Source organism: Streptomyces sp. NPDC052225, from assembly GCF_040679615.1.
Lineage (GTDB): Bacteria > Actinomycetota > Actinomycetes > Streptomycetales > Streptomycetaceae > Streptomyces.
Map to the genome: position 1 here is coordinate 275,436 of NZ_JBFAVD010000003.1, position 109,715 is coordinate 385,150.

The following is a 109,715-nucleotide window of genomic DNA, read 5'->3' on the forward strand; positions in this document are numbered from 1 at the left end:
CCGTCCGCCGTCTCCGTCAGCCGCTCGAAGGTGCCCGGCGTCGACTCGTTGCCGGCCGACGCGATGTAGAACAGGACGTAGAGCAGGGAGAGTTCACGCGGCTGGGCCGAGAAGATCGACGTACAGGCGACGTCGAAGAGGAAGCGCGCCGACGGGATCACGGCGTTGGCCCGCAGCCACGTCTCGAACGTCTGCCGGTCCCACTCCTCCGCCTTCTCCGCCGTCCACGGCGCGTCCACCGGGACCTTCTTGGCCATGTCGTCGAGGAGCGCCTGCACGGCGGCGGCGTTCGCGAGGCCCGCCGCGTCGATGGGCGGGACGGAGCCGAGGAGGCCGTCCGTGGCGTACGGGGTGCGCTTGCCGTCCTTGTAGAGGACGTTCTTGCCGGTGTTGTACGTGGCGAACGTCGCGACGCCGAGGTCGTCCGCGAGGGCCTTGATGCGGTCCTGGGTGGGGCCGATGAACTCGCCGCCGCCCTCGGTGACACCGCCGTTCGGGAGCGGGAGGTTCACGACGCGGCCGCCCACGCGGTCGCGGGCCTCCACGACGAGGACCGTCTTCCCCGCCGCGGCGATGTCGCGGGCCGTGGTCAGGCCGGCCAGGCCGCCGCCGATGACGGCCACGTCCACGCTGCGCTGGGCCTCGGCCGCTTGGGCCTGGGCTGTGCCCGTGGCTATCAGGGTGGTTGCCGCGGCGCCGCCCAGGAGGGCTTGGCGGCGGGTGAGCGGGTGTCTTTCGCGTGGCATGGAGGCGCACTCCGTCTCGTAGGTGATGCTGATGGCCTGTGCACTGTCCCCCCAGGAACCTGGGGGCGACAGCGAGTTACGCGAGCTGCCGTGCCGGCTTGCGCATGAGGTCGCGTGGCGTGTGCAGCAGCATGCGGATGGGATCGCCGAAGGGATGGTCGAGCGCTGTACCAGGACGTGTCCGCCGGCCCGACAGGGCGTCTGTGGACCCGAGCCATGTGCGAACCCCCGCGCCGGTGTCCACCAGGACGTGCAGAGTCGGCCTTGTGGGGTGGCGGTACACCGGAGTTCCGTGACCGTTCGCCGTCAGATGTGCGACCACTGCCTGCCAGGCGCCGCTGCCGAACCATGCGGCCTGCCGCTGCCGGATGGCGTCCGGATCGCCCCAGGGAGCGACAGCGGCCCATTCGGTGCCGTTCCGCAGTCGGTGCAGCATCCCGTTCAGAGCCTGGCGCAGATCGAGCTTGGTCATGGAGAAGTGACGAGGGCCGTGGAATGTCGCGAGGATGTCGCGCACCGCATCCCATTCCTCGGCGCCCACGTCATCGGGCACCAGCGAACCGCTGGAACCATGCCAGCCTGTGACCTTGCAAGGAGTTCCGGAGCGCTTGGTGAATCGGTGCCCGTCCGGAACCACGGTCACGTTCAACACGGCGAAAACAGCGGCGAGTTCCCCGGGATTGTGGCTTTCGGCCCGAACGGCCTGTCCCGAGTGTGCACGAGTGGTGAGTCTGCTTGCGAGCTCTCGCGATCGATCGTCTTCGTCCAGCCAGTGTCTGACTTCTTTGAGCTGCTCCTGCCATTTCCGAAGGTCGTTCCTGAGCGTGGACAGCGCGGCCGAAGCCACCACCGGATCCAGGCCCTGTGCGAGATAGCCGGGCATCGCATGCTCGATGAGCGTCGTCCGCTCCTGGATGCGTTCGCCGAGTTCCTTCTCGCGGTCCAGATACCTGGCTCGGTCGCCCGGCAGAGCAGGGGATCTCTCACAACCCGGCCAGATCAGTCTGCCCTCCCGCAGTGAGGCCGCGATCAGCTCCGACACCGCTGATTCGACTTCGTCGGCATCGAGGTTGGTGCAGTTGCAACCCGACGTCGTTCGGCCGGAGTCGACGTGGCATGGGCGATCAAACGGCGAGGTCCGCCCCTGGCACCGATAGGCACGTCCGGTTGGTCGCCCTCCGCCTGCGTACGTCTTTCCGCAGCCGCTGATGATGCGGCCGCTGAGCGGATAGTCGCGGGCTCGGTCCCTGTCCTTGCCGGAAGTACGGGATTTCAGGGCCTTGCGGAGTTCCTGCGTCTGCTCGACGGACAAAATCTGTGGCACCGTAATGCGCGTGGGCTCGCCGTACAGCGGAGTGCCCGCTTCTGCCAGGCGGGTGGCCTTCTCCCCGGGGGCACGGTGCGTCTTCCGGTAGGTGGTGTATCCGTCGAACGTCTCGGAGCGCAGCCTTTGGTAGATGTTGGCCGCCGTCCACGGCCTTCCGCTGCGGGTGCTGAGGCCCGCACGGTTCAGTTCCGTCGCGACTTCCCGGTAGTTCAGTCCTTCGCCGACGAAAAGCTCGACAGCTCGGCGGATGACAAGAGCCTCTTCCGTGCATACCGCGAGAGCAGACCCCTTCCCGCCCGTCTTCTCCAAGCGATAGCCGTAGGGCGCAGGTCCGGCCGGCCATCCGCCCTGCTCGATCTTCTTCTCCCGCCCACTCTGCGTGCGACGCCGGATTCGATCCCACTCGCCCTCGGCTTCGGCGATGTGCGCCTCGAACTTCGTCCAGCCCTCGGGCGTACTGGTGTCGATTTCCTCCTCGATCGCAATGAAGTGCACGCCGATGTCGCGCATCCGCCATACCCAGTTGAGGGACGCTCGCATTGATCGGCCGATGCGGTCCACGCGGGCCACGACGATGCGGTCGACGGCTGCGGTACGGGCCGCTTGCTCCAGGCGCCGCATCCCTGGTCTGTGCGCCGAGGCTCCGCTGACTCCCTCATCTGCGTAGATCTCGACGAGGATTCTGTTCTCCTGCGATGAGGCCCAGGCCCGGATTTCGTCCTCTTGGACATCGAGGCCGTATCCCTTGCGCTGCTCTCCGGAGGAACAGCGCTTGTACCCCAGGGCTTTGATGTGCGGAGGCTGGGCATGTTTATGCTCGGTCACGTCAGTCCTTTGTCGACTGGCCGGACCCCGGGACGGTGCCACGTCGCCGGGGTCACCCATGTGAAGGCGACTGTAGGACGTGCGGGTGACATTCGCTGCGCGTTCGTCAAGTTCCCGAGAACGCAACGTCAATTGGCCGGTCGCGGGCCGGTGAGCGGCCGAGGTGGCTTCGCCTCAGGGCCGGCCGAGGGATCGCGCGATCCGCTTCGCGTCCAGGGAGATTTCCCTGAGCATCCCGCTGATCGGATTGGTGTAACCGAGGCAGTACAAGCCGGGCGCCGAAGGAAGCGTGCGGGCCCCGTGGGGCAGGGGGCGGCCCGTTTTCGGGTCGAGGACGTCGAGGTGGCCGACCAGGTCCTCCAGGCCCTGGCGGTAGCCGGTCGCCGCGATCACCGTGTCGGGGGTGATGCGGGTGCCGTCCGCCAGGACGACCTCCGCGCCGTCGAAGGACTCGACGGCCGCCACCGGTTCGACCTTGCCGGTGCGGACCGCGTCGATGAGGCCGACGTCCTGGACCGGGATGGAACCCTCGCGGACGCGTGCGTACAGGCCCGTGTCGGGGCGGGGCAGGCCCTGGGCGGAGAGGTCGGGGACGCTCAACTTGCCGAGCGGGACGGCCAGCCGGTCGACCAGGGAGACCGGGAGACGGCGGCAGAGGATGCCGGTGAGCTGGGCCGGCCAGCCCATCGTCGAGCGGCGCACGATGTGCGGGGCGGTGCGCACGGCGAGGCGGACACGGGCGGCGCCGCCCTCGACGAGGTCGACGGCGATCTCGGCGCCGGTGTTGCCGACACCGACGACGAGCACGTCCCGGCCGGCGTAGGGGGCCGGGTTGCGGTAGGCGCTCGCGTGCAGGAGTTCACCGGTGTACGAGGACGCGCCCGGCCAGTCGGGCAGGCGCGGGGTGTGGTTGTAGCCGGTGGCGACGACGACCGCGGTGCCCGTCAGTTCCCGGCCGCCGGTCGCGTGCAGCAGCCACCCCGAGCCGTCGGGGGCCGGGTCGATGCGGGTGACCTCGACGCCCGTGACGACCTCCAGGTCGTGGTACTCGGCGTACTTCTCCAGGTAGCGGATGACGTCGTCGCGGGCGACCCAGCGGCCGAAGCGGCGCGGGATCGGCAGCCCCGGCAGGGCCGAGAGGCGACGCGTGGTGTGCAGGTGGAGGCGGTCGTAGTGGCCGCGCCACGAGGCGCCGACCCGGTCGGAACGCTCCAGGACGACGGCCCGTACGCCGTGCGCCTTGAGGCTCGCGGCAGCGGCCAGACCGCCGGGCCCGCCGCCGACGACGTACACGGGCGGGCGTTCGTGGCTGCGGACGGCCGGTGACGGATTCGGGTCGGTCATGTGCGGGAGCGTAATCCGGACCGGAGTTGATGGGGCTCGGTCAAGTCTGAATTCGATTGCGAATTGATCACGGAGTCCGGTCGCGTCCGGGGCCTTGCGGACTCGGCGCCGGATGCGCTGAACTGACGTACCGTCAGATAAGTGGGAGGGCGGTCCGACGCATGGACGCGATAGGTCTCAGCGGCGCCGAATGGCTCGCCGTGCTGCGCATCGGCCTCGGCCTGTGGTGGCTGGAGAGCTGGCGGCACAAGGACAAGAAGGGCTGGTTCGAGCGCGGCACCGGCATCGCGTGGGCCGCCGACGTCGCCGCCAAGCACAAGTGGAACGCGGTGCGCAGCGGCTTCGACGTCGTCGTCAGGCCGCGGCCGAAGACGATGGCGTACGTCGTCGTGTACGCCGAACTCGCCCTGGGACTGGGGCTGGTGGCCGGATTGCTGACGCCGTTCGCGCTCGTGGGCGGACTGCTTCTCAACCTTCTCTACTTCACGCTCATGATCCACGACTGGGCCGAGCAGGGGCAGAACGCGATGATGGGGCTCGTCTCGGTCGTCGCGCTGTTCGCCATGTCCTGGCAGACCTGGTCCCTCGACCACGCGATCGGACTGTTCTGATGGCCGCGACCCCGGACGTACGGTTCGACGTCCCCGAGCCCGACGCCTTCACGCGCCCCTACTGGGACGCCGCCGCCGAGGGACGGCTGCTGCTGCGGCACTGCGCGGCGTGCGCGCGGTTCCACCACTACCCGCGCGAGTTCTGCCCGTACTGCTGGAGCGATTCCCCGGACGTGGTGTCGTGGCGCCCGGCGAGCGGCCGCGCCACGCTCTACACCTGGTCCGTCGTGCACCGCAACGACCTGCCGCCGTTCGGCGCGCGGACGCCCTACGTCGCCGCCGTCGTCGACCTCGCCGAGGGGCCCCGGATGATGACGGAGGTCGTGGAGTGCGACGAGGCGTCGCTGCGCGTGGGGATGGAGCTCGCGGTCGCCTTCAGGGAGGGCGGGGGTGGCGGCTGCGTGCCCGTGTTCCGGCCCGGTGCGACGTCGGCATCATGGGCGGATGACTGACGACAACAACGACGGCCGATGGCAACTGCTCGACGACAGCGCCGAGTTCGAACGGCAGGCGGGGGAGTACCTGCGCTCCGACCCCGCCCTGCACACCGTCGCCCTCGGCGTCCTGGCGGGCCTGCGGGCCGGTGAGCCGCGGTTCGCCGGAGTGGAGCCCCTCTTCGGCGTCTGGCGCGACGGCGCCGGACGCGTCGCCGGCAGCCTGCTGTGGACGCCGCCGCACCAGCTGAACGTCAGCCCGCTCGGCGACCCGGCCGCCGAACGCCTGGTCGCCGCCCTGGACGGGACGGAACCGAAGGGCGTCGGCGGCACCGTCGAAGGGGCCGGGGCCGTCGCCCGCGCGTGGGCCCGGCGCCGCCCGGGCGTACGCGTCGAGCGGGAGGCCGCCCAGCGGCTCTACCGGCTCGGCACGCTCACCCCGCCCGACCCGATGCCCGCCGGACGGGCCCGGGTCGCGGCCGGCGCCGACCGGGAGCTGCTCGTGCGCTGGTGCCAGGAGTTCCGGGCCGCCATCGGGGAGAAGCCCGACGAGGAGTACGCCCGCGCCTGGGCCGACGGCCGGATCTCCTACGGGGGCGTCACCCTCTGGGAGGCGCCCGACGGGACGCCGCTGTCCATGGCGGGCGTCAACCGCCGGAGCGCCGGGTCCGTGCGCGTCGCCCCCGTCTACACGCCCGAGCCGCTGCGCGGCCACGGCTACGCGGCCGCCGCCACCGCCGAGGTCAGCCGGGCCGCGCGCGCCGCCGGCGCCGACGAGGTGCTGCTCTTCACCGACCTCGACAACCCGACGAGCAACGCCCTCTACCAGCGTCTCGGCTACCGCCCGGTGCGCGACTTCGCGGTCTGGACGTTCACGGCCACAGCAGCTCCTTGACCCAGCCGTCCGCCGTGCGCCGGTACCTGACCCGGACGTGGCGCCTGCGGGCGTCGCCCTGGAAGAACTCGACTTCCTCCGGGGCGAGTTCGTACGCCGTCCAGGACGCGACGTCCGCCTCCGGCTCACGCCGCGCCCGCTCCCAGGCGGCGTCCGAGGCCCGCTCCAACTCCTCGTAGGACGTGAGCGGTTCGCTCTGGTGGCCGACGAGCGCGGAGGCGAGGGCGCCGGTCGAGCGGGCGTGCAGATCGGCGTACGCGACCTCGTGCGGGGCGGTGCGGACGGGGCCGCGGACCCGGACCTGGCGGCCGAGCAGCGGCCAGTAGAAGCCGAGCGCCGCGTACGGGCGGGCGGCGAGCTGGCGGCCCTTGGCGCTGCCCGAGTGCGAGGCGAAGTGGAAGCCGGCGGCGTCGGCGCCGTGCAGCATCACCGTACGGACGTCGGCGCGGCCCTCGGCGTCCGTGGTCGCGAGCGACGGGGTGTGCGGCTCGGTCTGACCGGCGTCCACGGCGGCCGTGAACCACTCCACGAACAGGGGGAGCGGGGCGTCGGGGGCCGTCGCCGGGACGAAGGCGGGGAGTGCGGTGTCCCAGACGCGCAGGGTGCGCAGGGCGGCCTGGATCGGGTCCGCGGGTGCGGTGGGGTCCGAGGGTTCCGTGGGGTCCGAGGCGTCCGTGGTGTTCATGCGTCGATTGTCGCGTGCGGGTGCGGTCAGTCGCGGGTGAGGCCCGCCACCGTGCCCAGCGTCTTCCACGTACCGGATTCGCGGCGCTCGACCCAGACGGGGCGGGCGGTGCCGCGGCCGAGGGAGGCGAGGGTGTAGTCGCCCTGGAGGCCGTTGACGCGGGCCTCGGGCAGGGCGGCCTTCAGGTCGTCGCGGACGGCGCGGGCGCCGGTGCCGGCGATCGCCCGCGACCGGAACGCGGCGACGACCGCCTGGGCCGCCTCGTACTGCTCCAGAGCCCCCGGCCGGGTCATCAGCGGGCGTACGCGGTCGCACCAGTCCGCGACCTGGAGGCACTCGCCGCTGCGGAACGGGGAGTTCGAGACGGTCCTGAAGCGGAGGACGCCGTCGGGGAGCCGGTCCCGCGGGGCGCTCGGGGAGAGCAGGTCGCAGTCGTCGCGACGGTCGGGGGCGAGCACGACGGTGCCCTGGAAACCGGCGTCGCGCAGGGCCGCCACGGACGCCTCGGGGGCAGGGCCGTCGGCGAGGTACACGGTGTCGGGGCGGGCCTTCGCCAGCAGGGCACGCAGCGCGGGCCGGCCGAGGGCGGCGGGCGGCTTCGGCGACGAGGCGTACGCGCGGCCGTCGCCCCGGGCCTCGACGAACCGCTCCTTGAACGCGGCCTGCACCGGGTCGCCCGGCGCCGGGACACCGAGGGCCAGCAGGCGCGTGGTGTGCCGGACGTCTTCGAGATACGAGGCGAACCGCTCGCCGAGGCCGGCGTCCGGCTCGTCGAACCCGGCGGGCGCCCGCCCGTCGCGCGCCTGGCAGGTGCGCAGCTCCGGGGTGCCCGGCGGGCTCGGGGCGTCCGTCGTGTCGCCGACGACCGCGACGACGTCCGGGAACTTCCGGGCGAACTCCTGCGGCGTCATCCAGTCGGCGTGCGGCACACCGACGGCTTCCAGGGGCAGCCTGCCGCCGTAGTCGCGCAGGGCCTGCTCCACCGGGGCGAGGTCCACCGAGGGGACGCCCCGTCCGAGGACCGCGATCCGGAAGACGGGGGCCGGGCGGGCCTGCGGTGCCTCCGGCCGCGCCAGGAACGAGGGGACGGCGACGGCGCCCGCGACGCCGGTGAGGGCGATCGCGGAGAACAGGGCGAGGCGGCGCCGGGCGGGCGGGAGGTGACGGCGCCGGGCGGGGGCGGAGGGCCGGGGCGCGGGAGTGGCCGCCCAGCGGGGCCGTGGGCCGGGGGTCGGGGCGGGTTTCGGCTTGGGTGCGGGTGCCAGCTGTGGCTGTGGCTGTGGCTGTGGCTGTGGCTTTGGCATCGGCGTCGGCCGCGGCTTCGGTGCCCGCGCCTCCTCCCGCAGCGCCGCAAGCCGTACGGCCACCCCGCCGGCGTCCGCGGGCCGGTCGGCGGCCCGCTTCGCCATCAGCGCCGCGACCAACTCGTCGACGGCGACCGGCACGTCGGCCCGGGCCCGGCTCGGCCGGACCGGGATGTCGTGCAGGTGGTTGTACATGACCCCGGCGGCGGGGCCCGTGAACGGCGGGCGCCCGACGAGGAGTTCGTACAGCACGCACCCGAGCGCGTACAGGTCGATCCGCCCGTCCCCCGGCTCCTGCCGGAACCGCTCCGGCGCCATGTAGAGCACGCTCCCGATCGGCAGCGTGCCGGTCCTGGTCAGCCGGGTCGCGGCCTCCGCGCCCTCCAGGAACGCCGCGATCCCGAAGTCGAGGATCCTCACCGCGTCCGGATCGCCGCGCGTGACCATGATGTTGGCGGGCTTGACGTCCCGGTGCACGATCCCGGCCGCGTGCGCGGCGGCGAGCCCGAGCGCGGCCTGCCGTGTCCACTCCAGGGCCTGCTCGACGGGGACGCGCACCTCGCGCCGCAGGATCTCCTGCAACGACTCCCCGCCCACCAACTCCATGACCAGATACGGCACGTCGCCGTCATCCGTACCGGCACCGGAACCGGCGGCATCGGCTCCGTGGTCGTACACCGTCACCACGTACGGGCTCGCCAGTGCGGCGACGGCCCGCGCCTCCCGCCGGAACCGGCGTACCAGCTCGGCGCGTTCGCCCGCCTCGATGTCGTCCGGCGGGGCGAACACCTTGAGGGCGACGAGCCGCCCGAGGTCCTCGTCGCGGGCGCGCCACACCTGCCCCATGCCACCGGAACCGATGGTCTCCAGGAGCCGGTACCGGCCGCTCAGCAGACGTCCCCGCATGGCGCCCGACGCTAGCTCCGGAACGCCCCGCTCGGCAGAGTCCCCAGGTGCCGCATGGGTAACGGTTGCGCTTCGCGCACGACACGGGAGCCCGTGAGGCCGGCAGGGCGCGACTGCGGCCATGCCACGTCGTCGATCGCCAGCCACGGGGCGGCGGCCACCGCCGTCGGGGTCAGGCCGGTGAACTCCTTCACCTCGCGGTGGAGATGGGACTGGTCGGTGTAGCCGCTCGCGGCGGCGGTCTCGCTCGGGGTGCGCCCCGCCGCGAGGAGGTGGGCCGCGTGGTCGAAGCGGACCAGGCACGCCGCACGCTTGGGCGTGACCCCGAGCTGGGCGCGGAAGCGGGCCGAGAGGCGCTTGCGGCTCCAGCCGACGTCGTCCGCCAGGTCATCGACGCGGACCAGGCCGCGGCGGTCGAGGGTGCGCCGCCAGGCGACGGCTACCTCGGGGTCGACCCGGTGCGACGCGGTGCGGGAGGTGACGCGGGACGCGATGCGCGCGGTGAGGGCGTCGGCGGCGATCGTGAACCGGTCGTCCCAGGTCGCCGCCGCCCGCAGTCTGTCCTCCGTGCGGTCCGCGTCGCGTCCCCAGAGCGCCTCCAGCGGGGCCACCGACCCGGCGAGCTCGGACGTCGCGCCGAACACGGCGGCGGCCGCGACAGGCCCGAGCCGGATCTGAAGGATCGCGCCCACCCGCCCGCCGGCCCGGAGTTCACCGGGGAGCAGCCCCACGACGACGCTGCCGCGCCCGTGCAGCCCTCCGGCGCCGTAGACGAAGCCCTCGCCGTCGCTCAGGTCGACGAGGACGGAGACGGCGGGATGCGCGACCATCGCGATGTCCAGGAGGGCCGGGACGTCGGCCGTGGCGCGGTACTGGAAGCCCGCCATGCGGACGCCCGGCAGGCGCGGTGCGGGGTGCCGGGGAACCGCGACGTCGACGGCGCTCCAGTCGGGCGGTGCTCCGGGCGGTCCTCCGGTCGGTGACAGCACGGTGGTCAGTCTATGAGGGGTTCCGGGGCCGGCGCCGTGAACGCGAGGAGGAGTTCGGCGGTCCGCGCCGGGTCCTCGAACATCGCCAAGTGGCCCACGCCCGGCAGGAGTTCGAGGCGCGCCCCGGGCACCGCCGCGTACTGCCGGGCCGACGCCGGGTCCCAGCGCGGGTCGGCGCTGCCGAAGAGCGCGAGGACCGGGACGCCGGGGAGCGCGGCGAGCCGCTCGGGCACGCTCCGCTCGGCGATGTAGTCACCGTAGGCGCGCAGCACGGACCTGAGCGTGCCGTACGAGATGTCCCGTACCTCGGCGACGACGTCGTCGGGGATCTCCACCGGGCGGGCCGCCGTCGCACGCAGCGCCTTGCGGATCATGGCGTCCGAGCGCCGCGCCCACAGCAGGGGACCGAATGGCGGCGCCAGCAGGACCCGGTGCAGGAGCGGCTGCGCGAGCAGCGCGTCCGGGCTCGGCCCCGTACTGATCAGTGCGAGGGAACGCACCAGGTCGGGGCGGTGCTCGGCGAGCGCGGTGGCGACGTAACCGCCGCTGGAGTGCCCGGCGACGGCGACGTCCCGCAGGCCGAGCCCGTCGAGGACCGCCGCCACCCGGGCCGCCTGCGCGGGCGCGTCGTAGGCCGGTGCGGGCGGGGACTGGCCGCAGCCGGGGAGGTCGACGCGGATGACGTGGTGGCGTGCGGCGAGGGCGGGGACCATGGGGCCCCAGGTGGCGCCGGACGCCCCCGATCCGTGGATGAGCAGCAGCGGGGGCGCTTGCCGCGGTCCGTCGTGGACCACGTGCGTCGCGGGTTTCTGCGCGGTGTCGTGTACGTCCATGACGGCGATGGTGCGGCGGACGCGGCTGGGCTGTCTTGTACGAATGTCCGCGCTGTGGGCATCGCCGGGGCGGTCAGCGCACCACGTCGAAGATGTTCTTCTGGATGCCGTTCGCGTACGTCTCGGCCTCCACCAGCTTCAGCTTCTGCGCGTCCTTGTCCGCCGCGCTGAACAGGCGCTTGCCCGCGCCGAGCAGGACCGGGAAGACGAGCAGGTGGTAGCGGTCGACGAGGCCGGCGTCGGCGAGGGCCCGGTTCAGGGCGGCGCTGCCGTGGACGATGATCGGGCCGCCCTCGGTCTCCTTCAGCGCGGCGACGTCGTCGAGGGAGCGCAGGATCGTCGTCTCGCCCCAGTCCGACACGAGGTCGCCCTCGGAGAGCTTGGTGGAGACGACGTACTTCGGCATCACCTTGTAGTCGGCGAACTCCGGCATGCCCGGCCACACGGGGCTGAACGCCTCGTAGCTGACCCGGCCGAGCAGCATCGCCGCGGCCTCCTTCTGCTCCCGGCCCTTGATCTCGTAGGCCTCGGGAAGGAACTCGATGTCCTTGAAGGTCCAGCCGGAGTTGCGGTAGCCGGCCTCGCCGCCCGGGGCCTCGACGACGCCGTCGAGCGAGACGAAGGCGGAGCTGATGAGGGTGCGCATGGCGGGTCTCCAGGGTTCTCGTGGCACCCGCGCGGTCCGCGGTGTGCCGTTGTCTGCCCATGATGACCGGGGCACCCGCGCGAACTCATCGGAGATCAGCCGGGCAATTTCGCAGGCGGCGCTCAGTCGCGGCCCAGGACCACCGTCCCGGCCGAGCAGAACCAGCCGCCCGTGCCGGAGGCCACCGCGAGGCGGGGGAGCGAGCCGTCCGGTCGGTGCACCTGGTGCCCCGCCGCCTCGCCGCGCAGTTGCCGCACCGCCTCGACGAGGAGGAACAGGCCCCGCATGCCCGGGTGCTGGGCGCTGAGCCCGCCGCCGTCGGTGTTGGTCGGCAGGTCGCCGTCCCAGCGCAGCCGGCCCTTCTCGACGAACGCGCCGCCCTCGCCCTTCGCGCAGAACCCGAGGTCCTCCAGGGTCACAAGGGTCATGTACGTGAAGGCGTCGTAGATCTCCGCGATGTCGATGTCCGCGGGCGTGACCCCGGCCCGCTCGAAGGCGAGGCGGCCGCTGACCGCCGCCGGGGAGACGGTGAAGTCGTCCCACTCGGACATGGTGGTGTGCGAGACGTGCTCGCCCGAGCCGAGCACCCACACCGGCGGCTTCGCGCAGTCGGGCAGCAGGTCGGCGGCCACGAGCAGCACGGCCGCGCCGCCGTCGGAGCGGAGGCAGCAGTGCAGCTTGGTGAACGGGTCGGCGATCATCGGACCCGCCAGGACGTCGTCGACGGTGATCGGCGCGCGGAACATGGCACCGGGGTTGCGGGCCGCGTTCTGCCGTGCCTGGACGGCGACCTGGGCGAGCTGGTCGAGCGTGGTGCCGTACTCGTGCATATGGCGGCGGGCGGCCATCGCGTACTTGGCGATGAGTGTGTGTCCGTACGGGACCTCGAACTGGAGGGGGCCACGCGCGCCGAACGAGAGGTTCGAGGTGCGCCGCCCGGCCTTGATGTCGGCGCGGGCCGTCGACCCGTAGACGAGGAGGACGGCGCGGGCGTGCCCGGCGGCGATGGCGTCCGCGGCGTGCGCGGCCATCACCTCCCAGGTCGAGCCGCCGACCGAAGTGGAGTCCACCCAGCGGGGTTTGAGCCCGAGGTACTCGGCGACCTCGACCGGCGCGAGGGTGCCGAGGCCCGCGCTGGCGAAGCCGTCGACGACGTCCGGGGTGAGTCCGGCGTCGGCGAGGGCGCGGCGGGCGGCCTGGGCGTGCAGGGCGTAGGGGGTGGCCTCGTCGACGCGGCCGCAGTCGGACAGGGCGATGCCCGCGACGGCGACCTGGGGGCGTGAACCGCTGCTGCCAGTCATGAATCTGACGGTACATCAGATAAGCGGGGCGGTGCAGAGGGTGCCCGGCCCTTCCCGCCCGCACCCCGCCGCCCTAATATGACGACCCGTCAGAAAGGGGCTCGCATGGACGCCAGGTTCACCGAGGAACAGCAGGAGATCCGCCGCACCCTGCGCGAACTCACCACCAAACGCTGTACCCCGGACGACATCAAAGCCGCCACCCGCACCCCGGCAGGCCACGACCCCGACCTGTGGGGCACCCTCGGCCACGAGCTCGGACTCCCCGGGCTCGCCCTGCCCGAGGAGAGCGGCGGCGCCGGCGGCACCCTCACCGAACTGACCCTGGTGGCGGAGGAGTTGGGCCGGGTCCTCGCGCCGAGCCCGCTGCTCGCCACCAGCGGGCTCGCGGCCCCCCTCGTCGCCGCGCTCGGCACCGACACCCAGCGCGCGGCCCTGCTGCCGCGCATCGCCGACGGATCGCTGACCGCCGCCCTCGCCGTCCCCGGCACCGGACTCGCCACCGCCCTCGGCCTCGTCGCGGACAACGCGGGGGACTGGGCGGGCGGCGGCCGGGCCGGCGGCGTACAGGCCGCGCGGCAGGGCGACGGATGGCGCCTGTACGGGCAGGCCGAGCAGGTCCTCGACGGGCACAGCGCCGGGCTGCTGCTCGTCGCCGCGCACACCGGCGGCTTCGCCCGCTCCCGCACCCTGCTCTTCCTCGTACGGCAGGACGCGCCCGGCCTCGTCCGCACGCGGCAGACCTCGCTCGACGAGACCCGCCCGCAAGCGCGTCTCGAACTGCGGGATGTGGCGGCCGAGTTGCTCGGTGTGGAGGACGCCGACGTGGCCGGCGCGCTCGCCGCCGCCGGGGACGGCGTCGCCACGCTGCTCGCCGCCGAGGCCGTCGGAGCCGCCGACCGGGCCCTGGAGCGGACCGTCGCCTACGTCAAGGAGCGCGAGCAGTTCGGGCGGCCCGTCGGATCGTTCCAGGCGGTCAAGCACCGGCTCGCCGACGTCTACGTCCAGGTGCAGGCGGCGCGCTCGGCCGCGTACTACGCCGCATGGGCCGCAAGTGACGTACAGGAGAAGGAAGTCGGCGGTCTCGCGCTCGCCCAGGGCCTGGAGGCGCTGCGGACGGCGGCAGCCGAGGCGGTGCAGCTGCACGGCGGCATCGGTTTCACCTGGGAGCACGACGCGCACCTGTACCTGAAGCGGGCCGCCGGTGACGAGCTGCTCTTCGGGCCCGTGCACCTGCTGCGGGCGCGGGCGGCGCAGGAAGCGCGTCTGTTCGAGGTGAGCGCCTGATGGCCCCGCCCGGACTGCGGCTCGTCCAGAAGGTGTCGTCGACCCGGACCTTCGCCCGCGTCGCGCCGCACGTCATCCCCGCCATGGACCGCGCCGTGCACCGTCTCACCCGGGGAAAGGTGCTGCTCAGCGCCCAGATGCTGCCCGGGGTGATCCTCACGGTGAAGGGTGCGAAGAGCGGACTGCCGCGGCGTACGCCGCTCGCGTGCATGCCCGAGGGCGATGCGGAGACCGGCACCTGGCTGCTCATCGGGTCGAACTTCGGCCGCCCCGGACACCCGGCCTGGACGGCGAACCTGATGGCGCACCCGGATGCCGAGATCAACTGGCGCGGCGCGGACATCCCGGTGACGGCCCGTCTCCTCAACTCGGAGGAAAGAGCGGCGGCTTGGGAGGCGGCGCTGAAGTTCTGGCCGCCGTATGCGACGTATCAGGCGCGCATCGACCGTGAGATCAGACTGTTCCGCCTGGAGCGGCGGCGCCCATAAGGGCGACAACTGCAACGGCGGCGGTTCACGTGGCACCACGCGAACCGCCGCCGTACGACAGGACCGGAAATTACTGGAGGCCGCCGCTACTTCGTCGGCTTCTTGCCCGTCACGCCCAGATGCACCAACAGGGCGAGATTCGGCTTCAGTTCGGCCTGCTTCACGCCCCAGGTCTGGAAGCCCTTCTGGTGCGAGGCGACCGCCGCGAGCATCGCGACCAGCGAACCGGCGACGGCCGCCGGGCTCACGTCCTTGTCGACCTTGCCCTTGTCCTGGAGCTCCTTGACCGCTTCCGCAAGGGAGTTGTTCACGGAGTTCAGGATCTTCATGCGGATCTTGTAGAACCGCTTGTCGCCCTCGGCAGCGCCGAGGTCGACGACGCGCAGGATCGCGTCATTCTTGCGCCAGAACTCCAGGAATCCGTCCACGAGTTCCTGCGCGGTCGCCCAGCCGGCCTTGCCGACCCACGAGCGGTCGGCGACCAGGTCGGTCAACCCCGCGCCCTCGGTGGCCATTTGCTCGGCGATCTCCAGGACGGCGCCCTCGACGTCCGGGAAGTACTGGTAGAAGGTGGCGGGCGAAGTGCCCGCCTTTCGTGCCACATCGATGACTTTGACGTCCCGATAAGGCGAGGAGCTGAGCATCTCGCCGAGGCATTCGAGCAGCTTCTGACGTGTTGCCTGACCACGCCGTCCGGCCACGCGGCCGTCGACGGTACGCACTTGTCCTGTCATGCCGTCAGCTTACCGAGGGGTGATCGGAGCGCGATCTGACCGACTGCAAATGGGTCCTGCCCCGGGAATCCGCACCCGCCTCCGGTCAAATGACGCGCCGTGAGCGACCGGAATTGGCCAGACGTTCGAATCCGGGCCGCGTGCGTGCGGCGGCCGTGACTAGCGTGACGCCATGTACGCCATGGATCCGGCCTTCCCCGAAGGCGCCCCGTGCTGGGCCGACGCCCGGCTGCCCGACGTCGAGGCGGGCAAGCGGTTCTACGGAGACCTCTTCGGGTGGACCTTCGACGAGGGCGCCGGAGCCGAGCGCGGCTACTACACGGCGGCCTACTCCCAGGACCGGGCCGTCGCGGCGGTGGCCCCCGGGGAAGCGGCCTGGACCGTGCACTTGGCCGTCCGCGACACCTACGCCACCGCCGAGCGGGCCGTGACCGCGGGCGGCCTGATCACCGCGGGACCCGTGTCCGACGGGGCCGTCGCCACGGTCGCGCGGCTCACAGGCCCCGAGGGGGCGGCCTTCGGCCTCTGGCAGGCGGGCAGCCATCAGGGCTTCGAGCGGACCGGAGCCCCGGGCGCCCTGTGCCGCGTGGACCTCCACACCCCGACGCCGCCCCTCAGCGACCCCTTCTACGAGAACGTCTTCGGGTACGACGGGTACGACGAGTACGACGGGTACGACACGGAGGGCCACGGCGCCGTCAGGCACTGGCGCCCGCGCGGCCCGGGCGCCCCCGCCCCCACCCTCGCCCGGGTGGCATCCGACACCACCCCGCCCCGCTTCCTGCTCCACTTCGGTGCCACCGACCCGGACGCCTGCTGCGCGGAGGCGGTCAGGCTCGGCGGACACGTCCGGGTGGCACCGCACGACACCCCGTACGGCCGCCGCGCCGTCCTCGTCGACGACCAGGGCGCGGAATTCGGCCTGTGCACCCTCCTGGAGCCGGCCGGCGCCTGAACACCTGCCCGAGACACCCCGTTATGCCCCCGGGTTCGCAACGAGAGCCCCGTACAGGAAGAATCGGGGTGCGTGCCGCCGTAGCGCTGCGGTGGTGAGACGCTGACGGGGGCCGTACGTACGGTGGCCCGTACGGGGAGGTGGCAGGCAAGTGGTGGATCAGCTGACGCAGCACGATCCGAGGCGGATCGGTCCGTTCGAGGTTCTGGGACGGCTCGGCGCGGGCGGCATGGGCCTGGTCTATCTGGCGCGCTCGGCCTCGGGCCGGCGTGTGGCGATCAAGACGGTGCGGACCGAGCTCGCCGAGGACCAGCTGTTCCGGGTCCGTTTCACGCGCGAGGTCGAGGCGGCCCGGGCGGTGTCCGGCTTCTACACGGCCGCCGTCGTCGACGCCGACCCGCGCGCGGCCGTGCCGTGGCTGGCCACCGCGTACGTGCCCGCGCCCTCCCTCGAAGAAATAGTGAATGAGTGCGGGCCGCTGCCGGCCCAGGCGGTGCGCTGGCTGGCGGCGGGCGTCGCCGAGGCCCTCCAGTCGATCCACGGCGCGGGCCTGGTCCACCGCGACCTCAAGCCGTCGAACGTCCTCGTCGTCGAGGACGGACCGCGCGTCATCGACTTCGGTATCGCGTCCGGCGTCTCCAACACCCGCCTGACCATGACGAACGTGGCCGTGGGCACGCCCGCGTACATGTCGCCGGAGCAGGCGAAGGACTCCCGCAGCGTCACCGGGGCGAGCGACGTCTTCTCCCTCGGGTCGACGCTCGTCTTCGCGGCGACGGGGCACGCCCCGTTCCACGGCGCCAACCCCGTCGAGACCGTCTTCATGCTCCTGCGCGAGGGCCCTGACCTGGAAGGACTCCCGGACGAGCTGCGGCCGCTCATCGAGACGTGCATGCACATGGAGGCGACGATGCGCCCGTCGCCCGCCGACCTCCAGGCCCAGCTCGCGCCGCACCTCTTCGGCTCCGGCAGCGACGACAGCGGCACCGCCTCCGCGTGGCTGCCCGAGCGGTCCGTCGCGCTGATCGAGGAGCGCAGGGGAGGCCGCCCCGCGGTGAAGGCGCAGGCGCCGCGCACGCCGGGGCACGGCGCCCCCATGCCGGCGATGCCGCCGCAGCCGCCGGGCCCCGTGTCCACGGACGGCTGGCGCGGACAGCCGGTCTCCGCGGGGGCGTCCGTCGCCGCCGACGGGCCCGTCCACCTGGCCGGGGCGCAGGTCCCGATCGGGCCTGGCCCCCGGGTCGCCGACGCGCGCGCCGCCGCCGTGAAGGCGCCGCCCGCCGAATCGGGCCTCGCCGCGTCCTGGTCCCGCGCGAAGCCGTCCGTCAACGGCACCGTCGAACCCACGGCCCCCGTCGTCCCGGCCCCCGCCTCCGGTGAGGGCTCCGCCTGGCGGCCATGGCGTTTCCGCATGTCGAACGACGTATGGGGCACCCCGACCGTCGCCGGCGACCTGGTCTACGTCACGTCCTTCGAGGTCCACGCGCTCGACGTGGCCACCGGCAGGCGCCGCTTCAAGACCCGCGACGTCGCCTGGTCCATGGCCGTCGCCGACGGCCGCATCCATGCCTCCGACGGCCCGACCCTGTGGGCGCTCGACGCCCGCGAGGGCTCCGACCTGTGGCGGATCCAGACCGACGCCTGGGTGTACGCGCTCCAGGCCGACCGCGGCACCGTCGTCACCGGCACCCGGGGCGGCGGCGTCCAGGCCCGCGAGGCCGTCAGCGGCGAACTGCTGTGGGAGATCACCGGCTGCCAGACCGACTTCGAGGCCCCCGAGGCGGGCCCCGTCGTCCACGACGGCACGGTGTACGTGTGGCAGGACGCCCGGCTGCGCGCCCTGGAGGCCCGTACGGGTGAGGAGCGCTGGTCGTACCCCATCGGCGACGCGGCGTCCTGCGGCGGCGTCCCGGTCCGCCTCACCCCCGCGCCCGACGGCTACGTGTACGTCTCCGCGGGCACCCGGGTCCTCGCGATCGACGTCGCCTCCGGGCACGTGCGCTGGCACTTCGAGGCACCGGCCGTGTTCCTGTGCCCGCCCGCGTACGCGCCGGGCCCGGCCGTCACGGGCGGCGGCGTCTACCTCGTCGACCACCTCGGCACGGTGTACGCCCTCGACGCGACGGACGGCCGCGACCGCTGGCGCATCGCGACCGAGTCGCGGCCCACGTCGGTCGACCCTGTCCTCGTCTCCCACGGCCACGTCCACGTGGGCAGCGGCCAGGGCCTCTACACGCTGGACGCGGTGACGGGCACGCCGAAGTGGCGCTTCCAGGCGGGCGGGGAGATCGTCGGTTCCCCCGTGGTCGCCGACGGCCGTATCCACTTCGGTTCCTCCGACCACCTCCTCTACACGCTGAAGGCGGACGACGGCCGCCTGCGCTGGAAGCTGGCCACCGGCGGCGAGATCACGGGCACACCCGTGGTGACGGCCGGGGTCGTGTACGCGTGCAGCAAGGACCGTTGCGTGTACGCGCTGGACGCGGAGAAGGGGACGGGGACCAGCCGATAGGGTGCCCGGCGTGATGAAACGGGGAATCAAGCTCACGGCTCTCGCGACCCTGGTGGCTCTGGCGCTGACCGGGTTCACGACGGGCCGGGGCCACGGCGGACGCGGCGGGCACAAGTCGAGCGGGAGCGGCGGGGGAGGGTGCAGCAGCTCCTCGCAGAACCACGGGGGCTCTTCGAACTCCAACTCCTCGACGTCCGGCGGGAGTTCAGCCCATGACGACGACTACGACAACGGCTACGACGACAGCTATGGCAGCTCCGGCACATCGGGCAGCTCCGGCCGCACGCCCCGCTACCGCTCGACTCCCTCCTCCTCGGCAAGCGGCGGCAGCGCATCCCTGCGGGACGCCACCGTGAAGCTGGTGAAGTGCGCGTCGCCCTCGGCCCCGTACGCGACCGTGGAAGTCAGCAACCCGAACCGGAGCACCGAATCCTTCCTGGTCTCGGTCGACTTCATGGACGCCAAGGGCATTCGCGTCACCGACAAGGTCGACGACGTCAAGGTGAAGGGCAAGGGGAGGACGACCGCCCGGCTGAAGGTCGACGGGGAAGGGCTCGTCGGGGAGATCGACCGCTGCGTGGTGGACCCGACCGGCAGCGTGGAACGCTGACGGCGCACCCTCACCGCACCCGACAACCCCCCGCCGTACGGGACTTGAACAGCTCGGCCTGCTCCTCGTCCGGCAGGTTGCCGAGCGCGATCAGGTGCGGGGCCTGGGCGAAGGCGTGGGCGCGGGCCGCTTCGGTCGCCGCCCACGCCGCGCGCACCGTGCCCTGCACCGCGGCCGTCGGATACCCGGCGATGGTGACGGCGCAGCGCACGGCAGCCTCCAACACCCCGCCCGCCGGGGTGAGTTCCGACACCAGGCCGATCTCGTACGCGCGCCGCGCGGACAGCCGCTCCGCCGTGCCCATGAGCGCGAGCCGGGTCACTTCGCCGGGCGGCATGCGCTGCGCCAGGTACCCGGTCTCGTACGCGCTGACCATGCCGTACGTGGTGTGCGGGTCGAAGAAGGTGGCCGTCTCGTCGGCGATCGTGAAGTCCGCCTCGCCGATCAGGTAGAAGGCGCCGCCGCACGCCATCCCGTTGACCGCGGCGATCACCGGTTTCCACAGGTCGTTGGCCTTCGGGCCGACCGTGAGCAGCGGATCGTCCATGGAGTACGGGGACGACGGCTGCGGGGCGTCGATGTCGCGGTCGACCCCGGTGCAGAAGGCCCGGTCACCGGCGCCGGTGAGAACGACGGCGCGTACGGCGTCGTCGCCCCGCAACTTGCGCCACACACCCGTCAGTTCATCGATCGTGGCGCGGTCGAGGGCGTTGTGACGGTGCGGGCGGTCGAGGGTGACGACGGCCACACCGGTCTCCTTGTCGGTCTCGGCGCGCAGCGTCACGGCCGCTCCAGGACCCAGCGGGGCACGGTGACGCCGCCGGTCTCGGTGAAGACGGCCTGCACGCGGGCGCCGATCCGGATCCGGGCGGGGTCGGCGGAGTCGAGCGGGGCGTCGGCGGAGGTGACGAGGTTGCCGACGAGCCGGATCCGGGGCGCTTCCGCGAGTTCGACGATGATCGCGTTGTACGGGGCGAGTGCGGCGTACGCCGGGAGCAGGGGCGGGTGCGGGACGACGTAGGACCAGATCCTTCCCTTGCCGCTCATCCTCCGCCAGGTGGAGTCGAAGGACTGGCAGTGCGGGCAGCAGGGGCGGGGCGGGAACCGGAGTTCTCCGCAGCCCGGGGCGGCGCAGGCCTGGATGCGGAGTTCGCCTCGGGCGGCGTAGTCCCAGAAGGGGGCGCCGTCGTCGTCCGGTACGGGGGTGAGGAGGGGTGCGGTCTTCTCGTCTGCCATGTTGCTGTCCCCTTGCCAGTGCAGGTGGTGTGTGGTTGCTCGCGCAGTTCCCCGCGCCCCTTGCGGGGCGCTCCTCAGGCCGTTCGCAGGAGGACGGCCGATGTCGGGACACCCTCCCCAGCCGTCACCAGGCACGTCCGGGCGTCCGGAACCTGCGCGGTGCTGGTGCCCCGCAGCTGCTTGACGCCCTCGTTGATGAGGTTGAAGCCGTGGACGTAGGCCTCCGAGAGGCCGCCACCGCCCGTGTTGATGGGGAGGCGCCCGCCGATCTCCAGGGCGCCGCCCTCGGTGAAGGCGCCGCCCTCGCCGCGCCCGCAGAACCCGTAACCCTCCAGCGAGAGCGGGATGAGCGGGGTGAAGGCGTCGTAGATCTGGGCGACGTCCACGTCCTCCGGCTGGAGGTCGGAGTGCTTCCACAGGTGCCGGGCGGCGGTCCAGGCGGGCCCGGTGAGCGGGTCGTCGTTCCAGTAGTTGACCATGCCGTGGTGCTGGGCGGGCAGCCCCTGCGCGGCGGAGTGGATGTAGACGGGCCGCTGACGGCAGTCCCGGGCGCGCTCGGCGGAGACCACGACGCACGCCAACGCCCCGTCGGTCTCAAGGCAGTTGTCGAACAGACACAGCGGCTCGCTGATCCACCGGGAGTTCATGTACATGTCCCGGGTGAGGGGGCGCTCGTACATCATGGCGGCCGGGTTCTGGTTGGCGCGGTTGCGGCAGGCGAGGGCGACGTTGAAGAGGTGGTCGCGGGTGGCGCCGTACTCGTGCATGTAACGCCGGGCCAGCATGCCGATCTCGTCGGCGGGCCGCAGCAGCCCGAACGGCCGGGTCCACTGTGCGGGGGTGGGCAGTTGAACGGCGGTGTTCTTCCACGGCCGGGGCCCGCTGCCCCGCTTCCGCGACCTCCAGGCGACGCCCACACTCGCCTGCCCGGTAGCGACAGCGGACGCCAGATGCGCGACGGTCGCACATGAACCGCCCCCGCCGTAACCGGCTTTGGAGAAGAAGGTGACGTCCCCCGCCCCGATCGACTTGGCGACCTCGACCTCGTCGGTCTCCTCCATCGTGTACGAGGCGAACCCGTCCACCTCGGACGGTTCGATGCCCGCGTCGTCCAGCGCCGCGAGAACGGCCCGACAGGCCAATGCCTTCTCGGACTCCCCCAATTGCTTGGCAAAGGCGGTCTGCCCTATGCCGACGATCGCCGTCGCGTCCTTGAGTCCCGTCATGGGCACCCCCACCTGCGCACCTGGATCCACTGGCTGACAGCGCGTCAGGCTACAGCTAATCTGACGGATAGTCAGCTACGGCGTTGTGGGAGGTCTTTCGATGAACGCGGAGACATGGGGAACCATCCCGGGGCTGATACGGGACGCGGTGGAACGGCACGCGGACCGTGAAGCAGTCGTCGACGGCCGCACCCGCATCACGTACGCGGAACTCGGCGACCGGATAGAACGCGCGGCAGCCGCCTGCATCGCCAACGGCATCGAGGCGGGCGACCGCATAGCCGTCTGGGCGCCGAACAGCCTGGACTGGATCGTCTCGGCGCTCGGAGCGGTCAGCGCGGGCGCGGTCCTCGTCCCCCTCAACACCCGTTTCAAAGGCGCGGAGGCAGCCGACATACTCTCCCGCTCCCGAGCGCGCCTCCTCTTCGTCACAGGCACCTTCCTCGGCACGAGCTACGTGGCGTCACTGCGCCGCGCCCAAGAAGCAGGAGCCCAACTCCCGCACCTGGAACAGGTGGTGGTGCTGGCCGACACCGCACCCGACACCCCGGGCTTCCGCACATGGAAGGAGTTCCTGGCGTCCGGCGACAAGGTCACATCCGATGAAGTACACGAGCGCGCGGCCCAGATGGCACCGTCCTCACCGTCGGACATCATCTTCACGTCGGGCACCACGGGCAGGCCCAAAGGCGCGGTCATCACCCACACACAGACACTGCGCGGCTACGAGATCTGGGCGGACCTGGCCGGCCTTCGCGAAGGCGACCGCTATCTGATCGTCAACCCGTTCTTCCACACCTTCGGCTACAAGGCCGGGATCATCGCCTGCCTGATGCGCGGCGTGACGATGGTCCCGCAGCCCGTCTTCAACGTGGACACGGCCCTCGCCAACATCGCCGCCGAACGCATCTCCGTCCTCCCCGGCCCGCCCACCCTCCACCAGTCCCTGCTCGACCACCCGAACCGCGACGCCCACGACCTGTCGGCGCTGCGCGTCGTCGTGACCGGCGCCGCCGTCGTACCACTCCGCCTGGTGGAGCGGCTGCGCGGCGAACTCCACGTCGCCACCGTCCTCACCGCATACGGCCTCACCGAGGCCAGCGGCATCGTCACCATGTGCCGCCGCGACGACGCCCCCGAGACCATCGCCGCCACGTCGGGCCGCGCGATCCCCGGCACCGAAGTCCGAGTCGACGCCCCAGCGGGCGAACCGGGCGAGGTACTGGTCCGAGGCTTCAACGTCATGCACGGCTACTTCGAGGACCCGACCGCCACCGCCGAAGCCATCACAACAGACGGCTGGCTGCACACCGGCGACGTAGGCATCCTGGACGCCAACGACAACCTCCGCATCACCGACCGCATCAAGGACATGTACATAGTCGGCGGCTTCAACGCCTACCCCGCGGAGATAGAACAACTCATCGGCCTCCACCCCGACGTGGCCGACGTCGCGGTAGTAGGCGTCCCGGACGCCCGCCTAGGAGAAGTGGGCAAGGCATACGTGGTCCGCCGCCCCGGAGCCACGACAACGGCCGACGACCTGATCGCCTGGTCCCGCCGGGAGATGGCCAACTACAAGGTCCCGAGGGAGGTCACCTTCGTGGACGCCCTCCCCCGCAACGCTTCCGGCAAGGTCCTCAAGAGGGCCCTCCACTGACACGACGACGCACCCGCGGTCGCAACTCAACGGGAGGGGACGTGTCGGGGTGCCCCCGCAGGACTCCGCAGGCACTCAGCGCACCCGAACCGACATTGGTCGTCCGGAGACGAGGCGACCAATCCGGCCGAGGAGGCACCCCGACACGGCCCCGCCCCCACCCACCGACCGACGGCGAACCATGAGCGTTCCGCTCGGGCGCGGTGCGCGAAGTGATCAGTCCACATCCACGACCAAGTCGGCGCGCTCCCGCCCCGAGGCCACCTGCCGGGCGTTCGCCTCGTCGGACCGGAGCACCCAGGCACGCGCGGCCGACGGGGACTTGCCGAACCGCACATGCCGAGCGATCAACCGCTCGATCCGCACGGCGTCATCCACGGCGACCCACCACACCTCGTCCAACTGCGGCCGCACGACGCTGGACCAGGGCTCTTCATCGAGAAGAAGGTAATTCCCCTCGGTGATGACCACAGAGACACCAGCGGACACCGGCAACGCCCCCGCCACCGGCTGCTCCAACTCCCGCTCAAAACAAGGCGCATAGACCGTCTCGCCCGGACGAGGCGCCCGCACCCGCGCGAGCAGGGCGCCGTACCCGTAGGCGTCGAACGTGTCGGGCGCCCCCTTCCGGTCCGTCCGCCCCAGCCGCCGCAGTTCGGCGTCGGCGAGATGGAAGCCGTCCATGGGGACGAGCGCGGCCAGGCCGTCCAGGGCGGCGACCACCGCCTCCGCGAGCGTGGACTTGCCCGCGCCCGGCGGCCCCGCGATGCCGATGACCGGGCGTGCGGCGCCGTCGGCACGGGCGAGGGAGCGGGCGCGGGCGGCGAGTTCGTCGACGTACGGCACCATGAGCCGCAGCCTTTCACGGTGCCGGCGTCACCAGTTGATCGCCGTGTCCATGTCCTGCTGCCAGTACGTCACCTGGATCGAGTCGTCGATGTAGGCGCCCTGGGCGGGCAGCGCGGGGTGGGCGCTGCCGACGTACGAGTCGCCGGCGCGGCCCTGGAACATGATCTCCAGGCTCTTCTCGGTGTGGCCGTGGCCGCCGCTGCCGTCGGCGGCCGACAGCAGGATCGCGGCGTAACCGGCCTCACCGGGGTTGAGCGTGACGACGGCCTGCGGGTGGGAGTCCGCGATGACCGGCGGCACGGACTGGGCCTCGCCGAAGCGGACGGCCGGGTAGCCGTACAGGTAGCAGGGCTTGCCGCCGGTGTTGGTGACGGTGAGCAGCATGTGGTTGACGGGGCGGGTGAGGGGAGCCGCGACCGTCTTGGTGTTGGAGCCCGTGCAGGTGACGGGCTTGGCGGAAGCGGGAGCGGGGGTCTTCGTCGCCGAGGGCGCCTTGGTGGCGGGGGAGTGGGCGGCCGGCTTCGACGGGGTCGCGGCCGGCGCACCCGACGAGGGCGCGGACGGGGACGAGGGCGCGGACGGGGACGAGGGCGCGGAGGCCGACGGGGCCGGCGCGCCCTCGTCGTCGACGCCCGTTCCGTCGTTGCACGCGGTCAGCGCGAACGCGGCGAGTGCGACGGACGCGGCGGCGGTCAGAAGGCGGGTGCGGGAGTTCCGGATGCCGGACATGTGGTGAGCCCCTTGGGAGTCGGAGTCGGTGTGGTGCTTGGATGACTGGAGCTTGTGGGGTGATCCGTCCCAACGGCCACGGCTGCCGGGCAGTTGGGGACACTGGAACGCTGAAACGGGCTCTGACCTGGGGAAATGACCGTCCCCTGGAACGGGTGGATGGGACACGGGGGCATGGAGGAACGGGTGTCAGGGGATTTCGCGGAGCTGCTGCGGGAGCTGAAGGACCGCTCGGGACTCAGCTACGGGACCCTCGCCAAGCGGCTGCACATGAGCACGTCGACGCTGCACCGCTACTGCAACGGCACGGCGGTACCGACCGAGTACGCGCCGGTGGAACGCCTCGCCCGGGTCTGCAAGGCGACGCCCGACGAACTGGTCGAGCTGCACCGCCGTTGGATCCTGGCGGACGCGGCGCGAGGCCGTAAGAGCGAGCCGGCAACCACGCCTGAGGCACCTGAGGCACCCGAGGCACCCGAGGCACCCGAGGCACCCGAGGCACCCAAGGCACCCAAGGCACCCAAGGCACCCGAGGCACCCGAGGTGATCGAGGCAGCCGAGATCGACCCGCGCCCCACACCCGCCCCCACTCCCGCTCCCCGCCGCCGCACCGCACTCATCGCCGCCGTGGCCGTCGCCGCCGTACTCGGCGCCGTCACCCTCGCCGTGAACCTGACCTCCGGTGACGGCCGCGACGGCTCGGCCGACCGTCAGCAGGCGGCAGGCTCCACCGCCGAGGCGACCGGGAACCACAGCCCCACGACGCCACCGTCCACATCCACGTCCCCGTCCGCCAGGAGCAAGCCCTCGGCGAGCCCGCGTACGAGCGCGTCCGGGAAAACATCCGCGTCCACCCACCCCGGCACACCCGACGACGACGCGACCGTCCCCCTGAACGTCGCCACCCGCCCGTACGTCTACGACAGCCCGTGCAGTCAGCACTTCCTCGTCGACAGCGCACCGGAACAGGTCGGCCCGCCCGCCGGCGAGCAGGACGCCGTGCGCTGGGCCGGCGCCTACGGAGCCGTCTCCGGAGGGGAACAGCGGATCGCGCTCACCGTGCAGGGCTCCGGCAAGGACACCGTGGTCCTGGAGGACCTGCACGTGCGCGTCACGGCCAAGTCCGCGCCGCTCGCCTGGAACGACTACGCGATGGGCGTCGGCTGCGGCGGCAACGTCGAGACCAAGTCCTTCGACGTCGACCTCGACAACGGCAGCCCCACCGTCTCCGTCAAGAACGGCCAGCGCGACTTCCCGTACAAGGTCAGCGAGTCCGACCCCGAGGTCTTCTACGTCACCGCGCACACCACGGCCCACGACGTCCGCTGGGAACTGACCCTGGACTGGTCGAGCGGCTCGCGCCACGGCACCGTACGCGTCGACAACTCCGGCACCCCGTTCCGTACGAGCGCGAACGCGGGACGCCCCGGCTACGACTACCCGCTGGGCGGCGGCGAGTGGATCAAACGCGACGAACAGCCCTAGCCCGGTCCAGCCCTGTCCGCATCCCGGAAAACTCCGTGCGGCGTGCACGTGTCTCCATAGGGTCCGGAACGATCCCGCAGACAAGGAGCCGCCGCCCATGACCACCACGCCAACCACGCCCACCACGCCCACCACCACAGCGACCGCAGCGCCCGCATCAGCGACCACGCCGCCCCCGGCGCTCGCCGCCCGCGTCGCCGGCACCGGCGGCTCGCCGATCCGCGCCATCCTCGCCGTCACCGCCCGGCCCGAGGTCATCAACTTCGCCGGCGGCCTGCCGGCCCCCGAACTCTTCGACACCGAAGGCATCGCGGCCGCCTTCGCCGAGGTCCTGGCCACCGAGCCGGAACGCGCCCTCCAGTACTCCACCACCGAGGGCGAACCCGCCCTGCGCGAGGCGCTCGCCGCCCGGACCACCGCGCGCGCCCTGCCCACCGGCGCCGACGACCTCCTGATCACCACCGGCTCCCAGCAGGCGCTGTCCCTCCTCGCGACGGCCCTGCTCGCCCCCGGCGACACGGTCCTCGTCGAGAACCCCTGTTATCTGGCGGCACTTCAGGCCTTCGGTCTCGCCGGCGCCCGCGTCGTCGGCGTCCCCTGCGACGACGACGGCATCGACCCGGACGCCCTCGACGCGCTCGTCGCCGAACACCGCCCCAAGCTGCTCTACACCGTCCCCACGTTCCAGAACCCGACCGGCCGGACCCTGCCCGCCGAGCGCCGCGCCGCCGTCGCCCGGGTCGCGGCCCGCCGCGGTCTGTGGATCGTCGAGGACGACCCGTACGGTGAACTCCGCTTCGAGGGCGGGCGGGTGCCGTGGATCGCCACGTACGAGGGCGCCCGCGACCGCACCGTTCTGCTCGGCTCGTTCTCCAAGGTGATGGCGCCCGGCCTGCGTCTGGGCTGGCTGCGCGTGCCGCAGGAGCTGCGCCGCGCCTGTGTCGTCGCCAAGCAGGCCGCCGACCTGCACACCCCGACCGTCAACCAGCTCGCCGCGGCCCGCTACCTGTCCACGTACGACCTCGACGCGCACGTCACGAAGGTCGCCGCCGTCTACGCAGAACGCCGCGACGCGATGCTCGCCGCGCTCCCCGCCGCCCTCCCCGAGGGCTCCACCTGGACCCGCCCCGAGGGCGGCATGTTCCTGTGGGCGACGCTCCCGCACGGCGCCGGACACGACTCGACCGCCCTGCTGAGCAAGGCGGTCGAGGAAGAGGTCGCGTACGTCCCGGGCGCCCCGTTCTACGCGACGGACCCCGACCCCGCGACCCTCCGGCTCTGCTTCGTCACACAGACGCCGGAGGAGATCACGGAAGGGCTCGCGCGCCTGGGGCGCGCCCTGAACGGCTAGACCCTAGAGCTTCTCGGGGGTCCGGATGCCCAGCAGGGCCATGCCCTGGTGGAGCGTCCGGGCCGTCAGGTCGCAGAGGAACAGACGGTTCTCGACGATCTCCTGCGCCGGGCGCGGCTTGATCACCGGGCACTGGTCGAAGAACGTCGTGAACAGCGACGCCAGCTGGTAGAGGTACGCGGCCAGCTTGTGCGGCGCGTACTCGGCGGCAGCCTCGAAGACCGTGTCGCCGAACGCGTCCAGGTGCAGGCCCAACGCCCGCTCCGCCGGGGCGAGTTCGAGCTCCGGGTGCGCGGCGGGCTTCGTCCCGCCCGCCTTGCGCAGGATCGACCGGTTCCGCGCGTACGCGTACTGGAGGTAGACCGACGTGTCGCCGTTCAGCGACACCATCTGGTCCAGGTCGAACTTGTAGTCGCGGCTCGGCGACGTCGACAGGTCCGCGTACTTCACGGCGCCGATGCCCACGAACCGGCCGTTCTCGAGGATCTCCTCCTCGGTCAGGCCCACCTTCTCGGCCTTCTCGCGCACGACGGCCGTGGCCCGCTCGACAGCCTCGTCGAGGAGGTCCTCCAGCTTCACCGTCTCGCCCTCACGCGTCTTGAACGGCTTGCCGTCCGCGCCGAGGACCGTGCCGTACCCCATGTTGTGCGCGGTCACGTCGTCGTTCAGCCAGCCCGCGCGGCGGGCCGTCTCGAAGACCATCTTGAAGTGCAGCGACTGGCGCACGTCCACGACGTACAGGAGCGTCGTCGCGTGCAGGTCCTGGACCCGGTTGCGGATCGCCGTCAGGTCGGAGGCCGCGTAGCCGAAGCCGCCGTCGGCCTTCTGCACGATCAGCGGGACCGGCTGGTCGTCCTTGCCCTTGATGTCGTCGAAGAAGACGACGAGCGCGCCCTCGGAGCGGACGGCGACGCCCATCTCCTCCAGGAGGCGGGCGGTCTCCGGCATGCCGTCGTTGTACGCGGACTCGCCGACGATCTCCTCGTCACGGATCTCCATGTCGAGCTTCTCGAAGACCGAGTAGAAGTAGACCTTCGACTCGTCGACGAACCGCTGCCACAGGTCGAGGGTCTCCTTGTCGCCGGACTGGAGCGCCACGACCCGCTTGCGGGCCCGCTCCTTGAAGTCCTCGTCCGCGTCGAAGACGGCACGCGACGCCTTGTACACCCGGTTCAGGTTGCTCATGGCCTGCTCACCGTCGACATCCTCGGCCGGGGCCAGGGCGTCGGGGTTCTCGATCAGGTACTGGATGAGCATGCCGAACTGGGTGCCCCAGTCGCCGATGTGGTGGCGGCCGATGGTCTGCTCGCCGGTGAAGTCGAGCATGCCGCGCAGCGCGTCGCCGATGACGGCGGAGCGCAGGTGGCCGACGTGCATCTCCTTCGCCACGTTCGGCTGCGCGTAGTCGACGACCGTGACGCCCGGCTCGTCCTTCGTGGGCACGCCGAGCCGCTCGCCGTCCGCGGCGCGGGCGGCGAGCGTCTCGGTGATCGCCTTGTCGGTGACCGTCACGTTCAGGAAGCCGGGGCCCGAGACCTCGACGTCGGCGAGCAGGTCACCGTTCTCGATCTTCGCGACGACCTCGGTGGCGAGCTCCCGCGGGTTCGCCTTGGCCTTCTTGGCGAGCGCCAGGATCCCGTTGGCCTGGTAGTCGGCCCGGTCGCTACGTCGCAGCAGCGGATCCGCGCCCGTACCGGCCTCGGGGAGGGCGGCGACGAGGGCATCGGAGAGACGCTGGTTGACGCTGGCGGTGATGGACGTGACCGGGGCCATGGGTATGGGCTGCCGTTCTGGTCGGGGCTGGATTGACAGGTCCGGCCAGTATCCCACGGGGGTACAACCTGGTTTTCTACCCGACGGACCCGGCCGGGGGCGGCGCGTAGACGGTGACGGCCTCGCTGTAGTTGTTCGAGCCGTCCACCGCACGCAGCTCCCAGCAGCGCTGCTCCCCTTCGGCCGGGCTCCCGGTGTCCTCGAAGGACGTCGCGCCGGCGCCCAGGACCTCCGTGGTGCCGCTCGCGCAGGTCCGCACCCCGTCGACCGTCTCCGCGCGGCCGAGGCGCAGCCAGTACGCGTGCAGGTCGGCGGCGGACGGCGCCTCCCAGCGCAGGGCGGTGCCCGTCGTCCCGGGGGACGCGGTGAACCCGGCCGGCGCGGCCGGGGCGGCGGTGTCCTGGTACGGGACGGCCTTGAAGTCGGTCGACAGGACCCCGTTCCCGGCCACCGCGAACGCGGTCACGTACCGGTCCGTCGAACCGCCGAAGTCGGTCAGCGTGCACTGGTAGTCGACGTACAGCTCGGTGCGGAACACCTCCTGGGGCGCGCACGCCCGCAGGTTCGTACGGACTGTGGAGGCACTCGTACCGGAGTAGACGCGGAAGCCGCCGCTGTGGTCGTTGTCCGCCGCCACGCGCAGGTTCAGGACCGGCCTGCCGTCCGCGTCCGGGCGCAGCCCGACGGGCATCGCGGGCGCCACCTGACGGCGCGCGCCGATCTTCGTCCCGCCCGACCGGTGCCCGGCCGCGTCGAGCGCGTACACCGTGTACGTGCGGGTGACGCCCGGCTTCGCCGTCGTGTCGCGGTACGAGGCGGCCGCCGCCGTCCCCAGGAGCGCGGGCTCCGCGCCGCCGTCCGAGCCGTACACCTGCCAGCGCTCCGCGTCGTCCGCCGGCGCGCTCCAGGACAGCGTGACCGCGTTGGTGTCGGCCTTCGCCGCGAGCCCCGCCACGGCGCCCGGCGTCGCGACGTCCGGCGTCGTCACCGCGACCGGCGCGGTGCGCGCCGAGGTGTTCCCGGCGGCGTCGCCGGCCGTCGCCGCGTAGTAGTAGGTCTGCTTCTCGGCGGCCGACTCGTCGTACAGGTACTGCTCATCAGGCGTCTGGCGCAGGTCCAGGGAAGCGACCTTCGTGAACGGGCCCGCCGCGGCGGTCGCCCGCCACAGCGTGAACACCGGCCCGTCGGACGGCCGCACCTGCCCCAGCCACACGTTGACCCGCGGGATCGGCGTCCCGTCGGACCCCTCGTAGCCGGTGGTCACCGACACCGACACGTCCGAGGCGCGCACGGCGGGGACGGCCGGGGCCGTCTTGTCGGGGGTCGTCACGTACGGGCCGCAGGCGGTCGCGCCGTAGTTCGTCCACTGGTCGACGGCCTGCACGCAGAACCGGTACTTCCGGCCGTCCTTCGGCGGCGTGTACGAGGCCGAGGTGCCGGTCGTCGTCCAGCTCGTCACCCCGCCCTCCGGCGTCTCGACACGCACCCGGTAGTGGGCGATGTCCAGCTCCCGGTTCTTCTTCCAGGCCGCGCTCGCCTTCCCCGTCGCCGCGTCGTACGTCGTGGTGATGCCGGCCGGCGCGAGCGGCGCCCTGCTGTCCGACGACGCGGGCCATGTGAACTTCACCCGCGACAGGCCCGTCCAGTTCACATGGTCGACGCGCACGGTGTGCGTACCGGAGCCGATGCAGAACGTGCCGGGCACGCTGTTGCCCGCGTCCCCGGTGTTCGTCCACTTGCTGACCTTGCGCACCCCGTCCACGTAAAGCCGCAGGCCGTCCGTGCCCGAGAGGCGGTACGTGAAACAGCCGCCCGAACCGAAATCGCGGGTCAGCGACCAGCGCACCCCGAAGGAGTTCTTCGGCATCCCCGAGAACGGCGCGCCCGTCCAGGACTGGTCGATCGTGGTGTCGCAGTCCGTCTTCTTCGGCGTACCGGAGAACGACGTGTTCGAGTAGAACGTCCGCTTGAACGTGGTGTCGCCGCAGGTCACGGCGGCCTCGGCGGCCGGGGCCGCCAGGACGAGGCAGGCCGTGGGCAGCGCCAGGGCGAGCGAGGCCGCCCCCACGCGCAGCCCGGCCCGGTATCTGTCTGTGATCACGCACAGAGGACTGCTGTGAGCCACCTGTGGTTGTACGGCGGGACAATCCGTTTTCCGCCTGGAACCGGCGCGGGTGACAATGGGCGGCGGGGCCGGACCGCCGGACGGCCGCCCGCCCCGAGGACACCACTTCACGACACAGAAGCAGAACGAGGAAGAAGGACGTGCCGACCGTGGCCCAGAGCACCGGAACGGAGACCCCAGAGAACGCGGACTGGGTCTCCCGTTACGCGGACGATGTCATCGCCGAGTCCGAGCGTCGTGCCCCGGGCAAACCGGTCGTCGTCGCCTCCGGCCTCTCCCCGTCCGGCCCGATCCACCTGGGCAACCTGCGCGAGGTCATGACCCCGCACCTGGTCGCCGACGAGATCCGCCGCCGCGGCCACACCGTGCGCCACCTGATCTCGTGGGACGACTACGACCGCTACCGCAAGGTTCCCAACGGCGTGCCCGGCACGGACGCGTCCTGGGCCGACCACATCGGCAAGCCGCTCACCTCGGTCCCGGCCCCGGCCGGATCCGCGTACCCGAACTGGGCCGAGCACTTCAAGGCCGCCATGGTCGAAGCCCTCGCCGAGCTCGGCGTCGAGTTCGACGGCATCAGCCAGACCGAGCAGTACACGTCCGGCGCCTACCGCGAGCAGATCCTGCACGCCATGAAGCACCGCGGCGACATCGACGCGATTCTCGACCAGTACCGCACCAAGAAGGCCCCGGCCAAGAAGCAGCAGAAGCCCCTCGACGAGGCCGAGCTGGAGGCCGCCGAGGGCTCCGGCGCAGCGTCCGAGGACGACGGCAGCGGCGGCGCGGGCGGCTACTACCCGTACAAGCCGTTCTGCGGCGAGTGCGGCAAGGACCTCACCACCGTCACCTCGTACGACGACGAGACGACCGAGCTGTCCTACACCTGCACGCTCGACGGCTTCACCGAGACGGTCCTCCTCTCGGAGTTCAACCGCGGCAAGCTGGTCTGGAAGGTCGACTGGCCGATGCGCTGGGCGTACGAAGGCGTGATCTTCGAGCCGTCCGGCGTCGACCACTCGTCCCCGGGCTCGTCGTTCCAGGTCGGCGGCCAGATCGTCGACCGGATCTTCGGCGGCAAGCAGCCCATCGGCCCCATGTACGCCTTCGTCGGCATCAGCGGCATGGCCAAGATGTCGTCGTCCAAGGGCGGCGTCCCCACCCCCGGCGACGCCCTCCAGATCATGGAGCCGCAGATCCTGCGCTGGCTCTACGCCCGCCGCCGCCCCAACCAGTCGTTCAAGATCGCCTTCGACCAGGAGATCCAGCGGCTCTACGACGAGTGGGACAAGCTCAGCGCCAAGGTCGCCGACGGCACCGTGCTGCCCGCCGACGCCGCCGCGTACAGCCGCGCCGTCGGCGTCGCCGCCGGTGAACTGCCGCGCACCGAGCGCCCGTTGCCCTACCGCACGCTGGCCTCCGTGGCCGACGTGACCGCCGGCGACGCGGAGCAGACGCTGCGCATCCTCTCCGAGCTCGACCCGGAGAACCCGGTCACCGACCTTGCCACCGTCCGGCCCCGCCTGGACAAGGCCGAGGCCTGGACAGCCAAGTACGTACCCGCCGAGTCCCGCACCATCGTGCGCACCGAGCCGGACACGCAGGCCCTCGCCGCCCTCGACGACGCGTCCCGCGACTCGATCCGCCTCCTCCTGGAGGGCCTCGACGACAACTGGTCCCTGGACGGCCTGACCCACCTCGTCTACGGCGTCCCCAAGGTGCAGGCCGGCTTCTCCGCCGACGCCACCGCCAAGGAACTCCCGCCGGAGATCAAGACCGCCCAGCGGACCTTCTTCGCGCTGCTCTACGACCTCCTGGTCGGCCGCGACACCGGACCGCGCCTGCCCACGCTGCTCCTCGCCGTCGGCGCGGACCGCGTACGCAAGCTGCTCGGCGCGTAACGGCGTCACGGGACACAACAGTGGGGCGGCACCTTCGGGTGCCGCCCCACAGCTGTGCTGGTAGAGACCTAGGCGATGTGGTCCTCCATCAGCTCCGCGTTGTAGCGGGCCTCGAACTGATCCGCGTAACGGTTCACGTCCCGCGGCTGGAGCCGGATGCCGAACGCGTCCTCCACATCCGCGGCGAACCGGCCCGGCGACGGCACACCCTCACCCTGTATGGCCCCGCGATACACCCGGTACAGCTCGTCGTCCGACGGCGCAGCCTCCGCCACCCCGTCACCCAGCGGCCGCGTCCCCCCGGCCCCGTTCGGCACTGGGAACTCCGGCTCCGCCACGGCCACCGGCTCCGGCTCGGCCTCCCGCGGATGCGGAACCGGCACCGGAATCTGCTGCGGCTGCTCCTCGTACCACCCCTGATGCTCCTGCTCCGGCACGAACGTCGGCGCCTCGAACTCGGGGTCGTACCCGCCGTGGTACTCCTTCGGCTGCGGCTCCGCGAACCACTGACTCGGCGCCTCGGCCACCACCGGCTGAGGCTGCGGCTGCAGTTGCTGAGGCTGAGCCTCCAGCTGCGCCGGACCGGACGCCACCGGGACCGGCGGCAGCAACTGCGGCTCGATCCCCGCCGCCGCGAGACCCGCCGGCGCCGTCTCCGCCAACGGCACCCCGTACCGCGCCAGACGCAACGGCATCAACGACTCCACCGGAGCCTTACGACGCCACGCCCGCCCGAACCGCGACCGCAGCCGCGCCTGATACACAAGCCGCTCCTGCTCCAGCTTGATGACCTGGTCGTACGACCGCAGCTCCCACAGCTTCATCCGCCGCCACAACAAGAACGTGGGCAACGGCGACAGCAGCCAGCGCGTGATCCGCACGCCCTCCATGTGCTTGTCCGCGGTGATGTCCGCGATCCGCCCGATCGCGTGCCGGGCCGCCTCCACCGCCACCACGAACAGCACCGGGATCACGGCGTGCATCCCCGTGCCCAGCGGATCGGGCCACGCCGCCGCACCGTTGAACGCGATCGTCGCCGCCGTCAGCAGCCACGCCGTCTGACGAAGGAGCGGAAACGGTATCCGGATCCACGTCAGCAGCAGATCCAGGGCGAGCAGCACACAGATACCCGCGTCGATACCGATCGGGAAGACGTACGAGAAATTGCCGAAGCCCTTCTCGATCGCCAGCTCCCGCACGGCCGCGTACGAACCGGCGAAACCGATCCCCGCGATGACGACCGCACCGGCCACCACCACCCCGATGAGTATCCGGTGCGTCCGTGTCAGCTCCAGTGGCGCGGCCACTCCAGTTCCCCTCCCAGTTCGGCATGTTGCGTCCAACAGACTGGCACACGCGTGCGGCAGGCCGTGGGCCGGTACGCCCGGAGCCCGGCACCCAAAAGGGGCCGGGCTCCGCAAACGCCATACGAATAAGGAGAGTTCAGTCCTTCTTGGCGGACTTCGAAGGGGACGCGGACGGCGACTTCGCACCGGACTTCGACGCGGACTTCGACGCGGACGGCGACGAAGAGGAGCTGTCACCGGACTTACCGGACCCACCGGCCTTGGCCGAGTCCACGACCGAGGCCACCGCCTCCTTGGCCGCCTTCTCGGCACCCTTCGACAGATCGCTCGCGTCCGGCGTCTTGTCACCGGCCAGACCCGAACCGTTGTAGTCGACCGTCACCACCACGTTGTCCACGCGCGAGACGACCGTCTGCTGCCGGGACGTGACGTCCTTGCCCTTCTTCTCCTCGTACTTGCTGTCGTAGCGCACCAGCGTCGCCTCGTCGCCCGTACCGGACACCGGCGACGTCTTCACGCTCTTCGCGCCCTCCGTCGACTCCGCGTCCTTGACCTGCTTCGCGTAGTACTCCGACGCCAGCTTGTCGCCACTGCCCCGGTTCAGGTCAGAGTCGAACCGCATCAGCGAGACGCTCAGCCAGCGGTACTGCGAACCCTTCACGCCATTGCTGTCCAGGCTCGACCAGGAGCAGCTCGCCCGCGACGACTCGTCGTCCGACGAACCCGACTTGCTCTTGCCCTTCGGCGCCAGATCGTCCAGCGTCTTCTTCGACAGCGCCGAGCACGCCTGCGGCAGGTCCTTGTACGTCACGGCCGCGAGCTTCTTCGCCGCGTCCCCGGCGGTCGACGCGGAAGCCTTCGCCTCCGAGCCCTTCTTCGCTCCGTCACCGGAATCCGAACCGGAACCGGAGGAACAGCCGGCCACGACGAGAACCGCCGGCACGGCGGCAGCGCAGACGAGGAGGCGGGAGAGTCGCTTGGTGGGACGGTGCATGGTTCCTTCACTAGGACGCTGACAGGACACCGGCCCCGGTCCGGAGGCGGCGCACCACCCCGACACCGGGTCCGATGGGCCACCGTACGCCGAAGCGCACCCGCACGCCCCACCTTCACCGGACCCGGACCACCCGCCCCGAGCCCGTCCTCACGCCCCTACTCGCCGAACTGACCGACCAGCTCCCGCGCCAGCTCACGGGCTGTGTCCTGCATTTCTTCACTGTCCGGCGTCTCGCCGACGACCGCCGACTGCGCCTCGTACTCGACGGTCACGAGCACGTTGGACGTGCGGAACACCACAGTCACCGTCCGCTTCCCCGCCCCCGTCGAACCCGCCGCCACATCGTTCACGAACGCCTCGTCCCCGAGATCGTCCAGCGTGCGCGGCTGCACCTCGGACGCCGACGGCGAGGGGGACCCGGCGGACCCCGCATCCGACGAGGGGCCGTCGGACGCCTTGTCGGGGGTCTCGCTCTCCTCCTCGGTGGGCGTCGGCTCCGGCAGGTCCGCCGCGACCACCTTGTCCCCGAACACCGACTCCGCCTCCGCGTCGTCGCTCACCGACGCCGTGTACGACACCACCCGCTCGAAATCGAGCGTCAGCCGGTGCGTGCCGTCCTTCGCCGAGTCGTCCTTCCACCGGCACCCCACCCGCCGGCCCGTGTCGAACGTGGTCGTCGCCACACCCTCGTACGCCTTCTCGCGCTGCTCCTCGTCCGGGATCTGGGCGATCCCCGGCAGCATCTCGTCCAGCGTCGCCTTCCCCGGCTGCGAACACGGCTCGGGCAGCGTCCGGTACTTCCCCGGCCGCGCCACCGTCGCCGACGCGCTCACCTCGCCCGGCTTCGAGTCGTCCGCGCCGCCGTCGGAGTCGGAACTCCCGGTGCAGCCCGCGAGCAACGCCGTCAGGAGCACGGCGACACCCGGCACGTACGCGTAGGACTTCCGCTGCACCGTGAAGGCTCCCTGTCTGCCGGTGTTAATCGGTTGCCGCGATGGGCGGCCGGTGACGACGATATCTATCGCACGCACAGCCGTGGACGCCGGTCCGCCATCCGTTTCACGGACCTTGGCTCCGGTATGCGCACATACACCAGACTTCTGACCGACCAGTCCAACTGGTCCCGTTCACGGGGGATTTCATGTCATACGTAGAGGTGCCGGGGGCGAAGGTTCCCATCCGCATGTGGACCGACCCGGCGACGGTCGAGGACGTGGCGATGCAGCAGCTCCGCAACGTCGCGACCCTCCCCTGGATCAAGGGCCTCGCCGTCATGCCCGACGTCCACTACGGCAAGGGCGCGACGGTCGGCTCGGTCATCGCGATGCAGGGCGCGGTCTGCCCGGCGGCGGTCGGCGTGGACATCGGCTGCGGCATGAGCGCGGTCAGGACGTCCCTGACGGCCAACGACCTCCCGGGCGACCTGTCCCGCCTCCGCTCCAAGATCGAGCAGGCGATCCCGGTGGGCCGCGGCATGCACGACGATCCGGTGGACCCGGGGCGGCTGCACGGGTTCGGTACGGCGGGGTGGGACGACTTCTGGGGGCGGTTCGAAGGGGTCGCCGATTCGGTCAAGTTCCGGGAGGGGCGGGCCCGTAAGCAGATGGGGTCGCTCGGAGCCGGAAACCATTTCCTCGAACTCACGTTCGATACCGAGGGTGCGGTCTGGCTCATGCTGCACTCCGGTTCCCGCAACATCGGCAAGGAACTGGCCGACCACCACATCGGCGTCGCCCAGAAGCTCCCGCACAACCAGAACCTGGTCGACCGCGATCTGGCCGTCTTCATCTCGGAGACCCCGCAGATGGCGGCGTACCGCAACGACCTGTTCTGGGCGCAGGAGTACGCGAAGTACAACCGCTCGATCATGATGGCGCTCTTCAAGGACGTGGTCCGCAAGGAGTTCAAGAAGGCGAAGGTCACCTTCGAGCCGGAGATCAGCGCTCACCACAACTACGTGAGCGAGGAGCGCTACGACGGCATGGACCTGCTGGTCACCCGTAAGGGCGCGATCCGGGCGGGCTCGGGCGAGTACGGGATCATCCCGGGCTCCATGGGCACGGGTTCGTACATCGTGAAGGGCCTCGGTAACGCGGCGTCCTTCAACTCGGCCTCGCACGGCGCGGGCCGCAAGATGAGCCGGAACGCGGCGAAGAAGCGGTTCTCGACGCGCGACCTGGAGGAGCAGACGCGGGGTGTGGAGTGCCGTAAGGACTCCGGCGTCGTGGACGAGATCCCGGGCGCGTACAAGCCGATCGAGCAGGTCATCGATCAGCAGCGCGACCTCGTGGAGGTCGTGGCGAAGCTGAAGCAGGTCGTCTGCGTGAAGGGCTGAAGCCGGGGTGGGGCGGCGTTGCCGCCCCACCGCGCTCACTCAGGTGACGGAACAATGCCGTGGATCAGCTTCCAGCGGCGCACTTGGCACGCAGCGGCGGAGTGCCCCAGGGCGCTCGCCGCATCTGCGATGGTGGCAGCCGAGAGCAGGATCTGGTCTTTGTCCTGTGTCCACCTGATGCGCGGAGCGGCACGTTTCATGTCCGCCGGGCGGACCCAGGTTTGCAGTGAGTCTGCGGCTTTCTTCTTTCGGTCGAGCGAGAGGCAGTTCGGGTAGTACAGGTGCTCCGCCAGGGCCTGTGACGCCTCCTTCGTGTAGATGACGTTGTAGATACCGTCCCGTTTGTTGCGGCTCGGATGAAGGGTCGTCCCCGTGATCTTCCTGGCGTAGAAACACAGGTAGACCGCGATCGCGGTGCTGGCCGTGGTGAGCGAGACGAACGGCAACCCGGGCTTCGTGTAGCCGACCGACCCATCGGCGTCGATCACACCCCGCAGGTAGTCGCGCCGGGAGAACGGCACACGAGGCGGCTGGATCTTCTTCGACTTGCGCCCGTACGGCAGCCCGAGCTCGTTGATCTTCGTGCGCGCTTCCAGGGAGCAGAGAGTCCAGGTCGCCGAATGATGACTCTCGGCGAAGTTGGTGGACCTGACGCGCTCGGTGATGCTGCTGTTGTACGGGGTCAACTCCTGGAACCTGCGCAGGATGTCGATGTCCCGGATGTTGAGCTCTGTGGTCAGTTGGCCCTTCTGCCCGGTGCCCTGTGCGAGATGCCCGTCCATCTGCAGAAACCCGAACATGTACGCATACTCGGGCACCTCCAGATCCATGAACCGCGCCGCATCCGGGACATGAAGCCCGAGTGCCTCGTCGAACGTGAACTGGTGAGCGCTAGGCTCGCGTTCAGCCATGGGAAGTGTTGCCTTCCTCTTGGTCAGGCCCTCGGCTGGGACGGCAATCCCGCCGGGGGCCGCGCTGTTTTCGGTTGTCGTCCATGACGCTAGCCAGCGGGCTGCTGCTCGACCGGGTAATCGATCAGCGTCACCCGTGTGAGTGGCTCAAGGGGCAGGCGTGATGGCGGTGTTGATCGCCCCTCTTCCCCCAGGTCACGGCCGTCGGAGATCATGCGACATGCACTCAGACGGCTGGTACCTCACTGAAGACCTGGATGGATTTTTCGAGCGGGCGGGCGATTTCGTGCGGTCGCGGCCCGTCGTGCACATGCCGCAGTTGACGGCGCTCGCGCGGCTGCGGAAGCGGGGGGCCGCCTGGTACGGGGGCGGGGCGCCGTTGTTCGGGTGGGTGGAGGCGGGCGGCGGGGAGGTCGTGGGGACGTTTCATCGGCTGCCGGCGCAGGGGGTCGGGCTGACGTCGCTGACCGCCGGGCAGGCTGATGGGCTGGCCGCGCGGCTGGCGGGGCTGGGGATTCCTGTTCCGTACGTGAGTGCCGATCGGGCGAGCGCCGACGCGTTCGTGGAGGCCTGGCAGCGGCGTACGGGGGCGACGGCGAAGCTGCGTACGCCGATGTGTGTGTACCGGCTGGGCACGCTGACGCCGCCGGAGCCGTTTCCGGCGGGGCGGGGGCGGGTCGTGGGGGACGCGGACCGGGAGCAACTGATGCGGTGGTGCCGGGAGTTCGCGGCGGATGTCGGGGAGGACGTCGTCATCGACGACGCCACGTGGGCCGGGACGCGGTTCGCCGACAAGACGTACACGTTCTGGGAGGACGAGGACGGTACGCCGGTGGCCATGGCCGGGGTGAATCCGGTGGTCGAGGGCGTGGCCCAGGTCGACCCCGTCTACACCCCGGCGGGCCTGCGCGGACGCGGCTACGCGGCGGCCGTCACCGTCGAGGTGACCCGCGCGGCGCTCGCCGGGGGTGCCGCGCAGGCCGCGCTGTGCACGGACGCGGGCAACCCGACGAGCAACGCGCTCTATCGGCGGCTCGGGTACGAGCTGGTCACCGACTGGGCTGTGTACGACTTCGAGTAGGAGACGTGCGGGTCAGCGGACGTCGACGCAGTCGCCGGTCGCGGTGACCGCCGGCGTGGTGGTCGTGCCCTCGAACTTGTAGCGGTAGCAGCGGTCGGCCGTGGCGGTGCGCGTCTGCTTCTCGACGCCCGCCAGGCTGCCGGTGCCGGTGACGTGGCTGCTGGTGGTGGCGTAGGAGCCGGTCAGCGAGCGCTCCTGGAGGCGGACGGTCTGCTGGGTGTAGCCCGCGTACTTGTGGGTCTCCCAGTTGGCGCGCTCCAACTTGCCGGTGATCGTGATGGTCTTGCCCTTGGCGACAGGCTCGGGCGACGCGTTGTTGCTGAGGCGGGACCAGCGCTGGAGGTACCAGGTCTTGGCGTTCTCGGTGTCCACGTCGGTGGTCGCCTCGGTGATCGCGTAGAGGTCGATCTTCCAGGCCCCGGCGTCCTCGTTCTTCAAGTCGTACCGGGGGTCGATCTTGAAGGTCTCCGTGCAGGCGAACGTGCCGTCCGCCGACTGGACGCAGGGGTCGGTGTCCGAACCGAACTCCTCGGAGTTCATGAACTGCTTCAGGCCGGTGTCCTGGTCGGTGCCGCGCCAGATCGCGGCGTGGCTGCCGTAGAGGGTCGACCCGCCGCTGACCGTCCACTTCACGGTGATCGTCTGGGTGTTCGTCGTGCCGACGCGGGCGCTGTTGCCGCCGTTGACGGTGATGCCGGAGACGACGGTGACGTCGCCCGTGCCGTCGGCGGCCAGGGTCCTGGGCTTGGGCGCGGCGGCCTTCGCCTCGGCCGCGTCGGCGGCGGCGGACTTGCTCTGCTTCAGCGCCTCGGCCGCATCGGTCTCGCCCGCCGTCGCGGACGGGGTGACGAGCAGGCCGACGGCGAGCCCGGCGGCGGCGAACGCGCTGACGCCCAGGGTCACCTTCTTGCCGGTCGTCAGCTTCTTGCGGGAGTGCTGGGACATGAGGAAGCTCCAGTCTCGACGGTCGCGTACGGCCAAAGCGGCCGCAAAGACTTGACCAACTGAGGCGGGAAGGAGTTGTACGGGAGGGGTAGTTGAGGCGTGTGAGGTACGCCACCTGTCCCGGTCGTCCGTGATGGCAGAGTGCAGGCATGATCCTCGTCGTGGGCGGCAGCGGTTACCTGGGCGGCCGTCTGGTGCGGGCCGCTCTCGACGGCGGGCGCCGCGTGGCCGCCACGTACGCCTCGCGGCCCGGCGGTGACGGGGTGAGGTGGCTCGGCGTCGATCTGCGGGAGTCCGCCTCGATCGAGGCCGCCCTCGATGCCGTACGGCCACGCGTCGTCGTCAACTCCTCGTCCGGAGGCGCCGATTGGGCCGTGACCGCCGACGGCGCCGCGCGTCTGGCCGCCGCCGCGCGGGCGCGGGGGTGCCGGCTCGTCCATGTGTCGAGCGACGCGGTGTTCTCTGGTGCGGACGTGCGCTACGCCGAGGAGTGCCTGCCGGATCCGGTCACGACGTACGGCGCGGCGAAGGCGGCGGCCGAGACAGCGGTGCGGGCCGTCGATCCGGCGGCGGTCGTCGCGCGTACGTCACTGATCGTCGGGGACGGGCGGTCGAAGCACGAGGAGTTCGTACGCGCGCTCGCCACGGGGCAGCGGCCTGGCGTGCTGTTCACCGACGACATCCGCTGCCCGGTCCACGTCGACGACCTCGCGGCGGCCCTCCTCGAAGTGGCGGACGGCGACACGGCCGGGGTCGTGCACCTCGGCGGCGCCGACGCCGTCAGCCGCCATGAACTCGGCACCCTGATCGCCCGTAGGGACGGGTACGCCGTGGATGCGCTGCGGGCCGCGCCCGCCCCCGCCGGGCGCGACATCCGGCTGGACGGCACGCGCACGCAGGCGGCGTTGGGCGTACGGCTGCGCGGGGCGCGGGAGTTCCTCACGGTCTAGCGCAGCGCGGCGGCGACCAGGCCTTCGAGGGCTTCCCTTCGTACGGCGCCGCCGTTCACGAGGCTGTCGAAGACCAGGCCGTCGATGCAGGTGAGCAGGGTGTGGGTGCGGTTCTCGACGTCTGTCGCGCCGTGCGCGGTGAGGAAGAGCCGGACGGCTTCGCGGCCGGCGTTCTCGCGGGGGATGAGGATCTCGCGCAGTTCCGGGTCGCGGACGCTCTCGACGGTGCAGGCGTAGCGGGCGAGCGAGCGGCGGCGGCCCTCGCCGGTGAGTCGCTGCCGGGTGAGCAGTGTCATGCCGTCGACGAGTTCCTCGGCGGTGCGCAGCGGGGGCAGGGATGCGGCGGTCGTCCGGAGTTCCTGCTGGTCGAGGTGGACCAGGCGGTTCACGAGTGCGGTCAGGAGCGCGGCGCGGGTGCGGAAGTAGGCCGAGGTGGTGCCCGGCGGCAGGGCGGCCTTCCGGTCGACGGCGCGGTGGGTCAGGCCGCGCATTCCCTCGTCGGCGAGTACGTCGAGGGCCGCGTCTGCGAGGAGGGTGCGCCGGTCCGATGCCATGACGTCTTTCTACACCCGTAGAGGAAGGGCGCAGGGGCGGGGGATAGAGTGCGTCTTCCGTTCACTTTCTACAGGTGTAGAAAACGCAGGCGGAAGGGGCGCTTCGGCATGGGGAACACCGCAGTGGTGGTCGGCGGCGGGATCGGCGGACTGGCCGCCGCGATCGGTCTGCGCCGCGTCGGGTGGGAGGTGAGGGTGGTCGAGCGCGCCGCCGTGCTCGACGACGCGGGCGCGGGCATCTCCCTGGCCGCCAACGGCCTGCGGGCGCTGGACGAACTCGGCGTCGGCGCCGCGGTCAGGGGTGCGTCGCGCGGCCAGTACACCGGCGGCACCCGCACCCCCGGAGGTGCCCGCATCGCCCGGATGGACGGCGCGGCGCTGGAGCGGGCGGTGGGCGCGCCGATCATGGGCATCCCGCGCTCCACCCTGCACCGGCTGCTGCGTGACGCCCTGCCCGCCGCGGCGCTGGTGACCGGCGCCGAGGTGACCTCGGTCGATCAGGCCGGGCCGGGGGCGGTCCGGGTCGAGTGCGGGGCCGCCGTCCTGGAGGCCGATCTGGTGGTGGCGGCCGACGGTATCGGCAGCGCTGTCCGCCGCCGTCTCTTCCCTGACCATCCCGGCCCGGTCCACAGCGGCTCGACGGTGCTGCGCGCGATCACCGAGCACCCGGTGGATCTGCGGACCGACTTCGAGCTGACCTGGGGCCGGGGGGCCGAGTTCGGGCACATCGCCTTCCTGGACGGGCGGGCCGAGTGGCACGCGGTCCTCAGCCTCCCGGCCGGCACGCGGTTCACCGATCCGCGGGCCGAGCTGCGCCGGCGCTTCTCCGGATGGCACGACCCGATCCCCGCCCTGCTCGACGCCACCCGGCCGGAGGCCGTGCTCCACCACGACGTGAACGAACTGCGCACGCCGCTTCCCTCGTACGCCGTCGGCCGGATCGCGCTGCTCGGTGACGCGGCCCACGCGATGACCCCCAACCTCGGCCAGGGCGCCTGCCAGGCGCTGGAGGACGCGGTCGCCCTGGCGGCCGCCCTCGGCGCCGGGCCCACGGTCGAAGCGGCGCTCCTGCGCTACGACACCGAGCGCAGGCCCCGCAGTCAGGCGGTCGCGCGGGCTGCCCGGCAGGCCGGAAGGATGGGCCAGCAGCTCTCCCACCCGCTGGCCATCGCCCTGCGGAACACGGCGATGCGCCTGACGCCGTCCCGGATCTCCACCCGGATGCTGCTGCGCCACCACGCCTGGGTGCCGCCCTCGCTGAACTGAGCCGTATCGGGTCGGGCCGCGCGCCGCTTGACAGCCCCGTCCCCCCGCCCGCATATTTATCTGCGTCACGCAGCTTCTGCGCGACGCCGATGGAGTAGGTCACAGTGCCGGCGTCGCGGCTGCATTCCGTACGTACTTTGGGGATCACCCATGACTTCCACGCTTCCGGCCGCCCCTGGCGCGGCCGAGGCTCCACCCGCTCTCGGGGCGCGTCGGCGCTGGGCCGTGCTCGGCGTCGTGCTCGCCGCCGACGTGCTCGACCTCGTCGACGCCACCGTCACCAACGTCGCCGCCCCGACCATCGCCCGCGACCTCGGCGGCGGCGCCGCCCTCGTCCAGTGGCTCGGCGCCTCGTACGCCCTCGCGCTCGGCGTGCTGCTCGTGCTCGGCGGCAGGCTCGGGGACAAGTTCGGCCGGCGCAGGCTCTTCCTCGTCGGGCTCGGCGGGTTCACCGCCGCGTCCGTCGCGTGCGGGCTCGCCGGCTCGCCTCAACTCCTGGTCGCCGCACGCCTGTTGCAGGGCGCCTTCGGGGCCCTCGTCATCCCGCAGGGGTTCGGCGTCCTCGGCGCCACCTGGCCGCGCGAGCAGATCGGGAAGGCGTTCAGCCTGTTCGGGCCCGTGATGGGCCTGTCCGCCGTCGGCGGGCCCGTGCTCGCCGGGTTCCTGATCGACGCCGATCCCGGCGGGCTCGGCTGGCGCGCCATGTTCCTCATCAACATCGTGCTCGGCGGCGCCGCCTTCCTCGCCGCCCTCCGCCTGCTGCCGCGCGACCGCGGCGACCGGAGCGTCGTCGTCGACACCGCCGGCTCGGTGCTGCTCGGGCTCGCCGTGCTCGGACTGCTCGGCGGGTTCATCGAGGGGGCCGCGCACGGCTGGTCCGCTGTGCCGATCGCGCCGATCGTCGCCGGTGCCGGGTTCTTCGCCGCGTTCTGCCGGCGCCAGCGCGTCGCGCCGCACCCCCTCATCCGTCCGTCGCTGCTGCGCAACCGCGGCTTCACGGCCGGTCTGCTGCTCGGCGTCGTGTTCTTCGCCGCCGTCGCGGGTCTGCTGTACGTCGTGTCGCTGTTCCTCCAGGAGGGCTTGCGCATGTCGCCCTCGGAGGCGGCCCTCGCGCTCGTTCCGCTCTCCGCCGGGATCGTCGTCGCGTCGATCGCCTGTTACCGCCTGATCGGCAGGTTCGGGCGGCGCCTCGTCCTCGCCGGGCTCTGCGTCACCCTCGCCGGCACGCTCTCGCTGCTCGCCCTCGTCGCCAACAGCGGCGTGGACGTGGGGAGTTGGGATCTCGGCGGCGGCCTGTTCGTCGTCGGTGTCGGGATGGGCACCTGCTTCGGCTCCGTCTACGACGTCACCATCGGCGACATCGCCCCGGACGAGGCCGGCAGCGCGAGCGGCGCGCTCGGTGCCGTACAGCAGCTGTCCAACGGGATGGGTGCCGCTCTCGTCACCACCGTCTACTTCCACACCGCCGACGGCGGGCGCGGCGCGGCCCACGCCACGGTCGTGAGCCTCGCCGTCGTCGCCGCCGTCGCGCTGGTCTGCTGCGGTGTCGTACGCCTGCTGCCGCGCAACGCCCAAGAAACGCACGGGAGTTAGGGGTACGGGCCGGGGAAGCACGGGCATCAGGGGATCAAGGGATCAGGACGAGTCGCCCGCGCACCCCTCCCTCCGCGAGCCGCGCGTGCGCCTTCGCCGCGTCCGTGAGCGCGTACGTCTGCGCGATCCGCGTGGTCAGGACGCCCTCGTCGGCGAGGCGGGCCAGCTCCGCGAGGCGCGCGCCGTCCGCCGCGACCTCCACCGCCCCGGTGCGCACCCCGCGCTCCGGGGCCGGTGCCGCGCCGGGGATGACGCCGGCGTACGCACCCTCGTCGCGGACCCAGGACAGGGCCTCGGCGCCGATGACCGCCGTGTCGAGGACGGCGTCCACGGGGGTGGCGGGGGTGGTGCCGCGCGGTACGAAGCCGGTGGCGCCGAGCGAGCGGACGAGGTCCTCGTCGTCGGGGCCCGCGTACGCGGTGACCTCGATGCCGAGGCGGGCGGCGAGCTGGATCGCATAGCCGCCGACCGCACCCGCCGCGCCGGTCACGAGCAGCGACTGACCGCGCTCCAGGGCGAGTTGGTCGAGGGCCTGGGCGGCGGTGAGGGCGTTGAGGGGGAGGGTCGCGGCGTCGGCCGGGGTCAGCGATGCGGGTGCCGAGGCCGCCGCCGACGCGTCCACGACGACGTGATCGGCGTGGGTGCCGAGGGAGTTGGCGGTGCCGTAGTGGAGGGCGATCACCTGGTCGCCGGGCTTCCAGCCGGTGGCGACACCGGCCGCGTCGACGGTCCCGGCGACGTCCCAGCCGAGGCCGAGCTGCTTTCCGGCCCCGCCGAAGACGCCGGCGCGGATGCCCGCGTCGACCGGGTTGAGGGTGGCGGCGGCGACCTTGATGCGGATCTGGCCCGCGCCCGGTTCGGGGATCGCGACGTCCGCGATCTCGACCGCTTCCGGACCGCCGAAGGTCGTGACGACTGCTGCGCGCATGAGAGCAACTCCCTTGAGAAATGCACTAGTTAATTGTCATCTGTGCGGCTTTCCCGGCCGCTGCTGCAACCCTAGGGAGTGCTACTCTCTTTCGGTAAGTACGTACGTGGAGGTGCGTACGTCACCCGGGGGTGTGCAGGTATGGCGACGATGACGGCGGCGCAGCGCCGCGAGCAGGCGCGGTTCGCGTACGACGCGTTCCTGCGGGAGTGCCCGACCAACCAGCTGCTCGCGCGGCTGAGCGACAAGTGGGTGAGCCTGGTGGTGAGCGCGCTCGCCGGGCACGACGGGCCCATGCGCTACTCCGACCTCGGGCGGAAGATCGCGGGCGTCAGCCAGAAGATGCTGACGCAGACCCTGCGGTCGCTGGAGCGGGACGGGATCGTCGCGCGGACCGTGACCCCGGCGGTGCCGGTCCGCGTCGAGTACGAACTGACCGATCTGGGGCGCAGTTTGAGCGGTCTGCTGCTCGCGGTGAAGGACTGGGCGGAGGCGCACATGGACGAGGTCGCCGAGGCCCGTGACTCCTACGACGCCCGCGAGTCCGACGAGGCCCGCGCGGCTAGCTGAGGTCGCCCGAGCGCAGCCGCTCCACCTGGCCCGCGCTGAACTCCACGGTGCGCTTCATGTGCCCGATGATCAGGGCGAGTTCGGGGTCGTCGAGGTCGTCGAAGAGCGCGGTCCAGCCGGCGCCGAGCCGGTCCCACATGCGGCCGAACTCGGCGACCTTCTCGGGCACCGGCACGACCAGGACCCGGCGCCGGTCGGCGGTGTCCCGTTCCCGCACGACGTAGCCGGCCTTCTCCAGGCGGTCGACGAGGCGCGTCGCCGAGCCCGTCGTCAGACCGGTGAGCTCGGCGATGCGGCCCGTGGTGACGGGGGCCTTCTCCAGGGTGAGGAGGTTGAGGCACTGGAGGTCGGTGGGGTGCAGCCCGATGTGGTCGGCGACGGCCTGGTTGAACAGGGCGTACGACGCCATGTAGCGCCGGGACTCGGTGGACAGCTCGGCGAGCAGCGCCTTACGTGAGGCAGGAGTGGGCTTGGGCACGGCTCCAACGTATCCGCCTCAGAAGTAGTACGCGTCGCCGGTGTCCAGGACCAGGACCCGGTGCCGGTTGTTGTCCGGGTTGTGGTCGAGCGGCCCGCCCGTCCACGCCGTGTCGATCTTGACGGTGACCTCGGTGGTGGCGGCCGCGAGACGGACGTCGACGGTGAACGGGGCGCCGTACGTCGCCGCGGGCAGCGCGCCGGTGCGGCAGTCGACGGTGCGCGGGCCGCTGCGCAGGCAGGTGTCGGGCAGTGTCTGGGCGTCGGCGAGCGGCACGGAATAGGCCAGGCGCAGGGTGGCGTCGGGGACGTCGGACGGACCGTGGTTCTGCGGGGTGAGCTCGGCGGCGACGTGGGCGTCGGCCATGGTGACGCTGCCGTGGTGGGCGAGGTCGGCCTCGGGGACGCCGCCGTCGACGGGGCCGCCGGCCGGGGCGGCGATGACCAGTGCGAGGGCTGCGGGGACGAGCGCGGGATGCATGGTGACCTCCGTGGAGCAGGGTGCCGGGCGCCGGATGTATCCCACGCCCGCCCCACCACGACACGCACGCCACTCGTGCACCACCCGCGCGTGACACCCTGTTCCGCATGATCGTCGCCCGTTCCGTGTTCCTCTTCGTCCTCGCCGCGCTCCTGGAGATCGGTGGCGCGTGGCTGGTGTGGCAAGGGGTGCGGGAGCATCGCGGCTGGGCGTGGATCGGGGCCGGGGTGATCGCGCTGGGCCTGTACGGGTTCGTGGCGACGCTCCAGCCGGACGGCGAGTTCGGACGGATCCTCGCGGCGTACGGCGGTGTGTTCGTGGCGGGTTCGATCGCCTGGGGCATGGTCGCGGACGGCTACCGGCCGACGCGCTGGGACGTGACGGGGGCGCTGATCTGCCTCGCCGGCATGGCCGTGATCATGTACGCGCCCCGGGGCGACTGAGACGCCCGGCGGTACGAGCGGGTCGGCGGCCTATCCTGGCCGGGAAGCGACCACACGTACGAGGAGTAGCTCATGGCCCCCGCAGCAGCGTCCCGCATCGCCGTCGTCACGGGTGCCAGCAGCGGTATCGGCGCCGCGACCGCGCGGCAGCTGGCGGCGGCCGGGTACCGCGTGGTCCTCACGGCCCGCCGCAAGGACCGCATCGAGGCCCTCGCCGAGGAGATCAACGCCGCCGGGCACCAGGCGGCGGCGTACGCCCTCGACGTCACGGACCGGGCGGCGGTCGACGAGTTCGCGTCCGCGTTCAAGACCATCGGCGTCCTCGTGAACAACGCGGGCGGCGCGCTCGGTGCCGACCCGGTCTCCTCCGCCGACCCCGAGCAGTGGCGCCAGATGTACGAGACGAACGTGCTCGGCACCCTGAACGTGACGCAGGCCCTGCTGCCCGCCCTCACCGCGTCCGGCGACGGCACGGTCGTCGTCCTCTCCTCGACCGCCGGGCACGGCACGTACGAGGGCGGCGGCGGTTACGTGGCGGCCAAGCACGCCGAGCACGTCCTCGCGGAGACGCTGCGCCTGGAGATCGTGGGCACGCCGGTCCGCGTCATCGAGGTGGCGCCCGGCATGGTGAAGACGGACGAGTTCGCGCTGACCCGGTTCGGCGGCGACCAGGAGAAGGCCGCGAAGGTGTACGCCGGGGTCGCCGAGCCGCTCACCGCGGACGACGTCGCGGACACGATCACCTGGGCGGTCACGCGGCCCCCGCACGTGAACATCGACCTGCTGGTGGTGCGCCCGCGCGCCCAGGCCTCCAACACGAAGGTCCACCGTGAGCAGTGACGTACCCGATCCGCTGGACGCGCTCCAGCGGGAGTACGACGAGCGCCGCCGTGCCCAGGAGAAGAAGGGCGAGCGGTACATGTGGTGGTACCTCGGCTACTTCCTCTTCGGCATCCACATCGTGGCGTTCGTGATGATCTACGCGATCTCGCACGCCAAGTAGGCCGGGAAGCCGCCCAAGTAGCCTGCTGCGCATGAAGATGGTCGACCTTGAGCCCGGCGACGCGCGTCTGGCGTCCGACGTCCTGCCCGTCCTGCGGGAGTTGCGCCCGCACCTGACCGAGGAATCGTTCCGCGAGGTGTACGACGAGGGGTACGGGCAGGGGCTGCGGTTCAGCGCCGCGTACGACGACACCGGTGCGTGTGCCGGCGTCGCCGGGTGGCGGGTGGTGGTCAACACCAGCGCGGGCCGCAAGCTGTACGTCGACGACCTGGTCACCGCCGACTCGGCCCGCTCGGGCGGGGTGGGCCGGGCCCTGCTCGGACATCTGGAGGAGCGGGGGCGCCACCTGGGCTGCGGGCAGCTCGACCTGGACTCGGGCACGCAGCGCACGGACGCGCACCGGTTCTACCTGCGCGAGCGCATGGCGATCACCGCCTTCCATTTCCGCAAGATGCTCGGCTAGAGCCTGTCTCCCGGATCCCTCCTGCCCCACGACGCCTGGCACGCACTCTCGCCGCACCGGGCACAAGGCCGAGCACATCCCGTACGAGGCCTTGCACCCGGCGCTCCCCCAGCCTTCGGCCGGGGGGACCCCCTGGAGCACGCACCGGACGCCGCGAGGCCGCCCTTCGGGCGACGGAGGGATCTGGGAGACAGGCCCTAGGACTGCGGGTAGGACGTCGGCGGGACGCCCACCGTCGCGGTGAAGTCCCGTACGAGATGGGCCTGGTCCGCGTAGCCGAGGTCGGCGGCGAGGGCCGCCCAGTCGACGTCGTCGCGCCGGGCGGCGGTCTCCAGGGCCTCGTGGATGCGGTAGCGCAGGACGCACCACTTGGGGCTGACGCCGACGTACGCGGAGAACAGCCGCTGGAGCGCCCGCACGGACAGCCCCGCCTCGCGCGCGAGGTCGGCGACGCGGCGCATCTCGCGGTCGGCGCGGATCCGGGCGACGAGATCGCGGGCCAGCTCGGCCTGCGGATCGGGCGCGGCGGGGACCAGGGGCAGCAGATAGGCGTCGAGGGCGGCGGCCCGCCCCCGGTCGTCGGCGGGGGAGAGGACCGCCGCGGGGTCGGTGGGCGGGAACACCTCCTCGTACGGCAGCACGCGCCCGGTCCACTCGGCGACCGGCACGTCCGGCGCGAACGGCCGGAACGCCCCCGGCCGGAACTTCACCCCGCACACCCGGCCGCGCCCGCCGAGCTTGCGCGTGTAGATGCCGGGCGCGAACACCCCGGTGAACTCGCCGTACGCGGGGCCCTCGTCCTCGTCGTGCTGGAACGTCAGGTTCACGACGGGGTGCGGCACGATGTGCGAGGCGTAGGGCGCGGGCAGGTCCCAGTCGATGAACCAGTAGTTCTCGACGTACGGGCGCAGCGCCGCGGCCGGCTCGTGCCGCCGGAACCGGACGCGGGTGAGCAGCGCGGAGGGGTCGACGATCCCGCGGGTGTCACGATCCTGGACCATGCGCGGATCGTACGGCGGGGCACTGACAGCGTCGCGTTTGTTCAAGAGGGGCGGGGTCTGATCCTCGTAGCGTCAAAAGCATGAACGCGAACACGAACGAGACGCAGACACAGGCGTACGGGATCGGGCAGCTGATCGGCGCGGCGGCCGAGCGGGCCGTGCCGGTCGTGACCGGGATCGACGACAAGGTGCTCGCCGAACCCACCCCGTGCGGGGACTACGACGTGAAGTCCCTGGTCAACCACCTCTTCCATGTGGTCGTGGAGTTCCAGAAGCTGGCCGTGAAGCAGGACTCCGACTTCACCGCGACCCCGGACCGCGTGGGGCAGGGGCCCGACTGGCGCGAGCGGTTCGCCGACCAGGCCGATGCCCTGACGGCGGCCTGGTCGGCGCCCGGCGCCGAGAACGGGACGACCGGCGCGATGAACATGCCGGCGCGGCTCGTGGGCTCGATGGCGCTGCTCGATCTGACGGTGCACGCGTGGGATCTGGCGCGGGCCACGGGCCAGGCGTTCGAGCCCGCGCCGCAGGCGCTCGCGCCCCTCGCGGACGCGGTGGCCGAGCTGGCGCCGACCGCGCGGTCGATGGGGATGTTCGGGGCGCCGGTGGACGTCGGGCCGGACGCCTCGCCCTTCGACCGGCTGCTCGCGGCGACGGGGCGCCGCCCTTGAGGGGGGCCGGGGGGAATACCTCGCCGGGCCGCTCCGTTCCGTAGGTATAGTTGAAGCATCAACAACCTGCGGAAGGTGAGCAAGGTGAGCAGCATGCAGTTCGGGATCTTCACGGTCGGGGACGTCACCGTCGATCCGACGACCGGACGCGCTCCCAGCGAGCACGAGCGCATCAAGGCGATGCTCGCCATCGCGCAGAAGGCCGAGGAGGTCGGGCTCGACGTCTTCGCGACCGGCGAGCACCACAACCCGCCGTTCGTCCCGTCCTCGCCGACGACGATGCTCGGCTACATCGCGGCCCGCACCGAGAACCTGATCCTCTCCACGTCCACCACGCTGATCACCACGAACGACCCGGTGAAGATCGCCGAGGACTTCGCGATGCTCCAGCACGTCGCGGACGGCCGGGTCGACGTGATGATGGGCCGCGGCAACACCGGACCGGTCTACCCCTGGTTCGGCAAGGACATCCGCGACGGCATCGACCTCGCCATCGAGAACTACGCGCTGCTGCGCCGCCTGTGGGACGAGGACGTCGTCACCTGGAAGGGCAAGTTCCGTACGCCGCTCCAGTCGTTCACGTCGACCCCGCGTCCGCTGGACGGCGTCGCGCCGTTCGTGTGGCACGGCTCCATCCGCTCGCCCGAGATCGCCGAGCAGGCCGCGTACTACGGCGACGGCTTCTTCCACAACAACATCTTCTGGCCCGCCGACCACACCAAGCAGATGGTGAACCTGTACCGGCAGCGCTACGCCCACTACGGGCACGGCACCCCCGAGCAGGCCATCGTCGGGCTCGGCGGCCAGGTGTTCATGCGCAAGAACTCCCAGGACGCGGTACGGGAGTTCCGGCCGTACTTCGACAACGCGCCGGTGTACGGGCACGGCCCGTCCCTGGAGGAGTTCACGTCGCAGACGCCGCTGACGGTCGGCTCGCCGCAGGAGGTCATCGAGCGGACGCTGTCCTTCCGGGACTACGTGGGCGACTACCAGCGCCAGCTGTTCCTGATGGACCACGCGGGCCTGCCGCTCAAGACGGTCCTGGAGCAGCTCGACCTGCTCGGTGAGGAGGTCGTGCCGGTGCTGCGCAAGGAGTTCGCGAACAAGCGGCCGGTGAACGTGCCGGACGCGCCGACCCACGCCGCCCGCGTCGAGGCGAAGCAGCAGGAGGTGACGCAGGCATGAAGCTCGTCGTCGTGTCGGCGGGGCTGAGCGCCCCGTCGTCCACCCGGCTGCTCGCCGACCGCCTCGCGGCGGCGACCGTCGCCCACGTCGACGCGGAGATCGAGGTCATCGAACTCCGCGACCTGGCGACGGAGATCGCCCAGCACTTCGTCACCGGCTTCCCGCCGGCCCGCCTCGCCGCCGCGCTCGACGCGGTGGCCGCGGCGGACGGCCTGATCGCGGTGTCGCCGGTCTTCTCGGCGTCGTACAGCGGCCTGTTCAAGTCGTTCTTCGACCTCATCGACAAGGACGCCCTGACCGGCAAGCCTGTCCTCGTCGGCGCGACCGGCGGCACGGCCCGCCACTCCCTGGTCACCGAGCACGCCCTGCGCCCGCTCTTCACGTATCTACGGGCACTCGTCCTGCCGACCGCCGTGTACGCGGCGTCGGAGGACTGGGGCGAGGAGGGTCTCGCGGGCCGGATCGCCCGTGCGGGCGGGGAGCTGGCGCGGTTCATGGCGCCCGCCGATGCCGTGGTCGTCGCCCGTCCGGATGTGGACACCGCCGCGGCGATCGCGCCCCGCTCCCTGCACGGCGCGATCACCTCGACGGACGGGACGGACGGGTTCGGGGCGGGACTCGTCCCGTTCGAGCAGCGGCTCGCGGCGTTGCGGGGCGAGTGAGCGGGTCCGTAGCAAGGCGTGGCGTGGGTCAATGAGTGGCGCGGGTTAATGCGTGGCGTGGGGCCGGGAGGCGTCGTGATACTGCGGCGGTGATCCGTACCGAACGGCCTCAACTCCTGCGCCCGCGCGCCCTCGTGCCCGGTGACCTCGTCGTCGTCGCGGCACTGTCGGGACCGCTCCACCCCTCGTACGAGCCCGACCTCCGGCTCGCCGTGGCCGAGTGGGAGCGGATGGGGTTCCGGGTGCGGCTCGCTCCCCTCCTCGGAGCCGGGCGGACCCGGTGGTGGAGCGCGGCGCGGCCGGACGAGATCGCCGCGGAGTTCAACGCTCTGCTGCGCGACCCCGAGGTCCGCGCGATCGTCGGGCACGACGGCGGCCAGACCGTCTTCGGCTACCTCGACCTGATCGACTTCGACGCCATCAGGGCCGACCCCAAGCCGGTCCTCGGGTTCAGCGACATCTCGCTCCTGCACCTGGCGCTCCACGCGCGCACGGGCCTGGTCGGCTTCCACACCGATCTCGCCACACCCGGCCTGGGCGGGCACTGGCAGCGCGCGGCCCCGGCCCGCAGGGACGAACTGCGCACGCTCTACGCGGAGTTGCTCACCGGCACGGAACCGCTGGGCGCGCTGCCCACCGGCTCGTCCTGGGAGTGCTGGCGTCCCGGCCGCGCCGAAGGACCGCTGGTCGGCGGCGTCATCAACCGCATCGTGCTGGTCCAGGCGACGCCGTACGCGCTGCCGCCGGAGAGCTTCGACGGGGCCGTGCTGTTCTGGGAGGAGACGGGCGGCCAGGCGTCGCACGTCTGGACGTTTCTGCAGATCATGCGGCACAGCGGGATCCTCGACCGGATCTCCGGCATGGTCGTCGGCGTCCCGGAGGCGATCGAGGGGCTCGGTGGGCCCGGCTCGTCCGGCGACGCCCCGACCCTCGCGGAACTGGTCCTCGACGTCTTCGGCGACCGCGACATCCCCGTCCTCGGCAACGTCGACTTCGGCCACGCGGGCCCGAACCTGCCGATGCCGGTCGGCGTGCGCGCCGCCCTCGACGCGGACGCGCGCACGCTGACGCTGCTCGAACCGGCTGCGCGGGCCGCGTGAGCGGCGGTCAGTAGGCGGCGAGCCGGTCCACCAGCAGGTCCACGCGCAGCTTGGTGTGTTCGGGAGGCAGCCGTCCCGCCCGGGTCAGGGTCGCCAGGCCGTGCAGGGACGCCCAGAACGTCTCGGTGAACAGACCCGGCGCGACGCCGTCGCCCGCGACCTCGCCGAGGGTCTCCAGGAGCGAGGCGAAGGCGTCCTTCAGCGGCTCCGGGGTGTCCTCCCGCGCGTAGGCCAGGCCGCCGTCGAGCTGGAACAGGGCGTCGTAGACGGCCGGATTGTCCGCGGCGAAGTCGAGATAGGCGTGCGCGAGGGCGGCGACGCGCTCGCGCGGGCCGCTCGCCGCGGCGGTCGCGGCCCGCACCGCCACGGCCATCTCGCCGGCTCCCTGGAGGGCGACCGCGCCGATGATCTCGCGCTTGCCGCGGAAGTGGCTGTAGAGGACGGGCTGGCTGTACTCGATGCGCTCGGCGAGGCGGCGGGTGGTGACCGCGTCCCAGCCCTGCTGCTCGGCGAGTTCGCGGGCCGTGGCGACGATGAGGCGCTCGCGTTCGGCCCGTTCGCGCTGCTTGCGTTCTTGTACCGACATGAAAAAAATTCTAGCACCGCTAGACATGGGAGCGGCAGCAGGTCTAGCGTTGCCTCATCAGCTAGCAATGCTAGAAATTTGGAGGGGTCGCCATGTTCGACGCACTTGAGGTCTTCACCACCGTCTCCATCGGCCTGATGGTGGGCGTGGAGCTCTCCGTCGCCTTCGTCATGAACCGGATCTTCCACGCACTCCCGGACGACGCCAATCAGCAGGCCCACTCGCACGGCGGCCGGATGCTCGGCGCCGCGATGCCGGTCTGGTACATCAGCTCGGTGGTCCTCGTGGCCATATGGGCGGTCGCCGGCTGGGGCGACGCGGGCACGGGCCTCGTCGTCACCTCGGGGGCGCTGCTGATCGTCAGCGTGATCATGTCGCTGGCGCTGCTCGTCCCGATCAACAACCGCGGCAAGACGTGGACCCCCGAGAACCGCCCCGCGGACTGGAAGCAGCAGATGCAGCGCTGGGAGAGCTACCACTACGGCCGCGTCGCGGTCATCGTGGCCGCGTTCGCGGTGCTGGTCGCTTCTCTTGTCTGACCGGTGCGTGCGGCGGTTAACGCGGCGCGACGAAGGACCCCATGCCCGGGGTCGTGGTGATCAGGCCCTCTTCGCGGAGGGCCTTGGTCGCTTTGCGGACGGTGTCGCGGGCGACGCCGAACTCGGCTTCCAGCTTCACTTCGGAGACGAGGCCCTTCTCCGGGTACTCGCCGCTGGCGATCCGCTCGCGGACCACGTCGGCGATCTGCTGCCACTTGGGCCTGGTCGGGTCAAATTCGAACACCCCTGAACTGTACGTATGGCCTTCCAGCCAGTCATAGAGGGTGGCTTGGACCCCTAGGGGTAGACAGGGATCTGCATGGCGCCGTACGGTCGATGCAAGACAGACCCCCGCGACCGTGCGACCGGTCCGGGGGCGTGGCCGAACGCTGCACAAGGAGCGTCGACATGCTGGACCATACCGTCCGCCGCCTACTCCTCTGGGGCCTACGCCTGTGCACACCCCGCCCGCAGGGACGCCACCGCCTGACGACGGCGGGGGCGCCGCTCATCGGCCCGCCCCCGCCCAGGCACACCGAGAACCTCTGCACCGCGAGCCAACTCCTCGTACGGCCCTACGTGTTGACCCCTGACGAACGTCGCTGCCGGCAGGCGCGGGTCCCGCTGGGAGCCGGCCGGTGAGCGGGGCGCGGCGGGCCGTGCGGATGTGTGTGCGATGTCAGCGCACGACCGACGAACCGGTGCTGGTGCACGAGGTGCATGCCGCCACGGGCCCCGGGTTCAATGTCTACGCCTGCCCGGAGTGCGCCCCGACGTTCCCGCCGATGACGGACGTCCTGGAGCAGTTGCCGCCGCAGCGGCGCCGTTCGCGAATGACGATCCGCGTCTACGACGTCACCGTGGACGGCGTCGTCGTCCGGGAGCGGGGCGAGACGTGGGTGCGGGGCGCGGCTGACCCGAGAGCCGCGACCCCGGATGTCACGACGACGCGGCCGCCGGCGTCACGGCCTCCCACGTGAACCCGTCCGGGTCCGAGAAGGAGGACGTCGTGCCGCCGAGCGTGACGCGGTGGGAGCCGGTGCCCTCCGGCGGGACGCCCGCGTCCTTGGCCAGGGCGGGGCGCTTGTAGAGGGCGAGCTTGACGGGGCTCGACGGGCCGGCGGCGAACTCGACGTACTTGCTGCCGAAGCTCTTGCCGACGGTCAGGCCCTGTTCGACGTAGAACTGCTTGGTCGTTTTCACGTTCTCCACGCCGAGCAGGAGGACCAGTTCGCCGATCTCCCGGGTCGCCGGGCCGCTGTCCTTCTTCGCCGAGGTGGCGAGCTTCCAGAGGGTGCCGTCGGGGGCCTTGACCACGCCGCCGTAGCCCCACAGGGACTTCGCGGCAGGCTTGATCACGGTGGCTCCGGCCTCGACGGCGGATGCGATGAAGCTGTCGACGTCGGAGGGGCGGGCCACGGTGATCGACAGCGTGAACCCGCGGAAGCCCGAGGTCGGCGCGTCGGAGGCCCGCAGGCGCAGGCGCGGGGCGGTGAGGCCGAAGGCGTCGGCGTAGAAGCGTTCGGCGGCGGCGAGGTCGTTCACTTCGAGGGTGACGGACGCGAGAGACGCGGGAGAAGAAGTCATGCCTCCACGCTAGGAGCGCAGCCCCTCCCGTGGCTTCTCGGATCCTGCTCGATGCCGTCGGGCTACGGGTTCAGGAGCTGGAGGCGGTAGGGGACCGGGGCCTTCCACGCCGTCCAGCCGCCGGTGTGCGGCAGCTCGTACGGGGTCCAGCGGCGGGCGAACTTCGGCGGGTGCTGTCCCGGCTCCGTGAGGACCGCCGTCGGGACGCGGGTCGCGCGGTGCAGCAGGGCGGCGCGGGTCGTCGACATGTTGTTGCCCTGCGTCTGCGCGGGGGCGCACCCGGCCGCGTAGCCGACGGGCAGCGCTCGCGGTCCCGTGACCAGGCACGGCGGGGTCACGCCCATCGTGCGCAGGCCGTGCGCGGCGGCGGCGTAACGGGCGTTCGTTGCCGCCGTCGACGCCGCCATGTGGTCCAACACGACGTACTGCGTGGCGAGTTGGAGGGCGATGGCCGTCGCGGCCGCCACCGCCAGGGGGCGCGGGTGGCGCAGGCGCCGCAGGAGTACGGCGATCGGCAGCGAGAGCAGCGCGTACGCGGGGAGCAGGAAGCGCGGCGCCGAGTAGCCGATGAGCAGGACGTACGGGACGCTCAGGGACGCGGCGCAGGCGACCGGCAGGAGCGTGCGGGCCGGGCAGCGTTCGCGTACGGCGACGTACACGGCGGCGGCCGTGAGCAGGGGCAACGCGAGCCACCACAGGGCGAGTTCGGGGTGGTGCGGGGCGCCGGCCGTGCACGGGCGGCACAGCAGGCCCCCGTTCACGGAGCGCCAGACGGTGCCGAGGTTGAGGTGCAGGCCCATGTCGCCCTCGGTGGCGCTGGACACGCGCAGCCGCTCGGCGACCCCGCCCCAGCGCACGTACGCCTCCACCACCCACTGCGCGAGGCCCGCGGCCAGGCCCGCCGCGAGGTACGGCAGCAGGCGGCGCCTGTCCCGTACGGCGACGGCGTACGCGGCGAGCGGAAGGACCAGCCACACCGCGTCCGGCGCGCGGAAGAGAGCCACCGCCGCGACGCACCCGGCGAGCCACCAGCCGCCGCCGCGCAGGAACCAGCCCACGGCGCCGACCGCGCCGAACGCCACCCACAGGTTGGGCATGGCCATCGCGCCGGAGAGCGTCGCGATCCACAGGGAGCCGAAGAGCAGCGCCGCGAACGCCGTCGTACGGGCCCCGACCAGCGGACGCCACACGCGGAACGCGGCGTAGAGCGCGGCCGACGACAGGACGGCGAGCGCGAGGCGCAGCGCGATCGTCGAGTCGGTCACCGCGACGACCGGCGCCGTGAGCAGGCTGATGCCGCGCGAACGCGGGGCGCTGAAGAACGCGGCCGGGGTGCGCGGATCGTACTGCGACACGTACACGGCCTCGTCCCAGCCGAGCCCGTGCCGCCCCAACGGCAGGACGGTGAAGGCGAGTTGGGAGATGAGGTAGAGGGCGGCGGCGAGGGCGAGCCAGGCGTCGGGGCGCGGGGTGCGCCGGGGGCCGGGGCGCGCGGCCGGGCGGGTGCGCGGCGGCGCGGCCGCGCCCACGCCCGTGCCGCCGGGGGCGGCGAAGGCGAGGGCGGGCAGGGGGAGAGGTCCCCACCCTCGCCGGCTGAGGACAGGCACCGGGAGGGTCCCCCACCGCCGTCGGCCAGGGCTGGGCACCGGGCGAGGCCCTCGCCCCCGCCGGTCGACGGCGGGCGCCGGGAGGGGCCCCCGCCGGCCGATGACGGGCGCCGGGAGGGTCCCCCACCCGCGCCAAGGGAGGAACCCCCACCAGCGCCGCGGGAGGGTCTCCCGCCGCAGGCCGGGGGCGGGACGGGAGGCGGGCCGGAACCGACTCGAACGCCCCGCCTCCCGTCCCGGCAGGGCCCGACGCCACCGCCGGGACTCGGGGGCCTGGGGCCCCGGCGGCGGCGCGGGCGGCTTACGGGAGTCGAGGGCGGGCAGGCCCGTGGGTGTGGTGCCGGCGTCGGTCATCTGGGGTTCCCCCTGGTTCACCCGGAAGCAGTGCGCGTACCGAACGGGCCTTGCGGCGCGCCCAGTTGGTGGCGCGGGCGCGCAGCCGCTCCGCCGCACGGCGGCGGCGCGACGCCCGCAGGTCGGTGAGGAGCGCGGCGTAGCGTTCGACGATCGGCCCGGCGTCGTAGCGGTGCGCCGAGGCGAGCGCCGCCGCGCCCATCCGCGTCCGGCCCGGCGCGTCCTCGATCAGGTCGACGAGCGCCTCGGCGAGGGCGCGTGCGTCGCCGACCGGGACGAGCAGCCCGTCGACCCCGTCCGTGACGATCTCGGCGGGCCCGAGCGGCGCGTCCGTGCTGACCACGGGGACACCGCAGCGCATCGCCTCGACGAGCGTCATCCCGAACGACTCCGCGTCGGAGGCGCTGACCACGATCGACGCCTGCGCGAACTCCGGCTCGATCGGCGACACCGCGCCCATGAGGCGGGCCCGGCCGGTCAGCCCGAGCCCGGTGATCAGGTCGCGCAGCCGTTGCTCCTGCGGGCCGCCGCCGTAGATCCGCAGCTCCCAGTCGGGCTCCTTCGCCGCGACCGCCGCGAACGCCTCGAGGAGCAGGTCGTACCGCTTGCCCGGGGCGAGCCGGCCCGCCGCCGCGATGACGTTCGCCGTGCCGTCGGCGGGAGGTACGGCGGCCGGCGGCACGATGTTCGGCACGGCCGCCACGCGTACGCCGGGCAGCGGCATCCGGCGCCGGTACACCGCCGCGTCCGCCTCCGTCATCGTCACGATGGCGTCCAACTCGCGGTAACTGCGCTTGAGCTGGGCCCGCAGCTTCTTGCTGTGCGCGTCGTGGCGCAGATGCTCCTGCGCGATCCGCAGCGCCCGGCGCGGACCCCACAGGGCCAGATAGACGTTGATGCCGGGCCGCGTACCGAAGACGACGTCCGCGTCGCACCGGTCCTCCAGGTACTCCCGTACGCGCAGATCGTGCAGGAGCGTGTACTGCCCGTACCGCTTCTCGGCGGACGGGAAGTCCCGGGACGGCTTCCCGTACGCGGGGTGGCGCAGATCCGGGCTGCCCGCGCGCGTGTCGACCAGCGGGACGAGCGCGATCCGCGGGTCGACCGCGAACCGGGGGCTCTCCCGGTGCCGGGACATCGACACGATCTCGACCTCGTGACCGCCGTGCTCGGCGAGCGCGGCGGCGAGGTTGAGCGTGGTGCGCACAGTGCCGCCGATGGCGTACACGTTGTGCAGCAGGAACACGATCTTCATGCGTAGTGCCTTCCCCGGCGGGCGCCCGGTGCGGGCCCGTTGTCGTCGCTCACCGTGCTGTACACGGGTAAGCCGCTGTTCCGGGCCGGGTGAGAGGCGGGTAAGAAGCCCATTGGCGGACGGCTGATCAGGGGATGTGTTCCGGCCACCGGGGCACACTGGGCTGCGTGTCCGAACCTGCCGCCCCCGCCCCCACGGTCCTGCTCGCCGAGGACGACCGCCCCATCCGCAACGCCCTGGAGCGCGCCCTCACCCTGGAGGGCTACGCCGTCACGGCCGTCGCCGACGGCGTCGAGGCGCTCGCGGCAGCACACCGTACGAAACCGGACATCCTCGTCCTCGACGTGATGATGCCGGGCATCGACGGCCTCCAGGTCTGCCGCGTGCTGCGCGCCGAGGGCGACGCGACGCCGATCCTGATGCTGACCGCGCTCGTGGAGACCCCGGACCGGATCGCGGGCCTGGACGCGGGCGCCGACGACTACGTGGTCAAGCCGTTCGACGTCGAGGAGGTCTTCGCCCGGCTGCGCGCCCTGCTGCGCCGCACGAAGCCCGGCGCGGCCGAGTCGCCGGACGACGGCACGATCACCGCCGCCGACCTGCGCATCGACCCGCAGGCCCGGCGCGCCTGGCGCGGCAGCCGCGAACTGGAGCTCACCCGCACCGAGTTCGACCTCCTCGAACTCCTCGCCCGCAACTGCGGCATCGTCCTCGACCACGCCACGATCTACGACCGCATCTGGGGCTACGACTTCGGTCCAGGATCGAAGAACCTGGCCGTGTACGTCGGCTACCTGCGGCGCAAGGTCGACGAACCGGAGGGCGTCCCGCTCCTGCACACGGTGCGCGGCGTGGGCTACGTGCTGCGGGAGGGCTGACGTGCCCACCGGGCTCACCTCGCGTGCCCCGCGCAGCCTCCGTACGAAGCTCGCGGTCTCCTTCGCGGCGGTCGCGGCCGGCGTCACCGCACTGGTCGGCTTCCTCTCGTACGACTCGGCGGCCCGGCTCGTCCGCGTCGACCAGCAGGCCGTCTTCGACGAGACCGTGCACGACCTGCGCGTCCAGGTGCAGAACGAGCGGCTCACACCCGACGACTTCGTCTACGGCGACCCGGACCACGACGGCCCGCGCGACGACCTGACCAGCCCGGCCGGCACCGACGTCCAGGTCCTCGGGCCCGGCGGCGACGTCGTCGACCGCGGCAGCCCGCGCCTGCCGGTCGACGAGGAGGCCCGCAGCGTCGCGGGCGCCCGCGCGGCCGGCACCTTCGCCGAGCGCAACGACGTCGAGATCCGCGGCGACGAGTACCGCATGGCGACCGTCGCGCTCGGCGGCGGGCGCGGCGCGGTGCAGGTCGCGCAGGAGTTCAGCGACACCGAGGACCTGCTGCGCGAACTCCAGCGCCGCACCCTCCTGTTCGCCGCCTCCGTCGTCCTCGCGGCCGGGCTCTTCGGCTGGTGGCTGGCGCGCCGCATCACGTCCCGCCTCATCCGGCTCGCCGACACCGCCGAGGTCGTCGCCTCCACCGGCCGCCTCGACGTGGCGGTGCCGGTCGCGGGCGGCGACGAGGTCGGCCGCCTCGGCCGCTCCTTCGACCGGATGCTGGGGCGCCTGGCCCGCTCGATGGAGGACCAGCGCAGGCTCGTCCAGGACGCGGGCCACGAACTCCGTACGCCCCTGACCTCGCTGCGTACGAACATCTCGCTGCTGCGGCGCATCGACGAACTGCCGCCCGCCGCCCGCGAGGAACTCGTCGCCGACCTCGCGCAGGAGTCCCGCGAACTCACCGACCTGGTCAACGAGTTGGTGGACCTCGCGGCCGGCAAGGAGGACGACGAGCCGGTCGTCGACGTCGACCTCGCGCAGACGGCGGAGGATGTCGCGACGCTGACCCGGCGCCGTACGGGGCGGACGGTCACGGTCCGCGCCGCCGAGGGGGACACGACGATCGCCGGGCGCCCCGCGCTGCTCCAGCGTGCGGTGTCGAACCTCGTGGAGAACGCCGCCAAGTTCGACCGCGGCGGCACCGAACCCATCGAGATCGCCGTCGCCCCGGCCGCGGGCGGCGGTGTCCGCGTGGAGGTCCTCGACCGCGGCCCGGGCCTCGCCGCCGACGACCTGGACCGGATCTTCGACCGCTTCTACCGCGCCGCGACCGCCCGCGGCCTGCCCGGCTCCGGCCTCGGCCTGTCGATCGTGCGGGAGGTCGCGTCGGCCCACGGCGGGACGCCGTTCGCGCGGCGGCGGGAGGGCGGGGGAGCGGTGATCGGGTTCACGGTGGAGGGCGTGGGATCACGGTGACGGGCGCGGGTGAAAATGTGGGAGTCGACTAGATATTGACAGTCAACTGTCATTTGGGGGTAACCTGTCACCAGGTCGCACCCCGCGGCCGTCATGGCCTGCGGAGGCAGAGATGAACAGCACCGCAAGCACCACCCCCGCGACCGGCGGGACCCCGCTCGGCGGAGCCCGCAAGTGGCTCGCGCTCGCCGCCCTCACGTTCAGCGTCCTGATCGTCGGACTCGACGGCACGGTGATCAATGTCGCGCTGCCGACGATCGCCGGCCAACTCCATGCCGACAGCGCCCAGTTGCAGTGGATCGGCGGCGGCTATCTGCTCGCTCTGTCCGTCGCGATGCTCCCCGTCGGCAAGCTCGGCGACCGGTTCGGCCACAAGAAGATCCTGCTCGGCGGCATATCCCTGTTCGGCCTCGCCTCACTCGCGGGAGCCGCCGCCGGATCGCCCGGCGCCGTCATCGCCGCGCGCGCCGTGCTCGGCCTCGGCGCCGCCGTGATCATGCCGCTGTCCATGGCGATCCTGCCGCGCGTCTTCGGCCCGGCCGAGCTGCCCAGGGCCGTCGCCGTGTGGACCGCCGCGACCGCGCTCGGCATGCCCGTCGGCCCGGTGGTCGGCGGCTGGCTCCTCGACCACTTCTGGTGGGGCTCGATCTTCCTGTTCAACGTGCCGGTGGTCGTCCTCGCCCTGATAGCGGGCACATGGCTGCTGCCCTCGGACGCCACGCGCCCCCAACTCCCCGCCGACAAGAGCCCGTTCGACCTGTACGGAACCGCGCTCGGCGCCGGCGGCATCATCGCCCTCGTCTACGGCACCATCCGCATCCCCGCGGCCGGCTGGACCTCGCCGTCCGTGCTCGCCACGCTGACCGCCGCGGCCGTGCTGCTCGCCGCGTTCGTCCGCCACGAGCGGCGCACCGCGCACCCCGTCATCGACCTGGGGCTCTTCGCCGACCGGCGCTTCCTGTGGGGCACCCTGATAGCCGTCTTCGTGAACTTCGCGGTCATGGGCATCCTGTTCGTCGCCCCGCAGTACCTGGAGTCCGTGCTCGGCAACGACTCGTTCGGCACGGGGCTGCGCGTCCTGCCGCTCATCGGCGGCCTGATGGCGGCCGCCACGGTCAGCGAGGCCCTGGTCCCACGCCTCGGCGCCCGCACCGTCATACCGGGCGGCCTCGCGCTCCTCGCGGCCGGCGCGCTGCTCGGGGCGGGGACGGCACCCGGTGACGGGTACGGGTTCACGGCGCTGTGGCTCGGCCTGACCGGGCTCGGCTTCGGGCTCGCCGTCGTCCCCGCGACCAGCCTCGTCATGGGTGCCCTGCCCAAGACCGGCACGGGATCGGGGACGAGCCTCCTGGAGACGGTGCAGCAGCTCGGCGGGGTCCTGGGCGTCGCGGGCCTCGGCAGCCTCCTCGGCTACGGCTACCTCCAGCGGCTCGGCACCGACGGACTGCCCGGGCCGGCCGCGGACGCCGCCCGCGACTCGGTCGGCGGAGCGGACGCCGTCGCCGGACAACTGCACCTGCCGGGCCTCGCCGACTCCGCCCACGCCGCGTTCGTCCACGGCATGGACCTGGTCCTGGTCGCCTGCGGTGCGCTCGCGCTGGTCGCCGCGGTCCTCGCCGCCGTGTTCCTGCCGAAGGGCTCGGGCGAGACGACCGAGGCGGGCACGGAGAACACGGAGAACGCGGGGAACACGGTAAACACGGAGAGCAAGGAGGACGGGACGGGCGCGGAGGTGGCCGCGGTGGCCTCCCACCCCGCAGAATCGCTGGCATGACGACGCGTACGACACCGGCGGGCAAGACCGCACAGCCCGGCCTGCGGGAACGCAAGAAGCAGCAGACCCGGCAGCGCATCCGCGAAGAGGCCTACCGCCTCTTCGCGGAGCACGGCTATGAGGCCACGACCGTCGACCACATCGCCGAGGCCGCGGACATCTCGCCGTCCACCTTCTTCCGGTACTACCCGTCGAAGGAGGACGTCGTCACGCAGGACGAGTACGACCCGGCCCTCGCCGAGGCGCTGCGGGCCCGCCCCGCCGGTGAGCCCATCGTCGACGCCCTGCGCGGGGCGCTGAGCGGGCCGCTCGGCACGATGCTGGAGGGCGACCTGGAGCAGCTTCTGCTACGCACCCGGATAACGTTCACCGATCCGGCGATCAGGGCCCGTTCGGTCGCCGAGCAGCAGCGCAGCGAGGACGCGCTCGCGGAGGTCATCGCCGAGCGCGCCGGGCGGGACGCCGCCGACCTGGAGATCAAGTGCGCGGCCGCCGCCCTGATCGCCGTGTTCACGACGCTGATGCGGCACTGGGTGGAGAGCGACGGCGAGGAGGACCTGATCGCGCTGTACGAGCGTTATCTCCCTTTGCTGGCAAGGGGTTTGGACTTCTGAGTCAATCGGGTGGCCGGGGTGGTGCGGCGCCCGGCACGATGCCCGTATGCGCTTCTCGATCAACATCCCGAACTTCGGGGACTTCGCCGATGCCCGTGCGGTCGCGCGGACGGCGGTCGCGGCCGAACAGGCGGGCTGGGACGGCCTGTTGCTGTGGGACCACGTCGTGCACGACAAGGAGGAGCAGCGGGGCAAGCCGTTCGGTGACCCGTGGATGCTGCTGACGGCGGCCGCCCTCGCCACGACGCGGCTCACGGTCGGCACGCTGGTCACCGCGGTGCCGCGCTACCGGCTCGAACAGCTCGCCCGCCAGGTCGCCACGCTGGACGCGCTCAGCGAGGGCCGGGTCGTCTTCGGGGCGGGGCTCGGCGGCCCCGCCGAGGACGAGTACGGCAGCTTCGGCGACACCGTCGACCGGCGCGTGCACGCCGAGCGCCTCGACGAGGGGCTGGGCGTCCTCACCCGCTACTGGGCCGGGGAGCGCGTCACCCACCCCGGCGACCACTACCGCGTCCACGACACCCAGCTGCTGCCCGCCACCGTGCAGCGGCCCCGGCCGCCCGTCTGGCTCGGCGGGTTCTGGCCCAACCGCCGGCCGATGCGCCGCGCGGCCGCCTGGGACGGCGCGGCCCCGCTCTTCGCCGACGCCCTGCACGGTGTCCCGCCGCGCCCCGACCAGCTCGCGGACGTCGTCGCGTACGTGAACGAGCACCGCGACGTCCCGCGCGGGCCCTTCGATTTCGTCGTCGGCGGCCTCACCCCGGCCGATCCCGCCAAGGCCCGCGACATCGTCGGCCCGCTCGCCGACGCGGGCGCCACCTGGTGGGACGAACGCCAGCTCCAGACGGGCGGGTTCATCGACTCCTACGACGCCGTGATGCGCCGCATCGAGGCGGGCCCGCCCCGGCTGTGATGCCGCCACATCGACGGACGGCACGGCGCAGTGGGCCCGGGCCACGCGCCGCGTGGCGACGGACGACCTCCCGCTGCTCATCCAGGCATGCTCCCGCGACTGCCTCCCGGCCGACGCCCACCGCGGCGGCCCCGCCGGGCCCTAGACCACGGTCCGCGCCCAGCGGATTTCGCCGTCGTCGACCTCATCGGTCGCCGTCAGGCCCAGGGCGCCGGCGATCCCTGCCGACGCGATGTTCTCGGGGTGCACATGGGCGGTCAGGCGCCGGACGCCCGCATCGCGCAGCCAGTGCGTCATCGCGCGGGCGCCCTCGGTCCCGTAGCCATGGCCCTGGAACGCGTACCCGACGACCCATGCGATCTCGGCGCCGCCGTCGGCGTCGAGCGTCGCCTGCACCGTGCCGACCAGGACACCGTCCGAGCGGCGGCGCACCATCCAGTTGAGCCAGCCCTGCGAGCCGTCGGGGGAGTGGCCGGCGGCCTGGCGGCGGAAGCGGAGTTCGAGGTCCTCGAAGGCGGGGGGCGCGCCGCCGGTCCAGCGGTGCAGGCGCGCGTCGTCGAGGAAGGCGAACGCCTCGCGGGCGTGCGCCACCGTCAGGGGTTCGAGGGCGAGCCGCTCCGACTCCAGCGCGGGAGCCGCCGGCCACGGCTGGGTCAGGGCCACACCAGGCAGTACGGCTGGTGGCCCGCCTCGTGCAGGCGGTGGCTGAAGTCCTGCCATTCGTGGAGGAGTTGGTACACGTTGAACGCGTCGCGGGGGCCGCCGCGGTCCGGGACCGTCGACCAGATGAACGCCGCCGCGCCGACCGCCTCCTCGCCGACGCCGCGCAGCGGGTCGACGACCGTCATGGGGAGCTTGACCACCGCGTAGTCGGGGTGCAGGACGACCAGTTCCAGCGGCGGCACCTTGTGCAGGGGTATGCCCTCGATGCCGGTGAGGACCATCGCGGCCATCGTCTCCGGCTTGATCTTGGTGAACATGCCGCCCATGCCCAGCTCGTCCCCGCCGAGCTCCTCGGGCCGCATGGAGATCGGTACGCGGGCGGCCGTCGCACCGTCGGGCGCGCCGAAGTATTTGTACGTCACCCCCACCCGGCCACCATTCCCGCTGTCCCCGCTCGCCGCCCGCTGGATCCGTGCTGTCGCCTCGTCATGGCCGTCGCGCCGGTGCTTCCCCCGCCGGGCACGCCGGGGGCCCAGGTCGTCGGTCCCCTCGCCCAGTCCGCCGCCACCGCGATGCATATCTCCACCCGACTGCTGTTCTCAGGGCGCCCTCGCCCTTTTCTAGGCCGCGCGACCGCCGACGCGCAACCCGATCATCGTGTCAGTGACCTCCCCCACGGTCACCCGCCGAAACGTCCGACTGGGACAACTGCGCGAGTCCCCGGCAGGCGGCCCCCAGAGGCCCACAGGGTTCCGACAGCCCCGAGTCTATGGCGCCACGGGTCCACGCGGAGGGTGCCGCAGGCACTGGCCGTACGCTGAGAGGCATGGCAGAGGCGAACAACACCCCCTATCCCTACGAGGCGCCCGTTTCGCAGGGGCTCTTCGACCGGGCGTCCGTCGTCACGCCCGGTGGCGTGAACTCCCCGGTGCGCGCGTTCCGCGCCGTGGGCGGTACGCCCCGTTTCATGGTGTCCGGCACCGGTCCGTACCTCACGGACGCCGACGGGCGCGAGTACGTCGACCTGGTGTGCTCCTGGGGGCCGATGATCCTCGGCCATTCCCACCCGGAGGTCATCGCGGCCGTGCAGGCCGCCGTCGCCCGCGGCACGTCCTTCGGCACGCCCGGCGAGGGCGAGGTCGCCCTCGCCGAGGAGATCGTCGACCGGATCGCCCCGGTCGAGCAGGTCCGCCTCGTCTCCTCCGGCACCGAGGCGACCATGTCGGCCATCCGTCTCGCCCGCGGGTTCACCGGGCGCGCGAAGGTCGTCAAGTTCGCCGGCTGCTACCACGGCCACGTCGACGCGCTGCTCGCCGCCGCGGGCTCCGGCGTCGCCACGTTCGGCCTGCCGGACACCCCGGGTGTCACCGGCGCCCAGGCCGGCGACACGATCGTCCTGCCGTACAACGACCTCGACGCCGTGCGCGCCGCGTTCGCCGCGCACCCCGGCGAGATCGCCTGCGTCATCACCGAGGCCTCGCCCGGCAACATGGGCGTCGTGCCGCCCCGCGACGGCTTCAACGCCGGCCTCAAGGCCCTCTGCCAGGACAACGGCGCGCTGTACATCTCCGACGAGGTGATGACCGGCTTCCGTACGTCGAAGGCCGGCTGGTTCGGCGTCGACGGCGTCGTCCCCGACCTGATGACGTTCGGCAAGGTCATGGGCGGCGGCTTCCCGGCCGCGGCGTTCGGCGGCCGCGCCGACGTCATGGCGCACCTCGCCCCGGCAGGCCCCGTCTACCAGGCGGGCACCCTCTCCGGTAACCCGATCGCGACCGCCGCGGGCCTCGCCCAGCTGCGCCTGCTCGGCGACGCCGAGTACGCGAAGGTCGACGCGGTCAGCGCGCAGCTCCGTACGCTCGTCAGTGACGCGCTCACCAAGGAAGGCGTCGCGCACCGCGTGCAGAACGCCTCCAACATGTTCTCCGTCTTCTTCACCGAGTCCCCCGACGAACCAGTACGGAACTACGACGACGCGAAGGGCCAGGAGTCCTTCCGCTTCACGCCGTTCTTCCACTCGATGCTGGAGCAGGGCGTCTACCTGCCGCCCTCCGCCTTCGAGTCCTGGTTCGTCTCGACCGCCCACGACGAGCGGGCGGTCGAGCGCATCGCCGCCGCGCTCCCGGCTGCCGCGCGCGCGGCTGCGGAGGCCACCGCATGAGCACGTATCCGACGTCCGACGAGGACATCACCGTCGTCCACCTGATGCGGCACGGCGAGGTGCACAACCCGGAGGGGATCCTGTACGGGCGGCTGCCCGACTACCACCTCTCCGAGCTCGGCCGGCAGATGGCCGACCGGGTCGCCGAGCACCTCTCCACGCGTGACGTGACGCACGTCGTCGCCTCGCCCCTGGAGCGGGCCCAGGAGACGGCGACGCCGATCGCGAAGGCGCACGGCCTCGACCTGAACTCGGACGGCCGCCTCATCGAGGCGGGCAACGTCTTCCAGGGCAAGACCTTCGGCGTCGGCGACGGCGCCCTGAAGAACCCGGACAACTGGAAGCACCTCGTCAACCCGTTCAAGCCGTCGTGGGGCGAGCCGTACGTCGACCAGGTCGTGCGGATGATGGGCGCGCTCGACGCCGCCAAGGACGCGGCGCGCGGGCACGAGGCGGTGTGCGTCAGCCACCAGCTGCCCATCTGGACCGTGCGCAGCTACGTCGAGCGGCGGCGCCTGTGGCACGACCCGCGCAAGCGGCAGTGCACGCTGGCCTCGCTGACCTCGTTCACCTACCGCGGCGACAAGATCGTGTCCGTGGGCTACAGCGAGCCCGCCATCGATCTCGTACCGGCCCATCTGCGGGCCGGCGCCAAGCCGGTGAAGGGCAAGGACAAGGCGTTCGGCGCCTGACCGGCCCGCCAGCCATATGACGAGGGGCCGCCGTCAACCGGCGGCCTTTCGCGTCCCCCGTCAAAACACCGCAAATACATCCGAGTTATCGGAACCCGCGTGTTTGTCGCGCCCTCTAACTGTGCGCCCGCCATGAATGGGTGCACGGCGCGACGAATGGGGACGATATGCGCGATGTCAGTCGTAGGGGACTTCTCGGCCTGGGAGCGGGGGCGGCCGCGGCCGCGGCGCTCGCCGGCTGCGGATCGAGTTCCGGCGAGGGCGAGCGTCCGACCGTCTCGCCCGGCAGGCAGGGGGAGCCCGGCCACCCGGGCCCGCCCAAGCGGCCCGCGGCCAAGCCCATCGGCGACGGCTCGACCTCGTACACCGGCAAGCAGCCGCACCAGCCGGCCGCGCCCGAGAGGCTCGAACCGGGCCGGAAGCCGCCGCAGTTCGTGATCTTCTCCTGGGACGGCGCGGGCGAGGTCGGCAACGGCCTGTTCCCCCGCTTCCTCGACCTCGCCAAGCAGCACGACGCCCACATGACCTTCTTCCTCTCCGGCCTCTACCTGCTGCCCGAGTCGAAGAAGCGCCTCTACCGCCCGCCGAACAACGCGGTGGGCGCCTCCGACATCGGCTACCTCACCGACGCCCACGTCAAGGAGACCCTGAAGTACGTGCGTCAGGCCTGGCTCGACGGGCACGAGATCGGCACGCACTTCAACGGCCACTTCTGCGCCGGCACCGGCTCCGTGGCGAACTGGACGTCCGCGCAGTGGCGCAGCGAGATCGACCAGGCCGTCTCCTTCGTGAAGAAGTGGCGTACGAACACGGGCTGGACCGACCTCCCGTCGCTCCCCTTCGACTACGACAAGGAACTCGTCGGCGGCCGCACGCCCTGCCTGCTCGGCCAGAGCAACCTGCTGCCCGCCGCCCGCGACCTCGGCTGGCGTTACGACGCCTCGTCGCCCGGCGGCCGGCAGCGCTGGCCCGGCAAGCGGCTCGGGGTGTGGGATCTGCCGTTGCAGGCCGTCCCGTTCCCCGGCCGCAGCTTCGAGGTCCTGTCGATGGACTACAACATGCTCGCGAACCAGTCCCTGTCCACCACCCGCGCCCCCGCCTACAACTACCCGGCCTGGCGCAAGCAGTCGGCCGAGGCGTACATCCAGGGATTCAAGCGGGCGTACGAGACAAACAGGGCGCCGCTCTTCATCGGCAACCACTTCGAGGAATGGAACGGCGGCATCTACATGGACGCCGTGGAACAGGCGTTGAAGCACATCTCCGCCACCGCCGAGAAGCACGGCGACGTACGGCTCGTGTCCTTCCGGCAGTTCGTCGACTGGATGGACGTACAGGATCCGAAGGTGCTCGCGAAGATGCGGACGCTCGACGTCGGGCAGGCCCCGGCGGACGGCTGGAAGAAGTTCCTCGCAAACCCCTCCTGAAGTGGGCTTTTCCCGCCCCGAGGGGGGTGCGGAAGATCCCCTAAACAGACATGCGAAACTTTTCACATGAGTGCCGCCTGCCGCGCCCCCCGCACTGCCGCGACCACGCGCCGCGCCGTCGAGCTGACCGTCGGAGCCGCCGTCGCGGCCCTCGCGCTGACGGCGTGCGGCTCGGGCAGCACCGACGGAGGCGGTGGCAACACCAACTTCGTGACCAGCTCCGGAGGCATCTCCACCGTCAAGAAGGGTGAGCGGCACGACGCTCCCGACCTGACCGGCAAGGACCTCGAAGGCAAGAAGATCAAGCTCGCCGACTACAAGGGCAAGGTCGTCGTCCTGAACGTCTGGGGCTCGTGGTGCCCGCCCTGCCGTGCCGAGGCGCCCAACTTCGTGAAGGTCGACAAGGCCAACGAGGGCAAGGACGTGCAGTTCCTCGGGATCAACACCCGTGACACCAGCACCAGTCCGGCCAAGGAGTTCGAGAAGGACTTCGGCGTCACGTACCCGAGCTTCTACGACCCGACGGGCAAGCTCCTCCTCCAGTTCGAGAAGGGCACACTGAACCCGCAGGCCATCCCGTCCACGATCATCGTCGACCGGGACGGCAAGATCGCCGCGCGCTCCCTGAAGCCGCTCAGTGAGAAGAGCCTGCGGAACATGCTCGACCCGGTAGTCGCGGAGAAGTGAGCGACGGTGTCCCCCACGCTTGTCACCACCCTCGCCGCTGACGGCATGAACGACACCGTCTTCAGCGGTGCCCTGATCCTCGCCATCCCGGTCGCCCTGCTCGGCGGTCTGATCTCCTTCTTCTCCCCGTGCGTCCTGCCCCTCGTACCGGGCTACCTGTCGTACGTCACCGGGGTCAGCGGCACGGACCTCATGGAGGCCCGTCGCGGGCGGATGGCGTCGGGGGCCGCGCTGTTCGTGCTCGGCTTCACCGTCGTGTTCGTCTCGGGCGGCGCCCTCTTCGGGTACTTCGGGCAGACGCTTCAGGAGTACCAGGGCACGCTCACCAAGGTGCTCGGCATCCTCATGATCGTCATGGGTGTCTTCTTCATGGGGCTCATGCCGTGGATGACGCAGCGGGAGTTCCGCTTCCACCGCAGGCCCACCGCCGGGCTCGTCGGCGCACCGCTGCTCGGCGCGCTGTTCGGCATCGGCTGGACCCCGTGCATCGGCCCGACCCTCGCCTCCGTGATCGCCCTCTCCTCGCAGCAGGGCAGCGCCGGACGCGGGGCCATACTGACGGTCGCGTACTGCCTCGGACTCGGCGTGCCCTTCGTGCTCGCCGCGGTCGCCTTCCGCAAGGCGCTCGGCGCCTTCGGCTGGGTCAAGAAGCACTACGCCTGGGTGATGCGCATCGGCGGCATCATGATGATCGCGACCGGCGTCCTCCTGCTCACCGGTGTCTGGGACACCCTGGTGCAGCAGATGCAGACCTGGTCCAACGGCTACTCGGTGGGAATCTGATCCATGAGCAAGACGAACGCGGGTCCTGAGAGCCCCGACACCACCGACCTCGAAGCCGCGTCCCAACTGAGCACGGCCCCGACGGAAGACCGCTCCCCGAACCTGCCCAAGCTCGGCGTCATCGGCTGGGTCCGCTGGTTCTGGCGGCAGCTGACCTCCATGCGGGTCGCCCTGATCCTGCTCTTCCTGCTGTCGCTCGGCGCGATCCCGGGATCGCTGATCCCGCAGCAGGGCGTCGACCCGCTGAAGGTCTCCGACTTCCAGAAGGCGCACACCACGCTCGGGCCGATCTACGAGAAGCTCGGCCTGTTCCACGTGTACAGCTCGGTGTGGTTCTCGGCGATCTACATCCTGCTGTTCGTCTCGCTCATCGGCTGCATCGTGCCGCGCACCTGGCAGTTCGTCGGCCAGCTCCGCGGCCGCCCGCCGGGCGCCCCGAAGCGCCTGACGCGGCTGCCCGCGTACGCGACCTGGCGCACCGAGGCCGATCCGGCCGACGTCCGCGACGCCGCACTCAAGCTCCTCAAGAAGAAGCGCTTCCGCGCCCACCTCGCCGGTGACGCGGTCGCCGCCGAGAAGGGCTATCTGCGCGAGGTCGGCAACCTGGCCTTCCACATCGCGCTGATCGTGATGCTGGTCGCCTTCGCCTGGGGGCAGCTGTTCAAGTTCGAGGGCGGCAAGCTCGTCGTCGAGGGCGACGGCTTCGCCAACACCCTCACCCAGTACGACGACTTCAAGTCCGGCAGCCTCTTCGACCGCGACCACGACCTGGCGCCGTTCAGCTTCAACCTCGACAAGTTCACGGCGACGTACGAGCGCACGGGCCCCGAGCAGGGCACCCCGCGCGTCTTCCGCGCCGACGTCAGCTACAGCGAGGGCGCCGACAGCAGGACGAAGAAGGCCTCGATCCGCTCGAACCACCCGCTGGACATCGACGGCACCAAGATCTTCCTCAACGGGCACGGCTACGCCGTGAACGTGACGGTCCGCGACGGCAAGGGCAAGGTCGTCTCGCAGCAGACCGTGCCGATGCTGCCGGTCGACTCCAACATCACCTCGCAGGGCGCGATCAAGGTGATGGACGGCTACCGCAACGCGAAGGGCGAGAAGGAGCAGCTGGGCTTCAGCGCCTGGTTCGTGCCGACGTTCGCGGGCGCCGGCAAGGGCACGATGTTCTCCCAGTTCCCCGGGCTCGACTTCCCCGTCCTCGCGCTCAACGCGACCCACGGCGACCTCGGCGTCAACGCGGGCCTGCCGCAGAACGTGTACCAGCTCGACACCACCCACATGAAGCCCTTCAAGGACGCGAAGGGCGACGCGCTCAAGCAGCGGCTGCTGCCCGGCGAGACGATGAAGCTGCCCAACGGGGCGGGCTCCATCACGTTCGACAAGGACATCAAGGAATGGGTCACCTTCCAGATCTCCCACCAGCCCGGTGACACCTGGGCGCTCGGCGGAGCCATTGCCGCGATCTTCGGTCTGGCCGGCTCCCTGTTCATCCAGCGCCGCCGCGTGTGGGTGCGGGCCGTCGAGGGCCCCGACGGTGTGACCGTCGTCGAGATGGCGGGCCTCGGCCGCAGCGAGTCCGCGAAGCTCCCCGAGGAGCTCGGCGACCTGGTCGGCCTGCTGCACAGCGAAGCGCCGACCGCCCCCGAACCAGCCGAGGCACCGTCCTCGGACGAACCATCCACTGCTGTTCCTGCCGCCGAAGGGGCTGAGACCAAGTGATTCTCGCCGCCGCAACCAATGAGAACCTGGCGCACACCAGTAACGTCCTCATCTACTCGTCCATGGCCGTCTACCTGCTGGCCTTCTTCGCGAACATGGCCGAGTGGATCTTCGGCAGCCGCAGCAAGGTCGGCCGTACCGCCGCGGCCCTGACCGGAAAGGCTGAAGCGGCGTCCGCCGCCGCGGCGCCCGCCGTGACGGTCAAGCAGAAGAACGGCACGACCGCCGTCCTGGAGCGCCCGAAGGTCGTCACCCGCGCCGCCGCCGGCGCCCGCGACGTGCCGGACGGGCCCGGCGCCTCCGGCGGCGACGAGCAGGGCGACCTGTACGGGCGGATCGCGATCTCGCTGACGGCGCTCGCGTTCCTCGTCGAGTTCTCCGGCGTCCTCACCCGCGCGCTCTCGGTGCAGCGCGCGCCGTGGGGCAACATGTACGAGTTCAACCTGACCTTCTCCACCGTGGCCGTCGGCGTGTACCTCACGCTGCTCGCGCTGAAGAAGAACGTCCGCTGGCTCGGCCTGCCCCTGGTCACCACGGTCCTCCTGGACCTCGGCCTCGCCGTCACCGTCCTCTACACCGCGAGCGACCAGCTGGTCCCTGCGCTGCACTCGTACTGGCTGTACATCCACGTCTCGACGGCGATCTTCTGCGGCGCGGTCTTCTACGTCGGCGCGGTCGGCACGATCCTGTACCTCTTCAAGGACTCCTACGAGAACAAGCTCGCGAGCGGCGGACAGCCCGGCCGGTTCGCGACCTCGGTCATGGAGCGGCTGCCCGCCTCGCAGTCCCTGGACAAGTTCTCGTACCGCGTGAACGCGGCGGTCTTCCCGCTGTGGACGTTCACGATCATCGCGGGCGCCATCTGGGCCGGCGACGCGTGGGGCCGCTACTGGGGCTGGGACCCCAAGGAGACCTGGTCGTTCATCACCTGGGTCGCCTACGCCGCGTACCTGCACGCCCGCGCGACGGCAGGCTGGAAGGGCCGCAAGGCCGCCTACCTGGCGCTGATCGCGTTCGGCTGCTGGCTGTTCAACTACTACGGCGTCAACATCTTCGTCACCGGCAAGCACTCGTACGCGGGCGTCTGAGCCTTCCGAAAGGCTCAGCCGACGGTGATCGCGTCCAGCTTCCCGCGCAGGTACGCGTGCGAGTCCACCGGCTCGTACGCGACCCTGCCCTTGGGCGCGGGCACCGGCTCCACCGTGGTGCGCGGGTCGCACTCGTAGAAGTAGACGAGTGACATCAGCTCCTCGGCGGGTACGTCCGCCGGGGGCGGGAGCACGCGGTGGCGGCCCGAGCGCCAGCGGTCGCCGGTCCAGCGGGCCATGAGGTCGCCGATGTTGATGGTGAACGCCTCCGGGTCGAAGGGCGCGTCCTCCCAGCCGCCCTCGTCCGTGAAGACCTGGAGGCCGCCCTTGCCGGCCTGCCGGTCGAGGACGGTGACCGTGCCGAAGTCGGTGTGCGGGCCGATCCGGAACTGGCCGGGCTCCGGGGCGCCGACGACGTCCGTGCCCGGATACCAGTTGATGTTGAAGCCCCATGTGGGGTGCGCGGTGTGCCGGGTGAAGAAGTCGGCGGGCTCGTCGAGGGCGACCGCGAGCAGTTCCAGGAGCTGGTCGGAGAGCGACCGCATCTGGGTCAGGTAGGTCTCCACGAGCGGGCGCAGCTCGGGCGCCTCGGCCGGGAAGACGTTCTCGCCGGACCACTCCTCGTGCACGGCCGGGTCGTCGAAGGCCGTGTCCGTCGCGTAGGAGAGGGACTCCTTCAGGTCGGGCGGCGTCTGCGTGCCCTCCGAGTAGCCGTTGGCCTCCGCGCCCGGGCCGAGCCAGCCGCGGCCGCCGACCTTCACGGCGTACGGCTCCTTCACCGACGGCGGCAGCCGGAAGAACGCGCGGGCCGCGTCCCGGATCGCGGTGCGCAGCGCCGGGTCGACGCCGTGCCCGGTGACCAGCAGGAACCCGGCCGTCCGGAGCGCCTGGTCGACGGTGCGGGCGATCTCGGCGCGGGCCGCCGGGTCGCCGGACAGCCACGGCTTCAGGTCGATGGTGGGGACGCGGGGCGCGGCGGCCTCGTTCGAAAGGCCCGTCGGAAGGCCCGGAGCAGCAGTCATGCGTCCACTCTCGGGGCAAGGAAACACCGGGGCAACGTGCGCGCCGTACTCTCCGGGCAGCCCGCACCCCGACGGATTGTCCGCACCGGTCCCGCGCACCCCGGAGGTCTCCGTGCCCGCTCTCACGCTCCGCGAGATCCTGGCCCTCGACGTCGTCGCCGACGCGTTTCCCGAACTCCTCGCGGGGGAGGGCGCGTTGGACCGGCCCGTGCGCTGGGTGCACTCCAGCGAGGTCTACGAAGGCGCCGGTTTCCTCGACGGCGGCGAGCTGCTCCTGACGAACGGTTTCGCGTTCCTCGGCGCCGACGAGGGCGCGCTGCGGCTGTACGTCCGTGAACTCGCGGCCCGCGGTGTCGCCGGGCTCGCCGTCGAGGTGGGCCGCTCGCTGGAACGGATGCCCCGCGAAGTGGTCGCCGCCGCGCGGGAGTTGGGGCTCCCGCTGGTGGCGCTGCGGCGCGTGGTGCCGTTCGTGCGGATCGCGGAGGCCGCGAACCGGGCCATCGTCACGCACGGCCTCGCCGCCCGCGCCGTCACCCACGTACGGGACGCGGACCAAGGGGCGGCGCTGCTCGCCGACCTCGCCGACGGGCAGGCCCTCAACCAGCCGGAGGTGCAGGCCCGTTCGGCGCTCGCCGGGTTCCGGGCCGGGCCGGGGGCGCGGCTCGTCGGCGTCTCCGTGCACGGGCCGAGCGCGGCGGCCCTCGCGGCGGTGGACCGGGTCGCGGGGCGCAGGTCGCTGCGGGCGGCGTTCCCCGGCGACGTCCTCGCACTGCTCGTGGCGCCGCCCGGCCGGGACACGGTACGGGCCGTGCGCGACGCGTTCCTGGCGAGTGCCGAGCCCGGCCTGACCGTCGCCGTCGGGCACGCCGTGGGCGCCGACGACGGCTGGCTGCGCTGGAGCGAAACCCTGCGCACCGCCCGTACGACCCTGGAGCTCGCGCTGACCGTGCCCGCGGCCGAACCGGCGTACGGGGAAGGCCCGTTGGTGACGTCCTCGCGTGCGCTCGCCCTGGAGCGGGAGCTGACGCGCGGCGGCGTCGAGGCCAACCGGGACCGTCTGAACCGGCTCGTCGACGACGTCCTCGGGCCGCTCCTGGAGTGGGAGGCCACGCACGGCAGCGACCTCGTGCGCACCCTGGAGGTCCACCTGCGGCACGGGTGCAGCCCCACCCGCACGGCGGCGCTGCTCCACATCGGGCGGCAGTCCCTCTACCAGCGCCTGGAGCGCATCGAGTCGCTGCTCGGCGTGGAGGTCGGCGACCCGGAACTGCTCGGCGAACTCCTCGCGGCGGCCTGTGCCGCCCGGGTGGTGCGGCCTCAGGGCGCCAGCGAGCGCCAGATCCTGTCGGGCAGGACCCGGGCCGCCTGAGCGAGGTCGACGTCGTCGAGCCCGGACAGATGGCGGCGGGCCGTCGCCACGACCGGGCCGAGGATCAGCCCCTCGATCAGCGGCAGCGGCAGCGGCGCCAGCTCACCGGCGGCGATCCGCCCGTCCACCCACGCGGCCATCGGCGAAAGGCGTGCCTCCTGCGCGTCGCGCACCTGCCTGGCCTGCGCCATGTTCATCCGGTCCGCGTACGAGGAGTGCAGCAGCCGGGCCGCGTCCGGGTGCTCCCGCACGAACCCCAGATACGCCCGCACGACGGCCTTGATGCCGGTGCGGGCGGTGCGCGAACGCTCCAGGGCGGCGGTCAGCTCCCCGAGCAGCCGGGTCAGCCAGCGCATCAGGAGCGCGTCCATCAGCCCGTCGACGCTGCCGAAGTGGTGGTACATGCTGCCGAGGCTCACACCGCTCGTCCGCGTCAGGGCGCTGACGGTGACGCCCTGCTCACCGGCGTCGGCGTAGACCTGGAGGGCGGCGTCCAGGAGTCGGTCGGCGGTCTCGGCGCCGCGCTGCTGCTTGGGGGTCATGGTGACAGTCAGCGTAGAACACCGGGTTCCGTTCGTGATGGGTGTAGTGAACTTCTAGAAAGTCATTCCAATTCGCACACCTGCTGGGCCACACTGATCATCGTGTCCCAGCAGATACCCCCCACGCCCCCGCCGCCTTCGCCGCCGCCGGGCAACGCCCGTGGTTGCCTCGCGGCGGTCGCCACCGTCGCGGCCATGGCCTTCGTCGTGCTGCTCCTGATCCAGCTCGGCGGTGACGACGGCGACGACACGGACGACTCGGCGTCGTCCTCGTACTCGTCGCCCGCCTACGAGCCCTCGACGTACGCGCCGACGACGACGGACGACCCGTACGAGACGAGCGACCCCTACGCCACGCCCACCTACGCGGCGCCCACCACCGAGGAACCCAGCCCCTACACCTCGGGCACCTGTCTCAACGGCGCGCTCCCCGACTCGACCACCGCCCAGGAGGTCGACGACGTCGACGAGGTCGACTGCTCCGCCTCGGACGCGCACTACAAGGTCATCGAGACCATCCCGATGACGTCCGACCTGACCCGGTGCTCCGGCAACTCCGCTACGGAGTACGCCTTTTCGTCCCGCTACACGATGAACGGCACCGTCATCAACGAATACGTGTACTGCCTCGTGGGACTCGGCTCCTACGCCCGATGACCGAACGGGCGGCGCGTACGGCGCGGGCGCCGGAGGGGACGTCCGCACCGTACGCACCGCCCGTTCACCAAGCGGGCCTCGGATGCAGGCTCTCAGTCCGCGACCCGCAGCAGCAGCTTCCCCGTGGTCGTGCGGGAGCCCATCGCGCGGTGGGCGCCGGCCGCGTCGGACAGCGGGTACTCGCCCGTGACCGGGAGGTCGATGCCGGGGACGGCGAAGGCGCGCTCCGCCAGGGCGCGCAGTTCGCGCGGGGCCGTCTGCGCCAGGCCGAGGATGGAGAAGCCGCCGACCGAGAGCCCTGTGGGGTACAGCTCGGGCTGGCCGACCTGCCAGGCGGGGGCCGACGACGCGTTGCCGAAGGAGACGACACGGCCGAACACCGCGAGCGCCTCCCGGGTCTCGCGCAGCGTCTCGCCGCCGACCGGGTCGAGCGCCAGGTCGACGCCCCGACCGCCGGTCAACTCCCGTACGGCGGCGCCGAATCCGTCGGCGAGGACCACGTCGTCGTACCCGTACTTGCGCGCGTACTCCGCCTTCGCCGGGCTCGACACCACGCCGATGACCCGGCCCGCCCCGGCCGCCCGCGCCAACTGCCCGGCCACGGTGCCGACCCCGCCCGCCGCGCCCTGCACGAGCACGGTCTCGCCCTCACGAAGGCGCCCCACCGCGTGCAGCAGCGCGTACGCCGTCGGGAGCACGGTCGGCAGGGTCGCGGCCGTGCGCAGGTCGAGGCCGGCCGGGAGCGGGAACGTGGTGACGGCGTCCGCCACGACGACCTCCGCGTAGGCGCCGCCCTCGGTCAGCGCGGCCACCTCCTGGCCGACGGCGAGGTCGTCGACTCCCGCCCCCACGGCCCGGATTCGGCCCGAGACCTCCAGGCCGGGCACGTACGGGAGCGACGCCACCCGGTAGCCCTCCGACCGCGCCTTCAGGTCGGCGAAGTTCACGCCGACGTACGCGATGTCGATGGAGACCTGCCCGGGGCCCGGCTCGGGGACCTCCACGTCCGCCGTCGTCAGGACCTCCGGGCCGCCGTACTCGCTGAACCGCACCGCACGCATGACGCACGCCTTCCGTCGGGAGAACCACCGGTGTTCGTCGGTCGACGAACACCCGAGGCTCAGACTGTACGACGCGAAGCGAACACTCGGCAAGCGATCGCGTACACCGCCGCGCTCACCACGAACCCGACCACGCACGTCACGTCACCGAGCGACGGCCACCGCTCCGGCGCCCAGCCCACGTACTTCTCCTGGTTGGAGAAGAGCGGGACGGAGACCGCGATGCCGGTCAACAAGGCGGCGAATCCCGGCCAGTTGGTGAAGTTCCCGTTCGCCAGCCGGTCCGCGAGTTCCGCGTCCGGCGTCCGCGCCCTGCGCCACCGCTCGACCAGGACGACGCCCAGCCACGGCCCGATCCAGTACGCGATCACCAGCAGGAACGCCTCGTACGCGTGCCCGGCGTCGGACAGGGACGACCATGCCGCTGCCGTCCCCGCGAGGCCCGAGACGACCACGAGCGTGCTGCGGCCCAGCCACGACGGCAGCCGCAGCCCGAGCGAGGTGACCGACATCGCGGACGAGTAGATGTTGAGGGCGTTCGCCGACACCGCGCCCAGGATGATGGCGAGCAGCACCAAGTCGCCGAGCCAGGAAGGGAGATGGCCGGTGAAGGCCGCCGTCGGCGTCGCGCCCGCGGGCGCCGCGATCGTCGCCGATGCCGCGCCGATCAGCGAGACGACCGACACCGACAGGAACAGGCCGAGCGCCGGGTGGAGCACCGTGCGCAGCCGGTCCGCCGTGCGCGGCAGATAGCGCGAGTAGTCCGACGCGCCCGGGTTCCAGCCCGCCGCGTACCCCCACGCCGTACTGAACGCGAGCAGGAACCCGCCGATGCCGCCCCCGCCGCCGGACGCCGACAGATCCGCCTTGCCGAACGTCCAAACGCCCGCGAGCAGGAACACCACCGCGAGGACCGGGAACGCGTACTTCTCGAAGGCGTGCACGAAGTTGTGCCCGATGAAGCCGATGACGATCTCGGCCGCGACGACCAGCAACAGTGAGGGCAGCGGCCGCAGATCGGTGAGCGTGTTCAGCGCGAACGCGGCGCTGACACTGTTCACCGCGAACCAACCGACGCCCGCCACAAGGGCGTTGACGCCGGCCGGCAGCACATTGCCCTTGTAGCCGAACGCGAACCGCCCGATCGCCATCTGCGGCACCCCGAAGCGCGGCCCGTCGAGCGAGAGCACGCCCTGCGTGAGCGAGCCGAGCGCCGTGCCGAGCAGCAGCGCGGCCGCGGCCTGCCAGAAGTTCAGGCCGAAGAAGAGGACCGAGATCACGCCGATGTAGACCGTCGCGAACTCGATGTTCGGCGAGGCCCACGTCCACAGCAACTGCCGCGGGCCGCCGTGCCGTTCACTGTCGGGGATGGGCTCGGACCCGGCCGGCTCTACGGCGATGACCTTGTCGCCGTACGCGGGAGGAGGCAGGGGAGCGATGTCGGTGCTGGTGGAGGCGGTCGTCATGCCCCCTGAGTGTCCGGGCACGGGCAGGCGCCGCACAGGGGCGCACTGTCCGCTTCAGGGGGCGCGACGGCGTACAAGCTGTACGGGTCGGCTACTCGCCGATGTCCCCGATGTCTTCGTGCCACAGCTGCGGCTCGGCCGCGATGAAGTCCTCCATCATGCCGACGCACTCGGGATCGTCAAGCAGCACGATCTCCACACCGTGCTCCGCCAGCCAGTCGTGCCCGCCGTGGAACGTGCGCGCCTCGCCGATCACGACCCGCGAGATCCCGAACTGCCGCACCAGGCCCGAGCAGTACCAGCACGGGCTGAGCGTGGTCACCATCGTGGTGCCCTGGTACGAGCGCTGCCGCCCGGCGTTGCGGAACGCGTCGGTCTCCCCGTGCACCGACGGGTCGGCGTCCTGCACCCGGCGGTTGTGCCCGCGGCCGAGCACCTTCCCGTCGGCCGAGTACAGGGCCGCCCCGATCGGGATGCCCCCTTCGGCGCGGCCTGCCCGCGCCTCTTCGACGGCGGTGGCGAGCCAGGTGCGGGCGAGATCGAGATCCATGACGTACGGCCTTTCTAGGCGGCGGTGTTGAGGTCGGTACGGTCGCGGCGGCGCAGCAGAGCGTAGAGCCCGGCGCCGAGGACGAACCCGACCGGACAGGTGAGGTCGCCGACGGCCGGCCAGTTGCCCGGCACCCAGCCGACGAACAGGGTCTGGTTGGAGAACAGCGGCACGGAGACGGCGACACCCACGAGCAGCGCGACGAGCCCGGCGTGATTGCTGAACGTACGGTTCTGCAGGCGGTCCGCGAGCTCGGTGTCGGGCAGGGCGCGCAGCCAGTGCTCCATCAGGACGACGCCCAGCCAGGGCGCGATCCAGTACGCGATGACCAGCAGGAAGTTCTCGAAGGCGTGCCCGGCGTCGGCGAGCGAGGCCCAGCCCGCGGCGGTGCCGATGGCGCCGACGAGCGCGACGAGGGCGCCGCGGTTCATCCAGCGGGGCAGCGTCAGGTCGAGCGAGGAGATGGAGACGGCCGCCGAGTAGACGTTCAGGGTGGCGGCGGCCATCGCGCCCAGGATGATCGCGACGAGCGTGAGGTTGCCGAGCCAGCCCGGGAGCTGACCGGTGAACGCGTCGGTGGGGGAGGCGTCGGCGGGCGCGGCCAGCGTGGCGGAGGCCGCGCCGATCACCGAGACGACGGCGACCGAGACGAACAGGCCGAGCCCCGCGTACCAGGCGGTGGCCCGGCGCGAGGTGCCGGCGGGGAGGTAGCGGGCGTAGTCGGCGGCGCACGGGTTCCAGCCCGCGGTGAAGCCGAAGCAGGCGCTGAAGGCGAGCATGAACCCGCCGAAGCCGCCGCCGGACCCGGCGGCCCCGCTGAGGTCGGCGTCCATGAAGATCCACACCCCGGCGAGCACGAAGATCACGGCGAGGACCGGGAAGGCGTACTGCTCGAAGCGGTGCACCAGGTCGTGCCCGACGTAGCCGATGACGACTTCGAGCACGACGAGGATCAGCAGGCTCGGCAGCGGGGCGAGCCCGGTGAGCGAGTTGAGGGCGAAGGCGCCGCCGACGGTGTTCACGGCGAACCAGCCGACACCGGCGACGAACGCGTTCACGGCGGACGGCAGCGCGTTGCCCCTGTGCCCGAAGGAGAGCCGCCCGATCACCATCTGCGGGACGCCGAACCGCGGCCCGTCCGTGGACAGCACACCGTGGGCCAGCGACCCGAGCCCGGCACCGAGCACGAGCGCGGCGACGGCAGGCCAGAAGCTCAGACCGAACGCGGAGACGGAGAGCACCCCGATGAAGACGGTGGCGAAACCGACCTGGGGCGAAGCCCAGGTCCACAGCAGCTGGCGGGGCGAGCCGTGCCGGCGCTCGGGCGGCACGGGATCGGCCCCGTGCTCCTCTACGGCGATCAGCTTCTCGGCGCCGGTGACGACCTCGGGCGCGGGGGCATGCGGGGATCTGGACATGGGCCTTCACGGGGGTGGTGCGGGGCGGGGATCACCCACCAGTGTGCGCTACACCGATCTCCGTCGGGAACAGGCCCAAGGTCACATGCCGCTCAGTCGGTGCCCTGCTCGCGCTCGCGGCGCTTGAGCTCCTCCTCGCGGCGGCGCAGATCCGCCTCCCAGTCCTTGAGCAGCGACTCGTCCTTCTTGTTCTCCTCTTTGAGGGACGCGAGGAACTCGGGATTGTCGTCCGGCGCGACGTACTGGACGCGGTGGTTGCGGTGCCACTCGGAGGGCGTGGAACCGCCGGCGGGAGCGTGCCGCACCTTCCCGGCCACGAGCCAGGCGATCGGCCCGACCAGGACCTCGCCGAAGAGCAGGATGATGATGACCCAGACCACCTTGGGCAGCCCGCGGACCTCTTCCTCCGGGGTGTTGAGGCAGTCGATGAAGGCGTAGATCCACAACGCCAGGACCAACAGGAACGGCAGATACCTGAACACGACCGGACTACCCCCATGTGAGACGACGCGCACAGGGTAGCGGGAACGGGTGACAGCCCCCGCCAAGATCCGTCGCGCGGGATGACAAACTGGAACACATGGCTTACGACGATCTTCGCTCCCTGCTCCGGGCGCTGGAGCGCGAGGGCGACCTGAAGCGCATCAAGGCTGAAGTCGACCCCTACTTGGAGGTCGGTGAGATCGTCGACCGGGTGAACAAGGCAGGCGGCCCGGCCCTCCTCTTCGAGAACGTGAAGGGCTCGGCGATGCCCCTCGCGATGAACGTGTACGGCACCGACCGACGGCTCCTCAAAGCCCTCGGCCTCAAGACGTACGACGACATCAGCGAGAAGATCGGCGGCCTGCTCAAGCCGGAGCTGCCGCAGGGCTTCGTCGGGATGCGCGAGGCGTTCGGCAAGCTCGGCTCGATGGTGCACGTGCCGCCGAAGAAGGTGAAGTCCGACGCCGCCCCCGTGCAGGAGGTCGTCCTGACCGGCGACGACGTCGACCTGGACAAGCTCCCGGCCCTGTTCACGTGGCCGGAGGACGGCGGCTCCTTCTTCAACCTGGGTCTGACCCACACGAAGGACCCGGACACGGGCGTCCGCAACCTGGGCCTCTACCGCCTCCAGCGCCACGACAAGCGCACCATCGGCATGCACTGGCAGATCCACAAGGACAGCCGCAACCACTACCAAGTGGCCGCCAAACGCGGCGAGAAGCTCCCGGTCGCCATCGCCTTCGGCTGCCCGCCGGCGGTCACGTACGCGTCCACGGCCCCGCTGCCCGGTGACATCGACGAGTACCTGCTCGCCGGGTTCATCCAGGGCAAGCGCGTCGAGATGGTCGACTGCAAGACGGTCCCGCTCCAGGTCCCGGCCAACGCCGAGGTCGTCATCGAGGGCTGGCTGGAGCCGGGCGAGATGCTCCCGGAGGGCCCGTTCGGCGACCACACGGGTTTCTACACGCCGCAGGAACCCTTCCCGGCGCTGACGATCGACTGCGTGACGATGCGGCGGCGCCCGCTCCTCCAGTCGATCGTCGTCGGCAGGCCCCCCACGGAGGACGGCCCGCTGGGCAGGGCCACGGAACGCTTCTTCCTCCCCCTCCTCAAGGTGATCGTCCCGGACATCGTGGACTACCACCTCCCCGAGGCGGGCGGCTTCCACAACTGCGCGATCGTCTCGATCGACAAGAAGTACCCGAAGCACGCGCAGAAGGTGATGAGCGCGGTCTGGGGCGCGCACATGATGTCCCTGACGAAGCTCGTCGTCGTCGTCGACTCCGACTGCGACGTGCACGACCTGCACGAGGTCGCGTGGCGGGCGCTCGGCAACACCGACTACGCCCGTGACCTGATGATCACCGAAGGCCCGGTCGACCACCTCGACCACGCCTCGTACCAGCAGTTCTGGGGCGGCAAGGCCGGTATCGACGCAACGCGGAAATGGCCCGAGGAGGGCTACACGCGGGACGGGGGCTGGCCCGAGATGGTCGTCTCCGATCCCCGGACGGCGTCCCTCGTGGACCGCCGCTGGAAGGAGTACGGACTCTAGTGAGCTCAGCATCCGCGGCGCTCCCGCAGCAGCCGGGCCGCACCAAGGCGTTCCTGCGCCTGGTCATGATCGAGCACTCGGTGTTCGCGCTGCCCTTCGCCTACATCGCCTCCCTGACGGCGATGTTCGAGCTGGACAAGAACATCCACTGGGGCCGCCTGCTCCTGGTCACCATCTGCATGGTGGGCCTGCGCACCTTCGCGATGGCGGCGAACCGGATCATCGACCGCGAGATCGACGCCCGCAACCCGCGCACGGCCCACCGTGAACTGGTGACGGGCGCGGTGACCGTGAAGTCGGCGTGGACGGGCGCCCTGATCGCGCTGGTGATCTTCCTCGGCTCGGCGGCGCTCCTGAACCCGCTCTGCCTGGCGCTGGCCCCCATCGCGGTGATCCCGATGGTCGTCTACCCCTACGGCAAGCGCTTCACGAACTTCCCGCAGGCCATCCTCGGTCTCGCGCAGGCGATGGGCCCGATCGGCGCGTGGATCGCGATCACCGGCGAGTGGTCGTGGGACGCGGTCATCCTCGGTCTCGCGGTCGGCATCTGGATCGGCGGCTTCGACCTGATCTACGCGTGCCAGGACGTCGAGACCGACCGCGAGGTCGGCGTCATGTCGGTCCCGGCCCGCTTCGGCATCCCGGCCTCGATCCGGGGCGCCCGCGTCTGCCACACGATCACGACGGCCCTGTTCGTCTGGTACGCGCTCGCCACCGACGCCGGAACGTTCTTCTGGGTCGGCCTCGTCATCGTCGCGGGCGCCTTCATCTACGAGCACACCATCGTCAAGCCCCACGACCTGTCCCGCCTGAACCGCGCCTTCTTCCAGGTCAACGGCTTCATCGGGATCGCCCTGTTCGTGTGCGCGCTGCTCGATCTGCTGGTGCGCGGCCTCACCGTATAGGGGGCAGCTCCCGGGGCCGGCCGGGGCGGCGGCGGACGGCGAACGCCGCCGCCACCCCCGCCGCGAGGCCGATCAGATGGCCCTGCCAGCTGACGCCCTCGTTCGCCGGGGAGAGGCCCGCGAGCATCGTCGTACCCCAGTAGGCCGCTATCAGCAGGCCTACGACGATGCCGAGCGGCCTGCGCTCCACGAAGCCGCTGAGCACGACGAAGCCGAACAGGCCGAAGATCAGGCCCGACGCGCCCGCCGTGTTCGTGTGGGCCGGGGCGACGAGCCAGACGCCCAGGCCGTCCGCGACGATGATCAGCGCGCACGCCAGGAAGAAGCGGCGGATGCCGGAGAGCGCCGCGACGAAGCCGAGGACCAGGAGCGGGACCGAGTTCGCCGCGACGTGGCCGAAGCCGAAGTGGACGAAGGACGCCGGGACGACGTCTGCCAGCTCCGCCGGATCGCGCGGCTGGATGCCGAAGCGGTCGAGGGCGTGACCGGAGCCCACGTCGATCACTTCGAGCGCCCACAGCAGGGCCACCCAGCCCACCATGAGCTTCCCCGCGGCCAGCGCGCGATCCCGCGCCGACCACTGTGCCGTGTCCACTGTCTTGTCCATCAACTCAGCCCCCACCCCTGGGCCCGCACTGTTGCGGGATGAACGACCAGGCCCCTGGTCAAGTTCCCGTACCAGCATGCCGGATAGGCTCGGTGGTGTGGAGCACGTCAACTCAAGCAGCCGCAGGCCCTGGGTCGTCGGGGTGTCCGGCGCGTCCGGGACCCCGTACGCCGCTTCCGTGCTGCGCGCGCTGATCGACGCCGGTGAGGCGGTCGATCTGGTCGTCTCGCGGGCCTCGCGGCTGACCCTGCTCGACGAGACCGGCATCTCGTTCCGGGACGCGCACTGGCGCGAGGACCTGGGCGAGTGGCTGGCGCGCGGGGCGGACGGGAAGCCGGGCACGTTCGGCGGGATCGACCTGAGCGGCGTGCGGCACTGGGCCGCCGGTGATCTCGCGGCCGGCCCGTCCTCGGGCTCGTACCCGGTCAAGGGCATGATCATCGTGCCCGCCTCGACGGCGTGCGTCGCGGGTGTCGCGCTCGGGCTCTCCAAGGACCTGTTGCAGCGCGCGGCGAGTGTGACGCTCAAGGAGCGGCGGCCGCTGATCGTGGCCGTGCGCGAGACGCCGCTGAACGGGCAGACCCTCAAGCACCTGGTGACGCTGGACGAGGCGGGTGCCGTGGTGCTGCCGGCCTCTCCGGCGTTCTACGCGGGCGCGACGCACATCCAGGATCTGGTGGACTTCGTCGCCGGGCGGGCGCTGGACGCGGCGGGAGTGCCGCACACGCTGTACCGCCGGTGGGCCGGCGAGCTCGGCGGCGGCCAGGAGAGCCGGGACCAGCGGCTGCGGCCCAGCTGAACCCCCGGCCGAACCACCCTGCCGACCCCGGCCCGTGCCCGGGTGGCTACGTAAACTCCGGTCAACGCCGGCCAATGTCGACAACAGCGAAAGGCTCAAGGACCTATGGACGCCGTGGACAGGCAGCTCATTCAGGCCCTGCGCGAGAACGGCCGCGCTTCTTATGCCGAGTTGGGCCGTCTCGTCGGCCTGTCCGGGCCCAGCGTCACGGACCGCATCAACCGCCTGGAGGCGGCCGGCGTCATCACCGGCTACCGGGCCACCGTCGACTCCGCCTCCCTCGGCCTCGGCGTGATCGCCCTCATCGGCATCTCGCTCTCCGACGCCGCCGACCACGAGGACGTCGCGCGCCGCCTGAAGGACCTGCACGAGATCGAGGACTGCTGGTTCATCGCGGGCGACGACTCGTACATGCTCAAGGTGCGCGCCAGCGACGTGGACGGCCTGGAGAAGACGATCCGCCGGCTCAGCGGCACGAAGGGCGTGTCCCGTACGCGGACCACGATCGTGCTCTCCACCAAGTGGGAGAACCGGGTCGGGGAGCTTCCCGAAGAGGTGTGAGCGGGCCTGTCGGTGCCTGGGCGTACGGTGGGTCAAGTCTTTGAAGTCAGGGAGAGGTACGGGCATGGACGCAGGGCTCAAGCGCGAGCTGGAGCAGAAGGTCAGGGACGGTGAGCGGCTGTCCCGCGAGGACGGCATCGCGCTCTACGAGTCGGACGACCTGGCCTGGCTCGGCGGCCTCGCGCACGAGGTGCGGACGCGGAAGAACGGCGACGTCGTCCACTTCAACGTCAACCGCCACCTCAACATGACCAATGTGTGCACCGCCTCGTGCGCCTACTGCTCGTTCCAGCGCAAGCCGGGCGAGAAGGACGCGTACACGATGCGCATCGAGGAGGCCGTCAAGCTCGCCAAGGCGATGGAGAGCGAGAACCTCACCGAGCTGCACATCGTCAACGGCCTGCACCCGAACCTGCCGTGGCGCTACTACCCGCGCTCCCTGAAGGCGCTCAAGGAAGCCCTGCCGAACGTCGGCCTGAAGGCGTTCACGGCCACCGAGATCCACCACTTCGAGAAGATCTCGGGGCTCGGCGCGTCCGAGATTCTGGACGAGCTGATCGAGGCCGGTCTGGAGTCGCTGACCGGTGGCGGCGCCGAGATCTTCGACTGGGAGATTCGCCAGCACATCGTCGACCACGACACCCACTGGGAGGACTGGTCGCGGATCCACCGGCTCGCGCACGAGAAGGGCCTCAAGACGCCGAGCACGATGCTCTACGGGCACATCGAGGAGCCCCGGCACCGCGTCGACCACGTGCTGCGGCTGCGCGAGCTCCAGGACGAGACCGGCGGCTTCCAGGTCTTCATCCCGCTGCGCTACCAGCACGACTTCGTGGACATGAAGGACGGGAAGGTGCGCAACCGCCTCCAGGCCCGTACGACCATGGCCACCGGCGCCGAGGCGCTGAAGACCTTCGCGGTCTCGCGCCTCCTGTTCGACAACGTCCCGCACGTGAAGTGCTTCTGGGTCATGCACGGCCTGCACACCACGCAGCTCGCGCTCCAGCACGGCGCCGACGACATGGACGGCTCGGTCGTCGAGTACAAGATCACGCACGACGCGGACAACTACGGCACGCCGAACAAGCTGACCCGTGAGGACCTGCTCGACCTGATCCGGGATGCCGGGTTCCGGCCCGTCGAGCGGAACACGCGGTACGAGATCATTCGCGAGTACGAGGGTGCGGATCCGGCCCGCCGGGACTCGCCGCAGCCGATGCGGGTCTGAGCAGGCCGTTGCCGGGTGCGGGGCTCGTCGTGGCTGGTCGCGCAGTTCCCCGCGCCCCTGAGATGCGCCCCTTCGGTGCGGCATCTCCCCGATGAAGGCTGAGCGGCGAAGCCGCTCGCCTTCAGGGGCGCGGGGCTGTGACATCAGCGGCTCCGCCGCGGGGCGCGACCAGCCCCCCCACCGGCCGTCAGCCGAAGTCCCGGTCAGAGCGGCAGCATCATGTGGACGTCGTCGCGGTCGTCGCCCGGGGCCACGCGGATCGCGCCCGGGACACGGCCGACCTCCTTGTAGCCGCACGCCGCGTAGAAGTGGTCCGCGCCCGTGCCGCCGCGGCAGGTGAGGCGGATGGCCTCGATGCCGTCGAAGGTGCGGGCCGCGTCCGCCGCCGCCGACATCAGGGCACGGCCGTACCCCTTGCCCTGGTGGGCGGGGTGCACCATCACCACGTAGAGCCACAGGTGGTGCTTCATCAGGCGGTGCGGGTTGTACGCGAGGAACGCGGACGCCGCGACGCTCCCGTCCTCGGGGTCGCGGCCCACGAGCAGCCGGGTGCGGCCCTCCGCCAGCTCGGCCAGGCGCTTGACCAGCTCGGGGCGTATCTCGTCGGGCGTGACGGGCGGGACGAAGCCGACGGCGCCGCCGGCGTTCGAGACGTCCGCCCACAGAGTGAGCAGTCCGTCGCGCAGGGCGGGTGTGACGGACGGGTCCAGTTCGAAGCGCGGAGACAGCGGAGACATAGGGGGAGGGTAGTCAGGCCTCGGTCACCCCGCCGTTCCCGGGCGCTCGCGTGCGTGCTTCACTGGATGAGCGCTCGTACCTTTTAGGAACGGAAGAGTGGATTGACATGGGCCGCTACACGCTGATGCGCCTCGGAGTCCTCGGGGGCTGCTTTCTCGTCGTCTGGGGTCTCGTGGCCGTAGGCATCGTGCCCAGTGGCATCGGCGGCTCCTACTGGCTGTGGATCGCGCTGCTCGCCCTGGTGGTCTCCGCGCCGCTGAGCTTCGTACTGCTGCGCAAGGAGCGCGACCGGGCCTCCGAGAAGATCGTCGCCCGCGTCGACCGCGCGAAGGCCAACATGGCCGCGAACCGCTCCATGGAGGACGAGGCGGACGACGCCGCCCGGTCCCGCGCGCACACGCAGGGCGCGTAAGTTACGTCACAACAGACGCCGGCCCCGACACCGATCAGGTGTCGGGGCCGCCTGTGTTTTCAAGGTAAATGCGGCTTAAGGGGCATACGAGCATCGCGTTTCCCCCAAAGAACCCCTTTGATGTTCTCAAAGCGCTGGTGTTAACGTTCCTGTCATGAAGACATCAGCCGCGCACCGGACGAGCGTCCCGCTCGTGGCACGCCTGCATGTCGATCTCTGCCGCTGCATGTCCGCGGCCTGTCGCGCCTGACGCGATCTCCCCGATGCAGCGGCGCCGTTGACCTCATCCCGCGGTCGCCGCTCCTGTACGTCCCCTCTTGTCCCCGCGCGTCATCACTGGAGTGCCTCCGTGTCCGCGAACACCCCCGTCGCCGATCAGAAGACCGGCTTCCGCATACCGAAGATCCCGTTCTGGGCGCAGGTCCTGCTCGGCCTCGTCGCCGGTCTGGTCCTCGGCTACATCGCCCGCAGCGCCGACGTCGCCTGGCTCGGCAAGACCCTCGAGCAGGTCGGCAGCATCTTCGTCCAGCTCCTGAAGCTGGCCGTCGCCCCGCTGGTGTTCTTCGCGATCCTCGTGTCGATCACCAACCTGCGGAAGGTCGACAACGCCGCCCGGCTCGCCGGCCGCACCCTGCTCTGGTTCATGATCACGTCGCTGATCGCGGTCGTCATCGGCCTCGCCATCGGCCTGCTGACCAACCCGGGCAACGGCACGTCGCTGTCGGCCGCAGACGCCGCGAAGTCCGACACCCAGGGCTCCTGGCTCGACTTCCTCACCGGCATCATCCCGACCGACATCATCACGCCGTTCACCGAGCTGAACGTGCTCCAGATCGTCTTCATGGCCGTCGTCGCCGGTATCGCCATCCTGAAGATCGGCGAGAAGGCCGCCCCGGTCCTCACGCTCTCCGAGTCCGTCCTGGAGCTGCTGCAGAAGGCCCTGTGGTGGGTCATCAAGCTCTCCCCGATCGGCTCCGCCGGCCTCATCGGCAACGCGATCGTCCAGTACGGCTGGGACCTGCTCGGCAAGTACGCGACCTTCACCGCCGACATCTACATCGGCTGCGCCCTGGTCCTGTTCGGCGTCTACCCGCTGCTGCTCTCGACCGTCGCCAAGCTGAACCCGCTCCAGTTCTTCAAGGGCGCCTGGCCCGCGATCCAGCTGGCGTTCGTCTCCCGCTCCTCGGTCGGCACCATGCCGGTCACCCAGCAGTCGGCGATCCGCCTCGGCGTCCCGAAGGACTACGCCTCCTTCGCCGTGCCGTTCGGCGCGACGACGAAGATGGACGGCTGCGCCGCGATCTACCCGGCCATCGCCGCGATCTTCGTGGCGAACTTCTTCGACGTCGACATGGGCATCAAGGAGTACCTGCTCATCGCGTTCGTCTCGGTGATCGGCTCCGCCGCCACCGCCGGCCTCACCGGCGCGACGGTCATGCTCACCCTGACCCTCTCCACGCTGGGCCTCCCGCTGGAGGGCGTGGGTCTGCTCCTCGCCATCGACCCGATCCTCGACATGATGCGCACCGCGACGAACGTCGCCGGCCAGGCGCTCATCCCGGTGATCGTCGCCGCCCGCGAGAAGATCCTCGACCACGACAAGTACAACCAGGTCACCGCGTCTCCGATCGACGAGCCGCAGCAGGCGGTGGCTGCCGCCGCCTGACGTCCCCCGGCGCGCCACCCCCGGCCGTGCCCCGCTCCCCGGACCAGCTCCGGGGGCGGGGCACGGCCGTTCTCGCTGCGTACCCTGGGCAGTGCACAAGGCAGAACGAAAGGCGGCAGGGGTGGGCGGCGTGAAGGCCGGGCAGCAGGACGGGCGGGCCAAGCGGCTGCCGCGGGCCGAGCGCGAGCGGCAGATGACGGACGCCGCGGTACGGGTGTTCGGCGAGCGCGGTTACCGGGCCGCGTCGATGGACGAGATCGCCGAACTCGCCGGCGTCTCCAAGCCGTTGGTGTACCTGTACCTGAACTCCAAGGAAGACCTCTTCACCGCCTGCATCCGGCGGGAGGCGGCCGCGCTCGTCGCCGCCGTACGGGCAGGCGTCCGCGCCGACGCCCCGGCCGACCGGCAACTGTGGGAAGGGCTCACGGCCTTCTTCTCGCACACCGCGGAACACCCCGACGGCTGGGCCGTCCTGCACAGCCACGCCCGCACCGGCGGCGAGCCGTTCGTGGCCGAGGTCGGGGCGATGCGGGACGAGATCGTGGCGTTCGTGACCGCGCTGATCGCGGCGGCCGCGCGCGAGGCCCACGGCGATCCCGAACTCGCCGAGCGCGAGGTGGTGGGCCTCGCCCAGGCGCTGGTCGGCGCGGCGGAGGCGCTCGCGGGCTGGGCCAACGCGGATGCCACCGTCTCCGCCAAGGAGGCCGCCACGACGATGATGAACTTCGCGTGGTCCGGGCTCGGCAGCCTCATGGACGGGCGGCGCTGGTCAGACGCCTAGCGTCCGTACGGTGCCGGTCACGTGGGTGCGGTCGTCCTTCGCCGACCGCAGCTCGAAGGCGGTGCCCTTCGCCGCGTACGTCACCGAACCCGGCAGCAGCACCGGAGCCTTGAACCGCGCCTGTACGTGTACGGGTCCTCGCGCGCCGAACTCCGCGAGGCACCGGGACACCGTCCACATGCCGTGGGCGATGGCGCGCGGGAAGCCGAAGAGGCGGGCCGTGAGCGGGTGCAGGTGGATGGGGTTGCGGTCGCCGGACGCGGCGGCGTAGCGGCGGCCCAGGTCGGCGCCGAGGTGCCACTCCGTGAGCGGGGGGAGGGGTGCGGGTTCCCTGGCCGGGGTGGGCGGCGTGGTTGTCCTGTGCCGGGAGAGGTATGTGCTGGTCGACTGCCACACGGGGGCGCCCCCGCTGCGCAGCTCGGTGACGACGACGGCTTCGGTGCCGCGGTGGTGGGGGCGCAACTCGGTCGCTTCGACGGTGAGTTCGTACGGCTCGGCGGGGGAGAGGTCACGGTGCTGGGTGATCTCGATCGACGTGTGGACGAGGCCGAGCAGCGGCAGGGGGAAGGCGCGGGCCGCCATGAGGCGCATGGCCAGGGGGAAGCCGAGGATGTGCGGGTAGGTGAGCGGGAGTTCGGGGCGGCCGGTGGGGTAGCCGCAGACGTTTTCGTAGGCGGTGAGGTGGGGCGTGCGGATCCGCACGGCGGCGACGCGGAGCCGTGCCGTGGCGGGAGTTGATTCGGTGCCGCGGGGTTTTTTGAGGGGCGAGAGCAGGGCCCCTCGGAGCATGGCGGGGCCGAGCGGGGGGATGGCCGGCAGGTCGTGGGTCCGGGGGGTCGAGGTCATGTCGGGTCCTTGGGGGTGAGGGGTTGTCTGCGGGTTGGTGGGGGCTGGTCGCGCAGTTCCCCGCGCCCCTGGAAGGCATGCGCTGCGCGCAGCCTTCATCGGGGAGATGCCGCACCGGAGGTGCGCATCTCAGGGGCGCGGGGAACTGCGCGACCAGCCACGATGGCGGCGCACCCGCCGACGGCGAAGGCCACCCGAGCCGGCTCGCGACCAGCCACGAACGAGAGCCGCACCCCGCCCACGGCGCACCCCAGCGGAGCTGAAGCGCGGCCTACGCGCCCAGCAGGCTCTGCCCGCACACCCGCACCACCTGCCCGGAAACCGCCCCGGACCCCGGCGACGCGAGCCACGACGTCGTCTCCGCCACGTCCACCGGAAGCCCGCCCTGCGCAAGGGAGTTCATCCGCCGCCCCGCCTCCCGGATGAACAGCGGAACCGCCGCCGTCATCTTCGTCTCGATGAACCCGGGCGCCACCGCGTTCACCGTGACCCCGTGCTCGGCCGCGGCACGCGGCGCCAGGGACCGTACGAGGCCGACGATGCCGGCCTTCGACGCGGCGTAGTTGGTCTGGCCGGCGTTGCCCGCGATCCCGGCGATGGACGCCGTGGCGACGATGGCGCCGCCGCGCCGCACGGCCCCCGCCTTCAGCAACGTGTCCGTCGTGCGCAGCACACTCGCGAGGTTCACGTCGAGGACCGAACTCCAGCGCTCCGCAGGCATGTTGGCGAGGCGGCGGTCCCGGGTGATGCCCGCGTTGTGCACGAGGACGTCCAGCGCGTCCACGAACTCCGCGATCCGCTCACCCGTGTCCGCCGCCGTGATGTCCAGCGGCAGCGCCCGCCCCCCGAGCCGCTCCGCGACCTTCGCGAGGTCGGCCTCGGCGGACGGCACGTCGAGGAGGACGACCTGCGCCCCGTCCCGTACGAGCGTCTCGGCGACGGCCTCGCCGATGCCGCGCGCGGCGCCGGTGATCAGCGCGGTACGCCCGGCGAGCGGCCGTTCCCAGGACTCCGGGACCGTCAACTCGCCGCCTGTGCCGCCCACTTCGATGACCTGGCCGCTGACGTAGGCCGACTTGGGGGAGAGCAGGAAGCGCAGGGTCGACTCCGCCGCCGTCGCCGGGGCCCCGGCCGCGATCCGCACCAGGTTCACCGTGCGGCCGCGGCCGATCTCCTTGCCGAGGGAGCGGACGAAGCCCTCAAGGCCCTGCTGCGCCGCCGCCTGGTGGTGGTCGTCGGCGGACGGGAGTGCGCCGAGGACGACGACGCGGCCGCTCGCCTCGACGGACCGTACGACCGGGTGGAGTGCGGCGTGCACCTCGGCGAGGGTGTCCAGGCCGGCGACGGCGGTGGCGTCGACGACCACCCCGGCGGGCCGCTCGGCGGCCTGTACGACGTCGAGGCCGGTGCCCGCCAGGACGGAGGCGAGCGCCTCGCGGTGCGCCGACTCCCCGGCCGTGACGTGCAGCAACTGCCCTTCCAGGGACGGGCGTTCGGGGCTCCAGCGGCGCAGTGGCGCGGGCTGCGGCAGGCCGAGGCGCCGGGTCAGGAAGCGGCCGGGAGGCGTGCCGGTGAAGTTCAGATAGCGGTCGGCCATTGTCCAACTCCCTGCGCGGTCGTAAATTTACTTCGGAGTAAGGTTACTCAGTAGTCAGGAGTTGTCGAGATGGTACGTCCCGCGAAATCCCCGGCCTCGCCGGCGCTGCCCCGCCGCGTCGCCGTCGTCGCCGGCAGCCGCATTCCCTTCGCGCGCTCCGACGGCCCGTACGCCACGGCCTCCAACCAGGAGATGCTGACCGCCGCGCTCGACGGACTCGTCGGGCGTCACGGGCTCCACGAGCCGGGCGCCGTGGGGGAGTTCGTGGCCGGCGCCGTCCTCAAGCACAGCCGGGACTTCAACCTCGCGCGCGAGACCGTGCTCGGTTCGATGCTGGATGCGCGCACCCCCGCGTACGACATCCAGCAGGCCTGCGGCACCGGCCTCCAGGCCGTGATCGCCGCCGCCAACAAGATCGCCCTCGGGCAGACCGAGAGCGCGATCGCGGGCGGTGCCGACACCGCGAGCGACGCCCCGCTCGGCGTCAACGACGAACTCCGCAAGATCCTCCTGGCCGCCCGCCGCGCGAAGTCCACCGGCGACCGGCTCAAGGCCCTCGCCCGGATCAGGCCGCAGCACCTCGTCCCCGACATCCCGCGCAACGCCGAGCCGCGCACCCGACTGTCGATGGGCGAGCACGCGGCCGTCACCGCCCGCGCATGGGGCATCGGACGCGAGGCCCAGGACGAACTGGCCGCCACCAGCCACCAGCGGCTCGCCGCCGCGTACGACCGGGGCCTTCTCGATGAACTGGTCGTTCCCTACAGGGGGCTTGAGCGCGACCAGAACCTGCGGCCGGGGTCGAGCGTCAAGCAACTCGCCAAACTGAAACCGGTGTTCGGGACCAAGGGCCCCAACCCTACGATGACAGCGGGGAATTCGACGCCGTTGACGGACGGGGCCGCGGTCGTGCTGCTCGCGAGCGAGGAGTGGGCGCGGGAGCGGGGCCTCGAACCGCTGGCGTATCTGACGGCGTACGAGACCGCGGCCGTCGACTTTGTGGGCGGCGAGGACGGTTTGCTGATGGCGCCCGCGTACGCCGTGCCGCGGATGCTGGAGCGGGCCGGGCTCGGGATCGAGGACTTCGACCTGTTCGAGGTGCACGAGGCGTTCGCTTCGCAGGTGCTCGCGACGCTGGCCGCGTGGGAGAAGGCGGGGCTCGCTCCGCTGGACCGGGAACGGCTGAACGTGGCCGGGTCGTCGCTGGCCACGGGGCATCCGTTTGCCGCCACCGGGGCGCGGATCGTTGCCACGTTGGCGAAGTTGCTTGCGCAGCGCGGGGGGTCCGGGCGCGGGTTGATCTCGATCTGTGCCGCTGGTGGACAGGGGGTTACGGCTGTGCTGGAACGGGGCTGAGGTCGCGGGGCTCTGCCCCGGACCCCGCTCCTCGATCTCCCCCGGCTAACGCTGGGAGGTGCCCCCTGAGGGGCTTGATTCGGCGGGGCTCGAGGATGCTGCCGGGTCCAGTTGCAGCATCGCCGCCTCGTCCGGGGAGCCCGTCGGGGCCTGGTACGTGACCAGGCGCTGACCGCCCGTGCGGGCCAGTTGCATCACCTCGTACGTGAGCGTCATCGGGCCCACCTTCGGGTGGTCGAACGACTTCGTGCCGCCGCCGCGCTCCTGCACCTCGTAGCGTTCCCACATCGGCCCGAACTCCGGTGACTTGAGCAGGAGTTCGCCGACCAGTGCGGTCAGTTTCGGGTCGTCCGGATCGGCGCCGCCGACCGCGCGCAGGTGGGCCACCGACTTGGCGACGGTCTCCTCCCACGGCACGTACAGCGTGCGGCCGACGGGGTGCAGGAAGAGGTAGCGGGTCACGTTGCGCTGCTCCGGCGGCAGGTCCCACATGCCCGGCAGGAGGCGGCGGCCCGCCGGGTTCGCGGCCAGCATGTAGCTGTACCGGCTCACCACGTACGCGGGCATCGGACGCAGCGCCTCCAGCATCTGGAGCACCGAGTCGCGCACGGTGTCGTCCGTGGTCGGCTTGGGTTCGGTGAGCCGCCCCGAGGCGAGTTCGGCCAGGTCGTGCAGGCGCTCGTGGGCGTCGCCGCGCAGCCGCAGGGCGCGCCCGATGGCGTCGATCACGGCGGTCGACGGGTTCGTCTCGCGGCCCCGTTCCAGACGCGTGTAGTAGTCGACGCTCACGCCCGCCAGCGTCGCCAGCTCCTCACGGCGCAGGCCCGGCGTGCGGCGCAGCCCGGTGCCCGCGGGCAGACCCACCTCGGCCGGGGTGACCTGTGCCCTGCGGGCCCGCAGGTAGCGGCCCAATTCCGTGATCTCAGCCATGTGTTCATTGTCCACCGGCCGGCCGCGCCGTGAGGGGGTGTGTCAGGGCCTGGAACGCGAGACCCCGGTGAAGCGCGGCCTGCCACCTCGGCGCGGGCCCGGGGAGAGTGGATCCCGTTGCGGGTGGCTGGGGGACGCGGAGCCCAGGGAGCGCATGTCGCAGGGCCGCGGCCCGCGTCCCCCACCCACCCGCTCGTCCCGTTCGCTTGGCTCAGGGAGGCCCGCGTGACATCCACCGCCACCATCGACACCGGTACGGGTACCGGCATCGGCGCCGGTTCGCCGGAGGCGGCCCGCCCGGCCGGGGCCCACGCCGGCGCCGCCCTGATCGCGGCGCTGCTCGGCTTCACCGTCATCACCATCGACGTGTCCGCCGTGAACATCGCCCTGCCCGACATCCGCACGTCGCTGCACAGCGGCATGACGGGACTCCAGTGGGTCGTCGACGCGTACACGCTGATGTTCGCCGGCCTGATGCTCTCCGCCGGCGCGCTCGCCGACCGGGCCGGGGCCCGCCGCGCCTACGCCTGGGGCGTCGGCCTGTTCACGCTCGCGTCGCTGGCCTGCGCCCTCGCGCCCGGCATCGGGGCGCTCGTCGCGGCGCGCGTCGTGCAGGGCGGGGCGGCCGCGATCGTCATGCCGTCCTCGCTCGCCCTGATCCGGCAGGCCTACGACGACGCGCGGCACCGGGCGCGGGCCATCGCACTGTGGACCGTCGGCGGCTCCGTCGCGATGGCGGCGGGCCCGGTCCTCGGCGGCGTACTGACGCAGACCGTCGGCTGGCGCGCGGTCTTCTTCCTCAACCTCCCGGTCGGCGCCGCGATCCTGCTCCTCCTCGCCCGCGTCGCCCCGTCCCCGCGTCGGCCCGCCCCGCTGGACGTGCCCGGACAGGTGTCCGCCGTGCTCGCCCTCGCCGGCCTCGCCTTCGCGGTCATCGAGGGCGGCCACGCCGGGTGGACGTCGGCGCCGGTCCTGGTCTCGCTCGGCGTCGCGATCGTGGCCGGGATCGGGTTCTACGTCACCGAGAAGCACCACCGGGCGCCCATGGTCCCGCTGGAGATGCTGCGGCAGCGCACGGTCGCGGTGTCCCTCGCGGTCGGCTTCGCCATCAACGTCGGCTTCTACGGGCTGGTCTTCCTGCTCGGCCTCTACCTCCAGCAGGCGCGCGGCATGTCCGCGGTGGCCGCAGGACTGGTCTTCGTCCCGCTCGCCGCGATCATCACGTCGACGAACCTGATCTCGCCGCGCATGGCCGAACGCTTCGGGCGCCGCCCCGTGATCGTCACCGGTCAACTCGTGCTGGCGCTGGCCATGTTCGTGCTGCTCCCGGTCGGTGTCGGCACGCCGCTGTGGCTGCTGATCCTGCTGCTCGTGCCGACCGGTCTGGGCGGGGCGTTCGCGATCCCCGCGGTCACGGCGATGCTGATGGACTCCGTCCCGGGGCCGCGGGCCGGTACCGCGTCGGGGCTCCTGAACGCGCTGCGGCAGACCGGTGGGGCGCTGGCCGTGGCTCTGTTCGGGTCGCTCGTGGCGGGGGTGGGGGACGGGTTCTCGCTCGGCGGGATGCGGGTGAGCCTGGTGATCGCGGGGTCGGTTCTGTGCCTGACCGCGGCGCTGGCCTGGATCTTGCTCCCCCGCACATCAGCCTCCGGCAATTGAGCCCGGCCCCAAGCCCCTGCGACGCCGGTTGAGCAAATCAAGCCCCTGCGGCGATTGAGCAGCGGGGTCCGGGGCAGAGCCCCAGGCCTCAGCGCCGTTGCAGGTTGCGCTTTCGTCGGCGGGCGCCGCGCCGTCGTGGTTGCTCGCGCAGTTCCCCGCGCCCCTTAGGGGGCTGGGCAAATCAAGCCCCTGCGACGCCGGTTGAGCAAATCAAGCCCCTGCGGCGATTGAGCAGCGGGGTCCGGGGCAGAGCCCCGGGACCTCAGCGCCGTTGCCGGTTGAGTTTTCGTCGCGGGTGCAGCACCGTCGTGGTTGCTCGCGCTCACGCGGCGGAGCCGCAAATCGATACAGCCCCGCGCCCCTTAGGGGGCTGCTCGCAAGCCCCGTGCGTAACGGCCGGGGGGCACGCCCACCACCCGTTTGAAATGCCGGGTCAGATGCGACTGGTCGTAGAAGCCGACCGCCGTCGCCACCTCCCCGGGCGCCACCCCGTCAAGCAGCAGCCCCCGCGCCCGATCCACGCGCCGCGCCATCAGATACTGGTGCGGCGCGATCCCGTACGCCGCGCCGAACGACCGTACGAGATGCGCCGGATGCGCGTGCACGAGCCCCGCCGCCTCCTCCAGGTCGATCCCCTCGACGACCCGCGCGTCGAGAAGCTCGCGCAGGGAGCCCGCCACCCGCCGGTCCGGCGCGGGCCGGCCCCGTTCGGAGAGCCGCGGCCGCAGCCGCTCGCGCAGCCGTTCGCCGACGAGCGCGAGCCGGGCGGCCGCCTCCAGTTCGTCGCCGGGCTGCGCGAGCGCGGTGTGCAGCTGCCCGATGCGGTGCCGCAGGAGCGGGTCCACCAGGTCGGGGCTGTCCACGGCGGGCCCGATGAGGGAGGGGTCGAGCGGGCCCGCGCCCGGGTCCAGGTAGAGGACGCGTTTGCGGAAGCCGTCGGGTGTCGCGGCCGAGCCGTTGTGCGGGACCTGCGGCGGCAGCAGAGACACCGTGCCGAGGGGCGTGCCGTGCTCGTGCCGCTCCAGGTCGTAGCGGACGGCGCCCTCGTCGACGATGAGCAGGGTCCAGGTGTCGTGGACGTGCATCGGGTACGCGTGCCGCGTGAAGTGGGCGTGGAAGACCTCCGCGACGCCCTTCACCCGAGGGCGCCACGCCGTGATCTCCTCGCGGGGCGAGGGCCGGTCGGCCGCCATGCAAAGAACGTACAAGACCGGGCAGGGACCCGTTCGGCAGTCTCAAGGCATGAGCACAGAGACCGCAGCCCAGGCCCCCGTCCGCTTCGACACCAAGATCGCCGTGCTGCTCCGGGACGACCTGGAGACGTGGCAGCGGCTGAACGTCACCGCGTTCCTCGTCAGCGGGATCGGTTCCGAGCTCCCCGAGGTGATCGGCGAGCCGTACGCGGACGCCGACGACACCCCGTACCTGCCGATGTTCCGCCAGCCGGTGCTCGTCTTCGAGGGCGGCAAGGAGACCCTGAAGGCCGCGCACGAACGCGCCCTGCGCCGCGCCCTGCCCCGCTCGGTGTTCACCTCCGACCTGTTCTCGACCGGCAACGACCGGGACAACCGCGCCGCCGTGCGCGCTGTCCCCACCGAAGACCTCGACGTCGTCGGGATCGCCGTGTACGGCCCGCGCAACGCGGTCGACAAGGTCCTGAAGGGCGCGCGCATGCACCCGTAAGTGGCCCACAGCCTCACCCCATAAGTTGCCTACGAGCCATGGGCCAATCGTTCCTACCGTGGACACATGCCGAACCGCTCGCGCGTCCGCTCCCTCGCCGCCGCCCAACTCGCCAACTCCATCGGCGACGGCGCCTATTACGTGACCTCCGCCCTCTACTTCACGCTCGTCGTCGGCCTCTCGCCCACCCGGATCGGCCTCGGTCTGACGCTGGCCTGGGCGGTGGGGGCCGTCGCCGGGGTGCCGCTCGGCGCGCTCGCCGACCGGCGCGGGCCGCGCGGCGCCTCCGTCCTGCTGGCCCTCGCGACCGCGGCGGCCGTGTTCTCGTTCCTGGTGATCCGCTCGTACCCGGCGTTCCTGCTGGCCGTCGTCGCGTACGCGGTGGCGCAGTGCGGGCTCGCGGCGGCCCGGCAGGCGCTGCTCGCGGGCCTCGTCGAACCGGAGCGGCGCACGTCCGTGCTCGCCCGGCTGCAAGCGATCCTCAACGCCGGACTGGCAGTCGGGGCGGCGCTCGGCGGGCTCGCCCTGCAACACGGCACCCGCGGCGGCTACCTCGCCGTGTTCGCGCTGGACGGCGCCGGGTTCGTGGTCTGCGCGCTGATCCTGTGGCGGCTGCCCGCCGTCACGCCCGCAGGCCGTACGGGGGCGGGCCCGCGGCTCGCCGTCCTGCGCGACCGCCCGTACGCCCTCGTGACCCTGCTCAACGCCGTGCTCCTGCTGCGCATGCCGCTGCTCTCGCTCGCCGTGCCCCTGTGGATCGTGGCCCACACGGACGCCCCCGGCTGGCTGGTGTCGGCGCTGTTCGTCCTCAACACCCTTGGTGTGATGGCCTTCCAGGTCCGCGTCGCCCGCGGCGTCGACGACCTGCGCACCGCCACCCGCAGCGTGCGCCGCTCGGGCGTCGTGATGCTGGCCTCGTGCGCGGTGTTCGCGGCGTCCGCCTCGGCGGGGCTCGGCCCGTGGGGCGCCGCGGCCGTCCTCGTCGCCGCCTCCGTCCTCCAGCTCGTCGGGGAGATGCAGCAGTCGGCGGGCTCCTGGCAGCTGGCCTTCTCGCTGGCCCCGGCCCATCAAGTCGGCCAGTACCAGGGCTTCTTCGGTACGGGGGTGCCGCTGGCCCGCACCGTGGGCCCGCTGGTCCTCACCGCGCTTCTGGTCACCTGGGGCGTCCCCGGATGGCTGCTGCTCGGCGCGCTGTTCGCGGTCGCGAGCGCGGCGATCGGCCCGGCGGCCCGCTGGGCGCAGGCGACGCGGGACGCTACGGCAGCCCCGCGAGCCGCAGCAGCCCGGTGACCGCGGCCGCCCCCACGACGACCACGGCGAACGGCGCCCGCCGCCACGCGAGCACCCCGCCCACGACGACCCCCGCGGGCCGCGCCCACCCGGCGAATCCGTGCCCCGCCGTCAGCGCCCCCGTCGCCAGCAGTGCGACGAGCAGCACGGTTGCCCCCGCGGTGAGCAGTTCCCGTATCCGATCCGGCAGTTCCACCCGTCCCTGAAGCAGGGGGCCGGCCAGCCGGAAGGCGTACGTGCCGACGGCGAGCGTGAGTACGGCGATCAGCTGGGGGTTCATCCGCGCCGCCCTCGGACGTGGACGGACAGCAGGGTCAGCCCCGCGAGCGCCAGCAGGACGGGCGCCCCGGAGGGCAGGAACGGGGTGGCGGCGACGGCGATCACGGCCCCGGCCGCCGCGGCCCGCCGCACCTCGCGGCTCTCCCGCAGCGCGGGCAGCACCAGCGCGAGCAGCACCGCGGGGAAGGCGGCGTCGAGGCCGAACCGGTCGGTGTCCCCGAGCGCGGCCCCGGCGAGCGCACCGCCGAGCACGCTCACGTTCCAGGCGACGAAGAGCCCGACGCCCGCCACCCAGAAGGCGGTCCTGCGCTGTTCGGGGTCGGTGCGGGCCAGGACGAACGCGGCCGTCTCGTCCGTCACCAGATGCGCCCCGACCAGGCGGGCCGGCCAGGACCGCCCGAGCGCGTCGGCGACGGCGAGGCTGAAGGCGGCGGTGCGGGTGTTGAGCAGCAGCCCGGTGGCGGCAGCGGCGACGGGCCCGCCCCCGGCGGCCAGGATCCCCACGGCGCTGAACTGCGCCGACCCCGCGAACACCACGAGCGACATCAGCACCGGCAGCCACACGGGAAGCCCGCCGGCGACGGCGACGGCCCCGAAGGAGACGCCGACGACGGCGTCGGCGAGACAGACGAGGGCGACGTCACGCACGAGCCGCGGATCGATCGCGGCGATCGCGGTGGTTCGGCAGGGCGGACTCATTGTTCGGTACGGCGAACGCATAGCGGCAGCATGAAGCCGTCGCTGGCCGTTCGTCAAGCCGAACGATAGGCTCGCCACACCGAACGAACCGTGTCAGGGAGCTGCCATGACCCACCCGGACCCGGCGCCCGGCGCCGGCCGCCTGCCCCTCGACCGCATCGCGGCGGCCCTGCGCCGCGAGCGCACCCGGGCCGGCCTCTCCCTCTCCGAACTGGCCAAGCGGGCCGGCATCGCCAAATCCACGCTCTCCCAGCTGGAGGCCGCGAACGGCAAGCCCGGCCTGGAGACGATCTGGGCCCTGAGCGTCGCCCTCGACGTCCCGCCGAGCACCCTCCTCGACCCGCCGCGCCCCACGGTCCAGGTGATCCGCAAGGGTCAGGGCCCGGCCGTCCCCTCCGAACTGGCCGACTACAGCGCGACCTTGCTCTCCGCCAGCCCGCCGGGCGCCCGCCGCGACCTCTACCTCCTCCAGGTCGAACCCGGCAGCCCCCGCGACTCGGACCCGCACCAGCACGGCACCACCGAACACCTCGTCGTCGCCACCGGCCGTGTCCTCGCCGGACCCCAGGACGCCCCCGTGGAACTGGACGCGGGCGACTACCTCTCCTACCCCGGCGACGTCCCGCACACGTGCCGGGCCCTGGAGCCGGGCACCACCTGCGTCCTCCTGATGCAGCACACCTAACATCGGGGGATGCGGACCATCGGCCTGATCGGCGGCATGAGCTGGGAGTCCACCGCCGAGTACTACCGGCTCCTGAACGAACTCACCCGCGACCGCCTCGGCGGCCTGCACTCCGCGCGCTGCGTCCTGTACTCGGTCGACTTCGCGGAGGTCGAGGAACTCCAGGCCACCGCCCGCTGGCAGGAGGCGGGCGACCTGCTCGCCGACGCGGCCCGCGCGCTGGAGGCGGCGGGCGCGGACCTGATCCTGATCTGCACGAACACGATGCACAAGGTCGCCGACCAGGTCGCGGCGGCGACCGCCGTGCCGCTGCTGCACCTGGCGGACGCGACGGCCGAGGCGGTGCGCGCGGCGGGCCTGACCCGAGTGGGTCTGCTCGGCACGGCGTTCACGATGGAGCAGGACTTCTACCGCGGCCGCCTCGCCGCCCACGGCCTGGACGTCCTGGTCCCGGAGGCCGACGACGCCCGCACCCTCGTCCACCGCGTCATCTACGAGGAACTGTGCCTGGGCGTCGTACGGGAGGACTCCCGCGAGGCCTACCGCGCGGTCATCGCCGACCTGGTGAAGGCCGGCGCCCAGGGCATCGTCCTCGGCTGCACGGAGATCGAACTCCTCGTCTCGGCGGCGGACTCCCCGGTTCCGCTCTTCCCGACGGCCCGGCTGCACGCGGAGGCGGCGGTCGCGAGGGCGCTGGAGCCCCGGTGAAGGCCCGGACAAAGGCAGGAGCCCCGTCTCGCCGCCGACCGGAGTCGGAGGTGAGTGGGGCTCCTTGGGTACTGCTCTAGGTTCCGGATCAGGTCACGGCACCTGCCGTGAGATCACGAAGGCTTTAGGCGGGGGTGACGTTCTCCGCCTGCGGGCCCTTCGGGCCCTGCGTGACGTCGAAGGTCACGGCCTGGTTCTCCTCGAGGGAGCGGAAGCCGTTCGCGTTGATCGCCGAGTAGTGGACGAAGACGTCCGGGCCGCCGCCTTCCTGGGCGATGAAGCCGAAGCCCTTTTCAGCGTTGAACCACTTCACGGTTCCGGTAGCCATAAGCCCTCCTATGGGCCAAAGGGTCGCCCTGCTCCAGAACCTGCATAATGCAAAAGTCTGAAAACGACGAGAGCCCGCGGTCACATGCTCCGCAGGCTCTGTACTGCAAGGGAAACCAAACTGCAACTTGCGGCGAGCCTAGCACGCAGGGACCGGAATGCAATAGGGGGCAAGATCACGTCACCCGGAGGTTTGATCACGGGTTGGTGCGGGTTGACCGTGTCGTCCCCCCGACCCGGAGCCCGCGTCGCGCCGCGCGAGGTCTAGCCTCGCCGATGTGGACAATTCTCCCGAGACCCAGCATGAGACACCCACGGCCGCGCGGCGCATCCGGCCGCGCGTCGGCCACATCCAGTTCCTGAACTGCATGCCCTTGTACTGGGGGCTCGCACGGACGGGATCGCTCCTCGACTTCGAGCTGACGAAGGACACCCCGGAGAAGCTCAGCGAGCAGCTGGTCAGGGGTGACCTGGACATCGGTCCGATCACCCTCGTCGAGTTCCTGAAGGCCGCCGACCAGCTCGTCGCCTTCCCCGACCTGGCCGTCGGCTGCGACGGCCCCGTCATGTCCTGCGTGATCGTGTCGCAGGTGCCGCTCGACCAGCTCGACGGGCGGCGCGTCGCACTCGGCTCCACGTCCCGTACGTCGGTGCGCCTCGCGCAGTTGCTGCTCGCCGAGCGTGTCGGCGTACAGCCCGACTACTACACGTGCCCGCCCGACCTGGGCCTGATGATGCAGGACGCGGACGCCGCGGTGCTCATCGGGGACGCGGCGCTGCGGGCCAATCTGCACGACGCGCCCCGGCTCGGCCTTCAGGTGCACGACCTGGGCGCCATGTGGAAGGAGTGGACGGGGCTGCCGTTCGTCTTCGCGGTGTGGGCGGCGCGCAAGGAGTACGTGGAGCGCGAGCCGGACATCACGGGCAAGGTGCACCAGGCGTTCCTCGCGTCGCGGGACGTTTCACTCGAAGAGGTCACCAAGGTCGCCGAGCAGGCGGCGCGCTGGGAGGTCTTCGACGAGACCGTTCTGGAGGAGTACTTCACGACGCTCGACTTCCGGTTCGGGGCGGCGCAGCTGGAAGGCGTCACGGAGTTCGCGCGGCGGGTCGGACCGACGACGGGATTTCCCGCCGATGTGAAGGTCGAACTGCTCGCTCCCTGAGTGCGTCCTGTTCCTTCACGGGGCGCGTGCGGAATTCGGCTGTGCTCCGCCGGTGGAATTCCGGTGAACGGTATTGCCGATTTCCGCGGTCCCTGCGTGGAATCGATGTGAACGTACGGTATTCACGCCCCGGGGCTACCCTGCTGGGGCGCGCGTGCCGTACGGGGGAGACCGGGGGAGGGTTCACCAGCATGCAACCGCTACAGGCCGACGAACCGACGGCGGTGGGCCCCTACCGGCTCCTGGGCCGCCTCGGTCACGGCGGGATGGGCCGCGTGTACCTGGGGCGCAGCGTGGGCGGGCGGACCGTCGCCGTGAAGGTGGTGCATCCGCACTTCGCGCTGGACGAGGAGTTCCGGGCGCGGTTCCGGCGCGAGGTGGAGGCGGCGCGGCGGGTCGGCGGGGCGTGGACGGCGCCGGTGCTCGACGCGGACCCCGGGGCGCCGGTGCCCTGGGTGGCGACCGGTTATGTCGCCGGGCCCGCCCTCTCGCAGGCGGCGGGGCCGGGGCACGGACTCCCCGAGCATTCCGTACGGGTTCTCGGTGCGGGCCTCGCGGAGGCGCTGGCGGCGGTGCACGGCCTCGGCCTGGTCCACCGCGACGTGAAGCCGTCCAACGTCCTGCTGACGGTGGACGGGCCGCGCCTCATCGACTTCGGGATCGCGCGGGCCACGGACGGCACCGCGTCCCTGACCTCCACCGGCGTCTCCATCGGCTCGCCCGGCTACATGTCGCCGGAGCAGATCCTCGGCAAGGGCGTCACCGGCGCCGCCGACGTCTTCTCCCTGGGCGCGGTGCTCGTCTACGCGGCGACCGGCGACTCGCCCTTCCCCGGCGACTCCTCCGCCGCGCTGCTCTACAAGGTCGTCCACGAGGAGCCCGAACTGGGCGCGCTGAGCGGAGAATTGCGGGACGTCGCCGCGGCCTGCCTGGCCAAGGACGCGGCCGCGCGGCCCACCCCCGAGGAGGTCGCCCGGCGGCTCGCCCCCGAGGGCGCGGCCCGGCTCGTCGCGGCGGGCTGGCTGCCCGGGGCGCTGGTCGAGCAGGTCTCGCGCAGCGCCGTCCAACTCCTCGACCTGGAGGGCGCCCCCGCCGAGGGCCCGACCGGCTTCAGCAGCCCGGCGGTGACCGGCGGCTCGGCTCCGCCCGCCGGCGTCTTCGGCCCGCCCGACGCGTCGTACGCCCCCGCCCTGCCGCCCCCGCGCACCGAACTCCCGAAACCGAAGAAGGACGCCGCACCGGGCCGCTTCTCCGTCTCCCTCTCGGCGACCTCCACCCCGACGACCGAGAACGGCCGCGGCCGCAGACTGAGCTGCTCGGTGGCCCTGGCGGTGGCCGGAGCGCTGGCCGCGGTGACGGTGGGCGGCGTGGTCGTCCTGAACATGCTCCACGGCGACGACGACACCTACAGCGGCGGCAGCGGGGCGCGCCCCCCGGAGGCAACGGCTTCGGCTTCGGCTTCGGCTTCGGCGAGTGATGCGGGGGTGCCGAAGTTCTACGTGGGTTCCTGGCAGGGCAAGGGGACGGTGGAGAGTTTGGGCCAGACCCTGCCCGCGGGCACGTTCGACATCGTGATCCGTCAGGCCGCGCCCGGGCAGACCGTCGGAACGGTGACGCAGACCGATGCCCTGGGCGGTGTCTGTGTCGACGTACTCACCCTCAAGTCGGTCACGGACAAGGAACTCACCGCCACCGGACGAGGCAAGGAGGGGAACGAGGCGCAGTGCATCCAGGCCCCGCATGCCGTACATCTGCGCCGGTCCGGCACCGCGCTGCGGTTCACCTCGGACGACCCGAAGGCCGGCAATCCGACGGCACGTCTGACACGGTCGGACTGATCGCGGGAAGCTTCGGAATCGAACACATAAGTGTGTGAACTCCCCTAGGGTCAGGGCAGTTCGGGCCCGGAAGCAGGCTCGGCGTGGCCCGAGGGGGATGCCATGAGGTCGGTTCGTGCTGCTGTTGTGGGACTGGTGGCCGTGATGAGCACGGTCGGACTGGGAGCGGTGCCGGCCGGGGCCGCGTCGGCGGTCAAATCGTGTACGACGTCGGACGGCGGCGCCTCAGGAGCGCTCTCCGCCTCCTTCGCGGGCAAGACCTCCATGGTCACGGGCATCGGGCTCAAGGACACCGACAAGGATGGTGCCTGGGTTCGGGTGAGAGTGAACATCACGACGGGCACCGGAGCGAGCTACAACTACGGCTGGCACGAGAACCACGACGGCTACAACTCCACGAAGAGCTGGACGCCGTCGGCCTCGCACACCGACGGCATCGTGAGCGCCAGAGTGCAGGTGGACAACGTCCTGGGGTCGAGCGTGCAGGCCACTTGTTACAGCGCCAAGTTCTACAACCCCTACTACTAGAGGTTTCCGTGACCCCGTCCGCCGACGAGTTGACCACAGTCGCCGCCACCCTCTGGGGCGCCCTCGCCGGGCTCCTCCTGCCGCGTCCCGCCTACCGCCTCTCTGTCGAGCCGGGGCAGCCGTGGCGGCCTGCGCGGGGGTGGGCCGGGGTCGGGCCGGGGGCCGGGAAGCTTGCGGGCGTCACCGGTGGGGCCTGTGCGGGGGTCGCCGTGGTCACCGGGGCGCGGCCCGAGCTGGGGGCCTGGCTGGTGCTCGTGCCGGTCGGGGTGCTGCTGGCCACCGTGGACTTCGCCGTGCACCGGCTGCCGGACGTGCTCACCTTCCCGTTCGCCGGGCTCGCCCTGGCCGCGCTCGGGGTCGCCGCGCTGCTGCCGGAGCCCGGCGGGTCGTGGCGCGGGGCCGTGCTCGGGGCGGTCGGGCTCGGCGGCGGGTATCTGGTGCTGCTCCTGATCCATCCGAAGGGCATGGGGTTCGGGGACGTGAAGCTGGCGCTCGGGCTCGGGGCGGCGCTCGGCTGGTACGGGTGGGGCGTGCTGTTCATCGGGGCGTTCGCGGGCGTGCTGTTCAACGGCCTGTACGCGCTGGTCCTCGTCGTCGCCCGGCGCGCGGGCCGCAAGAGCGAGATCCCGTTCGGGCCGTTCATGATCCTCGGGGCCTACGCGGGGGTTCTGCTGGGCGCCCTGGCCGCCTGACGTACGCTGAGATTTCAGCTCCACACCCTGATCCACACCCTGAGAAACACTCTGAAAGGGGCCCGCCCGGTGACCGACAAGGCCGCGCTGCAGTCCGTCCTCGACCGCGCCGCCGACGGCGGGCGCATCACCCCCGAAGAGGCGGTCGCCCTTTACCGCGACGCCCCGC

At 71.8% G+C, this 109,715-nt stretch carries 111 protein-coding genes (2 of these 111 cut by a window edge); 61 read left to right on the forward strand and 50 right to left on the reverse strand.

Annotation, left to right across the window (positions count from 1 at the left end):
- The 3 genes from AB0L37_RS06900 to AB0L37_RS06910 all read right to left on the reverse strand — a co-directional run.
- Window positions 1–746 carry the start of an FAD-dependent oxidoreductase gene (locus tag AB0L37_RS06900; protein WP_365501126.1) on the reverse strand. It extends 748 nt beyond the left edge of the window, so only the first 746 of its 1,494 coding nucleotides appear in the window; it begins with the start codon at window positions 744–746; the stop codon falls past the left edge of the window.
- A 76-nt stretch (window positions 747–822) separates the two neighbouring features.
- On the reverse strand, window positions 823–2,898 hold the full coding sequence (locus AB0L37_RS06905; protein ID WP_365501128.1) for a recombinase family protein: 2,076 nt from the start codon (window positions 2,896–2,898) through the stop codon (window positions 823–825).
- Window positions 2,899–3,072: 174 nt separating this feature from the next.
- Window positions 3,073–4,242, reverse strand: a complete 1,170-nt coding sequence (locus tag AB0L37_RS06910; protein WP_365501130.1) for an NAD(P)/FAD-dependent oxidoreductase — start codon at window positions 4,240–4,242, stop codon at window positions 3,073–3,075.
- A gap of 161 nt (window positions 4,243–4,403) precedes the next feature.
- Between AB0L37_RS06910 and AB0L37_RS06915 the strand changes: the two genes are divergently transcribed.
- The 3 genes from AB0L37_RS06915 to AB0L37_RS06925 are packed head-to-tail and all read left to right on the forward strand — an operon-like array spanning window position 4,404 to window position 6,182.
- Entirely contained in the window at window positions 4,404–4,853 is a 450-nt protein-coding gene (locus tag AB0L37_RS06915) for a DoxX family protein (protein WP_365501132.1), read from the forward strand.
- Window positions 4,853–5,305 (forward strand): OB-fold domain-containing protein, encoded by a 453-nt coding sequence (locus AB0L37_RS06920; protein WP_365501134.1) that lies wholly within the window; start codon window positions 4,853–4,855, stop codon window positions 5,303–5,305. Before AB0L37_RS06915 ends, AB0L37_RS06920 begins: the two co-directional genes overlap by 1 nt.
- Entirely contained in the window at window positions 5,298–6,182 is an 885-nt protein-coding gene (locus AB0L37_RS06925) for a GNAT family N-acetyltransferase (protein WP_365501136.1), read from the forward strand. The genes AB0L37_RS06920 and AB0L37_RS06925 overlap by 8 nt, the downstream gene beginning before the upstream one ends.
- Here AB0L37_RS06925 and AB0L37_RS06930 read toward each other — a convergent pair.
- The 6 genes from AB0L37_RS06930 to AB0L37_RS06955 form a co-directional block, all read right to left on the reverse strand.
- Entirely contained in the window at window positions 6,160–6,867 is a 708-nt protein-coding gene (locus AB0L37_RS06930) for a pyridoxal 5'-phosphate synthase (protein ID WP_365501138.1), read from the reverse strand. The genes AB0L37_RS06925 and AB0L37_RS06930 overlap by 23 nt on opposite strands.
- Window positions 6,868–6,893: 26 nt before the next feature.
- Window positions 6,894–9,077: a protein kinase gene (locus AB0L37_RS06935; protein ID WP_365501140.1), complete on the reverse strand. Its 2,184-nt coding sequence runs from the start codon at window positions 9,075–9,077 to the stop codon at window positions 6,894–6,896.
- Window positions 9,078–9,088: 11 nt separating this feature from the next.
- Entirely contained in the window at window positions 9,089–10,063 is a 975-nt protein-coding gene (locus tag AB0L37_RS06940) for a helix-turn-helix domain-containing protein (RefSeq protein ID WP_365501452.1), read from the reverse strand.
- A gap of 8 nt (window positions 10,064–10,071) precedes the next feature.
- Entirely contained in the window at window positions 10,072–10,899 is an 828-nt protein-coding gene (locus tag AB0L37_RS06945; RefSeq protein WP_365501142.1) for an alpha/beta hydrolase, read from the reverse strand.
- A gap of 73 nt (window positions 10,900–10,972) precedes the next feature.
- A complete protein-coding gene (locus tag AB0L37_RS06950; RefSeq protein WP_365501144.1) occupies window positions 10,973–11,545 on the reverse strand; it encodes a dihydrofolate reductase family protein in 573 nt (190 codons plus the stop codon).
- Window positions 11,546–11,667: 122 nt separating this feature from the next.
- The gene (locus tag AB0L37_RS06955) at window positions 11,668–12,846 is read right to left on the reverse strand and encodes an acetyl-CoA acetyltransferase (RefSeq protein ID WP_365501146.1); all 1,179 of its coding nucleotides are present in this window, start codon (window positions 12,844–12,846) and stop codon (window positions 11,668–11,670) included.
- Between the two features lie 105 nt (window positions 12,847–12,951).
- Between AB0L37_RS06955 and AB0L37_RS06960 the strand changes: the two genes are divergently transcribed.
- Window positions 12,952–14,133 carry an acyl-CoA dehydrogenase family protein gene (locus AB0L37_RS06960; protein WP_365501148.1) on the forward strand — a complete coding sequence of 394 codons (1,182 nt, stop codon included), beginning with the start codon at window positions 12,952–12,954 and terminating at the stop codon, window positions 14,131–14,133.
- On the forward strand, window positions 14,133–14,621 hold the full coding sequence (locus tag AB0L37_RS06965; RefSeq protein WP_365501150.1) for a nitroreductase family deazaflavin-dependent oxidoreductase: 489 nt from the start codon (window positions 14,133–14,135) through the stop codon (window positions 14,619–14,621). Before AB0L37_RS06960 ends, AB0L37_RS06965 begins: the two co-directional genes overlap by 1 nt.
- Window positions 14,622–14,707: 86 nt before the next feature.
- Here the strand turns inward: AB0L37_RS06965 and AB0L37_RS06970 are convergent, their stop codons facing one another.
- Window positions 14,708–15,355 (reverse strand): TetR family transcriptional regulator, encoded by a 648-nt coding sequence (locus tag AB0L37_RS06970; protein ID WP_365501152.1) that lies wholly within the window; start codon window positions 15,353–15,355, stop codon window positions 14,708–14,710.
- Between the two features lie 172 nt (window positions 15,356–15,527).
- Between AB0L37_RS06970 and AB0L37_RS06975 the strand changes: the two genes are divergently transcribed.
- The 3 genes from AB0L37_RS06975 to AB0L37_RS06985 all read left to right on the forward strand — a co-directional run bounded on the left by AB0L37_RS06975 (window position 15,528) and on the right by AB0L37_RS06985 (window position 19,432).
- Complete coding sequence (locus AB0L37_RS06975) at window positions 15,528–16,310, forward strand: VOC family protein (RefSeq protein ID WP_365501154.1); 783 nt, start codon at window positions 15,528–15,530, stop codon at window positions 16,308–16,310.
- 151 nt (window positions 16,311–16,461) lie between these two features.
- On the forward strand, window positions 16,462–18,822 hold the full coding sequence (locus AB0L37_RS06980; RefSeq protein ID WP_365501156.1) for a PQQ-binding-like beta-propeller repeat protein: 2,361 nt from the start codon (window positions 16,462–16,464) through the stop codon (window positions 18,820–18,822).
- Between the two features lie 13 nt (window positions 18,823–18,835).
- Window positions 18,836–19,432: a hypothetical protein gene (locus AB0L37_RS06985; protein ID WP_365501454.1), complete on the forward strand. Its 597-nt coding sequence runs from the start codon at window positions 18,836–18,838 to the stop codon at window positions 19,430–19,432.
- Between the two features lie 10 nt (window positions 19,433–19,442).
- Here AB0L37_RS06985 and AB0L37_RS06990 read toward each other — a convergent pair whose 3' ends face one another.
- The 3 genes from AB0L37_RS06990 to AB0L37_RS07000 form a co-directional block, all read right to left on the reverse strand.
- Window positions 19,443–20,216, reverse strand: coding sequence for an enoyl-CoA hydratase/isomerase family protein (locus AB0L37_RS06990; RefSeq protein WP_365501158.1), 774 nt, complete (start codon window positions 20,214–20,216; stop codon window positions 19,443–19,445).
- Window positions 20,213–20,668, reverse strand: a complete 456-nt coding sequence (locus AB0L37_RS06995) for an OB-fold domain-containing protein (protein ID WP_365501160.1) — start codon at window positions 20,666–20,668, stop codon at window positions 20,213–20,215. The genes AB0L37_RS06990 and AB0L37_RS06995 overlap by 4 nt, the downstream gene beginning before the upstream one ends.
- A gap of 74 nt (window positions 20,669–20,742) precedes the next feature.
- Entirely contained in the window at window positions 20,743–21,894 is a 1,152-nt protein-coding gene (locus AB0L37_RS07000) for a lipid-transfer protein (protein WP_365501161.1), read from the reverse strand.
- Between the two features lie 100 nt (window positions 21,895–21,994).
- On the opposite strand from AB0L37_RS07000, the gene AB0L37_RS07005 reads away from it, so the two are divergent.
- Entirely contained in the window at window positions 21,995–23,554 is a 1,560-nt protein-coding gene (locus AB0L37_RS07005; RefSeq protein ID WP_365501163.1) for a FadD3 family acyl-CoA ligase, read from the forward strand.
- Window positions 23,555–23,770: 216 nt separating this feature from the next.
- On the opposite strand, the gene AB0L37_RS07010 is transcribed toward AB0L37_RS07005, so the two are convergent.
- Both AB0L37_RS07010 and AB0L37_RS07015 read right to left on the reverse strand, forming a co-directional pair.
- Window positions 23,771–24,403: a nucleoside/nucleotide kinase family protein gene (locus AB0L37_RS07010; RefSeq protein ID WP_365501165.1), complete on the reverse strand. Its 633-nt coding sequence runs from the start codon at window positions 24,401–24,403 to the stop codon at window positions 23,771–23,773.
- A gap of 27 nt (window positions 24,404–24,430) precedes the next feature.
- Complete coding sequence (locus AB0L37_RS07015; RefSeq protein WP_365501167.1) at window positions 24,431–25,132, reverse strand: DUF4232 domain-containing protein; 702 nt, start codon at window positions 25,130–25,132, stop codon at window positions 24,431–24,433.
- Between the two features lie 174 nt (window positions 25,133–25,306).
- On the opposite strand from AB0L37_RS07015, the gene AB0L37_RS07020 reads away from it, so the two are divergent.
- Window positions 25,307–26,617, forward strand: coding sequence for a helix-turn-helix transcriptional regulator (locus AB0L37_RS07020; protein WP_365501169.1), 1,311 nt, complete (start codon window positions 25,307–25,309; stop codon window positions 26,615–26,617).
- A gap of 97 nt (window positions 26,618–26,714) precedes the next feature.
- Entirely contained in the window at window positions 26,715–27,968 is a 1,254-nt protein-coding gene (locus AB0L37_RS07025) for a PLP-dependent aminotransferase family protein (protein ID WP_365501171.1), read from the forward strand.
- 3 nt (window positions 27,969–27,971) lie between these two features.
- Here AB0L37_RS07025 and argS read toward each other — a convergent pair whose 3' ends face one another.
- Together argS and AB0L37_RS07035 are read right to left on the reverse strand one after the other, a co-directional pair.
- The gene (argS, locus tag AB0L37_RS07030; protein ID WP_365501173.1) at window positions 27,972–29,741 is read right to left on the reverse strand and encodes an arginine--tRNA ligase; all 1,770 of its coding nucleotides are present in this window, start codon (window positions 29,739–29,741) and stop codon (window positions 27,972–27,974) included.
- Window positions 29,742–29,817: 76 nt separating this feature from the next.
- Window positions 29,818–31,842, reverse strand: a complete 2,025-nt coding sequence (locus tag AB0L37_RS07035) for a PA14 domain-containing protein (protein WP_365501175.1) — start codon at window positions 31,840–31,842, stop codon at window positions 29,818–29,820.
- A 164-nt stretch (window positions 31,843–32,006) separates the two neighbouring features.
- On the opposite strand from AB0L37_RS07035, the gene lysS reads away from it, so the two are divergent.
- Window positions 32,007–33,764, forward strand: coding sequence for a lysine--tRNA ligase (gene lysS, locus AB0L37_RS07040; RefSeq protein ID WP_365501178.1), 1,758 nt, complete (start codon window positions 32,007–32,009; stop codon window positions 33,762–33,764).
- A 68-nt stretch (window positions 33,765–33,832) separates the two neighbouring features.
- On the opposite strand, the gene AB0L37_RS07045 is transcribed toward lysS, so the two are convergent.
- The 3 genes from AB0L37_RS07045 to AB0L37_RS07055 all read right to left on the reverse strand — a co-directional run bounded on the left by AB0L37_RS07045 (window position 33,833) and on the right by AB0L37_RS07055 (window position 37,021).
- Window positions 33,833–35,071, reverse strand: a complete 1,239-nt coding sequence (locus tag AB0L37_RS07045) for a DUF2637 domain-containing protein (protein ID WP_365501180.1) — start codon at window positions 35,069–35,071, stop codon at window positions 33,833–33,835.
- 136 nt (window positions 35,072–35,207) lie between these two features.
- A complete protein-coding gene (locus AB0L37_RS07050) occupies window positions 35,208–36,065 on the reverse strand; it encodes a DUF3558 domain-containing protein (protein ID WP_365501182.1) in 858 nt (285 codons plus the stop codon).
- A gap of 158 nt (window positions 36,066–36,223) precedes the next feature.
- Window positions 36,224–37,021, reverse strand: coding sequence for a DUF3558 domain-containing protein (locus AB0L37_RS07055; RefSeq protein ID WP_365501184.1), 798 nt, complete (start codon window positions 37,019–37,021; stop codon window positions 36,224–36,226).
- Between the two features lie 188 nt (window positions 37,022–37,209).
- On the opposite strand from AB0L37_RS07055, the gene AB0L37_RS07060 reads away from it, so the two are divergent.
- Window positions 37,210–38,403: an RtcB family protein gene (locus tag AB0L37_RS07060; protein ID WP_365501186.1), complete on the forward strand. Its 1,194-nt coding sequence runs from the start codon at window positions 37,210–37,212 to the stop codon at window positions 38,401–38,403.
- Between the two features lie 35 nt (window positions 38,404–38,438).
- Here AB0L37_RS07060 and AB0L37_RS07065 read toward each other — a convergent pair whose 3' ends face one another.
- Complete coding sequence (locus tag AB0L37_RS07065) at window positions 38,439–39,314, reverse strand: LAGLIDADG family homing endonuclease (RefSeq protein ID WP_365501188.1); 876 nt, start codon at window positions 39,312–39,314, stop codon at window positions 38,439–38,441.
- Between the two features lie 220 nt (window positions 39,315–39,534).
- On the opposite strand from AB0L37_RS07065, the gene AB0L37_RS07070 reads away from it, so the two are divergent.
- Window positions 39,535–40,395 carry a GNAT family N-acetyltransferase gene (locus AB0L37_RS07070; protein ID WP_365501190.1) on the forward strand — a complete coding sequence of 287 codons (861 nt, stop codon included), beginning with the start codon at window positions 39,535–39,537 and terminating at the stop codon, window positions 40,393–40,395.
- Window positions 40,396–40,407: 12 nt separating this feature from the next.
- Here the strand turns inward: AB0L37_RS07070 and AB0L37_RS07075 are convergent, their stop codons facing one another.
- Complete coding sequence (locus tag AB0L37_RS07075) at window positions 40,408–41,340, reverse strand: calcium-binding protein (RefSeq protein WP_365501192.1); 933 nt, start codon at window positions 41,338–41,340, stop codon at window positions 40,408–40,410.
- A 149-nt stretch (window positions 41,341–41,489) separates the two neighbouring features.
- On the opposite strand from AB0L37_RS07075, the gene AB0L37_RS07080 reads away from it, so the two are divergent.
- On the forward strand, window positions 41,490–42,290 hold the full coding sequence (locus tag AB0L37_RS07080; protein WP_365501194.1) for a sugar nucleotide-binding protein: 801 nt from the start codon (window positions 41,490–41,492) through the stop codon (window positions 42,288–42,290).
- Here the strand turns inward: AB0L37_RS07080 and AB0L37_RS07085 are convergent.
- Complete coding sequence (locus AB0L37_RS07085; RefSeq protein WP_365501196.1) at window positions 42,287–42,844, reverse strand: TetR family transcriptional regulator C-terminal domain-containing protein; 558 nt, start codon at window positions 42,842–42,844, stop codon at window positions 42,287–42,289. The two genes, AB0L37_RS07080 and AB0L37_RS07085, sit on opposite strands and share 4 nt — an antisense overlap.
- A 108-nt stretch (window positions 42,845–42,952) precedes the next feature.
- On the opposite strand from AB0L37_RS07085, the gene AB0L37_RS07090 reads away from it, so the two are divergent.
- A complete protein-coding gene (locus tag AB0L37_RS07090; RefSeq protein ID WP_365501198.1) occupies window positions 42,953–44,110 on the forward strand; it encodes an FAD-dependent monooxygenase in 1,158 nt (385 codons plus the stop codon).
- 150 nt (window positions 44,111–44,260) lie between these two features.
- Entirely contained in the window at window positions 44,261–45,703 is a 1,443-nt protein-coding gene (locus AB0L37_RS07095) for an MFS transporter (protein ID WP_365501202.1), read from the forward strand.
- A gap of 34 nt (window positions 45,704–45,737) precedes the next feature.
- Here AB0L37_RS07095 and AB0L37_RS07100 read toward each other — a convergent pair whose 3' ends face one another.
- The gene (locus tag AB0L37_RS07100; protein WP_365501204.1) at window positions 45,738–46,631 is read right to left on the reverse strand and encodes an NADP-dependent oxidoreductase; all 894 of its coding nucleotides are present in this window, start codon (window positions 46,629–46,631) and stop codon (window positions 45,738–45,740) included.
- Window positions 46,632–46,772: 141 nt separating this feature from the next.
- Between AB0L37_RS07100 and AB0L37_RS07105 the strand changes: the two genes are divergently transcribed.
- On the forward strand, window positions 46,773–47,201 hold the full coding sequence (locus tag AB0L37_RS07105; protein WP_365501206.1) for a helix-turn-helix domain-containing protein: 429 nt from the start codon (window positions 46,773–46,775) through the stop codon (window positions 47,199–47,201).
- Here the strand turns inward: AB0L37_RS07105 and AB0L37_RS07110 are convergent.
- Both AB0L37_RS07110 and AB0L37_RS07115 read right to left on the reverse strand, forming a co-directional pair.
- Window positions 47,194–47,610 (reverse strand): MarR family winged helix-turn-helix transcriptional regulator, encoded by a 417-nt coding sequence (locus AB0L37_RS07110; protein ID WP_365501456.1) that lies wholly within the window; start codon window positions 47,608–47,610, stop codon window positions 47,194–47,196. The two genes, AB0L37_RS07105 and AB0L37_RS07110, sit on opposite strands and share 8 nt — an antisense overlap.
- An 87-nt stretch (window positions 47,611–47,697) precedes the next feature.
- The gene (locus tag AB0L37_RS07115) at window positions 47,698–48,159 is read right to left on the reverse strand and encodes a hypothetical protein (protein ID WP_365501208.1); all 462 of its coding nucleotides are present in this window, start codon (window positions 48,157–48,159) and stop codon (window positions 47,698–47,700) included.
- 107 nt (window positions 48,160–48,266) lie between these two features.
- On the opposite strand from AB0L37_RS07115, the gene AB0L37_RS07120 reads away from it, so the two are divergent.
- From AB0L37_RS07120 to AB0L37_RS07135, 4 genes are all read left to right on the forward strand, one after another.
- Window positions 48,267–48,602 (forward strand): YnfA family protein, encoded by a 336-nt coding sequence (locus tag AB0L37_RS07120; RefSeq protein WP_365501210.1) that lies wholly within the window; start codon window positions 48,267–48,269, stop codon window positions 48,600–48,602.
- 72 nt (window positions 48,603–48,674) lie between these two features.
- Complete coding sequence (locus tag AB0L37_RS07125; RefSeq protein ID WP_365501212.1) at window positions 48,675–49,442, forward strand: SDR family NAD(P)-dependent oxidoreductase; 768 nt, start codon at window positions 48,675–48,677, stop codon at window positions 49,440–49,442.
- The gene (locus tag AB0L37_RS07130) at window positions 49,432–49,605 is read left to right on the forward strand and encodes a hypothetical protein (RefSeq protein WP_365501214.1); all 174 of its coding nucleotides are present in this window, start codon (window positions 49,432–49,434) and stop codon (window positions 49,603–49,605) included. The genes AB0L37_RS07125 and AB0L37_RS07130 overlap by 11 nt, the downstream gene beginning before the upstream one ends.
- Window positions 49,606–49,636: 31 nt before the next feature.
- Window positions 49,637–50,068 carry a GNAT family N-acetyltransferase gene (locus tag AB0L37_RS07135; protein ID WP_365501216.1) on the forward strand — a complete coding sequence of 144 codons (432 nt, stop codon included), beginning with the start codon at window positions 49,637–49,639 and terminating at the stop codon, window positions 50,066–50,068.
- A gap of 197 nt (window positions 50,069–50,265) precedes the next feature.
- On the opposite strand, the gene AB0L37_RS07140 is transcribed toward AB0L37_RS07135, so the two are convergent.
- The gene (locus tag AB0L37_RS07140; protein WP_365501218.1) at window positions 50,266–51,069 is read right to left on the reverse strand and encodes an AraC family transcriptional regulator; all 804 of its coding nucleotides are present in this window, start codon (window positions 51,067–51,069) and stop codon (window positions 50,266–50,268) included.
- An 80-nt stretch (window positions 51,070–51,149) separates the two neighbouring features.
- Between AB0L37_RS07140 and AB0L37_RS07145 the strand changes: the two genes are divergently transcribed.
- The 4 genes from AB0L37_RS07145 to AB0L37_RS07160 all read left to right on the forward strand — a co-directional run bounded on the left by AB0L37_RS07145 (window position 51,150) and on the right by AB0L37_RS07160 (window position 54,687).
- On the forward strand, window positions 51,150–51,740 hold the full coding sequence (locus AB0L37_RS07145; RefSeq protein ID WP_365501220.1) for a TIGR03086 family metal-binding protein: 591 nt from the start codon (window positions 51,150–51,152) through the stop codon (window positions 51,738–51,740).
- Window positions 51,741–51,833: 93 nt separating this feature from the next.
- On the forward strand, window positions 51,834–52,925 hold the full coding sequence (locus AB0L37_RS07150) for an LLM class flavin-dependent oxidoreductase (protein ID WP_365501458.1): 1,092 nt from the start codon (window positions 51,834–51,836) through the stop codon (window positions 52,923–52,925).
- Window positions 52,922–53,587 (forward strand): CE1759 family FMN reductase, encoded by a 666-nt coding sequence (locus AB0L37_RS07155; protein ID WP_365501222.1) that lies wholly within the window; start codon window positions 52,922–52,924, stop codon window positions 53,585–53,587. Before AB0L37_RS07150 ends, AB0L37_RS07155 begins: the two co-directional genes overlap by 4 nt.
- 89 nt (window positions 53,588–53,676) lie before the next feature.
- Window positions 53,677–54,687 (forward strand): LD-carboxypeptidase, encoded by a 1,011-nt coding sequence (locus AB0L37_RS07160; RefSeq protein WP_365501224.1) that lies wholly within the window; start codon window positions 53,677–53,679, stop codon window positions 54,685–54,687.
- 7 nt (window positions 54,688–54,694) lie between these two features.
- On the opposite strand, the gene AB0L37_RS07165 is transcribed toward AB0L37_RS07160, so the two are convergent.
- Window positions 54,695–55,273 (reverse strand): TetR/AcrR family transcriptional regulator, encoded by a 579-nt coding sequence (locus AB0L37_RS07165; RefSeq protein WP_365501226.1) that lies wholly within the window; start codon window positions 55,271–55,273, stop codon window positions 54,695–54,697.
- A gap of 92 nt (window positions 55,274–55,365) precedes the next feature.
- On the opposite strand from AB0L37_RS07165, the gene AB0L37_RS07170 reads away from it, so the two are divergent.
- A complete protein-coding gene (locus tag AB0L37_RS07170) occupies window positions 55,366–55,812 on the forward strand; it encodes a DUF1772 domain-containing protein (RefSeq protein WP_365501228.1) in 447 nt (148 codons plus the stop codon).
- Between the two features lie 16 nt (window positions 55,813–55,828).
- Here the strand turns inward: AB0L37_RS07170 and AB0L37_RS07175 are convergent, their stop codons facing one another.
- Entirely contained in the window at window positions 55,829–56,056 is a 228-nt protein-coding gene (locus AB0L37_RS07175) for a GntR family transcriptional regulator (protein WP_365501230.1), read from the reverse strand.
- Between the two features lie 394 nt (window positions 56,057–56,450).
- Between AB0L37_RS07175 and AB0L37_RS07180 the strand changes: the two genes are divergently transcribed.
- Window positions 56,451–56,792, forward strand: coding sequence for a hypothetical protein (locus AB0L37_RS07180; protein ID WP_365501232.1), 342 nt, complete (start codon window positions 56,451–56,453; stop codon window positions 56,790–56,792).
- On the opposite strand, the gene AB0L37_RS07185 is transcribed toward AB0L37_RS07180, so the two are convergent.
- From AB0L37_RS07185 to AB0L37_RS07195, 3 genes are all read right to left on the reverse strand, one after another.
- Complete coding sequence (locus AB0L37_RS07185; protein ID WP_365501234.1) at window positions 56,752–57,399, reverse strand: glyoxalase; 648 nt, start codon at window positions 57,397–57,399, stop codon at window positions 56,752–56,754. The genes AB0L37_RS07180 and AB0L37_RS07185 overlap by 41 nt on opposite strands.
- 62 nt (window positions 57,400–57,461) lie before the next feature.
- Window positions 57,462–59,006: a hypothetical protein gene (locus AB0L37_RS07190; protein WP_365501236.1), complete on the reverse strand. Its 1,545-nt coding sequence runs from the start codon at window positions 59,004–59,006 to the stop codon at window positions 57,462–57,464.
- 301 nt (window positions 59,007–59,307) lie between these two features.
- A complete protein-coding gene (locus tag AB0L37_RS07195) occupies window positions 59,308–60,615 on the reverse strand; it encodes a glycosyltransferase family 4 protein (protein ID WP_365501238.1) in 1,308 nt (435 codons plus the stop codon).
- A 167-nt stretch (window positions 60,616–60,782) separates the two neighbouring features.
- Here AB0L37_RS07195 and AB0L37_RS07200 point away from each other — a divergent pair, with 167 nt between their 5' ends.
- From AB0L37_RS07200 to AB0L37_RS07220, 5 genes are all read left to right on the forward strand, one after another.
- A complete protein-coding gene (locus AB0L37_RS07200; RefSeq protein WP_365501240.1) occupies window positions 60,783–61,493 on the forward strand; it encodes a response regulator transcription factor in 711 nt (236 codons plus the stop codon).
- A gap of 1 nt (window position 61,494) precedes the next feature.
- Window positions 61,495–62,916, forward strand: a complete 1,422-nt coding sequence (locus AB0L37_RS07205; protein WP_365501242.1) for a HAMP domain-containing sensor histidine kinase — start codon at window positions 61,495–61,497, stop codon at window positions 62,914–62,916.
- A 112-nt stretch (window positions 62,917–63,028) separates the two neighbouring features.
- The gene (locus tag AB0L37_RS07210) at window positions 63,029–64,690 is read left to right on the forward strand and encodes an MFS transporter (RefSeq protein WP_365501244.1); all 1,662 of its coding nucleotides are present in this window, start codon (window positions 63,029–63,031) and stop codon (window positions 64,688–64,690) included.
- Window positions 64,687–65,304: a TetR family transcriptional regulator gene (locus AB0L37_RS07215; protein ID WP_365501246.1), complete on the forward strand. Its 618-nt coding sequence runs from the start codon at window positions 64,687–64,689 to the stop codon at window positions 65,302–65,304. Before AB0L37_RS07210 ends, AB0L37_RS07215 begins: the two co-directional genes overlap by 4 nt.
- 46 nt (window positions 65,305–65,350) lie before the next feature.
- Entirely contained in the window at window positions 65,351–66,217 is an 867-nt protein-coding gene (locus AB0L37_RS07220) for an LLM class flavin-dependent oxidoreductase (RefSeq protein WP_365501248.1), read from the forward strand.
- Between the two features lie 141 nt (window positions 66,218–66,358).
- On the opposite strand, the gene AB0L37_RS07225 is transcribed toward AB0L37_RS07220, so the two are convergent.
- Window positions 66,359–66,880, reverse strand: coding sequence for a GNAT family N-acetyltransferase (locus AB0L37_RS07225; protein ID WP_365501250.1), 522 nt, complete (start codon window positions 66,878–66,880; stop codon window positions 66,359–66,361).
- Window positions 66,871–67,458, reverse strand: a complete 588-nt coding sequence (locus AB0L37_RS07230; RefSeq protein ID WP_365501252.1) for a hypothetical protein — start codon at window positions 67,456–67,458, stop codon at window positions 66,871–66,873. The genes AB0L37_RS07225 and AB0L37_RS07230 overlap by 10 nt, the downstream gene beginning before the upstream one ends.
- 248 nt (window positions 67,459–67,706) lie before the next feature.
- On the opposite strand from AB0L37_RS07230, the gene hemL reads away from it, so the two are divergent.
- The 7 genes from hemL (at window position 67,707) to ccsB (ending at window position 75,446) form a co-directional block, all read left to right on the forward strand.
- Window positions 67,707–69,041, forward strand: a complete 1,335-nt coding sequence (gene hemL, locus AB0L37_RS07235) for a glutamate-1-semialdehyde 2,1-aminomutase (protein WP_365501254.1) — start codon at window positions 67,707–67,709, stop codon at window positions 69,039–69,041.
- Window positions 69,038–69,733 carry a histidine phosphatase family protein gene (locus AB0L37_RS07240; protein ID WP_365501256.1) on the forward strand — a complete coding sequence of 232 codons (696 nt, stop codon included), beginning with the start codon at window positions 69,038–69,040 and terminating at the stop codon, window positions 69,731–69,733. Before hemL ends, AB0L37_RS07240 begins: the two co-directional genes overlap by 4 nt.
- A 167-nt stretch (window positions 69,734–69,900) precedes the next feature.
- Window positions 69,901–71,160 (forward strand): hypothetical protein, encoded by a 1,260-nt coding sequence (locus tag AB0L37_RS07245; protein WP_365501258.1) that lies wholly within the window; start codon window positions 69,901–69,903, stop codon window positions 71,158–71,160.
- Between the two features lie 66 nt (window positions 71,161–71,226).
- Entirely contained in the window at window positions 71,227–71,847 is a 621-nt protein-coding gene (locus AB0L37_RS07250; protein ID WP_365501260.1) for a TlpA disulfide reductase family protein, read from the forward strand.
- Window positions 71,848–71,892: 45 nt separating this feature from the next.
- Window positions 71,893–72,630 (forward strand): cytochrome c biogenesis protein CcdA, encoded by a 738-nt coding sequence (locus tag AB0L37_RS07255; RefSeq protein WP_365501460.1) that lies wholly within the window; start codon window positions 71,893–71,895, stop codon window positions 72,628–72,630.
- Window positions 72,631–72,633: 3 nt separating this feature from the next.
- The gene (locus tag AB0L37_RS07260) at window positions 72,634–74,358 is read left to right on the forward strand and encodes a cytochrome c biogenesis protein ResB (protein ID WP_365501262.1); all 1,725 of its coding nucleotides are present in this window, start codon (window positions 72,634–72,636) and stop codon (window positions 74,356–74,358) included.
- Window positions 74,355–75,446 (forward strand): c-type cytochrome biogenesis protein CcsB, encoded by a 1,092-nt coding sequence (gene ccsB / locus AB0L37_RS07265; RefSeq protein ID WP_365501264.1) that lies wholly within the window; start codon window positions 74,355–74,357, stop codon window positions 75,444–75,446. The genes AB0L37_RS07260 and ccsB overlap by 4 nt, the downstream gene beginning before the upstream one ends.
- A 14-nt stretch (window positions 75,447–75,460) precedes the next feature.
- On the opposite strand, the gene AB0L37_RS07270 is transcribed toward ccsB, so the two are convergent.
- Window positions 75,461–76,468 carry a 2-oxoglutarate and iron-dependent oxygenase domain-containing protein gene (locus AB0L37_RS07270; RefSeq protein ID WP_365501266.1) on the reverse strand — a complete coding sequence of 336 codons (1,008 nt, stop codon included), beginning with the start codon at window positions 76,466–76,468 and terminating at the stop codon, window positions 75,461–75,463.
- 112 nt (window positions 76,469–76,580) lie between these two features.
- Here AB0L37_RS07270 and AB0L37_RS07275 point away from each other — a divergent pair, with 112 nt between their 5' ends.
- Window positions 76,581–77,837, forward strand: a complete 1,257-nt coding sequence (locus AB0L37_RS07275) for a PucR family transcriptional regulator (protein WP_365501268.1) — start codon at window positions 76,581–76,583, stop codon at window positions 77,835–77,837.
- On the opposite strand, the gene AB0L37_RS07280 is transcribed toward AB0L37_RS07275, so the two are convergent.
- Window positions 77,786–78,379 (reverse strand): TetR/AcrR family transcriptional regulator, encoded by a 594-nt coding sequence (locus AB0L37_RS07280; RefSeq protein WP_365501270.1) that lies wholly within the window; start codon window positions 78,377–78,379, stop codon window positions 77,786–77,788. The genes AB0L37_RS07275 and AB0L37_RS07280 overlap by 52 nt on opposite strands.
- Before the next feature lie 102 nt (window positions 78,380–78,481).
- Between AB0L37_RS07280 and AB0L37_RS07285 the strand changes: the two genes are divergently transcribed.
- Window positions 78,482–79,036: a hypothetical protein gene (locus AB0L37_RS07285; RefSeq protein WP_365501271.1), complete on the forward strand. Its 555-nt coding sequence runs from the start codon at window positions 78,482–78,484 to the stop codon at window positions 79,034–79,036.
- Between the two features lie 92 nt (window positions 79,037–79,128).
- On the opposite strand, the gene AB0L37_RS07290 is transcribed toward AB0L37_RS07285, so the two are convergent.
- From AB0L37_RS07290 to AB0L37_RS07310, 5 genes are all read right to left on the reverse strand, one after another.
- Window positions 79,129–80,097, reverse strand: a complete 969-nt coding sequence (locus AB0L37_RS07290; RefSeq protein WP_365501273.1) for a zinc-binding dehydrogenase — start codon at window positions 80,095–80,097, stop codon at window positions 79,129–79,131.
- A gap of 59 nt (window positions 80,098–80,156) precedes the next feature.
- Window positions 80,157–81,563, reverse strand: a complete 1,407-nt coding sequence (locus AB0L37_RS07295; RefSeq protein WP_365501275.1) for a cytosine permease — start codon at window positions 81,561–81,563, stop codon at window positions 80,157–80,159.
- Between the two features lie 91 nt (window positions 81,564–81,654).
- The gene (locus AB0L37_RS07300) at window positions 81,655–82,113 is read right to left on the reverse strand and encodes a nucleoside deaminase (RefSeq protein ID WP_365501277.1); all 459 of its coding nucleotides are present in this window, start codon (window positions 82,111–82,113) and stop codon (window positions 81,655–81,657) included.
- A gap of 14 nt (window positions 82,114–82,127) precedes the next feature.
- The gene (locus AB0L37_RS07305; protein WP_365501279.1) at window positions 82,128–83,531 is read right to left on the reverse strand and encodes a cytosine permease; all 1,404 of its coding nucleotides are present in this window, start codon (window positions 83,529–83,531) and stop codon (window positions 82,128–82,130) included.
- Between the two features lie 92 nt (window positions 83,532–83,623).
- Window positions 83,624–84,013 carry a PLD nuclease N-terminal domain-containing protein gene (locus tag AB0L37_RS07310; protein WP_365501281.1) on the reverse strand — a complete coding sequence of 130 codons (390 nt, stop codon included), beginning with the start codon at window positions 84,011–84,013 and terminating at the stop codon, window positions 83,624–83,626.
- 98 nt (window positions 84,014–84,111) lie between these two features.
- Between AB0L37_RS07310 and AB0L37_RS07315 the strand changes: the two genes are divergently transcribed.
- Window positions 84,112–85,569: a menaquinone biosynthesis decarboxylase gene (locus tag AB0L37_RS07315; RefSeq protein WP_365501283.1), complete on the forward strand. Its 1,458-nt coding sequence runs from the start codon at window positions 84,112–84,114 to the stop codon at window positions 85,567–85,569.
- Window positions 85,569–86,474 (forward strand): menaquinone biosynthesis prenyltransferase MqnP, encoded by a 906-nt coding sequence (mqnP, locus tag AB0L37_RS07320; RefSeq protein ID WP_365501285.1) that lies wholly within the window; start codon window positions 85,569–85,571, stop codon window positions 86,472–86,474. The genes AB0L37_RS07315 and mqnP overlap by 1 nt, the downstream gene beginning before the upstream one ends.
- On the opposite strand, the gene AB0L37_RS07325 is transcribed toward mqnP, so the two are convergent.
- Window positions 86,464–87,081, reverse strand: a complete 618-nt coding sequence (locus AB0L37_RS07325; RefSeq protein WP_365501287.1) for a rhomboid family intramembrane serine protease — start codon at window positions 87,079–87,081, stop codon at window positions 86,464–86,466. The genes mqnP and AB0L37_RS07325 overlap by 11 nt on opposite strands.
- 76 nt (window positions 87,082–87,157) lie before the next feature.
- Here AB0L37_RS07325 and AB0L37_RS07330 point away from each other — a divergent pair, with 76 nt between their 5' ends.
- The 3 genes from AB0L37_RS07330 (at window position 87,158) to mqnE (ending at window position 89,669) form a co-directional block, all read left to right on the forward strand.
- Window positions 87,158–87,880 (forward strand): UbiX family flavin prenyltransferase, encoded by a 723-nt coding sequence (locus AB0L37_RS07330; RefSeq protein ID WP_365501289.1) that lies wholly within the window; start codon window positions 87,158–87,160, stop codon window positions 87,878–87,880.
- A gap of 105 nt (window positions 87,881–87,985) precedes the next feature.
- Complete coding sequence (locus AB0L37_RS07335; protein WP_190117749.1) at window positions 87,986–88,441, forward strand: Lrp/AsnC family transcriptional regulator; 456 nt, start codon at window positions 87,986–87,988, stop codon at window positions 88,439–88,441.
- A gap of 64 nt (window positions 88,442–88,505) precedes the next feature.
- Window positions 88,506–89,669, forward strand: coding sequence for an aminofutalosine synthase MqnE (gene mqnE / locus AB0L37_RS07340; RefSeq protein ID WP_365501292.1), 1,164 nt, complete (start codon window positions 88,506–88,508; stop codon window positions 89,667–89,669).
- Between the two features lie 203 nt (window positions 89,670–89,872).
- Here mqnE and AB0L37_RS07345 read toward each other — a convergent pair whose 3' ends face one another.
- Window positions 89,873–90,397: a GNAT family N-acetyltransferase gene (locus tag AB0L37_RS07345; protein ID WP_365501462.1), complete on the reverse strand. Its 525-nt coding sequence runs from the start codon at window positions 90,395–90,397 to the stop codon at window positions 89,873–89,875.
- A gap of 116 nt (window positions 90,398–90,513) precedes the next feature.
- Between AB0L37_RS07345 and AB0L37_RS07350 the strand changes: the two genes are divergently transcribed.
- The 3 genes from AB0L37_RS07350 to AB0L37_RS07360 all read left to right on the forward strand — a co-directional run bounded on the left by AB0L37_RS07350 (window position 90,514) and on the right by AB0L37_RS07360 (window position 93,266).
- The gene (locus AB0L37_RS07350) at window positions 90,514–90,819 is read left to right on the forward strand and encodes a DUF4229 domain-containing protein (RefSeq protein ID WP_365501294.1); all 306 of its coding nucleotides are present in this window, start codon (window positions 90,514–90,516) and stop codon (window positions 90,817–90,819) included.
- Window positions 90,820–91,168: 349 nt separating this feature from the next.
- Window positions 91,169–92,485 carry a dicarboxylate/amino acid:cation symporter gene (locus AB0L37_RS07355; protein WP_365501296.1) on the forward strand — a complete coding sequence of 439 codons (1,317 nt, stop codon included), beginning with the start codon at window positions 91,169–91,171 and terminating at the stop codon, window positions 92,483–92,485.
- Window positions 92,486–92,606: 121 nt separating this feature from the next.
- On the forward strand, window positions 92,607–93,266 hold the full coding sequence (locus AB0L37_RS07360) for a TetR/AcrR family transcriptional regulator (protein ID WP_365501298.1): 660 nt from the start codon (window positions 92,607–92,609) through the stop codon (window positions 93,264–93,266).
- Here AB0L37_RS07360 and AB0L37_RS07365 read toward each other — a convergent pair.
- Window positions 93,255–94,112: a MaoC/PaaZ C-terminal domain-containing protein gene (locus tag AB0L37_RS07365; RefSeq protein WP_365501300.1), complete on the reverse strand. Its 858-nt coding sequence runs from the start codon at window positions 94,110–94,112 to the stop codon at window positions 93,255–93,257. The genes AB0L37_RS07360 and AB0L37_RS07365 overlap by 12 nt on opposite strands.
- A 271-nt stretch (window positions 94,113–94,383) precedes the next feature.
- Window positions 94,384–95,709, reverse strand: coding sequence for a 3-oxoacyl-ACP reductase (locus AB0L37_RS07370; RefSeq protein ID WP_365501302.1), 1,326 nt, complete (start codon window positions 95,707–95,709; stop codon window positions 94,384–94,386).
- Window positions 95,710–95,778: 69 nt separating this feature from the next.
- Between AB0L37_RS07370 and AB0L37_RS07375 the strand changes: the two genes are divergently transcribed.
- Window positions 95,779–97,065, forward strand: a complete 1,287-nt coding sequence (locus AB0L37_RS07375) for an acetyl-CoA C-acetyltransferase (protein WP_365501304.1) — start codon at window positions 95,779–95,781, stop codon at window positions 97,063–97,065.
- Between the two features lie 45 nt (window positions 97,066–97,110).
- Here AB0L37_RS07375 and AB0L37_RS07380 read toward each other — a convergent pair whose 3' ends face one another.
- Window positions 97,111–97,995, reverse strand: a complete 885-nt coding sequence (locus AB0L37_RS07380; protein WP_365501306.1) for a helix-turn-helix transcriptional regulator — start codon at window positions 97,993–97,995, stop codon at window positions 97,111–97,113.
- A 225-nt stretch (window positions 97,996–98,220) separates the two neighbouring features.
- Here AB0L37_RS07380 and AB0L37_RS07385 point away from each other — a divergent pair, with 225 nt between their 5' ends.
- Entirely contained in the window at window positions 98,221–99,654 is a 1,434-nt protein-coding gene (locus AB0L37_RS07385) for an MFS transporter (protein ID WP_365501308.1), read from the forward strand.
- Window positions 99,655–100,016: 362 nt separating this feature from the next.
- On the opposite strand, the gene AB0L37_RS07390 is transcribed toward AB0L37_RS07385, so the two are convergent.
- The gene (locus tag AB0L37_RS07390; RefSeq protein ID WP_365501310.1) at window positions 100,017–100,847 is read right to left on the reverse strand and encodes an AraC family transcriptional regulator; all 831 of its coding nucleotides are present in this window, start codon (window positions 100,845–100,847) and stop codon (window positions 100,017–100,019) included.
- A 49-nt stretch (window positions 100,848–100,896) separates the two neighbouring features.
- Here AB0L37_RS07390 and AB0L37_RS07395 point away from each other — a divergent pair, with 49 nt between their 5' ends.
- Together AB0L37_RS07395 and AB0L37_RS07400 are read left to right on the forward strand one after the other, a co-directional pair.
- Complete coding sequence (locus AB0L37_RS07395; RefSeq protein ID WP_365501312.1) at window positions 100,897–101,337, forward strand: DUF2000 domain-containing protein; 441 nt, start codon at window positions 100,897–100,899, stop codon at window positions 101,335–101,337.
- A 66-nt stretch (window positions 101,338–101,403) separates the two neighbouring features.
- Window positions 101,404–102,627, forward strand: coding sequence for an MFS transporter (locus AB0L37_RS07400; protein WP_365501314.1), 1,224 nt, complete (start codon window positions 101,404–101,406; stop codon window positions 102,625–102,627).
- Here AB0L37_RS07400 and AB0L37_RS07405 read toward each other — a convergent pair.
- Together AB0L37_RS07405 and AB0L37_RS07410 are read right to left on the reverse strand one after the other, a co-directional pair.
- Window positions 102,593–102,907, reverse strand: a complete 315-nt coding sequence (locus AB0L37_RS07405; protein ID WP_365501316.1) for an AzlD domain-containing protein — start codon at window positions 102,905–102,907, stop codon at window positions 102,593–102,595. The two genes, AB0L37_RS07400 and AB0L37_RS07405, sit on opposite strands and share 35 nt — an antisense overlap.
- The gene (locus AB0L37_RS07410; RefSeq protein WP_365501318.1) at window positions 102,904–103,605 is read right to left on the reverse strand and encodes an AzlC family ABC transporter permease; all 702 of its coding nucleotides are present in this window, start codon (window positions 103,603–103,605) and stop codon (window positions 102,904–102,906) included. The genes AB0L37_RS07405 and AB0L37_RS07410 overlap by 4 nt, the downstream gene beginning before the upstream one ends.
- A 106-nt stretch (window positions 103,606–103,711) precedes the next feature.
- Here AB0L37_RS07410 and AB0L37_RS07415 point away from each other — a divergent pair, with 106 nt between their 5' ends.
- Both AB0L37_RS07415 and AB0L37_RS07420 read left to right on the forward strand, forming a co-directional pair.
- Entirely contained in the window at window positions 103,712–104,290 is a 579-nt protein-coding gene (locus AB0L37_RS07415) for an XRE family transcriptional regulator (RefSeq protein WP_365501320.1), read from the forward strand.
- Window positions 104,291–104,299: 9 nt separating this feature from the next.
- Entirely contained in the window at window positions 104,300–104,998 is a 699-nt protein-coding gene (locus tag AB0L37_RS07420; protein WP_365501322.1) for an aspartate/glutamate racemase family protein, read from the forward strand.
- A gap of 124 nt (window positions 104,999–105,122) precedes the next feature.
- On the opposite strand, the gene AB0L37_RS07425 is transcribed toward AB0L37_RS07420, so the two are convergent.
- Window positions 105,123–105,326, reverse strand: a complete 204-nt coding sequence (locus AB0L37_RS07425) for a cold-shock protein (protein ID WP_003948780.1) — start codon at window positions 105,324–105,326, stop codon at window positions 105,123–105,125.
- Between the two features lie 277 nt (window positions 105,327–105,603).
- Between AB0L37_RS07425 and AB0L37_RS07430 the strand changes: the two genes are divergently transcribed.
- From AB0L37_RS07430 to mqnC, 5 genes are all read left to right on the forward strand, one after another.
- Window positions 105,604–106,488 (forward strand): menaquinone biosynthesis protein, encoded by an 885-nt coding sequence (locus AB0L37_RS07430; protein WP_365501324.1) that lies wholly within the window; start codon window positions 105,604–105,606, stop codon window positions 106,486–106,488.
- Between the two features lie 191 nt (window positions 106,489–106,679).
- Window positions 106,680–108,326 carry a protein kinase gene (locus AB0L37_RS07435; RefSeq protein ID WP_365501326.1) on the forward strand — a complete coding sequence of 549 codons (1,647 nt, stop codon included), beginning with the start codon at window positions 106,680–106,682 and terminating at the stop codon, window positions 108,324–108,326.
- A gap of 144 nt (window positions 108,327–108,470) precedes the next feature.
- Window positions 108,471–108,854, forward strand: coding sequence for a hypothetical protein (locus AB0L37_RS07440; RefSeq protein ID WP_365501328.1), 384 nt, complete (start codon window positions 108,471–108,473; stop codon window positions 108,852–108,854).
- Between the two features lie 8 nt (window positions 108,855–108,862).
- A complete protein-coding gene (locus AB0L37_RS07445; RefSeq protein WP_365501330.1) occupies window positions 108,863–109,546 on the forward strand; it encodes an A24 family peptidase in 684 nt (227 codons plus the stop codon).
- A 69-nt stretch (window positions 109,547–109,615) separates the two neighbouring features.
- A protein-coding gene (mqnC, locus tag AB0L37_RS07450; protein ID WP_365501332.1) for a cyclic dehypoxanthinyl futalosine synthase crosses the window boundary here: on the forward strand, window positions 109,616–109,715 show its 5' portion. 1,100 nt of this gene lie beyond the right edge of the window; 100 of the gene's 1,200 nt are visible here — the first part of the coding sequence; its start codon is at window positions 109,616–109,618; its stop codon lies off the right edge, out of view.

What these genes read in the sequence shown, in the direction of transcription:
- AB0L37_RS06910 (WP_365501130.1), bottom strand. Translation starts at nt 4,242, where the DNA reads ATGACCGACCCGAATCCGTCACCGGCCGTCCGCAGCCACGAACGCCCG.
- AB0L37_RS06915 (WP_365501132.1), top strand. Translation starts at nt 4,404, where the DNA reads ATGGACGCGATAGGTCTCAGCGGCGCCGAATGGCTCGCCGTGCTGCGC.
- AB0L37_RS06920 (WP_365501134.1), top strand. Translation starts at nt 4,853, where the DNA reads ATGGCCGCGACCCCGGACGTACGGTTCGACGTCCCCGAGCCCGACGCC.
- AB0L37_RS06925 (WP_365501136.1), top strand. Translation starts at nt 5,298, where the DNA reads ATGACTGACGACAACAACGACGGCCGATGGCAACTGCTCGACGACAGC.
- AB0L37_RS06930 (WP_365501138.1), bottom strand. Translation starts at nt 6,867, where the DNA reads ATGAACACCACGGACGCCTCGGACCCCACGGAACCCTCGGACCCCACC.
- AB0L37_RS06935 (WP_365501140.1), bottom strand. Translation starts at nt 9,077, where the DNA reads ATGCGGGGACGTCTGCTGAGCGGCCGGTACCGGCTCCTGGAGACCATC.
- AB0L37_RS06945 (WP_365501142.1), bottom strand. Translation starts at nt 10,899, where the DNA reads ATGGACGTACACGACACCGCGCAGAAACCCGCGACGCACGTGGTCCAC.
- AB0L37_RS06950 (WP_365501144.1), bottom strand. Translation starts at nt 11,545, where the DNA reads ATGCGCACCCTCATCAGCTCCGCCTTCGTCTCGCTCGACGGCGTCGTC.
- AB0L37_RS06955 (WP_365501146.1), bottom strand. Translation starts at nt 12,846, where the DNA reads ATGACTGGCAGCAGCGGTTCACGCCCCCAGGTCGCCGTCGCGGGCATC.
- AB0L37_RS06960 (WP_365501148.1), top strand. Translation starts at nt 12,952, where the DNA reads ATGGACGCCAGGTTCACCGAGGAACAGCAGGAGATCCGCCGCACCCTG.
- AB0L37_RS06965 (WP_365501150.1), top strand. Translation starts at nt 14,133, where the DNA reads ATGGCCCCGCCCGGACTGCGGCTCGTCCAGAAGGTGTCGTCGACCCGG.
- AB0L37_RS06970 (WP_365501152.1), bottom strand. Translation starts at nt 15,355, where the DNA reads ATGACAGGACAAGTGCGTACCGTCGACGGCCGCGTGGCCGGACGGCGT.
- AB0L37_RS06975 (WP_365501154.1), top strand. Translation starts at nt 15,528, where the DNA reads ATGTACGCCATGGATCCGGCCTTCCCCGAAGGCGCCCCGTGCTGGGCC.
- AB0L37_RS06985 (WP_365501454.1), top strand. Translation starts at nt 18,836, where the DNA reads ATGAAACGGGGAATCAAGCTCACGGCTCTCGCGACCCTGGTGGCTCTG.
- AB0L37_RS06995 (WP_365501160.1), bottom strand. Translation starts at nt 20,668, where the DNA reads ATGGCAGACGAGAAGACCGCACCCCTCCTCACCCCCGTACCGGACGAC.
- AB0L37_RS07000 (WP_365501161.1), bottom strand. Translation starts at nt 21,894, where the DNA reads ATGACGGGACTCAAGGACGCGACGGCGATCGTCGGCATAGGGCAGACC.
- AB0L37_RS07005 (WP_365501163.1), top strand. Translation starts at nt 21,995, where the DNA reads ATGAACGCGGAGACATGGGGAACCATCCCGGGGCTGATACGGGACGCG.
- AB0L37_RS07010 (WP_365501165.1), bottom strand. Translation starts at nt 24,403, where the DNA reads ATGGTGCCGTACGTCGACGAACTCGCCGCCCGCGCCCGCTCCCTCGCC.
- AB0L37_RS07015 (WP_365501167.1), bottom strand. Translation starts at nt 25,132, where the DNA reads ATGTCCGGCATCCGGAACTCCCGCACCCGCCTTCTGACCGCCGCCGCG.
- AB0L37_RS07020 (WP_365501169.1), top strand. Translation starts at nt 25,307, where the DNA reads ATGGAGGAACGGGTGTCAGGGGATTTCGCGGAGCTGCTGCGGGAGCTG.
- AB0L37_RS07025 (WP_365501171.1), top strand. Translation starts at nt 26,715, where the DNA reads ATGACCACCACGCCAACCACGCCCACCACGCCCACCACCACAGCGACC.
- argS (WP_365501173.1), bottom strand. Translation starts at nt 29,741, where the DNA reads ATGGCCCCGGTCACGTCCATCACCGCCAGCGTCAACCAGCGTCTCTCC.
- AB0L37_RS07050 (WP_365501182.1), bottom strand. Translation starts at nt 36,065, where the DNA reads ATGCACCGTCCCACCAAGCGACTCTCCCGCCTCCTCGTCTGCGCTGCC.
- AB0L37_RS07060 (WP_365501186.1), top strand. Translation starts at nt 37,210, where the DNA reads ATGTCATACGTAGAGGTGCCGGGGGCGAAGGTTCCCATCCGCATGTGG.
- AB0L37_RS07065 (WP_365501188.1), bottom strand. Translation starts at nt 39,314, where the DNA reads ATGGCTGAACGCGAGCCTAGCGCTCACCAGTTCACGTTCGACGAGGCA.
- AB0L37_RS07070 (WP_365501190.1), top strand. Translation starts at nt 39,535, where the DNA reads ATGCACTCAGACGGCTGGTACCTCACTGAAGACCTGGATGGATTTTTC.
- AB0L37_RS07075 (WP_365501192.1), bottom strand. Translation starts at nt 41,340, where the DNA reads ATGTCCCAGCACTCCCGCAAGAAGCTGACGACCGGCAAGAAGGTGACC.
- AB0L37_RS07080 (WP_365501194.1), top strand. Translation starts at nt 41,490, where the DNA reads ATGATCCTCGTCGTGGGCGGCAGCGGTTACCTGGGCGGCCGTCTGGTG.
- AB0L37_RS07085 (WP_365501196.1), bottom strand. Translation starts at nt 42,844, where the DNA reads ATGGCATCGGACCGGCGCACCCTCCTCGCAGACGCGGCCCTCGACGTA.
- AB0L37_RS07090 (WP_365501198.1), top strand. Translation starts at nt 42,953, where the DNA reads ATGGGGAACACCGCAGTGGTGGTCGGCGGCGGGATCGGCGGACTGGCC.
- AB0L37_RS07095 (WP_365501202.1), top strand. Translation starts at nt 44,261, where the DNA reads ATGACTTCCACGCTTCCGGCCGCCCCTGGCGCGGCCGAGGCTCCACCC.
- AB0L37_RS07100 (WP_365501204.1), bottom strand. Translation starts at nt 46,631, where the DNA reads ATGCGCGCAGCAGTCGTCACGACCTTCGGCGGTCCGGAAGCGGTCGAG.
- AB0L37_RS07105 (WP_365501206.1), top strand. Translation starts at nt 46,773, where the DNA reads ATGGCGACGATGACGGCGGCGCAGCGCCGCGAGCAGGCGCGGTTCGCG.
- AB0L37_RS07110 (WP_365501456.1), bottom strand. Translation starts at nt 47,610, where the DNA reads ATGGCGTCGTACGCCCTGTTCAACCAGGCCGTCGCCGACCACATCGGG.
- AB0L37_RS07115 (WP_365501208.1), bottom strand. Translation starts at nt 48,159, where the DNA reads ATGCATCCCGCGCTCGTCCCCGCAGCCCTCGCACTGGTCATCGCCGCC.
- AB0L37_RS07120 (WP_365501210.1), top strand. Translation starts at nt 48,267, where the DNA reads ATGATCGTCGCCCGTTCCGTGTTCCTCTTCGTCCTCGCCGCGCTCCTG.
- AB0L37_RS07125 (WP_365501212.1), top strand. Translation starts at nt 48,675, where the DNA reads ATGGCCCCCGCAGCAGCGTCCCGCATCGCCGTCGTCACGGGTGCCAGC.
- AB0L37_RS07135 (WP_365501216.1), top strand. Translation starts at nt 49,637, where the DNA reads ATGAAGATGGTCGACCTTGAGCCCGGCGACGCGCGTCTGGCGTCCGAC.
- AB0L37_RS07140 (WP_365501218.1), bottom strand. Translation starts at nt 51,069, where the DNA reads ATGGTCCAGGATCGTGACACCCGCGGGATCGTCGACCCCTCCGCGCTG.
- AB0L37_RS07145 (WP_365501220.1), top strand. Translation starts at nt 51,150, where the DNA reads ATGAACGCGAACACGAACGAGACGCAGACACAGGCGTACGGGATCGGG.
- AB0L37_RS07150 (WP_365501458.1), top strand. Translation starts at nt 51,834, where the DNA reads ATGCAGTTCGGGATCTTCACGGTCGGGGACGTCACCGTCGATCCGACG.
- AB0L37_RS07155 (WP_365501222.1), top strand. Translation starts at nt 52,922, where the DNA reads ATGAAGCTCGTCGTCGTGTCGGCGGGGCTGAGCGCCCCGTCGTCCACC.
- AB0L37_RS07165 (WP_365501226.1), bottom strand. Translation starts at nt 55,273, where the DNA reads ATGTCGGTACAAGAACGCAAGCAGCGCGAACGGGCCGAACGCGAGCGC.
- AB0L37_RS07170 (WP_365501228.1), top strand. Translation starts at nt 55,366, where the DNA reads ATGTTCGACGCACTTGAGGTCTTCACCACCGTCTCCATCGGCCTGATG.
- AB0L37_RS07185 (WP_365501234.1), bottom strand. Translation starts at nt 57,399, where the DNA reads ATGACTTCTTCTCCCGCGTCTCTCGCGTCCGTCACCCTCGAAGTGAAC.
- AB0L37_RS07195 (WP_365501238.1), bottom strand. Translation starts at nt 60,615, where the DNA reads ATGAAGATCGTGTTCCTGCTGCACAACGTGTACGCCATCGGCGGCACT.
- AB0L37_RS07210 (WP_365501244.1), top strand. Translation starts at nt 63,029, where the DNA reads ATGAACAGCACCGCAAGCACCACCCCCGCGACCGGCGGGACCCCGCTC.
- AB0L37_RS07215 (WP_365501246.1), top strand. Translation starts at nt 64,687, where the DNA reads ATGACGACGCGTACGACACCGGCGGGCAAGACCGCACAGCCCGGCCTG.
- AB0L37_RS07220 (WP_365501248.1), top strand. Translation starts at nt 65,351, where the DNA reads ATGCGCTTCTCGATCAACATCCCGAACTTCGGGGACTTCGCCGATGCC.
- AB0L37_RS07230 (WP_365501252.1), bottom strand. Translation starts at nt 67,458, where the DNA reads ATGCATCGCGGTGGCGGCGGACTGGGCGAGGGGACCGACGACCTGGGC.
- hemL (WP_365501254.1), top strand. Translation starts at nt 67,707, where the DNA reads ATGGCAGAGGCGAACAACACCCCCTATCCCTACGAGGCGCCCGTTTCG.
- AB0L37_RS07240 (WP_365501256.1), top strand. Translation starts at nt 69,038, where the DNA reads ATGAGCACGTATCCGACGTCCGACGAGGACATCACCGTCGTCCACCTG.
- AB0L37_RS07245 (WP_365501258.1), top strand. Translation starts at nt 69,901, where the DNA reads ATGCGCGATGTCAGTCGTAGGGGACTTCTCGGCCTGGGAGCGGGGGCG.
- AB0L37_RS07250 (WP_365501260.1), top strand. Translation starts at nt 71,227, where the DNA reads ATGAGTGCCGCCTGCCGCGCCCCCCGCACTGCCGCGACCACGCGCCGC.
- AB0L37_RS07255 (WP_365501460.1), top strand. Translation starts at nt 71,893, where the DNA reads ATGAACGACACCGTCTTCAGCGGTGCCCTGATCCTCGCCATCCCGGTC.
- AB0L37_RS07260 (WP_365501262.1), top strand. Translation starts at nt 72,634, where the DNA reads ATGAGCAAGACGAACGCGGGTCCTGAGAGCCCCGACACCACCGACCTC.
- AB0L37_RS07270 (WP_365501266.1), bottom strand. Translation starts at nt 76,468, where the DNA reads ATGACTGCTGCTCCGGGCCTTCCGACGGGCCTTTCGAACGAGGCCGCC.
- AB0L37_RS07280 (WP_365501270.1), bottom strand. Translation starts at nt 78,379, where the DNA reads ATGACCCCCAAGCAGCAGCGCGGCGCCGAGACCGCCGACCGACTCCTG.
- AB0L37_RS07290 (WP_365501273.1), bottom strand. Translation starts at nt 80,097, where the DNA reads ATGCGTGCGGTGCGGTTCAGCGAGTACGGCGGCCCGGAGGTCCTGACG.
- AB0L37_RS07295 (WP_365501275.1), bottom strand. Translation starts at nt 81,563, where the DNA reads ATGACGACCGCCTCCACCAGCACCGACATCGCTCCCCTGCCTCCTCCC.
- AB0L37_RS07300 (WP_365501277.1), bottom strand. Translation starts at nt 82,113, where the DNA reads ATGGATCTCGATCTCGCCCGCACCTGGCTCGCCACCGCCGTCGAAGAG.
- AB0L37_RS07305 (WP_365501279.1), bottom strand. Translation starts at nt 83,531, where the DNA reads ATGTCCAGATCCCCGCATGCCCCCGCGCCCGAGGTCGTCACCGGCGCC.
- AB0L37_RS07315 (WP_365501283.1), top strand. Translation starts at nt 84,112, where the DNA reads ATGGCTTACGACGATCTTCGCTCCCTGCTCCGGGCGCTGGAGCGCGAG.
- AB0L37_RS07325 (WP_365501287.1), bottom strand. Translation starts at nt 87,081, where the DNA reads ATGGACAAGACAGTGGACACGGCACAGTGGTCGGCGCGGGATCGCGCG.
- AB0L37_RS07330 (WP_365501289.1), top strand. Translation starts at nt 87,158, where the DNA reads ATGCCGGATAGGCTCGGTGGTGTGGAGCACGTCAACTCAAGCAGCCGC.
- AB0L37_RS07335 (WP_190117749.1), top strand. Translation starts at nt 87,986, where the DNA reads ATGGACGCCGTGGACAGGCAGCTCATTCAGGCCCTGCGCGAGAACGGC.
- mqnE (WP_365501292.1), top strand. Translation starts at nt 88,506, where the DNA reads ATGGACGCAGGGCTCAAGCGCGAGCTGGAGCAGAAGGTCAGGGACGGT.
- AB0L37_RS07350 (WP_365501294.1), top strand. Translation starts at nt 90,514, where the DNA reads ATGGGCCGCTACACGCTGATGCGCCTCGGAGTCCTCGGGGGCTGCTTT.
- AB0L37_RS07365 (WP_365501300.1), bottom strand. Translation starts at nt 94,112, where the DNA reads ATGACCTCGACCCCCCGGACCCACGACCTGCCGGCCATCCCCCCGCTC.
- AB0L37_RS07370 (WP_365501302.1), bottom strand. Translation starts at nt 95,709, where the DNA reads ATGGCCGACCGCTATCTGAACTTCACCGGCACGCCTCCCGGCCGCTTC.
- AB0L37_RS07375 (WP_365501304.1), top strand. Translation starts at nt 95,779, where the DNA reads ATGGTACGTCCCGCGAAATCCCCGGCCTCGCCGGCGCTGCCCCGCCGC.
- AB0L37_RS07380 (WP_365501306.1), bottom strand. Translation starts at nt 97,995, where the DNA reads ATGGCTGAGATCACGGAATTGGGCCGCTACCTGCGGGCCCGCAGGGCA.
- AB0L37_RS07390 (WP_365501310.1), bottom strand. Translation starts at nt 100,847, where the DNA reads ATGGCGGCCGACCGGCCCTCGCCCCGCGAGGAGATCACGGCGTGGCGC.
- AB0L37_RS07395 (WP_365501312.1), top strand. Translation starts at nt 100,897, where the DNA reads ATGAGCACAGAGACCGCAGCCCAGGCCCCCGTCCGCTTCGACACCAAG.
- AB0L37_RS07400 (WP_365501314.1), top strand. Translation starts at nt 101,404, where the DNA reads ATGCCGAACCGCTCGCGCGTCCGCTCCCTCGCCGCCGCCCAACTCGCC.
- AB0L37_RS07405 (WP_365501316.1), bottom strand. Translation starts at nt 102,907, where the DNA reads ATGAACCCCCAGCTGATCGCCGTACTCACGCTCGCCGTCGGCACGTAC.
- AB0L37_RS07410 (WP_365501318.1), bottom strand. Translation starts at nt 103,605, where the DNA reads ATGAGTCCGCCCTGCCGAACCACCGCGATCGCCGCGATCGATCCGCGG.
- AB0L37_RS07415 (WP_365501320.1), top strand. Translation starts at nt 103,712, where the DNA reads ATGACCCACCCGGACCCGGCGCCCGGCGCCGGCCGCCTGCCCCTCGAC.
- AB0L37_RS07420 (WP_365501322.1), top strand. Translation starts at nt 104,300, where the DNA reads ATGCGGACCATCGGCCTGATCGGCGGCATGAGCTGGGAGTCCACCGCC.
- AB0L37_RS07425 (WP_003948780.1), bottom strand. Translation starts at nt 105,326, where the DNA reads ATGGCTACCGGAACCGTGAAGTGGTTCAACGCTGAAAAGGGCTTCGGC.
- AB0L37_RS07435 (WP_365501326.1), top strand. Translation starts at nt 106,680, where the DNA reads ATGCAACCGCTACAGGCCGACGAACCGACGGCGGTGGGCCCCTACCGG.
- AB0L37_RS07440 (WP_365501328.1), top strand. Translation starts at nt 108,471, where the DNA reads ATGAGCACGGTCGGACTGGGAGCGGTGCCGGCCGGGGCCGCGTCGGCG.